84 protein-coding genes and 3 pseudogenes are annotated in these 97,435 nt (G+C 71.1%); 41 read left to right on the top strand and 46 right to left on the bottom strand.

The features are described from left to right. Positions 1 to 132: 132 nt before the first annotated feature. Both ACFC8N_RS18645 and fdxA read right to left on the bottom strand, forming a co-directional pair. Positions 133 to 1,224 (bottom strand): bifunctional succinyldiaminopimelate transaminase/glutamate-prephenate aminotransferase, encoded by a 1,092-nt coding sequence (locus tag ACFC8N_RS18645; protein WP_356026566.1) that lies wholly within the window; start codon positions 1,222 to 1,224, stop codon positions 133 to 135. Between the two features lie 107 nt (positions 1,225 to 1,331). Beyond that, entirely contained in the window at positions 1,332 to 1,658 is a 327-nt protein-coding gene (gene fdxA, locus ACFC8N_RS18640; RefSeq protein ID WP_356026564.1) for a ferredoxin, read from the bottom strand. Positions 1,659 to 1,798: 140 nt separating this feature from the next. On the opposite strand from fdxA, the gene ACFC8N_RS18635 reads away from it, so the two are divergent. Then, a complete protein-coding gene (locus tag ACFC8N_RS18635) occupies positions 1,799 to 2,830 on the top strand; it encodes a GNAT family N-acetyltransferase (RefSeq protein WP_376288819.1) in 1,032 nt (343 codons plus the stop codon). 7 nt (positions 2,831 to 2,837) lie between these two features. Next, positions 2,838 to 3,704 (top strand): transglutaminase-like domain-containing protein, encoded by an 867-nt coding sequence (locus tag ACFC8N_RS18630; RefSeq protein ID WP_362823627.1) that lies wholly within the window; start codon positions 2,838 to 2,840, stop codon positions 3,702 to 3,704. An 18-nt stretch (positions 3,705 to 3,722) separates the two neighbouring features. Here the strand turns inward: ACFC8N_RS18630 and ACFC8N_RS18625 are convergent, their stop codons facing one another. From ACFC8N_RS18625 to ACFC8N_RS18590, 8 genes are all read right to left on the bottom strand, one after another. Next, complete coding sequence (locus ACFC8N_RS18625; RefSeq protein WP_356026559.1) at positions 3,723 to 4,337, bottom strand: response regulator transcription factor; 615 nt, start codon at positions 4,335 to 4,337, stop codon at positions 3,723 to 3,725. Further along, the gene (locus ACFC8N_RS18620; protein ID WP_376288922.1) at positions 4,334 to 5,527 is read right to left on the bottom strand and encodes a sensor histidine kinase; all 1,194 of its coding nucleotides are present in this window, start codon (positions 5,525 to 5,527) and stop codon (positions 4,334 to 4,336) included. Before ACFC8N_RS18620 ends, ACFC8N_RS18625 begins: the two co-directional genes overlap by 4 nt. A 5-nt stretch (positions 5,528 to 5,532) precedes the next feature. Beyond that, a complete protein-coding gene (locus tag ACFC8N_RS18615; protein ID WP_356026557.1) occupies positions 5,533 to 6,270 on the bottom strand; it encodes an ABC transporter permease in 738 nt (245 codons plus the stop codon). Next, the gene (locus ACFC8N_RS18610) at positions 6,267 to 7,220 is read right to left on the bottom strand and encodes an ABC transporter ATP-binding protein (protein WP_376288818.1); all 954 of its coding nucleotides are present in this window, start codon (positions 7,218 to 7,220) and stop codon (positions 6,267 to 6,269) included. The genes ACFC8N_RS18615 and ACFC8N_RS18610 overlap by 4 nt, the downstream gene beginning before the upstream one ends. Before the next feature lie 167 nt (positions 7,221 to 7,387). Then, positions 7,388 to 9,664, bottom strand: coding sequence for a hypothetical protein (locus ACFC8N_RS18605; protein ID WP_376288817.1), 2,277 nt, complete (start codon positions 9,662 to 9,664; stop codon positions 7,388 to 7,390). A 154-nt stretch (positions 9,665 to 9,818) separates the two neighbouring features. Continuing rightward, complete coding sequence (locus tag ACFC8N_RS18600) at positions 9,819 to 10,235, bottom strand: DUF6113 family protein (RefSeq protein ID WP_356026551.1); 417 nt, start codon at positions 10,233 to 10,235, stop codon at positions 9,819 to 9,821. Then, on the bottom strand, positions 10,232 to 11,089 hold the full coding sequence (gene mshB / locus ACFC8N_RS18595) for an N-acetyl-1-D-myo-inositol-2-amino-2-deoxy-alpha-D-glucopyranoside deacetylase (protein WP_376288816.1): 858 nt from the start codon (positions 11,087 to 11,089) through the stop codon (positions 10,232 to 10,234). The genes ACFC8N_RS18600 and mshB overlap by 4 nt, the downstream gene beginning before the upstream one ends. 85 nt (positions 11,090 to 11,174) lie before the next feature. Continuing rightward, positions 11,175 to 11,369: a hypothetical protein gene (locus tag ACFC8N_RS18590; protein WP_356026547.1), complete on the bottom strand. Its 195-nt coding sequence runs from the start codon at positions 11,367 to 11,369 to the stop codon at positions 11,175 to 11,177. 164 nt (positions 11,370 to 11,533) lie between these two features. On the opposite strand from ACFC8N_RS18590, the gene ACFC8N_RS18585 reads away from it, so the two are divergent. Further along, complete coding sequence (locus ACFC8N_RS18585) at positions 11,534 to 13,654, top strand: alpha/beta fold hydrolase (RefSeq protein WP_376288815.1); 2,121 nt, start codon at positions 11,534 to 11,536, stop codon at positions 13,652 to 13,654. A 128-nt stretch (positions 13,655 to 13,782) separates the two neighbouring features. On the opposite strand, the gene ACFC8N_RS18580 is transcribed toward ACFC8N_RS18585, so the two are convergent. The 6 genes and pseudogenes from ACFC8N_RS18580 to ACFC8N_RS18555 form a co-directional block, all read right to left on the bottom strand. Further along, positions 13,783 to 14,853, bottom strand: a complete 1,071-nt coding sequence (locus tag ACFC8N_RS18580) for a dipeptide ABC transporter ATP-binding protein (protein WP_356026543.1) — start codon at positions 14,851 to 14,853, stop codon at positions 13,783 to 13,785. Then, positions 14,837 to 15,820: an ABC transporter ATP-binding protein gene (locus ACFC8N_RS18575; RefSeq protein ID WP_356026541.1), complete on the bottom strand. Its 984-nt coding sequence runs from the start codon at positions 15,818 to 15,820 to the stop codon at positions 14,837 to 14,839. The genes ACFC8N_RS18580 and ACFC8N_RS18575 overlap by 17 nt, the downstream gene beginning before the upstream one ends. Before the next feature lie 7 nt (positions 15,821 to 15,827). After that, positions 15,828 to 15,929, bottom strand: a pseudogene (locus tag ACFC8N_RS18570) (ABC transporter permease); the annotation flags it as partial. A 98-nt stretch (positions 15,930 to 16,027) separates the two neighbouring features. Continuing rightward, positions 16,028 to 17,008: an ABC transporter permease gene (locus ACFC8N_RS18565; RefSeq protein ID WP_356026539.1), complete on the bottom strand. Its 981-nt coding sequence runs from the start codon at positions 17,006 to 17,008 to the stop codon at positions 16,028 to 16,030. Then, the gene (locus ACFC8N_RS18560) at positions 17,001 to 17,924 is read right to left on the bottom strand and encodes an ABC transporter permease (protein WP_356026537.1); all 924 of its coding nucleotides are present in this window, start codon (positions 17,922 to 17,924) and stop codon (positions 17,001 to 17,003) included. Before ACFC8N_RS18560 ends, ACFC8N_RS18565 begins: the two co-directional genes overlap by 8 nt. Positions 17,925 to 17,930: 6 nt before the next feature. Then, positions 17,931 to 19,550 carry an ABC transporter substrate-binding protein gene (locus ACFC8N_RS18555; RefSeq protein WP_376288814.1) on the bottom strand — a complete coding sequence of 540 codons (1,620 nt, stop codon included), beginning with the start codon at positions 19,548 to 19,550 and terminating at the stop codon, positions 17,931 to 17,933. A 465-nt stretch (positions 19,551 to 20,015) separates the two neighbouring features. On the opposite strand from ACFC8N_RS18555, the gene ACFC8N_RS18550 reads away from it, so the two are divergent. The 6 genes from ACFC8N_RS18550 to ACFC8N_RS18525 all read left to right on the top strand — a co-directional run bounded on the left by ACFC8N_RS18550 (position 20,016) and on the right by ACFC8N_RS18525 (position 27,214). Beyond that, positions 20,016 to 21,047 carry an ABC transporter permease gene (locus ACFC8N_RS18550; protein WP_356026533.1) on the top strand — a complete coding sequence of 344 codons (1,032 nt, stop codon included), beginning with the start codon at positions 20,016 to 20,018 and terminating at the stop codon, positions 21,045 to 21,047. A gap of 76 nt (positions 21,048 to 21,123) precedes the next feature. Continuing rightward, complete coding sequence (locus ACFC8N_RS18545; protein WP_376288813.1) at positions 21,124 to 22,908, top strand: ABC transporter substrate-binding protein; 1,785 nt, start codon at positions 21,124 to 21,126, stop codon at positions 22,906 to 22,908. An 82-nt stretch (positions 22,909 to 22,990) separates the two neighbouring features. Further along, entirely contained in the window at positions 22,991 to 23,971 is a 981-nt protein-coding gene (locus tag ACFC8N_RS18540; protein ID WP_356026529.1) for an ABC transporter permease subunit, read from the top strand. A 9-nt stretch (positions 23,972 to 23,980) separates the two neighbouring features. Then, on the top strand, positions 23,981 to 25,006 hold the full coding sequence (locus tag ACFC8N_RS18535) for an ABC transporter ATP-binding protein (protein ID WP_356026527.1): 1,026 nt from the start codon (positions 23,981 to 23,983) through the stop codon (positions 25,004 to 25,006). Positions 25,007 to 25,032: 26 nt separating this feature from the next. Continuing rightward, a complete protein-coding gene (locus ACFC8N_RS18530; RefSeq protein ID WP_356026525.1) occupies positions 25,033 to 26,091 on the top strand; it encodes a dipeptide ABC transporter ATP-binding protein in 1,059 nt (352 codons plus the stop codon). A 376-nt stretch (positions 26,092 to 26,467) separates the two neighbouring features. Continuing rightward, entirely contained in the window at positions 26,468 to 27,214 is a 747-nt protein-coding gene (locus ACFC8N_RS18525; protein WP_356026523.1) for a class I SAM-dependent methyltransferase, read from the top strand. A 22-nt stretch (positions 27,215 to 27,236) separates the two neighbouring features. On the opposite strand, the gene ACFC8N_RS18520 is transcribed toward ACFC8N_RS18525, so the two are convergent. The 7 genes from ACFC8N_RS18520 to ACFC8N_RS18490 form a co-directional block, all read right to left on the bottom strand. Beyond that, a complete protein-coding gene (locus ACFC8N_RS18520) occupies positions 27,237 to 28,367 on the bottom strand; it encodes an ABC transporter ATP-binding protein (protein WP_376288812.1) in 1,131 nt (376 codons plus the stop codon). A gap of 29 nt (positions 28,368 to 28,396) precedes the next feature. Then, a complete protein-coding gene (locus ACFC8N_RS18515; RefSeq protein WP_356026519.1) occupies positions 28,397 to 29,419 on the bottom strand; it encodes an ABC transporter ATP-binding protein in 1,023 nt (340 codons plus the stop codon). A gap of 22 nt (positions 29,420 to 29,441) precedes the next feature. Then, positions 29,442 to 30,422 carry an ABC transporter permease gene (locus tag ACFC8N_RS18510; protein WP_356026517.1) on the bottom strand — a complete coding sequence of 327 codons (981 nt, stop codon included), beginning with the start codon at positions 30,420 to 30,422 and terminating at the stop codon, positions 29,442 to 29,444. 87 nt (positions 30,423 to 30,509) lie between these two features. Next, positions 30,510 to 32,318 carry an ABC transporter substrate-binding protein gene (locus tag ACFC8N_RS18505; protein ID WP_356026515.1) on the bottom strand — a complete coding sequence of 603 codons (1,809 nt, stop codon included), beginning with the start codon at positions 32,316 to 32,318 and terminating at the stop codon, positions 30,510 to 30,512. A gap of 69 nt (positions 32,319 to 32,387) precedes the next feature. Then, positions 32,388 to 33,371 carry an ABC transporter permease gene (locus ACFC8N_RS18500; RefSeq protein ID WP_376288811.1) on the bottom strand — a complete coding sequence of 328 codons (984 nt, stop codon included), beginning with the start codon at positions 33,369 to 33,371 and terminating at the stop codon, positions 32,388 to 32,390. Positions 33,372 to 33,549: 178 nt separating this feature from the next. Continuing rightward, on the bottom strand, positions 33,550 to 35,457 hold the full coding sequence (typA, locus tag ACFC8N_RS18495) for a translational GTPase TypA (protein WP_376288921.1): 1,908 nt from the start codon (positions 35,455 to 35,457) through the stop codon (positions 33,550 to 33,552). A 161-nt stretch (positions 35,458 to 35,618) separates the two neighbouring features. Further along, on the bottom strand, positions 35,619 to 37,805 hold the full coding sequence (locus ACFC8N_RS18490; RefSeq protein ID WP_356026511.1) for an ABC transporter family substrate-binding protein: 2,187 nt from the start codon (positions 37,803 to 37,805) through the stop codon (positions 35,619 to 35,621). 289 nt (positions 37,806 to 38,094) lie between these two features. Here ACFC8N_RS18490 and ACFC8N_RS18485 point away from each other — a divergent pair, with 289 nt between their 5' ends. The 4 genes from ACFC8N_RS18485 to ACFC8N_RS18470 are packed head-to-tail and all read left to right on the top strand — an operon-like array spanning position 38,095 to position 42,007. Continuing rightward, positions 38,095 to 38,385 carry a hypothetical protein gene (locus ACFC8N_RS18485; RefSeq protein WP_356026509.1) on the top strand — a complete coding sequence of 97 codons (291 nt, stop codon included), beginning with the start codon at positions 38,095 to 38,097 and terminating at the stop codon, positions 38,383 to 38,385. Between the two features lie 28 nt (positions 38,386 to 38,413). Then, positions 38,414 to 39,235 carry a hypothetical protein gene (locus tag ACFC8N_RS18480; protein WP_376288810.1) on the top strand — a complete coding sequence of 274 codons (822 nt, stop codon included), beginning with the start codon at positions 38,414 to 38,416 and terminating at the stop codon, positions 39,233 to 39,235. Between the two features lie 52 nt (positions 39,236 to 39,287). After that, a complete protein-coding gene (locus tag ACFC8N_RS18475; RefSeq protein WP_362818447.1) occupies positions 39,288 to 41,237 on the top strand; it encodes a fumarate reductase/succinate dehydrogenase flavoprotein subunit in 1,950 nt (649 codons plus the stop codon). After that, entirely contained in the window at positions 41,234 to 42,007 is a 774-nt protein-coding gene (locus ACFC8N_RS18470; RefSeq protein ID WP_362818445.1) for a succinate dehydrogenase/fumarate reductase iron-sulfur subunit, read from the top strand. The genes ACFC8N_RS18475 and ACFC8N_RS18470 overlap by 4 nt, the downstream gene beginning before the upstream one ends. 51 nt (positions 42,008 to 42,058) lie before the next feature. On the opposite strand, the gene ACFC8N_RS18465 is transcribed toward ACFC8N_RS18470, so the two are convergent. After that, positions 42,059 to 43,036 (bottom strand): phosphotransferase, encoded by a 978-nt coding sequence (locus ACFC8N_RS18465; protein ID WP_376288809.1) that lies wholly within the window; start codon positions 43,034 to 43,036, stop codon positions 42,059 to 42,061. A 28-nt stretch (positions 43,037 to 43,064) separates the two neighbouring features. Next, complete coding sequence (locus ACFC8N_RS18460) at positions 43,065 to 44,147, bottom strand: hypothetical protein (protein WP_376288808.1); 1,083 nt, start codon at positions 44,145 to 44,147, stop codon at positions 43,065 to 43,067. Positions 44,148 to 44,227: 80 nt separating this feature from the next. Here ACFC8N_RS18460 and ACFC8N_RS18455 point away from each other — a divergent pair, with 80 nt between their 5' ends. Then, positions 44,228 to 45,799 (top strand): hypothetical protein, encoded by a 1,572-nt coding sequence (locus tag ACFC8N_RS18455; RefSeq protein ID WP_376288807.1) that lies wholly within the window; start codon positions 44,228 to 44,230, stop codon positions 45,797 to 45,799. Between the two features lie 176 nt (positions 45,800 to 45,975). On the opposite strand, the gene ACFC8N_RS18450 is transcribed toward ACFC8N_RS18455, so the two are convergent. The 5 genes from ACFC8N_RS18450 to ACFC8N_RS18430 all read right to left on the bottom strand — a co-directional run bounded on the left by ACFC8N_RS18450 (position 45,976) and on the right by ACFC8N_RS18430 (position 51,443). After that, positions 45,976 to 48,588, bottom strand: a complete 2,613-nt coding sequence (locus tag ACFC8N_RS18450) for a SpoIIE family protein phosphatase (RefSeq protein ID WP_362818437.1) — start codon at positions 48,586 to 48,588, stop codon at positions 45,976 to 45,978. A gap of 336 nt (positions 48,589 to 48,924) precedes the next feature. Beyond that, entirely contained in the window at positions 48,925 to 49,338 is a 414-nt protein-coding gene (locus tag ACFC8N_RS18445; RefSeq protein ID WP_376288806.1) for an ATP-binding protein, read from the bottom strand. A 142-nt stretch (positions 49,339 to 49,480) separates the two neighbouring features. Continuing rightward, positions 49,481 to 49,996, bottom strand: a complete 516-nt coding sequence (locus ACFC8N_RS18440) for a (deoxy)nucleoside triphosphate pyrophosphohydrolase (protein ID WP_356026488.1) — start codon at positions 49,994 to 49,996, stop codon at positions 49,481 to 49,483. A gap of 30 nt (positions 49,997 to 50,026) precedes the next feature. Further along, entirely contained in the window at positions 50,027 to 50,218 is a 192-nt protein-coding gene (locus ACFC8N_RS18435; RefSeq protein WP_356026583.1) for an SPOR domain-containing protein, read from the bottom strand. 472 nt (positions 50,219 to 50,690) lie between these two features. Continuing rightward, positions 50,691 to 51,443 carry a GntR family transcriptional regulator gene (locus ACFC8N_RS18430; RefSeq protein ID WP_356026485.1) on the bottom strand — a complete coding sequence of 251 codons (753 nt, stop codon included), beginning with the start codon at positions 51,441 to 51,443 and terminating at the stop codon, positions 50,691 to 50,693. 254 nt (positions 51,444 to 51,697) lie between these two features. Here ACFC8N_RS18430 and ACFC8N_RS18425 point away from each other — a divergent pair, with 254 nt between their 5' ends. Then, positions 51,698 to 52,945 carry a serpin family protein gene (locus ACFC8N_RS18425; RefSeq protein WP_362818435.1) on the top strand — a complete coding sequence of 416 codons (1,248 nt, stop codon included), beginning with the start codon at positions 51,698 to 51,700 and terminating at the stop codon, positions 52,943 to 52,945. On the opposite strand, the gene ACFC8N_RS18420 is transcribed toward ACFC8N_RS18425, so the two are convergent. Then, on the bottom strand, positions 52,908 to 53,348 hold the full coding sequence (locus tag ACFC8N_RS18420; protein ID WP_356026581.1) for a MarR family transcriptional regulator: 441 nt from the start codon (positions 53,346 to 53,348) through the stop codon (positions 52,908 to 52,910). The genes ACFC8N_RS18425 and ACFC8N_RS18420 overlap by 38 nt on opposite strands. Positions 53,349 to 53,470: 122 nt before the next feature. Between ACFC8N_RS18420 and ACFC8N_RS18415 the strand changes: the two genes are divergently transcribed. Then, entirely contained in the window at positions 53,471 to 54,448 is a 978-nt protein-coding gene (locus ACFC8N_RS18415; RefSeq protein WP_356026480.1) for an SMP-30/gluconolactonase/LRE family protein, read from the top strand. A gap of 166 nt (positions 54,449 to 54,614) precedes the next feature. Here ACFC8N_RS18415 and ychF read toward each other — a convergent pair whose 3' ends face one another. Next, positions 54,615 to 55,703, bottom strand: a complete 1,089-nt coding sequence (gene ychF, locus ACFC8N_RS18410; RefSeq protein ID WP_356026478.1) for a redox-regulated ATPase YchF — start codon at positions 55,701 to 55,703, stop codon at positions 54,615 to 54,617. A 162-nt stretch (positions 55,704 to 55,865) separates the two neighbouring features. Here ychF and ACFC8N_RS18405 point away from each other — a divergent pair, with 162 nt between their 5' ends. Further along, positions 55,866 to 56,402 carry a DUF6542 domain-containing protein gene (locus ACFC8N_RS18405; RefSeq protein ID WP_356026475.1) on the top strand — a complete coding sequence of 179 codons (537 nt, stop codon included), beginning with the start codon at positions 55,866 to 55,868 and terminating at the stop codon, positions 56,400 to 56,402. A gap of 28 nt (positions 56,403 to 56,430) precedes the next feature. On the opposite strand, the gene ppgK is transcribed toward ACFC8N_RS18405, so the two are convergent. Together ppgK and ACFC8N_RS18395 are read right to left on the bottom strand one after the other, a co-directional pair. Beyond that, positions 56,431 to 57,177 (bottom strand): polyphosphate--glucose phosphotransferase, encoded by a 747-nt coding sequence (gene ppgK, locus ACFC8N_RS18400; RefSeq protein ID WP_356026473.1) that lies wholly within the window; start codon positions 57,175 to 57,177, stop codon positions 56,431 to 56,433. Between the two features lie 40 nt (positions 57,178 to 57,217). Further along, positions 57,218 to 58,225 carry a 4-hydroxy-3-methylbut-2-enyl diphosphate reductase gene (locus ACFC8N_RS18395; RefSeq protein WP_356026471.1) on the bottom strand — a complete coding sequence of 336 codons (1,008 nt, stop codon included), beginning with the start codon at positions 58,223 to 58,225 and terminating at the stop codon, positions 57,218 to 57,220. Between the two features lie 106 nt (positions 58,226 to 58,331). On the opposite strand from ACFC8N_RS18395, the gene ACFC8N_RS18390 reads away from it, so the two are divergent. The 4 genes from ACFC8N_RS18390 to ACFC8N_RS18375 all read left to right on the top strand — a co-directional run bounded on the left by ACFC8N_RS18390 (position 58,332) and on the right by ACFC8N_RS18375 (position 62,026). Beyond that, a complete protein-coding gene (locus ACFC8N_RS18390; RefSeq protein WP_376288805.1) occupies positions 58,332 to 59,705 on the top strand; it encodes an APC family permease in 1,374 nt (457 codons plus the stop codon). 158 nt (positions 59,706 to 59,863) lie between these two features. Beyond that, entirely contained in the window at positions 59,864 to 61,072 is a 1,209-nt protein-coding gene (xseA, locus tag ACFC8N_RS18385; protein ID WP_356026466.1) for an exodeoxyribonuclease VII large subunit, read from the top strand. Beyond that, positions 61,069 to 61,293 carry an exodeoxyribonuclease VII small subunit gene (locus ACFC8N_RS18380; protein WP_376288804.1) on the top strand — a complete coding sequence of 75 codons (225 nt, stop codon included), beginning with the start codon at positions 61,069 to 61,071 and terminating at the stop codon, positions 61,291 to 61,293. Before xseA ends, ACFC8N_RS18380 begins: the two co-directional genes overlap by 4 nt. A gap of 142 nt (positions 61,294 to 61,435) precedes the next feature. Next, on the top strand, positions 61,436 to 62,026 hold the full coding sequence (locus ACFC8N_RS18375; protein ID WP_067047411.1) for a malonic semialdehyde reductase: 591 nt from the start codon (positions 61,436 to 61,438) through the stop codon (positions 62,024 to 62,026). 84 nt (positions 62,027 to 62,110) lie between these two features. Here ACFC8N_RS18375 and ACFC8N_RS18370 read toward each other — a convergent pair whose 3' ends face one another. Next, positions 62,111 to 62,635 (bottom strand): DUF4245 domain-containing protein, encoded by a 525-nt coding sequence (locus ACFC8N_RS18370; protein ID WP_356026461.1) that lies wholly within the window; start codon positions 62,633 to 62,635, stop codon positions 62,111 to 62,113. A 126-nt stretch (positions 62,636 to 62,761) separates the two neighbouring features. On the opposite strand from ACFC8N_RS18370, the gene glpX reads away from it, so the two are divergent. Then, entirely contained in the window at positions 62,762 to 63,796 is a 1,035-nt protein-coding gene (glpX, locus tag ACFC8N_RS18365) for a class II fructose-bisphosphatase (protein ID WP_356026459.1), read from the top strand. Between the two features lie 96 nt (positions 63,797 to 63,892). On the opposite strand, the gene ACFC8N_RS18360 is transcribed toward glpX, so the two are convergent. Together ACFC8N_RS18360 and ACFC8N_RS18355 are read right to left on the bottom strand one after the other, a co-directional pair. Continuing rightward, positions 63,893 to 64,270, bottom strand: a complete 378-nt coding sequence (locus tag ACFC8N_RS18360) for a WhiB family transcriptional regulator (protein ID WP_356026456.1) — start codon at positions 64,268 to 64,270, stop codon at positions 63,893 to 63,895. A 175-nt stretch (positions 64,271 to 64,445) separates the two neighbouring features. Beyond that, positions 64,446 to 65,189, bottom strand: a complete 744-nt coding sequence (locus tag ACFC8N_RS18355) for a DUF1707 domain-containing protein (RefSeq protein WP_376288803.1) — start codon at positions 65,187 to 65,189, stop codon at positions 64,446 to 64,448. Positions 65,190 to 65,357: 168 nt separating this feature from the next. Between ACFC8N_RS18355 and ACFC8N_RS18350 the strand changes: the two genes are divergently transcribed. From ACFC8N_RS18350 to ACFC8N_RS18325, 6 genes and pseudogenes are all read left to right on the top strand, one after another. Continuing rightward, the gene (locus ACFC8N_RS18350) at positions 65,358 to 67,028 is read left to right on the top strand and encodes a fumarate hydratase (RefSeq protein WP_356026454.1); all 1,671 of its coding nucleotides are present in this window, start codon (positions 65,358 to 65,360) and stop codon (positions 67,026 to 67,028) included. A gap of 463 nt (positions 67,029 to 67,491) precedes the next feature. Continuing rightward, a pseudogene (locus tag ACFC8N_RS18345) lies at positions 67,492 to 67,947 on the top strand (DUF6879 family protein). Further along, positions 67,944 to 68,393 (top strand): annotated as a pseudogene (locus ACFC8N_RS18340) (Scr1 family TA system antitoxin-like transcriptional regulator); the annotation flags it as partial. The pseudogenes ACFC8N_RS18345 and ACFC8N_RS18340, both read left to right, overlap by 4 nt. A 145-nt stretch (positions 68,394 to 68,538) precedes the next feature. Continuing rightward, on the top strand, positions 68,539 to 69,183 hold the full coding sequence (locus tag ACFC8N_RS18335; RefSeq protein ID WP_356026451.1) for a hypothetical protein: 645 nt from the start codon (positions 68,539 to 68,541) through the stop codon (positions 69,181 to 69,183). Between the two features lie 21 nt (positions 69,184 to 69,204). Beyond that, entirely contained in the window at positions 69,205 to 70,761 is a 1,557-nt protein-coding gene (locus ACFC8N_RS18330) for a hypothetical protein (protein ID WP_376288802.1), read from the top strand. Further along, positions 70,758 to 71,498 (top strand): TIR domain-containing protein, encoded by a 741-nt coding sequence (locus ACFC8N_RS18325; RefSeq protein ID WP_356026446.1) that lies wholly within the window; start codon positions 70,758 to 70,760, stop codon positions 71,496 to 71,498. The genes ACFC8N_RS18330 and ACFC8N_RS18325 overlap by 4 nt, the downstream gene beginning before the upstream one ends. Positions 71,499 to 71,573: 75 nt before the next feature. Here the strand turns inward: ACFC8N_RS18325 and ACFC8N_RS18320 are convergent, their stop codons facing one another. Beyond that, on the bottom strand, positions 71,574 to 72,413 hold the full coding sequence (locus ACFC8N_RS18320) for a macro domain-containing protein (RefSeq protein WP_376288801.1): 840 nt from the start codon (positions 72,411 to 72,413) through the stop codon (positions 71,574 to 71,576). Positions 72,414 to 72,532: 119 nt separating this feature from the next. On the opposite strand from ACFC8N_RS18320, the gene ACFC8N_RS18315 reads away from it, so the two are divergent. The 4 genes from ACFC8N_RS18315 (at position 72,533) to ACFC8N_RS18300 (ending at position 78,606) form a co-directional block, all read left to right on the top strand. Continuing rightward, positions 72,533 to 73,921 carry a macro domain-containing protein gene (locus ACFC8N_RS18315; protein ID WP_376288800.1) on the top strand — a complete coding sequence of 463 codons (1,389 nt, stop codon included), beginning with the start codon at positions 72,533 to 72,535 and terminating at the stop codon, positions 73,919 to 73,921. 161 nt (positions 73,922 to 74,082) lie between these two features. Continuing rightward, complete coding sequence (locus tag ACFC8N_RS18310) at positions 74,083 to 75,468, top strand: class II fumarate hydratase (protein WP_362818425.1); 1,386 nt, start codon at positions 74,083 to 74,085, stop codon at positions 75,466 to 75,468. Positions 75,469 to 75,551: 83 nt separating this feature from the next. Beyond that, positions 75,552 to 76,241: a DUF402 domain-containing protein gene (locus ACFC8N_RS18305; RefSeq protein WP_356026436.1), complete on the top strand. Its 690-nt coding sequence runs from the start codon at positions 75,552 to 75,554 to the stop codon at positions 76,239 to 76,241. A 298-nt stretch (positions 76,242 to 76,539) separates the two neighbouring features. Continuing rightward, on the top strand, positions 76,540 to 78,606 hold the full coding sequence (locus ACFC8N_RS18300) for a SpoIIE family protein phosphatase (protein ID WP_356026434.1): 2,067 nt from the start codon (positions 76,540 to 76,542) through the stop codon (positions 78,604 to 78,606). Positions 78,607 to 78,669: 63 nt separating this feature from the next. On the opposite strand, the gene ACFC8N_RS18295 is transcribed toward ACFC8N_RS18300, so the two are convergent. After that, positions 78,670 to 81,018: a transglycosylase domain-containing protein gene (locus ACFC8N_RS18295; RefSeq protein ID WP_376288799.1), complete on the bottom strand. Its 2,349-nt coding sequence runs from the start codon at positions 81,016 to 81,018 to the stop codon at positions 78,670 to 78,672. 226 nt (positions 81,019 to 81,244) lie between these two features. Between ACFC8N_RS18295 and ACFC8N_RS18290 the strand changes: the two genes are divergently transcribed. From ACFC8N_RS18290 to ACFC8N_RS18270, 5 genes are all read left to right on the top strand, one after another. Next, on the top strand, positions 81,245 to 82,201 hold the full coding sequence (locus ACFC8N_RS18290) for an SPFH domain-containing protein (protein ID WP_376288798.1): 957 nt from the start codon (positions 81,245 to 81,247) through the stop codon (positions 82,199 to 82,201). Further along, positions 82,198 to 82,470, top strand: a complete 273-nt coding sequence (locus ACFC8N_RS18285) for a hypothetical protein (RefSeq protein ID WP_376288797.1) — start codon at positions 82,198 to 82,200, stop codon at positions 82,468 to 82,470. The genes ACFC8N_RS18290 and ACFC8N_RS18285 overlap by 4 nt, the downstream gene beginning before the upstream one ends. A 94-nt stretch (positions 82,471 to 82,564) precedes the next feature. Continuing rightward, complete coding sequence (locus ACFC8N_RS18280; RefSeq protein ID WP_356026424.1) at positions 82,565 to 83,089, top strand: PadR family transcriptional regulator; 525 nt, start codon at positions 82,565 to 82,567, stop codon at positions 83,087 to 83,089. Further along, positions 83,086 to 83,775, top strand: coding sequence for an ABC transporter ATP-binding protein (locus ACFC8N_RS18275; RefSeq protein ID WP_376288796.1), 690 nt, complete (start codon positions 83,086 to 83,088; stop codon positions 83,773 to 83,775). The genes ACFC8N_RS18280 and ACFC8N_RS18275 overlap by 4 nt, the downstream gene beginning before the upstream one ends. Continuing rightward, positions 83,772 to 86,105, top strand: coding sequence for an FtsX-like permease family protein (locus tag ACFC8N_RS18270; RefSeq protein ID WP_356026419.1), 2,334 nt, complete (start codon positions 83,772 to 83,774; stop codon positions 86,103 to 86,105). The genes ACFC8N_RS18275 and ACFC8N_RS18270 overlap by 4 nt, the downstream gene beginning before the upstream one ends. A gap of 47 nt (positions 86,106 to 86,152) precedes the next feature. Here the strand turns inward: ACFC8N_RS18270 and ACFC8N_RS18265 are convergent, their stop codons facing one another. Next, entirely contained in the window at positions 86,153 to 87,100 is a 948-nt protein-coding gene (locus tag ACFC8N_RS18265) for a LysR substrate-binding domain-containing protein (protein ID WP_376288920.1), read from the bottom strand. Positions 87,101 to 87,242: 142 nt separating this feature from the next. Between ACFC8N_RS18265 and ACFC8N_RS18260 the strand changes: the two genes are divergently transcribed. Next, on the top strand, positions 87,243 to 87,797 hold the full coding sequence (locus ACFC8N_RS18260) for a peroxiredoxin (protein ID WP_356026414.1): 555 nt from the start codon (positions 87,243 to 87,245) through the stop codon (positions 87,795 to 87,797). 3 nt (positions 87,798 to 87,800) lie between these two features. Beyond that, entirely contained in the window at positions 87,801 to 88,334 is a 534-nt protein-coding gene (locus tag ACFC8N_RS18255) for an alkyl hydroperoxide reductase (protein ID WP_376288795.1), read from the top strand. Between the two features lie 22 nt (positions 88,335 to 88,356). Here ACFC8N_RS18255 and ACFC8N_RS18250 read toward each other — a convergent pair whose 3' ends face one another. The 5 genes from ACFC8N_RS18250 to ACFC8N_RS18230 all read right to left on the bottom strand — a co-directional run bounded on the left by ACFC8N_RS18250 (position 88,357) and on the right by ACFC8N_RS18230 (position 95,165). Further along, complete coding sequence (locus ACFC8N_RS18250; protein ID WP_376288794.1) at positions 88,357 to 89,721, bottom strand: AI-2E family transporter; 1,365 nt, start codon at positions 89,719 to 89,721, stop codon at positions 88,357 to 88,359. A gap of 139 nt (positions 89,722 to 89,860) precedes the next feature. After that, positions 89,861 to 90,568 carry a transglycosylase SLT domain-containing protein gene (locus ACFC8N_RS18245; RefSeq protein WP_356026407.1) on the bottom strand — a complete coding sequence of 236 codons (708 nt, stop codon included), beginning with the start codon at positions 90,566 to 90,568 and terminating at the stop codon, positions 89,861 to 89,863. Positions 90,569 to 90,966: 398 nt separating this feature from the next. Continuing rightward, a complete protein-coding gene (locus ACFC8N_RS18240) occupies positions 90,967 to 92,292 on the bottom strand; it encodes a PhoH family protein (protein ID WP_356026404.1) in 1,326 nt (441 codons plus the stop codon). 492 nt (positions 92,293 to 92,784) lie between these two features. Then, the gene (locus ACFC8N_RS18235) at positions 92,785 to 93,558 is read right to left on the bottom strand and encodes an isoprenyl transferase (RefSeq protein ID WP_356026401.1); all 774 of its coding nucleotides are present in this window, start codon (positions 93,556 to 93,558) and stop codon (positions 92,785 to 92,787) included. Between the two features lie 812 nt (positions 93,559 to 94,370). Then, positions 94,371 to 95,165: a methyltransferase domain-containing protein gene (locus ACFC8N_RS18230; RefSeq protein WP_376288793.1), complete on the bottom strand. Its 795-nt coding sequence runs from the start codon at positions 95,163 to 95,165 to the stop codon at positions 94,371 to 94,373. Between the two features lie 51 nt (positions 95,166 to 95,216). Between ACFC8N_RS18230 and ACFC8N_RS18225 the strand changes: the two genes are divergently transcribed. Continuing rightward, a complete protein-coding gene (locus ACFC8N_RS18225) occupies positions 95,217 to 95,741 on the top strand; it encodes a DinB family protein (RefSeq protein ID WP_362818407.1) in 525 nt (174 codons plus the stop codon). 90 nt (positions 95,742 to 95,831) lie between these two features. On the opposite strand, the gene ACFC8N_RS18220 is transcribed toward ACFC8N_RS18225, so the two are convergent. After that, on the bottom strand, positions 95,832 to 96,722 hold the full coding sequence (locus ACFC8N_RS18220) for an LLM class flavin-dependent oxidoreductase (RefSeq protein ID WP_356026395.1): 891 nt from the start codon (positions 96,720 to 96,722) through the stop codon (positions 95,832 to 95,834). A gap of 82 nt (positions 96,723 to 96,804) precedes the next feature. On the opposite strand from ACFC8N_RS18220, the gene ACFC8N_RS18215 reads away from it, so the two are divergent. Next, complete coding sequence (locus ACFC8N_RS18215) at positions 96,805 to 97,185, top strand: DUF192 domain-containing protein (protein ID WP_356026392.1); 381 nt, start codon at positions 96,805 to 96,807, stop codon at positions 97,183 to 97,185. The last annotated feature ends 250 nt before the right edge of the window (positions 97,186 to 97,435 follow it).

The raw sequence follows: 97,435 nt of genomic DNA, 5'->3' as shown, positions 1-97,435 counted from the left end.
GCACGCCGCCCCCCCCCGCGCGGGCCCCCCCCCGGCGTGGGCCGGGGCCGCCGCGCACCCCCCCCCCCCCCCTCGGGGGGGGCCGGCGCCCGCCCCCCCCCCACCCCTTCGTCGTGCGTGTACGGCACGCGGCTACAGGCGCTCCACCGCCGCGCGGATCCGTTCGTCCGTCGCCGTCAGGGCCACGCGGACGAAGTGCTCGCCCGCCTCGCCGTAGAAGTCGCCGGGGGCCACCAGGATGCCCAGGCCCGCCAGGTGGGCGACCGTGTCCCAGCAGGACTCGCCCCGCGTGGCCCACAGGTAGAGGCTGGCCTCGCTGTGCTCGATGCGGAAGCCGTGGCCGAGCAGGGCCGCGCGCAGGGCCGCGCGGCGGGCGGCGTAGCGCTCGCGCTGCTCGTGCACGTGCGCGTCGTCGCCGAGGGCGGCCACGACGGCCGCCTGGGTCGGCGCCGAGGTCATCATGCCGCCGTGCTTGCGGATCTCCAGCAGCGGGCCGAGGACGGCCGGGTCACCGGCGACGAAGGCCGCGCGGTAGCCCGCCAGGTTGGAGCGCTTGGAGAGCGAGTGCACGGCCAGGATGCCGTCGTACGAGCCGCCGTTGACGTCCGGGTGCAGGACCGAGACCGGGTCGGCCTCCCAGCCCAGCTCCAGGTAGCACTCGTCGGAGACGACCAGGACGCCGTGCGCGCGGGCCCAGGCGACGATGCTCGTCAGGTCCTCCTTGCCGAGCACCTTGCCGGTCGGGTTCGACGGGGAGTTCAGCCAGAGGAGCTTCAGGTTCGCCGGGTCCAGGTCGCGCGGGTCGTCGTAGACCTCGTACGCGGCGCGGGCCAGGCGGGCGCCCACCTCGTAGGTCGGGTAGGCGAGGCGCGGGTAGGCCACCGTGTCGCCCGGGCCGAGGCCGAGCTGGGTCGGCAGCCAGGCCACCAGCTCCTTGGAGCCGACCACCGGCAGGACGTGGCGGTGGGTGACGTCGCGGGCGCCGAGGCGGCGCTCCAGCCAGCCGGTGATCGCGTCACGCAGCGCCGGGGTGCCCCACACGGTCGGGTAGCCCGGGGAGTCGGCCGCGTCGATCAGGGCCTTCTGGATCAGCTCGGGCACCGGGTCGACCGGGGTGCCCACGGAGAGGTCGACGATCCCGCCGGGGTGCGCGGCTGCCGTCTTCTTGTACGGCTCCAGCTTGTCCCAGGGGAAGGCGGGGAGCCGGTCGGAGACTGCGGACACGGGAATCAGGCTCACTTTCGTACGGTGCGGCAAACGCCTCGGTCCCGTGCGGCGTGATCGGGGCCGTACGGGACCGAGGCGATGCGAAGCGCGGGACGCTCGCGGGATTACTCTTCGCCGGCCCGCGGCGGCAGCGCGGCGACGAACGGGTGGTCACGCTCGATCAGACCCAGCTTGCTGGCACCGCCGGGCGAGCCCAGCTCGTCGAAGAACTCGACGTTCGCCTTGTAGTAGTCCTTCCACTCCTCCGGCACGTCGTCCTCGTAGAAGATCGCCTCGACCGGGCAGACCGGTTCACAGGCGCCACAGTCGACGCATTCGTCCGGGTGGATGTACAAGGACCGCTGGCCCTCGTAAATGCAGTCGACCGGGCACTCCTCGATGCACGCCTTGTCCTTGAGATCGACACAAGGCTCTGCGATGACGTAGGTCACGCTGTCGTTCCTCCTCGATAGGGCGCTGGCGGGCCTCCTCAGGCTCCGCCGCCTGGCGCGCGGGAGCGCGGCGTCGTCGATGCCCGCCCCTAGTATCTCCGTTCCGGAGCATGATCCGAACAGGAGGGGTGAACTGACCAGTGGAAATCTCGGCGGCAGGACGTCTGGTGGTCCGCATTACCCCTGCTGACGTGGGAAAACGCGTCTCTGTGCGGCGCTTGGAAGCGCCTGGAGCCGGATCGGAGAAGTTCACCGACACGGTGGGGGTTCTCACATCATGGACTGATGGCGTGCTCATGATCACACGACGGAACGGGGAGAGCGTCCGCATCGCGGAAGCCTCCGTGGTAGCGGCCAAGGTCGTGCCCGCGGCGCCCGCGCGCCGCCGGGGGCCCGCCGCCTCGTACGAGGAGCTGGCCCGCGTCGGCGCGCGCGGCTGGCAGCCCGTGGAGAGCGAGCGGCTCGGCCAGTGGGAGCTGCGGGCGGCTTCCGGATTCACCCGGCGGGCCAACAGCGTGCTGCCGCTCGGCGATCCGGGGCTCCCCCTCGACGCGGCCCTGGATGCCGTACGACGCTGGTACGGCGAGCGTGGTCTGCCCGCCTACGTCCAGACCGCCACCGGCGCCGAGGGCACACAGGAGCTGCTCTGCGCGGAGCTGGAGCGGCGCGGCTGGGTGCGGGAGGTGAGCGCCGAGGTGTGGACCGGCGCCCTGGCGCCGGTCGCGGACCGGGCCGAGGGCGCGGGTGTGGCCCTGGCCCGGGAGGCGGACGAGGCGTGGCTCGCCCGGTACCAGCGCAAGGGAGTGAGCGTGGTGGCCCTGCGGGTGCTCGGCACAGGACCCTCGGTGTGGTTCGCGACCGTGCCGGGGGACACAGGAGACGCCGTCGCGCCGCCGGCCGCGATCGGGCGGTGCGTCGTGGACGGGCGGTGGGCCGGGTTCGCCGCCGTCGAGGTGGACCCCGCCCGGCGCCGCCAGGGGCTCGCCACGGAGGTGATGGCCGCGCTGGCCCGGCGGGCGCTGGACGAGGGCGCGTCGGCGGCCTGGCTCCAGGTCGAGACGGACAACGAGGACGCGCGGGCGCTGTACGCCGCGCTGGGCTTCACGCCGCACCACACCTACCACCACTACCGGGCGCCGGACGCACCGGGCGAGCGCCGTGGAAGGGTCTGAGCCCGTCATGCCTCACCCGCACCTGCCGCCGCCGTATCCGCCGCCGCCGGAGCGCGCCGCCGAGCTGCGCCGCAGGTTCGCCGAGGAGGCGCGCGCCGAGCGGCCGGACCTGTCCGCGCTGTGCCTGCTGATCGGCGCCGCGGCGGACGGCTCGCTGGACGAGACCGGGATCGACACCGCGCAGCTGGAGCTGGACCGGCTGGCGGGCGAGCTGCCGTACCGGCCGGGCGGGCCGCGCGCCTGGGCGGAGGCCGTACAGCGGCTGCTCGGCGGGTGCTACGCGTTCCACGGGACGCCCGGTGACTACCAGCGGCTGGAGTCCTCGCTGCTGCACGAGGTGCTGCGACGCCGGCGCGGGCTGCCGATCCTGCTGTCGGTGGTGTGGCTGGAGGTCGCCCGGCGGGCGGGTGCCCCGGTGTACGGGGTCGCGCTGCCGGGGCACTTCGTGGTGGGGTTCGGCGCGGCGCGGGAGCAGGTGCTGGCCGATCCCTTCGAAGGCGGGCGGGTGCTGACCGGGACCGACGCGGAGCTGCTCGTGGTCGGGGCGACGGGGGCGCCGCTGGATCCCGCCGTGCTGGAACCCGCGCCGCCGCTGGAGGTCGTGCAGCGCGTCCTGAACAACATACGGGCCTGGGCCGCCGCCCGGCCCGAGCGGTCGGACGTGGCACTGTGGGCCGTGGAACTGGCGCTGCTGGTGCCGTCGCACCCGGCCCGGCTGCGCTACGAACGGGGCCAACTGCTGGTGCAGCGCGGCGAGTTCGTCTCGGGCGCGGCGGAACTGGACGCCTACGCCGAGCTGATCGAGGTCGTCGACGAACCGGCCGCCCGCAAGGTGCGGGAACAGGCGCACACCGCGCGGGCCATGCTCAACTGACCTGCCGGCCGGGCGCCTTCACAGCCACCCCTTCTCCCGGGCCGTCCGTACCGCCTCCGCGCGGTTGCGCACCGCCAGCTTCTGGATGGCGGTGGAGAGGTAGTTGCGGACCGTGCCCTGGGAGAGGTGCAGGGTCTTGGCCAGTTCGGCGTTGGTCGCGCCGTCGGCCGCCGCGCGCAGCACCTCGCGTTCGCGCTCGGTGAGGGGGTTGGCGCCCTCGGCGAGCGCGGCGGCGGCGAGGGTCGGGTCGATGACCCGCTCACCGGCGAGCACCTTGCGGATCGCCTCGGCGAGCTGGGCGGCCGGGGCGTCCTTGACGAGGAAGGCGTCGGCGCCCGCCTCCATGGCGCTGCGCAGATAGCCGGGCCGGCCGAAGGTGGTCAGGACGACCAGCTTGACCTGCGGAAACTCCCGGTGCACCCGGGCAGCCGCCTCGATGCCGGTGCAGCCGGGCATCTCGATGTCGAGCAGGGCCACGTCCACGCCGTGCTCGCCGACGGCGGCGAGCACCTGGTCCCCGCGCGCGACCTGGGCGACGACCTCGATGTCCGCCTCCAGGCCGAGCAGCGCGGCCAGCGCCTCACGGACCATCGACTGGTCCTCGGCCAGCAGGACCTTGATCGTGCACGTCATGCCCCGGATCCTACGTCCCCCGAAAGGGCCGTGGGGACGCGGGCGACGAGCCGGAAGCCGTGCTTGGCACGGCCCGCCTCCAGGCTGCCGCCGGCCTTCTCCAGCCGCTCGGTGAGCCCGGTCAGACCGTTGCCCGGGGCGCTCCCGACGCCGCCGGATCCGTTGTCCTCGACGGAGAGTTCGAGGACCGGCCCGTCGAGGGTCTGCCGGTGGGTGAGCTGGACGAGGCAGCGGTCGGCGCCGCTGTGCCGGACCACGTTGGTGACCGCCTCGCGCAGCGCCCAGGCGAGCGCGGACTCGGACTCCTCCGGGACGCCGGCGAGGTCGGGTTCGGCGGGCACGTCGGCGATGACGCCGGCGGCGGTCAGGGCGACCTGGGTGCCGGCGAGTTCGGCGGCGAGCCGGGGCCGCCGGTAGCCGGTGACGGCCTCCCGCACGTCGACCAGCGCCTGCCGGCTGACCTGCTCGATGTCGGCGACCTGCTGGGCCGCCTTGTCGGGGTGCTCGGGCAGCATCCGGCCGGCCAGCTCGCTCTTCAGCGTGATCAGCGAGAGGGAGTGGCCGAGCAGGTCGTGCAGGTCGCGGGCGAGGCGCAGGCGCTCCTCGTTGGCGGCGAGGTGGGCGACGGTGGCCCGGGCCTTGCGCAACTCGATGGTGGTGCGGACGAGTTGGCCCACCCCGACCATCGCGAAGCCGATGAGGACGACGAGGAGCAGGGTGTCGTCCCAGCCGGACCCGCCGTTGTGCCGTTCGGTCAGGAACATCACCACGGCCGTAGCCGGGATCGCCCAGTACGCGTGGCGCAGCGGCAGGGTCGCCCCGCAGGCCACCGAGACGTAGACGAAGAGCCCGATCCAGGCTTCGCCGAGGGCGAAGTTCAGCAGCGGGGCGAGGACGGCCATCACCCCGAGCAGCGAGGCGACGACCCCCGGGGTGAAGGGCTTGCCCATGTTCCGGAAGACCAGCGTCAGGTAGGCGACGACGAACGCGATGAGCCCGAGCGTGCCGGCGACGGTGGCGGCGGCGGTGTGGTGGCCCGCGGCCAGGTCGTGGATCGGTGAGCTGAGGAAGATCAGCCAGACGCCGATCCACAGCGCCTTGACCAGCACCTCGCGCCGGGTGCCGGGCCCCTGGCCGATCCGTACCTGGGTCTCCGGCCGCTTGTCGCCGGCCCGCCGTTCTTCCGCCATGGTGCTCACGCCTTCAGCGTGTCCTTCCGGTACAGCCAGGCCGCGCCGCCCGCGAACAGGACGAAGTAGCCGGCGAGGATGGCGATGTCCGTCGTGTGCGGGGCCTGGCTCTGCTCGATCGCCCGCCCGAGAGCAGCGTACGCGTGCGTGGGCAGCCACTTCGCGATGTCCTGGAGGAACTGCGGGAAGGTCGTGGTCGGCATCCACAGGCCGCCGAGGATGGACAGGCCGAAGTAGATGATCATCGTGATGGGGCGGACCGCGTCCCCGGAGGCGACGTAGCCGATGGCGACGCCGAGCGCGGCGAAGACGAGGCTGCCGGCCCAGATGATGCCGGTGAGGGCGAGCCACTGCCAGGCGTCCAGGCGTACGTGCTTGATCGCGGCGGCGACCGCGAAGACCACGACGATCGACGGCAGGCTCACCACGGCGGCGCCGGCGGTCTTGGCGAGGACGTAGCCGCGCCCGGGCAGCGGGGTCAGGCGCAGCTGCCGTACCCAGCCGTTCTCGCGCTCCTTGGCGATGCGCTCGCTGTTGCCCATCAGCACGGCGGTCAGGGCGCCGAAGGAGGCCATGGAGACCATCATGTACGTCGCGAGGGTCAGGCCGGTGCCGTCGACCTTGGTGTCCTTGGCGTTGCCCGCGATGATCAGGAAGAGGATCGCCGGGTAGAGCACCGAGAAGAACAGGAACTTCTTGTTGCGGAAGGAGCGGATCAGTTCCAGCTTGATCAGGGCGTTCATGACTGCTTGGCCTCCTCGGCCTCCGTGATGGCGACGAAGGCCTGCTCCAGACCGAGGCCGGCGACTTCGAGGTTGCGGGGGTAGACGCCGAGGCCGTACAGGGCGTGGACGGTGGCGTCGGCGTCGGACGACTGGATGCGGACGGTCTGCCCGGACCCCGCGGCGGAGCCGCTGTTGGACACAGTGACCGAGGTGAGGAACGGCAGGGCGCGCAGGGCGGCCTCGTCGACGGCGCCCTCCAGGTCGAAGGCGATGCGCCGGGCGCCGGCCTTGGCCTTGATCTCGGCGGCGGTGCCGTCGGCGAGGAGCCGGCCGCGGTGCAGCACGAGCACCCGGTCGGCGATCGCGTCGGCCTCTTCGAGGTAGTGGGTGGCGAAGAGGACCGTACGGCCCTGGTCGGCCTGCTCGCGCATGGTGGCCCAGAAGGCCTGGCGGGCGGAGACGTCCATGCCGGTGGTCGGCTCGTCCAGGATGATCAGGTCGCTGTCACCGGCGGTGGCCAGGGCGAACCGCACGCGCTGGGCCTGGCCGCCGGAGAGCTTGTTGACCTTGCGGTCGGCGATCTGCGTGATGCCCGCGCGGGCCATCACCTCGGCCGCCTTGTACGCCTTGGGGTGCAGCGAGCAGGCCAGCTTCACCATCTCGCCGACGGTGACCTCGTCCATCAGACCGCCGCTCTGGAGCATGGCGCCGACGCGCCCGGCGACGATGGCCTCGCGCGGGCTGGTGCCGAACACGTTCACCGTGCCGCTGTCGGCGTTCTTCAGACCGAGGAGCAGATCGAGGGTGGTGGACTTGCCGGCCCCGTTCGGGCCGAGGAGGGCGACGGTCTCGCCGGGGTGCAGGGCCAGGGAGAGCCCGTCCACGGCCCGCACACTGCCGTACGTCTTGGTCACCTGGTCGAAGCCGACCACCGGGGTGGCGGTGGCCGGTGCCGCAGTCGTTGTCATGCCCCCATGCTCGCCGAACGGGCGCCGGGCCCGGCAGTGTCGGCGGTCCTGAGAGGCGGATGACAGATGTCATGCGGATCGGGTGACAGGCACGGCGGGGCAGGGAGACGGGCACGGCGAAGGGGCGCCCGGTGTCCGCACCGGGCGCCCCGCCAAGTGCCGTGTGACTAGCTGGGGTTGGTCGAGATGACCGCGACCCGGTTGGTCCTGCTCATCAGCGCCTGGCGCAGGGCGCCGTACACGTCCTGCGGCGTGACCGGCGTCTTCTTGCCGTTGCCGCGGGTGATGAGCACGCCGTTGAAGGCGTTGCCGTAGAGCTGCTGCAGAGCGGCCATGTCGGGACTGTCGACCAGCTTGCCGTTGACGGCCTTCACCCTGAGGAACTTCCACAGCGACTTCTGCGGGCTCATCGGGATCGAGTGCGCGGCGTCCGTCATCACCGTCACCTTGCCCGACATCGCCGGCTCTGCGAACTCCTTCATCTCGCGGTCGACCTCGGCGTTCGGCACCGTCGGCTGCCGCGTGGCCGTCGGGACGGCGACCGGGGGCGCGGTGTCCGTCTCCACGGCGGTGCGGTAGGCCTGTTCGACCGCCTTGGTCGCGGAGGCCGCGTCGATGCCCTTGCCCGCCTTGCCGTAGACGGCGACGGCCCGGCCCGCCTCGAACCTGATGGTGCCGTCGGACGAGAGGCCGGAGCCGCCGCCGGCCTGCTGGAGGGCGGCCTGGAGCTTCTCCTCGTCCACCGGCATCTCGGGCGCGATCACACGTTTCTGCCCGAACAGCGAGCCGATGACGTGGACGGGGTTGTAGTCGCTGGTCGCGGCCTTGCCGACGGTGGCCTGGAAGTCGAACTGGAGCCCCGCGTTCTCCGGCGCGAGGGTCACCGTCCTGCCGTCCACGGTGAGTCTCAGCGGCTTGTTCACCCGGCTTCCGAACGCGTCGTCGAGCTTCTTGACGGCGTCGTCGCGGGTGCCGCCGCCGATGTCGACGCCGAGCACGGTGGTGCCCTTGGGCACGTCGGTGTGGTTCATCAGCAGTCCGGCGCCGTAGGCGCCGCCCGCGACGACGACCACACCGGCGCCGAGCAGCACCAGCTTGCTGCGGCCCTTCTTCTTCGGCGCGGCCTGCGCCTTGGGCTTCGGCGCGGGGGCCGGCTCCGGCACGGCGGCCGGGTCGGTCTGGTTCCCGGCGCCGCCGAACGGGGAGTTGCCGCCGCTCGGGACGACCGGGATGCCGCTGGTGACGGTGTGTCCGGAGACGTTGTCGGCACGGCGGTAGCCGGGGGTGCCCGGTTCGGGGGCCGGCTTCTGCGGGGTGAGGATCGCGGTGTCGTCGCTGAGCCCGCCGGGACCACCCGGAGGCGCGGCCGGAGCGCCGGGCACCGCCGGACCGTCCAGGTCGGCGATGTCGGCGAGGGCGCTGTGCGGCGGCGGAGTGCTCCGGCCGCCGCTGCCCGGGGCCGCGAACGGGTCGGCGCCCGGGCGGGGGCCGCCGGCCGACGGGGCGAGGGCGCCGTCGCCGGTGACGGGGCCGCTGGTGGGGCCGGCCGGGCCGCCGCCCAGGCCGCCGGGGCCGTTCGGACCGCCCAGGCCGCTGGCGCCGCCGTGCCCGTTGGCACCGCTCGCGCCCGTGCCGAAGCCGTCGTGCCCGGGGGCGCCCGCACCGCCGTAGGTGTCCTGGCCGCCGTTCTCCGAGAAGTACGGCAGTTCGTCGCGGCGGGATTCGGCGTTCGCGGCCGGGCCGGGGCGGGAACCGCCCGCCAGCGGGCCCGCGTTCAGCGCCTCGGTCACGTCGAAGGAGCCGGTGCCGCCGCCGTGTCCGGGGGCGACGGGGCCGCCGGTGGCGCCGGGCAGGCCGGCGCCGTTCGTGGTGCCGGAGCGGGTGGCGCCGGGGACGCTCATGGAGCCGACGACGCCGCCGGGACGGCCGCCGCCGGAGCGTGCGCCGGTGGTACCCGTCGTACCGGACGCTCCCGCACCACCCGGACGGGCGGCCGGCGCACCCGTGGCGCCACCGGTACCGGTGGAACCGCCCTGGGTTCCGCCGCCGCCCGGACCGCCCTTGGGCGCCGAGGACTTGCGGGGTGCGAACCAGTCGCTGGCCTTCTCGTCGGCCTGGGCCGGCGGCGCGGCAGGGGCCTCGGCGGCCGGGCGCTCGGCCGCGGGCCGCGTGTCGGCGGCGGGCGCGTCCTCACCGGCGTCGGTGTCGCCGACGGGCTTGCGCACGACGACCGGCGGAATCGGCCGGGATCCGGGGATGTTGATCCGGATCCGGGTCGTCAGCGTGGTCTCGGTCTTCTTCTCCTCCGGCTGCGTGCCCGAACGGCCCGCACCCGAACCGTCATCGGTAGCCATGGGGGTCCCGTACGGCGGCGTGCCGGAGGGGTATGCGGCTCCTCCACGCCCGTTGGGCCCGGAGGACGGAGTGTCAGTTTCACGACTCAAGGCAGGTTCTCCCAGTTGGCTCCGCCGCCCGTTACGACCTCGCGGGCGGCTCGGCGGCGCGCACCACCATACTGGCCACTTCTGGCGCTTATCCCATGACCGCTGAGGAAACCCACACCGGACTCGCACGTGCGTGGTACGGCGAAGTGGTACGTCACTTCCCAAGTCGGGCGGGGCCGCCGCCAGGTTGCCGCCCCGCGCCGATGGTGGCGCAGATCACAGCGACCACCATGCCACCCAGCAGGAAGAGATAGGACGACCCCCCGGCACTGAACAGGAAGTCGCCCTCGGGGCGCGAGGTGGTGAGCAGGATGACGGCGATGATCCAGCCGGCCACCGGTGCCACGGCCCCGCCGCGCCCGCCGGTGGCGTACGCACCGCCGAGGAACAGCCCGGCCGAGCCGACGAGCGCGAGCAGCAGCCCGCCGGGGAACCAGCCGGCCTGCACCAGGGTCCCGGCGAGACCGACGACCGCACCGAGCAGGAAGAGGCCGGCGTAGGCGGCGACGCGTCCGGCGGAGGGCCGTTGCAGCGGCTGGGCGAGCATCGGTCCCTGTCCCGAGTTGCTCATGTCCCCGCCCCCTCGACGCCCGCGAACAGGTCGCTCTCCCCGGGCTCGGCCGTGCCGCGCACCAGCTCGTAGTACTCGGTGGTGAACAGCGGCTGGGCCAGCTCGTTGGAGAGCGCGAAGTACGGCTCGGCCACCTCGATCTGGGTGACGTGGGCGCGCATCGCGGCGGCCTTGGCGGCGGCGTACGGCGCGCCGTCGACGGCGGTGGTGATCCGCCCGTCGTCCACGACACCCGGCACGTCGGCCAGGGACGCGCTCTTGTCGAACGGCAGTGCGGACAGCTCCTCCTGGAGCCGCTCGAAGGCGGCCTCGGCGACGGAGCGCGGGACGCGGTTCCAGTAGACCTTCGCGATCCGGTGCCCGCGCTCGTCCGCCAGCTCGGCGGCGCGCATGGCGACCCGGTGGGCCTGGATGTGGTCCGGGTGGCCGTATCCGCCGTTGTCGTCGTACGTCACGAGCACCTGGGGCCGGACGTCGAGGATCACCTCGGCAAGCCGCCCGGCGGCCTCGTCGACACCGGCCTGCCAGAAGCACCCCGGGTCCTCGTTGTCCGCGATGCCCATCATCCCGGAGTCCCCGTACCGCCCCGCGCCGCCGAGCAGCCGGGCGTCGCTCACCCCGAGCGCACGCACGGCGTCGGCCAGCTCGCCACGCCGGTGCAGGCCCAGCGCGGCACCGGTCAGATGCCGCAGCTCGGGCGGAATGACCTCGCCGCGCTCTCCGAGGGTGCAGGTGACCAGGGTCACATGGACCCCCTCGGCCGCGTACCGGGCCATGGTCGCGCCGTTGTTGATCGACTCGTCGTCCGGATGCGCGTGCACCAGGAGAAGACGCCGGTCGGGCAGTTCCGTCATGGGGTCCACCCTACGAGGCTGCGGCGCTCTTGCAGCGCGGCAGGCCGTCGGCGCGGCAGGCCGTCGGCGGTGACCTCCCGGCCCCTCAGAACTTGATGCTGCCGATCATGCTCGCGACGTTCGTCGTCAGCTGGCTGATCGTGGGTGCGATGGTCGAGGAGGCGAGGTAGAAGCCGAGCAGCATGCAGACGAGCGCGTGCCCGCCCTTCAACCCCGACTTCTTGATCAGCAGGAAGACGATGATCGCCAGCAGCACCACCGCCGAAATCGAGAGTGCCACGGCGGCTCACCTCCAAAGATCGCCAGATCCGGATCAGTTGACCAAGTCCACACGGACGCCAGCGGGTTCATACCCACACAGCGGTAGTGATCATAACTATGCGTGCTCGCGCATCGCTCGGCGCACGGCCGCACAAGGGGGCGCATGGCCAATATGGTCGAGGCATGACGACCGAGGCTGACTCCTTCCCCCGACGGCACGCCCGGACACAGCGGTTCACGCTCGGCGCGCCGCGTTCGTTCACCGTGTCGCCCGACGGTTCGCGTGTCGCGTTCCTCCGCTCCGGCTCCGGCGACGACCGGGCCAACTCCCTTTGGGTTCTCGATCTTCCGGACGGCGCCGAGCGGCCGGCCGCCGATCCGCGCACCCTCCTCGCCGGCGCCTCCGAGGAGCTGTCCGCGCAGGAGCGGGCGCGCCGCGAGCGCAGCCGGGAGGGCGGTGCCGGGATCGTCGGCTACGCCACCGACACGGCCGTGGAGCTGGCGTCTTTCGCCTTGTCAGGGCGGCTTTTCACGGCCGAGCTGCGGGCCGGCACCACGCGTGAACTCCGGGTCCCGGGACCGGTGATCGACCCGCGTCCCGCCCCCGACGGCCGGCACGTCGCGTACGTCGCGCGGGGTGCGCTGCGGGTCGTGGGCGCGGACGGGGAGCAGGACCGGGCCCTCGCGGAACCGGAGTCGGAGCACATCGCCTACGGCCTCGCCGAGTTCATCGCGGCGGAGGAGATGGGGCGTTCGCGGGGCTTCTGGTGGGCGCCGGACGGGCGCCGGCTGCTCGTGGCGCGCGTGGACGACACGCCGGTGAAGCGGTGGTGGATCGCGGATCCGGCCCACCCGGAGCGTGAGCCAGTTAACGTGGCCTACCCGGCCGCCGGCACCCCGAACGCGGACGTGCGGCTGTTCGTGCTCGGCCTCGACGGGGAGCGCACGGAGGTCGGCTGGGACCGGGAGCGCTATCCGTATCTCGCGCGTGTGCACTGGTCAGCGGCGGGTGCGCCGCTGTTGCTGGTGCAGGCGCGGGACCAGCGGAGCCAGCTGTTCCTGGCCGTGGATCCGGACACCGGGGCCACGCGGATGGTGCACGCCGACGAAGATCCGATTTGGCTGGAACTTTTCCCTGGCGTGCCCTGCTGGAGCCCCTCAGGGCAGCTCGTCCGCATCGTGGACGAGGGGGGCACCCGGGCGCTCGCGGTCGGCGAACGTCCCCTGACCAGCGGTCAGTTGCACATCCGGGCGGTGCTGGACGTGGGCGAGAGCGACGTGCTGGTTTCCGCCTCGACCGGCCACGAGGCACATGCCGGGGAAATTGGCGAAGTTCATGTGTACCGCGTGAACGAACTGGGTGTGGAGCGTGTGTCCCAGGAGCCCGGTGTGCACACGGCGACGCGTGCGGGCGATGTGACGGTGCTCGTGTCCACGAGCCTGGACCGGCCCGGCGCCCGGGTGCAGGTGCTGCGTGACGGAAAGACGGTGGCCACTGTCCGGTCATATGCCGAAGATCCCGGTCTGTCCCCTCGGGTGACCCTGGTCGAGGGGGGCGCACGCCGAATTCCGTGCGCCGTGCTTATGCCCCGGGACTACTCCGGGGACACGCCCCTGCCGGTCCTGCTGGACCCCTACGGCGGACCGCACGGCCAGCGGGTGGTCGCCGCGCACAACGCCCACCTCACCTCGCAGTGGTTCGCCGACCAGGGCTTCGCGGTGATCGTCGCCGACGGGCGCGGCACCCCGGGGCGTTCGCCGGGCTGGGAGAAGTCGGTCCGGGACGACCTCGCGGCCGTCGTGCTGGAGGACCAGGTCGCCGCGCTGCACGCGCTCGCCGAGCGGTTCCCGCTGGACCTCGGCCGGGTGGCGATCCGGGGCTGGTCCTTCGGCGGCTATCTCGCGGCGCTCGCGGCGCTGCGCCGCCCGGACGTCTTCCACGCGGCGGTCGTCGGAGCGCCGGTCACCGACCTCCGGCTGTACGACACCCACTACCAGGAGCGCTACCTCGGCGACCCGGGCGAGCGGCCCGAGGTCTACCGGCGCAACTCGCTGGTGGACGACGCGGGCCTGGTCGACCCGGCCGAACCGCACCGCCCGATGATGATCATCCACGGTCTGGCGGACGACAACGTGGTGGTCGCCCACTCCCTGCGGCTGTCCTCCGCCCTGCTGGCCGCCGGCCGTGCGCACGAGGTCCTGCCGCTGTCCGGGGTGACGCACATGACCCCGCAGGAGACGGTCGCCGAGAACCTGCTCCGGCTCCAGCTGGACTTCCTCAAGCGGTCGCTGGGCATGGCATAGCGCCGCAAACACCCCTCAACCGCGTTAACACGCAGGCAACTTCACAGAAGCCGTACCGATATACGGACGCTGGATCCTGAACAGCGTACGGCCGTGCGGGTGCCGTAAGCGGGCCGGGATGCGCCATGTCATCCCGGCCCGCTGCCGTTCTCCCCGGCGGCGCCCTCCGCCGGGACCACCTGGAGCTCCTCCGCGAAGTGGCAGGCGGAGTCGTGGGCCGCCGGACCCGTGCCGCCCCGGAAGACCTCCGGGACCGCCAGCGCCGGGACCTCCACCACGCACCGCTCCCGGGCCTTCCAGCAGCGGGTGCGGAAGCGGCAGCCGGAGGGGATGTTCGCCGGCGAGGGCACGTCACCGGTGAGGATGATCCGCTCGCGCCGGTCGCGGGCCTCGGGGTCGGGGACGGGGACCGCCGACAGGAGCGCCTGGGTGTAGGGGTGTGTGGGATGGTCGTAGATCTCGGTGTCCCGGCCGGTCTCCACGATCCGGCCCAGGTACATGACCCCGACCCGGTCCGAGATGTGCCGCACGATCGACAGGTCGTGGGCGATGAAGACGTAGGAGAGGTCGAACTCGGACTGGAGCCGGTCGAGCAGGTTGATCACCTGGGCCTGGACCGAGACGTCGAGGGCGGAGACGGGTTCGTCGGCGACGATGACCTCCGGGCGCAGCGCCAGCCCCCGGGCGATGCCGATGCGCTGGCGCTGGCCGCCGGAGAACTGGTGCGGATAGCGGTTGACGTACTCCGGGTTGAGGCCGACGACGTCCAGCAGTTCCTGGACCCGGCGGCGGCGCTCGCCCTTCGGGGCCGCCTCGGGGTGGATGTCGTACGGCTCCCCGACGATGTCGCCGACGGTCATGCGGGGGTTGAGGGAGGTGTACGGGTCCTGGAAGACCATCTGGATGTTGCGGCGTACGGCCTTCAGGGCGCGGCCGGACAGCCGGGTGATGTCCTCGCCCTTGAACCGGATCGACCCGGCCGTCGGGCGTTCCAGGTTGCACAGCAGCTTGGCGACCGTGGACTTGCCGCAGCCGGACTCGCCGACGATGCCGAGGGTTTCGCCCCTGCCGAGGGTGAAGTCGACGCCGTCGACGGCCCTGATCGCGCCGATCTGCTTCCTGAAGAGGACGCCCCGGGTGAGCGGGTAGTGCTTGACGAGCCCGCTGACCTGGAGGATCGGCTCACTGCTCGGGGCCATGCAGGCACTCCCTCCAGAAGTGGCAGGCGCTGCCCCGGGCCGGGGACACCGCGTACAGGGCCGGTTCGTCCGTACGGCAGACGTCCTGGGCCATCGGGCAGCGGGGGTGGAAGGCGCAGCCGGGCGGGATGCTCGTCAGGTTCGGCGGCAGGCCCTTGATGGCGTACAGTTCCTGGCCCTTCTGGTCCAGGCGCGGGATGGAGTCCAGCAGGCCCCGGGTGTAGGGGTGGGCGGGGGCCTTGTACAGGTCGAGGACGGGCGCGGACTCGACGATGCGGCCCGCGTACATCACGGCGATGCGGTCGGCGACGTCGGCGACGACGCCGAGATCATGGGTGATGAGGATGAGCCCCATGCGGTACTCGCGCTGCAGCTCCGCGAGCAGGTCCATGACCTGGGCCTGCACGGTGACGTCGAGGGCGGTGGTGGGCTCGTCGGCGATGACCAGCGCGGGCTCCAGGGCAAGCGCCATGGCGATCATGATGCGCTGGCGCATGCCGCCGGAGAACTGATGGGGATAGTCCCGCACCCGCTGCGCGGCCCCCGGGATCCGCACCCGCTCCATCAGCTCGACGGCCCTGGCCCGCGCGTCCTTCTTCGACATGCCCCGGTGCACGACGAACATCTCGCCGAGCTGATCGCCCACGCAGACGACGGGGTTGAGGGCCGACAGGGCGTCCTGGAAGATCATGGCCATGTCGGCGCCCCTGATCTTCCGCCGCTCCTCTTCCTTCAGCCTCAGCAGATCCTGTCCCTGGAAGAGGATCTGTCCGCCGGTGATCCTGCCGGGCGGCATGTCGAGGATCCCCATCACGGCCTGCGCCGTCACCGACTTGCCCGACCCGGACTCCCCGAGCACGGCCAGCGTCTCGCCCGCGTCCACGGCGTACGACACCCCGTTGACCGCCCTGGCGACCCCGTCCCGGGTCCGGAACTCCACGTGCAGGTCCCGCACTTCGAGCAGCACGGCACGATCACCTCAGCTTCGGGTCGAGAGCGTCGCGGACCGCGTCGCCGAGCATGATGAACGCCAGCACCGTGACGGCCAGTGCCCCCGAGGGCCACAGGAGGGCGTGCCCCGCCCACCCCCGCCCACTCCACGCCACCGGCCCGGACCGGCACCGCCCTGGACCCGAACCTCCACGCCACTCCCGCACGTCAAGAAGCACACCCCTCACCTCAACTTCGGATCGAGAGCGTCGCGGACCGCGTCGCCGAGCATGATGAACGCCAGCACCGTGACGGCCAGTGCGCCCGAGGGCCACAGGAGGGCGTGGGGGGCGTTGCGGATGTAGGGGGAGGAGGCGGAGATGTCGATGCCCCAGGAGACGCTGGGGGGTTTCAGCCCCACGCCGAGGTAGGACAGGGTCGCCTCCAGGGCGATGTACGTGCCGAGGGCGATGGTGGCGACCACGATCACCGGGGCCACCGCGTTGGGGGCGATGTGGCGCAGCAGGATGCGGGTGTCCGAGGCGCCGAGGGCGCGGGCGGCCTGGACGTAGTCGTGCTGCTTGGCGGTGATGACCGAGCCGCGCGCGATGCGGGAGATCTGCGGCCAGCCGAGCAGCACCATGAACCCGATGACCGGCCAGACCGTATTGCTGGTCACCACGGAGAGGAGGACGAGACCGCCGAGGACGACCGGGATGGCGAAGAAGATGTCGGTGATCCGGGACAGGATCGCGTCCCACACGCCGCCGAAGTAGCCCGCGAGGCCCCCCAGGACGGAGCCGAGGACGGACACCCCGAGCGTGGCCAGCACGCCGACCGTGACGGACGTACGGGCGCCGTAGACGGTGCGGGTGTAGACGTTGCAGCCCTGTCCGTCGTACCCGAAGGGCGCGCCCGGTCCCGAGCCGTCCTGGGCCCTGGCCAGGTCGCAGGTCAGGGGGGAGCCGGAGGCGATCGCCGAGGGCCACAGGGAGACGAGGACCAGGAAGACGATGACCAGGGCGGAGAGCAGGAAGACCGGGTTGCGGCGCAGGTCGCGCCAGGCGTCGGACCAGAGGGAGCGCGGCTTGCCGACCGGGCCGGCAGGCGCCGGGCCGGTCGGCGTCGGTTCCAGGGTCGTCGCCTCGCTCGCCGCGAGGTCCATGGCACCGCCCATGCCGGTCCCGGCGATCGCGCGCTCGGGCTCGTACGGCTGCTCAGGCATAGCGGATCCTCGGGTCGAGTACGGCGTACAGGAGGTCGACGACGAGGTTGGCGACCAGGAAGACCAGGACGAGGACCGTCACGAAGCCGACGACCGTCTGGGTGTTCTGGCGCAGGATGCCCTGGTACAGCTGGTAGCCGACGCCGTGGATGTTGAAGATGCGCTCGGTGACGATCGCGCCGCCCATCAGCGCGCCGACGTCGGTGCCGATGAACGTGACCACGGGGATGAGCGAGTTGCGCAGCAGGTGCCGTACGACGACGCGGTGGCGGGGCAGGCCCTTGGCGACGGCCGTGCGGACGTAGTCGGACCGTTTGTTCTCGGCGATCGAGGTGCGGGTGAGCCGGGTGACGTAGGCGAGGGAGACCGAGGCGAGGACGAGGCCCGGCACGATCAGCTCGTCGATCGGGGCGGCCGGCGAGACGGACGGTTTGATCCAGCCCCACTGGACGCCGAGGAGCAGCTGGAGCAGCAGGCCGGTGACGAAGGTGGGGACGGAGATCACCACCAGGGTGCCGAGGAGGACGCCCGTGTCGACGGGTCGGCCGCGGCGCAGGCCGGTCACGACGCCGAGCGTGATGCCGATGACGATCTCGCAGACGACGGCGACGATCGTCAGCCGGACGGTGACGGGGAACGCCGTCGACATCAGCTCGGTGACCTTCTGCCCGTTGAACGCCGTACCGAAGTCGCCGGTGAAGACGTTCCCCATGTAGGTCGCGTACTGCTGCCAGACGGGCTTGTCCAGGCCGAACTCGCGGCGCAGCTGGGCGGCGGTGCCCGGGTCGCAGGCCCGCTCGCCGCACAGGCCCGCGACGGGGTCGCCCATCACGTTCACCATGAGGAAGATCAGCAGCGTGGAGCCGATGAACACCGGGACCATCTGCAGCAGCCGCCTGACCACGTAGCGCCCCATGCCGGCTCAGCTGACCTTGATCGCGTAGTAGACGGGGACGCTGAACGGATTGAGTGCCACGTCGGACAGCCGCTCGGAGTATCCGCCGCTGCCGTTCTGGTACCAGAGCGGGATGGCGGCCATGTGGTCGCGGACGACCTCCTCGGCCTGCTGGAAGTCGGCGATGGCCCTGGGCCGGTCCGTCTCGGCGTTGGCCCGGTCGATGAGCCGGTCGAAGTCCTGGTTCGACCACTTGCCGTCGTTGGAGGAGGCGTCGGTGTAGTAGAGCGGCTGGAGGAAGTCCTGGATGAGGGGGTAGTCCATCTGCCAGCCCGAGCGGAAGGGGCCGGTCATCTTGTGCTGCCCGATCTGGTTGCGGTAGTCGGCGAAGGTGCCGACGGGGTTGCCGACGCAGGCCTTGCCGTTGCCGAGGGCGTTGTTGATGGAGTTGCACACGGCGTCCACCCACTGTCTGTGCGAACCGGTGTCCGCGTTGTACGTGATCCTGACCTGGCCGCCGGGGATCCCGCCGCCCTCTTTGATCAGCTTTCTGGCCTCGGCGGGGCGGTAGCCGCAGGCGCTGCCGCACAGGCCGGGCCTGTAGCCGCCGGCCAGGCCGAGGACGGGGGAGGTCCAGTCGGTGGCCGGGGTGCGGGTGCCACGGAAGATGGTCCGCGTGATCTGTTTCCGGTCGATGGCCATGGAGAGTCCGGTGCGTACCTTCTCCGAGCCCGGCCTGTTCCAGCCGGGTTCGTAGTAGGGGAAGGCGATCGTCTGGATGATGCCGGCGGGCGTGTTGATGTAGCGGTTGCCCAGGTCGCTCCTGACGTTCTTCAGTTGGGCGGCCGGGATGTCGTCGACGAGGTCGAGGTTGCCGGCCATCAGGTCGGTGTAGGCGGTGTTGTTGTCCGTGTAGACCCGCAGGGTCACGCCGCCGTTGCGGGCCCTGTCGGGGCCGGGGTAGGCGTCCCACTTCCTCAGGGTCATCTGCGAGCCCTTCGTGTAGGACTCGATGGTGTACGGGCCGTTGCCGACCGGCTTGTCGAGCCAGGCCGCGTGGTGCGTGAAGAAGGCGCGGGGCAGCGGGGCGAAGGCGGCGTAGCCGAGGGTGTCGGGGAAGCCGGAGAACTTCTGGTTCAGCCGGACGGTGAAGGTGTGGTCGTCGACGACCCTGAGCCCGGACAGGGTGCCGGCGCTCTGGGTGCCGCTCTCGGGGTGGACCTTGTCGTACCCGTCGATGTAGCCGAAGAAGTAGGCGTTCTTCTGGTTGTTCCGCAGGCTCGCCCCGTAGTTCCAGGCGTCCACGAAGGAGCGGGCGGTCACCTTCTCGCCGTTGGAGAAGCGCCAGTCCTTCAGCCGGACGGTGAAGTTCTGCGAGTCCGTGGTGTCGATGGACCGCGCGACCCAGTTCTCCGCCCGGGCGGTCCTCGGGTCGTACCTCTTCAGCCCGCGGAAGATCATGTCGAGGACCTTGCCGCCCTGCACCTCGTTGGTGTTGGCCGGCTCCAGCGGGTTCTGCGGGTCGCCCCAGGAGGAGCTGAGCACGGCGGTGCCGACGCTGCCGCCGGCGCCGCCCCCGCAGGCCGTCGCGACGAGCGCCAGGACCCCCGCTCCGGCGGCCCATCGCGCGAGCGCGATTCCACCCATGGCCGCCTCCTCCACGATCAACAACCCGGTACCGGTCAATATCGGCTGATTGCGAGCATTCCGCATGCGCGCCGCCGGATTGAGGGGCCTTTAGGGGGACACGTCAGCCGAATGCAGGCACCCGTCCGCGGACGGTCGGACGATCTTGCGGGAGGAGCGCAACGGATCTTCGCGTAACGATGCCGAAACGTTGGATTGCGACGGGTCGATGTACGCATGTCGACACACCACCGTCCGCATATCGAACTCATTGACCGATTTGCCTAGTTGGTCCGATGTGAAGCACGGATTGATTGCAGTGCACTACCCGCGTAGCTACGGAATGGTCAAGGCAGAGTAAATAAGGTAAAGACGCAACCAAGGCGACCGAGAATTTATTGACCTTGAATGAATTGCGTTGAAAAAGTCCGGCGTAGCCCGTAGGGAGCGCCCTGCGGAGCCTTGACCCACAAGGCACGGAGCATCATGACCACCCCCGCATCCCCTTCCCCGGCCGCCCCACTCGAGGTGACCGACGAAGACAGCGCCGCATCGGCGAAGCCCGGCGACCCCAAGGGCTCCGAGAGCCGCTCCCCGGGGCGCCTGGCCTGGATCCGCTTCAGGCGGGACCGGACGGGCGTCATATCCGCCTTTGTGGTGATCTTCTTCTTCGTCGTGGGCGTCGGCGCGCCGCTGATCGCCAAGCTGTACGGGAAGGACCCGTACACGACGTACGGCATGAACATCCCGGGCCTGTTCAACCAGTTCAACTACCCGGTCAAGCCCAACGGCGGCATCAGCTCCGACTTCTGGTTCGGCATCGAGCCGCAGCTCGGCCGGGACGTGTTCACGTTCCTGCTCTACGGCATCCGCAACTCGCTGATGATCGCCACCGCCGCCGCGCTGCTGACCACCGTGCTCGGCGTCGTCATCGGCATCACCGCCGGCTACCTGGGCGGCAAGACGGACTACTTCGTCGGCCGGATCATCGACATCCTGCTGGCGTTCCCGCAGACCCTGTTCTTCATCGCCTTCTGGCCCGTGGTCATCGCGATCTTCGTCTCGTCCGAGGAGAACACGCCGACCTGGCTGACCGTCGTCAGCCTCATCACGGTGATGACGGCCTTCGGCTGGGCCTCCATCGCGCGACTGCTGCGCGGCGAGGTACTCGCCCTGCGCGAGCGCGAGTTCGTCGAGGCGGCCAAGGTCACCGGCGCCTCCCCGGCCCGCATCATCTTCAAGGAACTGCTGCCCAACCTGTGGACCCCGATCCTCATCCAGGCAACGCTGCTCCTCCCGACCTACGTCACCGCTGAAGCAGGTCTCGCGTTCCTCGGCGTCGGGCTCTCCGACCCGACGCCCGACTGGGGCGTGATGATCCAGAACGGCGCCAAGGTCTACCAGGACGACATCACCTTCATGCTCTTCCCGGGTGTGTCCATGGTGATCTTCGTCGTCGCCTTCAACCTTCTCGGCGACTCGGTCCGCGACGCACTGGACCCGAAGACCAAGCGCTGAGTTCCACCCCGACCGGGCGACGGGGCCCGGCCGGGGTCAAGCACCTCTTGTCATCCACTAAGAAAACGGGTCAGCCATGTCTCTCTCCCGCAGAAACTTTGTCATCGCCACCTCTGTCGCGGCCGCGGGCTCGACGCTGCTGTCCGCGTGCAGCAGCGGCGGCGGGGGCGGCACCGGCAACACCCCGACCGACGGCGCCACCTCGTACACCGGCGCCAAGGTCACCATCGGCACCAAGGCCGACTCGACCGGCCCGGCCCCGGAGATCCCCGGCGCGAAGAAGGGCGGCACGATCTACGGCCTGGCGCCGCAGGACTTCTCGCACCTCGACCCGCAGCGCATCTACTTCGCGTACAACTCCACGGCCGCGCTGCTCCTGCACCGCTGCCTGACCGGCTACAAGATCGACTCCACGGGCCACCAGAAGCTCGTCGGCGACCTCGCCACCGACACCGGCACCGCCTCCGCCGACAACAAGACCTGGACCTTCACGCTGAAGGACGGTCTGAAGTGGGAGGACGGCAGCGAGCTGACCGTCGACGACGTCCGTCACGGCATCGAGCGTCTGTGGGCCCCGTTCATCACCGAGGGCGCCACCTACGTCCAGGCCGCGCTGACCGGCAGCAGCGCCAAGTGGCGTGACGCGTACGAGGGCCCGTACAAGGGCAAGCACCTCGACTCGATCGTCACCGACAAGACGAAGCGGACGATCACCTTCAAGCTGGCCGAGCCCAAGCCGGACTTCAACTTCACGCTGGCGATGCACTCGTACGCCGCCACGTCCGTGAAGCTGGACACCAAGGAGAAGTACGACAAGCAGCCGGCCTCCTCGGGTCCGTACAAGATCAAGGCCCACACGACCGACAAGTCGATGGTCCTGATCCGCAACTCGAACTGGGACCCGGCGACCGACTCGATCCGCAACGCCTACCCGGACGGCTTCGAGTTCACCTTCGGCATCGAGTCGCTCGACTCCACCGACCGCTTCATCGCGGACCAGGGCAACGACCAGTTCGCCGTGTCGATCTACAAGGGCGTCCCGGCCGAGCGCATCCAGAAGGTGCTCACCGACCCGCAGCTGAAGGCCCGCAGCTTCAACGGCCTCACCCCGGGCGTCTACTACTACGCGATCAACACCAAGCGCGTCACCGACCTGAAGGTCCGCCAGGCCCTGAACTACGCCTGGCCGCTGCAGCAGATCCGCCAGATCTACGGCGGCCCGTCCGCCGGCGACCTCGCGACCACGATCATGAGCCCGGACCTCATCGGCTACACGAAGTACGACCTCTACGGCAAGGACACCAAGCCGCAGGGCGACCCGGACAAGGCCAAGGCGCTCCTGAAGGAGGCCGGCAAGCTGGGCATGAAGGTCGTCTACGCGTACCCGAAGGACCCGACCTACGACAAGACCAAGGTCGTCATCGAGAACGCGCTGAAGGCGGCCGGCTTCACGCCGGTCATCAAGGCGGTCGACAACACCACGTACTACGACCAGATCCAGCAGATCAACAACAGCTACGACGTGATGTGGTTCGGCTGGTCCCCGGACTGGCCGACCGCCTACACCGTGATCCAGCCGCTGTTCGACGGCGGTGCCATCGGCAACGGCCAGAACAACATCTCGCAGACCAACATCAGCTGGATCAACGACGGGATCAAGAAGAACGCGGTGATCGCCGACCAGCAGGAGGCGGGCAAGGCCTGGGCCGCGCTGGACAAGCGGATCATGCAGGAGGTCGCGCCGATCATCCCGGAGACGTTCCAGCGCCGTTACTACCTGTACGGCTCGAAGGTCGGCGGCGCGCAGTACGACCCGAACTTCTCGGCGACCCTGCTGTACAAGACCTTCGTGAAGGCCTGACGTTCCACCCCCGGCGGGGCGGCCACGACGCCGCCCCGCCGTCTCACCCCCTACGGCATCCCGTCAGGAAAACCCAACTGCCATGCTCCGCTTCCTCATCCGCCGGACCCTCGGCGCCGCTGTGATCCTGCTGATCATCAGCGCCCTGGTGTTCGTCCTGTTCTACGCCGCTCCGCGTGACCCCGCCCGCATCGCGTGCGGCAAGGTCTGCACCCCCGAGACCCTGGCCCTGGTGAAGAAGAACCTGGGGATCGATCATTCGCTCCCCGTGCAGTACTGGGACTGGCTCAAGGGCGTGTTCACGGGGCGTGACTACGCCTCCTTCGGGCACTGCAACGCGCCGTGCCTCGGCTACTCGTTCCAGAACCGCGAGCCGGTCATGGGCACCATCCTGGACCGCTTCCCGACCACCATCTCCCTGGCCATCGGCAGCGCCGTGGTCTTCGTGATCTTCGGTGTCGGCACCGGCATGCTGGCCGCGGTGAAGCAGGGCAAGGCCCTCGACAAGATCGCCAGCTCGGCCTCGCTGATCGCGTCGTCGATGCAGATCTACGTCGTCGGCGTCTTCGCCACCTACCTCCTCGTGGACCAGTGGCACCTGCTGGTGCGGGCCAACTACACGCCGTTCACCCAGAATCCCGGCCAGTGGTTCGAGGGCCTGCTGGTGCCGTGGCTGGTGCTGTCGCTGATCTTCACCGCCAACTACACCCGTATGACCCGCTCCCAGATGGTCGAGTCGCTCAGCGAGGACTACGTCCGCACCGCCCGCGCCAAGGGCCTCTCGCGCCGTACGGTGTTCTTCCGCTTCGCCTGGCGCGGCGCGATGGGCCCGATCGTCACCATCTTCGGTCTCGACCTCGGCACGCTGCTCGGCGGCGCGATCATCACCGAGTCGACCTTCAGCCTCCAGGGCATCGGTGCGCTGTCGGTGAAGGCGGTCAACACCAGCGACCTGCCGATGCTGCTCGGAGTCGTCCTGGTCGCCGCCGCGGCGATCGTCGTCTTCAACATCATCGTCGACTCCGTGTACGCCCTCATCGACCCGCGCGTGCGCCTCGCTTAAGGAGAGACCATGAGCACCCCCTTCCTCTCCCTGCGCGACCTGAAGGTCCACTTCTCCACCGAGGACGGCGTCGTCAAGGCCGTCGACGGGCTGTCGTTCGACCTGGAGAAGGGCAAGACGCTCGGCATCGTCGGCGAGTCCGGCTCCGGCAAGTCCGTCACCAACATGGCGATCCTGGGTCTGCACGACCCGCGGAACACCACGATGGACGGCGAGATCGTGCTCGACGGCAAGGAGCTGATCAGCGCCACCGAGTCCGAGCTGGAAAAGCTGCGCGGCAACAAGATGTCCATGATCTTCCAGGACGCGCTGGCCTCGCTCTCGCCTTACCACACCATCGGCGCGCAGATCGCCGAGACGTACCGCAAGCACACCGGCGCCTCCAAGAAGGAGGCCCGGGCGCGGGCGATCGAGATGCTGCGCCGGGTCGGCATCCCCCAGCCCGACACGCGCGTGGACGACTACCCGCACCAGTTCTCCGGCGGTATGCGCCAGCGCGCGATGATCGCCATGGCGCTGGTCTGCGACCCCGAGCTGCTGATCGCCGACGAGCCGACCACGGCCCTCGACGTGACGGTCCAGGCCCAGATCATGGACCTGCTCAAGGACCTCCAGCAGGAGTTCGGCACCGCCATCATCTTCATCACCCACGACCTCGGCGTCATCGCCGACATCGCGGACGACGTGCTGGTGATGTACGGCGGCCGGTGCGTGGAGCGCGGCACCAAGAAGCAGGTGCTGAGCGCCCCGGACCACCCCTACACCCTGGGTCTGCTGAACTCGATGCCGAGCCTGGAGGGACCGGTCGACGTGCCGCTCTCCCCCATCCCCGGCTCCCCGCCCTCGCTGCTCAACCCGCCGTCCGGCTGCCGCTTCCACCCGCGCTGCGCGTTCGCCGAGAAGGTGTCGGACGGCCGGTGCTCCACCGAGCGCCCGACGCTGGAGGTGGCCGAGGGCCGAGGCTCCGCCTGCCACCTCACCGCGGAGCAGAAGCAGGACCTCTTCGCCGACTTCGCCGGAACCCGGCACAACTGACGGACACCAGACGGGACTTCACGACCATGAGCAACACGAACCCCCTCCTGGACGTCTCCGGGCTCACGAAGCACTTCCCGATCAAGGGCGGCTTCCCCGTCCGCCGTACGGTCGGCGCGGTGCAGGCGGTCGACGGCCTGGACTTCCAGGTGGCCGAGGGCGAGAGCCTGGGCCTCGTCGGCGAGTCGGGCTGCGGCAAGTCGACCACGGGCCGGCTGATCACCCGCCTCCTCGAACCGACCGGCGGCAAGATCACATACCGCGGGCAGGACATCACGCACGCGGGCCGCAAGCAGCTGGCGCCGATCCGCTCCGAGATCCAGATGATCTTCCAGGACCCGTACGCCTCGCTGAACCCCCGGCAGACGGTCGGCAAGATCATCTCCGGCCCCATGGAGATCAACGGCATCCGGCCGGAGGGCGGCCGGGAGAACCGGGTCCGTGAACTCCTGGAGATCGTCGGTCTCAACCCCGAGCACTACAACCGCTTCCCGCACGAGTTCTCCGGCGGCCAGCGCCAGCGCATCGGCGTGGCCCGGGCGCTGGCCCTGGAGCCGAAGCTGATCGTCGCCGACGAGCCGGTCTCGGCCCTGGACGTCTCGATCCAGGCCCAGGTCGTCAACCTGCTCCAGAAGGTCCAGAAGGAACTGGGCATCGCGTTCGTCTTCATCGCCCACGACCTCGCGATCGTCCGGCACTTCTCGCAGCGCGTCGCGGTGATGTACCTGGGCAAGATCGTCGAGATCGCCGACCGCGCGGACCTGTACGACAACCCCCGTCACCCGTACACCCGGGCCCTGCTCTCCGCCGTGCCCGAGGCGACGGTGGACGCGGAGCCGCGCGAGCGCATCCGCCTGGTCGGTGACGTGCCCTCCCCGATCAACCCGCCCTCCGGCTGCCGCTTCCGCACCCGCTGCTGGAAGGCGACGGAGAAGTGCGCGACGGAGGCACCGCCGCTGGTGCAAGTGGACGGCAACAAGCCTGGCCACCTCACGGCCTGCCACTACCCGGAGACGCAGGAGACGGCCCCTGCCCCCCGCCCGGCCAAGGCCGACCTCGTCAAGGACGCCGAGACGGCAGCCTGACCCGAACAGGCCCCACCCGAAGGCCCGCGCCCGCCCAGGCGCGGGCCTTCGGCGTTGGCCGCCCCTCTCCCCCTTCGGCCCCCGTCGTCCACGCCCCTTCCTGGAACGAATGCGGCCCCCTCCCTCCAGCCGACAGCCCTGCACAGCCGGCTCCAGGGCCCGGCACCGGCCAGGCCCACCGCCCTTCCGGGCCGCTCTCTGAAGCGAGCGGCCCCACGACCACGCTCCGACTCAGGCCACGCCCGAGCCGCCCTCGCCCTCCCACCCGCCACCTTCACCACCTTCATCAACGCCTTGAAGCACCAAAGTTGAGAGAGGTTCAAGAACTCCACCGGAACCTGACACACCGTTCAGTTTCGTGTGTCACACTGCCGCGGTGGTAGATCATTCGTTCGCCGATCTCTCGCTCGCCGCGCTCTACGACAGCCTCAACCCCTGGGGGCCGGGTGACGACTTCTACCTCGGTCTGGTGCGGGAGGCCCGCGCGGTGCTGGACATCGGATGCGGGACCGGGCGCCTGCTGCGGCGGGCCCGGGCCGAGGGGCATCCGGGGCGGCTGACGGGACTCGATCCGGCCGCCGCCATGCTCGTCCAGGCGCGCAGAGCCCGGCCGGACGGCGTCGAGTGGGTGCTCGGGGACACCCGAGTGCGAAGCTGGGACGGCGAGTTCGACCTCGTCGTCATGACCGGACACGCCTTCCAGGAGCTGACCGGGGACGAGGAGATCCGCCGCCTGCTGCACGCCGTGCGGGAGGCTCTCGGGCCCGGCGGGCGGTTCGTGTTCGAGACCCGTAATCCGGCCGCCCGGGCCTGGGAACGGTGGACCCCGGAGCGGGTGCACGAGGTCACGGCGGCCGACGGCACGCCGGTGCGGATGTGGCACGAGGTCCAGGGCGACGGGCTGCACCGCGGGCGGGTGCGGTTCACCGAGACGTACGAGGGCGACGGCTGGCCCGCGCCCCGGGTCAGCCACGGCGTCCTGCGGTTCCTCGACGACCACGCCCTGCGGGACGTCCTCGGCGAGGCCGGGCTGAGCGTCGTGGCGCAGTACGGTGACTGGCAGCGCGGGCCGCTCACCGCCACCGGCCCCGAGATCATCACCGTGGCCGAAAGGGCGCGCTAGCCCGGCTGCCCGCAGAAGCGCCTCAGGCGCCCGGCTCGCCCGGCCGCTCCTCCAGCGCCGCCAGTGCCGGGTCCAGGATGATGTCCTCGTCCCGCGCCTCGATCGTCGGCTCCTCCGGGAAGTGGCAGGCCGTCAGATGGCCCTCGTGGTTCCCGGAGAGCCGGACCAGCGGTGGCTCCTCCGACGCGCACCTGTCCTGTGCCTTCCAGCAGCGGGTGCGGAAGCGGCAGCCCGAGGGCGGGGCGATCGGGGAGGGGACGTCACCAGCCAGCCGGATGCGCTCGCGGCCCGCGCTGTCGTCGTCCGTGAGGTTCACCTCGGGTACGGCGGACAGCAGGGCGTGGGTGTAGGGGTGGCGGGGACGGACGTAGATGGACTCGCGGTCGCCCACCTCGATGATCTTCCCGAGGTACATCACGGCGACGCGCTGCGAGAAGTGCCGGACGATCGCGAGGTCGTGGGCGATGAAGAGGAAGGCGATGCCGAGCTCGTTCTGGACCTTCTGGAGCAGGTTCACCACCTGAGCCTGGATCGAGACGTCCAGGGCCGAGACCGGCTCGTCGGCGACGATCAGCTTCGGCTCCAGGGCCAGCGCGCGGGCCACGCCGATGCGCTGGCGCTGGCCGCCGGAGAACTCGTGCGGGAAGCGGTTGTAGTGCTCGGGGTTGAGACCGACGATCTCCAGGAGTTCACGGACCCGGTTCTCCCGGCCGCCCTCCGGCCGGATGCCGTTGATCTCCATGGGGCCGGAGATGATCTTGCCGACCGTCTGCCGGGGGTTCAGCGACGAGTACGGGTCCTGGAAGATCATCTGGATCTCGGAGCGGATCGGCGCCAGTTCCCTGCGGCCGGCGTGGCTGATGTCCCGGCCGCGGTAGGTGACCGATCCGGACGTCGGCTCCAGCAGCCGGGTGATCACCCGGCCGGTGGTGGACTTGCCGCAGCCCGACTCGCCGACCAGGCCGAAGCTCTCCCCGGCGTGCACGGTCAGGTCGATGCCGTCCACGGCCTGGACGTGGCCGATGGTCCGGCGGATCGGGAAGCCGCCTTTGACGGGGAAGTACTTGGTCAGCTTCGAGACCTGCAGCAACGGCTCCCCGTCCGTGCCGCCGCCCTGTTCGCGCGGTGCCGGAAGGACCAGGTCCTCTGTCATGCCGGTGACCTCCTGGAACGTCTGACGACCTAGCCCAGTCGGGGCTTGATCTCCTCGATGAAGATGGTCCGCTTCTGGTCCGCGGTGAGATGGCAGGCCGCTGCCCGGTCGGGGGCGAGGAGCGGTCGCTCCCCCGCACAGCGGCCGGTGCCCGCCACCCGGTCCTGGAAGGTGCAGCGGGGGTGGAAGCGGCAGCCGGACGGCGGGCGGAGCAGCGAGGGCGGCGTGCCGGGGATCGGGGACAGCCGGCCGCCTGGATCGGAGTCGAGGCGCGGCATGGAGTTCAGCAGGCCCCAGGTGTACGGGTGCTGGGGCGAGCGCAGCACCTCGTGCGTGGTGCCCCGTTCCACCGCTCCGCCCGCGTACATCACCATGATGTCGTCGGCCATGTCGGCGATCACCCCCAGGTCGTGGGTGATGAAGATGATGCCGGATCCGAACTCCTGTTGCAGGTCCTTGAGCAGATCGAGAATCTGCGCCTGCACGGTCACGTCGAGGGCGGTCGTGGGTTCGTCGGCGATGAGCAGGTCGGGGTCGCAGACCAGCGCCATGGCGATCATCGCGCGCTGGCGCATACCGCCGGAGAACTGGTGCGGATAGTCCTTCGCCCGCTCCTTCGGGTTCGGGATGCCGACCTTGCCGAGCATCTCCACGGCCCGCTCCCAGGCGGCCTTCTTGGAGGCGCCGTTGTGCTTCATGTACGGCTCGGCGATCTGCCGGCCGACGGTGTAGTACGGGGAGAGCGCGGTGAGCGGGTCCTGGAAGATCATGGCGACCTTGTTGCCGCGCAGCTTCTCCAGCTCGGACTCGCGCGCGGTGGTCAACTCCCGTCCGTCGAGCAGGATTTCGCCCTCGACCGTGGTGAACATGGGGTTGTGCAGCCCGAGGACGGTCAGGTTGGTCACCGACTTGCCCGAGCCGGACTCCCCCACGATGCCGAGCGTCCTGCCCCGCTCCAGGTCGAAGGAGAGCCCGTCCACGGCCCGTACGACGCCGTCCTCGGTCCGGAAGCTGACGTGCAGGTCCCGTACGGAGAGAAGAGGGTTGCTCATGACGTCTGCTTCTCCTTCGGCCTCAGGACAGCCGCACGCGCGGGTCGATGAAGGCGTACGCGGCGTCGACGATGATGTTGAACAGCAGGATCATGCTGGCCGAGAAGAGCATCACGCCGAGCAGCAGCGGCAGATCGCTGAAGTTGACGGCCTGCACGGCGAGGTTGCCGAGGCCCGGCAGGCCGAAGGTGTACTCGGTGATGATGGCGCCGCCGAACAGCGAGCCGAGGTCGATGCCGAAGATGGTGACGATCGGGATGAGCGAGCCGCGCCAGGCGTAGCGGAAGAAGACGTAGGCCCGGGACATGCCCTTGGCGCGGGCGGTGCGGACGTGCTCCTCCTGGAGCTGTTCGATCATCGAGGAGCGGGCCATACGGGTGTACTGCGCGGCGAAGATCGTGGACAGCACCACCCAGGGGATGACCAGGCCGCTGAACCAGCTGACGGGGTCCTGGCTGATCGGGGTGTAGGCCGGCTTGTCGAACCAGTGGGTCTGGTAGACGAGGACCGCGAGGGCCAGCGGGCCGAGGAAGTAGATCTGGAGCGAGCTGACGACCATGGCGCCGGCGGTGGCCGTCTTGTCGACCAGCGTGCCGCGCCGCCAGGCGGCGAGCAGTCCGGTGCCGAGGCCGACGAGCAGGAAGCACGCGGCCGCGCCCAGGGTGAGCGAGACGGTGGTGGGCAGGCGGTCCATCAGCGTGCCCCAGACCTGCTCGTCGGTGTGGTACGAGTAGCCGAAGCAGGGGGCGGGGCACGGTCCCTGGGCGAACTGGCCGCTGCCCAGGACGAGGTTGTGCAGGAAGATCCCGTACTGCTCGGTGAGGGGCTTGTCGAGGCCGAGCACATGGTGGATGTTCGCGATGCTGTCCGGGTTGCAGGTCTTGCCGCACATCAGGAGTGCCGGGTCCCGGGGCACCCCGAAGAAGAGCAGGAACGCGACGATGCTCAGCAGGAACAGGATGACGACGGCGCCGATGATCCGGCGCACGAGGAAGCGCAGCATGACAGGGCAGCTCTCAGACGTCGGCGGCCGGGCCGGCACCCGGCGCGCACCCCGACCGGGAGCGCGCCGAGTGCCGTACGGGGACGGTTACTTGATGAAGAGTCGGCGCGGGTCGACGCCGCCGATCACGTCGTCGTAGACGAACCCGCCGACGCCCGAACCGGCGATCTGGACCTGCTTGTAGTAGCCCGTCGGGACGACGTTGACCACCTTGGTCAGCAGGTACTTGTCGAGCTTCTCCCACTCGGCCGCGGCCTTGACCGGGTCGGTGATCGCGCTGATGCGGTCGATCTCGCTGTTCACGTGCGTGTCGTTGACCTGCGAGTAGTTCGCCGCGCCGTCGGCGATCTGCCGGCCGTCGAAGGAGGGCGGGATCACCGTGGAGGCGGACGGCCAGTCGGCGCCCCACGCGCTGTGGAAGATGTCGTAGTTGTTGTTCAGCTTGGAGACCTGGTCGTAGTAGGTCTCGGACGGGATCTCCTGGCGCTGCACGTTGAATCCGGCCTTGGTCAGGCCCGCGGCCATGGCGGTGGAGTACTGCTGACCCTCGTTGGTGTTGATGTAGCCGAAGGTCAGCTTCATGTTGAGCTTGCCGGCGTCCTGGAGCAGTTTCCTGGCCTTGGCCGGGTCGCCGCCGGGGTTCTTCTTCTTGCCGAACGGGTCGAAGGAGGCGTCGTAGCCGGAGACGGTCGGGGAGATGATGCCGCCCGCGACCTCCATGGCGTCGCTGCCGCCGTAGGCCCGCACGAACGGCGAGATCGGCAGGGCGTAGGCGATGGCCTCGCGGACCCGGATGTCCTTCATCTCGGGCTTGCTCATGTTGATGTTCATCTGGCCGACGTACGGCTGGTAGCCGGAGACCGTGCGGGACTTGAGCTTCGGGTCCCCGAGCACCTTGGAGAGGTTGCCCGCGTCGACCTGGTTGCTGAAGCTGACGCCGGTCCGGTCGGGCCCGCTGTCGGCGAGCAGCGCCTTGGTGGAGGTCTCGTACTGCTGGTTGAACGTGATGTTGAACCGGTCCACGTACTGGTGCCGGATCGGGTCCGTCTTCGGGTCCCAGTCCGGGTTCCTGACCAGCACCATCGACTTGCCGGACTGGAACGACTGGATCTTGTACGGGCCGGTGGTGACCGGGTTCTTGTCGTACTTCTGCTGGGTGTCGCCCTTGGCGGAGACGACGGCGTAGCCGGCCATCGCCAGGGTGTACGGCAGGTCCGGGTGCGGCTTGGCGAAGTGGAAGACGACGGTCTTCGCGTCGGGCGTCGACAGGACGCTGTCCGGCAGGTGCTTGCCCTTGTACGGGCCGTCGGGGAGCAGCTTGCGGTAGCCGGTGCCCGAGGTGTTCGCGAGCCACTGCTGGAGGTAGCTCGGGCCCTGGGTGATGAAGGGCGCGAAGAGACGCTCGACGGTCTGGCGGACGTCCGTGGAGGTGATCGGGGTGCCGTCCGCGAACTTGATGCCGTCCTTGAGCGTGTACTTCCAGGTCTTGCCGCCGTCGGTGGTGGTGCCGGAGTCGGTGGCGAGGTCGCCGACCACCTCGTGCTGGTGGCCGTCGTCGCTGGTCGCCTTGTAGCCGGTGAGGCCTCTGTGGATCAGCTGCGCCATCGCCATCTGGTCCTGCACGTAGATCTGGGCCGGGTCGAGGTGGGCGTAGCTGTCGCGCGCGAGCACCTCCATGGCTCCGCCGGACTTGGCGCCGGGCACCGGGGCCGCGGGGCCGGTGGAGTCGGCGGCGTTCCCGAACTTGATGGGCGCCTGCTGGCTCTTGGCGTTCTGCTGGTCCTTCTTGTCGTTCGTACCGGTGTCGCTGCCGCCCTTGCTGCAACCGGTGAGCACGAGAGCTCCGGCCGCGAGCACGGAGAGTGCGCCGTATGCGTGGCGTCCGCCCCTACTCATCACGAGATCCCACCCATCTGTGAAACTGACGTTCCGTCGGATTGCGGTACGGGAGTTGCGGTACGGGGGTCAGCGCGCGGTCTTGGGATCGAAGGCGTCTCTGACCGAGTCCCCGAGCAGGTTGAACGCGACGACGAAGATGATCATCGAGATGCCGGGGAAGAACATGTAGGTGATGTCGTTCTCCATCACCAGTTGGGTGGACGCCTTGGAGAACATCTGCCCCCAGTCAGGCGTCGGTTCGACGATGCCCACGCCGAGGAAGGACAGACCGGCCTCGGCGGTCACGAAGTTGGGCAGCAGATAGGTCGCCTGCACCAGCAGCGGGGTCACGATGTTCGGCAGGATCTCCCTGCGGATGATCCGCCACGGCGAGGCGCCGCTGACCTTGGCCGCCTCGATGAACTCCCGTTCGCGCAGGGCGAGTGCGGTGCCGCGCAGGATGCGGCCGAGGCCCATCCAGCCCAGGAACCACTGGACGAGGATGAGCGCGATCACCCGGACGTAGGTGGGGGTCTGGTCGCGGGGGCTGACGAACAGGGAGACGACGACCGGCATGCTGGCGATGAAGAACAGCTGGGCCGGGAAGGCGAGCAGGAAGTCGATGACCCGGCCGAGGAGGTAGTCGGTCCTGCCGCCGAGGTAGCCGGCGGTGACCCCGAGCAGGATGGCGGTGACGACGACCGCGAGGGTGACGGCCACCGAGATCGTCAGCGAGGTGCGGATGCCGTAGATCAGCTTGGTGAAGACGTCGTAGCCGTTGCCGGGTTCGAGTCCGAACCAGAAGTCGCCGCTGATACCGCCGTTGGGCTTGACCGGCACACCGGCGCTGTCGAACAGGTCCGGGCGCTCGTCCGCGTACACCGTGTACGGATTCTTGCCGTACACCTTGGAGATCAGCGGGGCGAGCAGGCCGATCAGGAAGAAGAAGCCCACGACGTAGGCCGAGATGACACCCGTGCGGTCGCGCTTGAAGCGCATCCACATCAGGCGGCCGGGTGACCGGCCCTCTAGCTTGACGGCACTGGCTTCTGTCTCGACAGTACTTGCCACGGTTTATCCGTTTCAAGGTGTGAGTGATCCACGCATGCACCAACAGGAGGGGGTTTCGCGGCTAACTATCTGGCATGGCTCGACCACCGACCACTGCCTGCAGATCTCAATTCAGTCACGGGCAGCAAAGAGCCCGGGCACCCCACCTTCGGGGCACCCGGGCTCAACTGCCGGTGGATCAGCCGTGCTTGGCGCGGCTCGCGGCGCGGGCGCGCTCGCGGGCGTCCAGGTTCACCTTGCGGATGCGAACGGCCTCCGGGGTCACCTCGACGCACTCGTCGTCACGGCAGAACTCCAGCGACTGCTCCAGCGACAGCTTGCGCGGAGGCACGATCGACTCGGCCACGTCGGCCGTCGAGGACCGCATGTTGGTGAGCTTCTTCTCCTTGGTGATGTTGACGTCCATGTCGTCGGAGCGGGAGTTCTCACCGACGATCATGCCCTCGTACACCTCGGTGCCCGGCTCGGTGAACAGCACGCCGCGCTCCTGGAGGTTCGTCATCGCGAACGCGGTGACGGAGCCGGAGCGGTCGGCGACCAGCGAGCCGTTGTTACGGGTCTGGAGCGTGCCGAACCAGGGCTCGTGGCCCTCGTGGATGGAGTGGCCGATACCCGTGCCGCGGGTCTGGGTCAGGAACTCGGTCCGGAAACCGATCAGACCGCGGGACGGCACCACGAACTCCATGCGCACCCAGCCGGAGCCGTGGTTCGACATGTTGTCCATGCGGCCCTTGCGGACACCCATGAGCTGCGTGACCGCGCCCATGTGCTCCTCGGGCACGTCGATCGTCATGCGCTCGACCGGCTCGTAGACCTTGCCGTCGACCTCCTTGGTGACGACCTGGGGCTTGCCGATGGTCAGCTCGAAGCCCTCGCGGCGCATCTGCTCGACCAGGATGGCGAGCGCCAGCTCACCACGGCCCTGGACCTCCCAGGCGTCGGGGCGGTCCGTCTCCAGGACACGGAGGGAGACGTTACCGATCAGCTCGCGGTCCAGACGGTCCTTGACCTGGCGGGCGGTGACCTTGCGGTCCTTCACGGCCGACTTCGCGTCGGCGCCCTTGCCGGTGCCGCCCCGGCCGACCAGCGGCGAGGTGTTCGTACCGATGACCATGGAGATCGCGGGCTCGTCGACCGTGATCAGCGGCAGCGGGATGGGGTTCTCGGTGTCGGCCAGGGTCTCGCCGATCATGATGTCCGGGATACCGGCCACCGCGCAGATGTCACCCGGGCCGGCCACCTCGGCGGGCTTGCGGGTGAGCGCCTCGGTCATCATCAGCTCGGAGATGCGGACGTTGCTGACCGAGCCGTCGCGCTTGATCCAGGCAACCGTCTGGCCCTTGCGCAGCTCGCCCTGCTCGACGCGGAGCAGCGCGATACGGCCGAGGAAGTTGTCGGCGTCGAGGTTGGTGACGTGGGCCTGGAGCGGGGCGGCCTCGTCGTAGGTCGGGGCCGGGATGTGCTCCAGGATCGTGGAGAAGAACGGCTCCAGGCTGTCGCTGTCGGCCGGGACCGTGCCGTCGGCCGGCTTGGTCAGCGAGGCGACGCCGTCACGGCCGCAGGCGTAGACGATCGGGAACTCGATCTGGTCCTCGTCCGCGTCCAGGTCCAGGAACAGGTCGTAGGTCTCGTTGACGACCTCGTCGATCCGGGAGTCCGGGCGGTCCGTCTTGTTGATGCACAGGATGACGGGCAGGCGCTGCTGGAGCGCCTTGCGCAGCACGAAGCGGGTCTGCGGCAGCGGGCCCTCGGAGGCGTCCACGAGCAGCACGACACCGTCGACCATCGACAGACCGCGCTCGACCTCGCCGCCGAAGTCGGCGTGGCCGGGGGTGTCGATGATGTTGATGGTGATGGGCTCCCCGCCGTCCTTGGGGTGGTACTTCACCGCCGTGTTCTTGGCGAGGATCGTGATGCCCTTCTCACGCTCCAGGTCGTTCGAGTCCATGACTCGGTCGTCGACCTGGTCGAGCTGGTGGGCGGCGAACGCGCCGGCCTGCTTCAGCATGCCGTCGACGATGGTGGTCTTGCCGTGGTCGACGTGGGCGACGATGGCGACGTTGCGGATGTCGTGGCGCGTGGCCATGAAGGCGTACTCCCGGAGTGTGAGGAAGGCCGTCGCGTACGTCCGTGTGACGCGGGCCCTGCCGGGCTTCACACGCCACGGCCTCACCCCATGGTACGTGGCCCCGGGACGGTCGGCCTCCTCAGGGCCGTGTGATCATCACCGCGCAGGCCGGGCGGCCCTCACCTCGTGGGGCTCGGGGAGATCTTCGCGCCCTTCTTCAGATACCCCATGTCCTCGTAGACGGGCGTCTGGAATCCGAACGCCCCGACGTTGACGAGGTTCTTCCTCGTCCCCACCAACTGCGGCCGCTGGTACAGCGGAATCGATCCGGCAGCGGCCCAGATCCTGGAGTCGGCCTTCCTGATCAGGTTCCGCGCCTCCTCCTCGTCCAGGGTCGCCGCGGCCTGGTCGAAGAGCTGGTCCACCTGGTCCGTGCCGACCCGCGTGTAGTTCTGCTCGACGTTCACCGAGCCGTCGGCGGCGGGCACCGGCTTGGCGTAGATCGGGCGGGCGTCCGTCGCCGGGAACGCGGAGGACGGCCACGAGTACAGGGCGAGGTCGTAGTCGCCGGAGGCGATGTGGTCCTTGAAGTAGCTCTCGTCCGGGACCTTGCTGATCGTCGTGCGGATGCCGACCCGGTCCAGCATCGCGGAGATCCGCTCGGCGACCGTGTGCAACGTCTCGGAGCCGGGCCCGGAGGGGAGCACGAAGCGCAGCGCGAGCGCCTTGCCGTCCTTGGCGAGCGGTCCGGCCGGGACGCCGGCCGGGGCGGCCGTGCCCTTGGGGGCGTACGCGCCGGGCACTCCCCCCTGCCGGCCCTCCTGCGCGAGGTGCCGGTCGCCGCCGTCGCCGCTCTTGTTGTCCTCGCCGACGATGTACTGCCCGTCCTTGCCGCCGTCCGACGGCTTCTCCTTGGCGCTCTTGTCGCTCTCGGGACCGGCCGCCTTCTTGCCCTTCTTCTGCTCCTTGACCGGGCCGCCCGCCACCCAGCCGGCGTCGGCGAGCAGCGCCGCCGCCTCCTTGGTGTCCGCCTGCCCGACGGCGCCGCTGCTGTCGGCGTAGTCGCTCTGCCCGGACAGCGCGAGATGGCTGCCGACCGGGACCGCGGGCAGGCCCAGCGGGGTGAGGACCAGTTTGGCCAGTTCCTTGCGGTCCAGGGCGCGGGCGACCGCCCGGCGGACCCGCTCGTCGGCGAGGGGGCCCTCGGAGCCGTTGAGGGCGAGCTGGGTGTAGGCGGGCTCCAGCGACCTGCGGACGTCGAAGCCGCGCAGCGCCTGCTGCTCGTTCAGGTACGCGCCGACGTCCTTGCGCAGTTCCTCCTCGTCGGCCTTGACCTTGTCGGGGCCGAAACCGTGCGCCCGCGCCCAGGAGCGCAGCTTCTTCACGGAGGTCCTGCCGGAGCCCTGGAGCGGGCTTCCGGCGCCCTGGGCGGCGAGCCCGATCAGCTGCGCCTCGGCGGGGTCGACGTCGGCGGCGTCCAGGCTGCCGTCGGCGAGCGCGGCGGCCCGCTTGTCGCGGGGTACGGCGTGCAGCTCGATCTGGGACAGCTTGGCCGGCCTGCCCCACCAGCGCGGGTTGCGGGTGAGGACCACGTCCTTCGCGGCGGTGTCGACCTTGTCGACCCTGAAGGGTCCGGCGGTGATCTGGAGCTTGCGCCGGGCGCCGTCGTTGAAGGCGTCCGGGCTGCCCATGACCTGCTTCGGGTACAGCGGTGAGAACAGCGACTTCCAGTCGGCGTAGGGACGCGAGAAGGTGACCCGGACCTGGAGGTCGCCGGCGCCGCGCTCGATCTTCTCGATGCGGTCGTAACCGGCGTTGCGGGCGGTCCAGTAGGAGCTGTCCTTGCCGGACAGGGCGCGCCACTGGGCGACGAAGTCGGCGGCGCCGATCTCCCGGCCGTCGCTCCAGACGGCCTGCTGGTTCAGCTTGTACTCCACCACCTGGCGCGGCTCGGTCTCGATGACCTTGGCCGACTCCAGGTAGGCGGGGTTGGGCGCCGGCCGGCCCTGGGCGTCGAGGCGGAACATCGAGGGCAGGACGGCCTGGGCGATCCGGGTGGTGCCGGCGTCGGCGTCGGCCTGGAAGGTGTTCAGCGTCTCGGGGACGGCGTCGACGGCCCACTTCAACGTCCCGCCGTCGGCGATCAGGTCCCGGGCGGCCGGGGCGATGTCCTGCCCGGCGAGCGGCTTGCCGGCCTCGTCGACGTCGGCGCCGCAGCCGGTGAGGAACGGCACGAGGGCGCCGGCCGCCAGGAAGGCGACCGAGCGCGTGAAGTGCCGCGAAGCGCACTCGGCCGTCCGCGGCACCGTCGTGGCCGAGCGCGCAGTTCCCCGCGCCCCTTCGGGGCGCCAGCCCTCGTTGGACATTTCTGCTACCTCCGGGAAGCCGCGGGCGTTATGATCACGTTTGGCGGTATATGGAGCTGATCAGATCTATGCGGCCCACTGAAGAGGAAAGGATCCGGCAACCGAGGGCGACACGGCGATGACGGGTGGTGACCTCACCCGTGTGGCGCAACACCACCGCTGATGCATCCGTACGCCTCCGCCAATCGCTGCACATGCCTTCACATCGGCACGTGTGACGCGCAACACTCCAAGGCGCATGAACGTTGCCGCCCAAGGCCCGCCGGACCCGCGGAAGTGAGGGCACACCATGTCCGTGCACGACGACATCGCCTCGGTCCAGCGCTCCCTCGACGAACTGAACCGCTCGCTGGGGCGCCTGGAGCACCAGCTCGGCAGCAACGGCCTGGAGATGCGCCGGGTCCGAATGGACGCCGACCATCTGCGCGAAAGCCTCGGGCTGCTGCGCGACACGGCCGACAAGGGCACCGCGCCCCGCCGGCCCGACCTCGTCACCATCTCCGACACGCCGTACGACCGCTCCCTGTGGGTCGACACGGACGACGAGGGACTGGGGGCCCGCGACCGCCACGCCCCCTGAACCGACCCGAACCGACCGGAGTCATCCCTTGGCCACTGGTACGGAACCCCAACAGAACAGCGGCGGCGTACGGGCCCGTACGCGCGCCGCGATCGCCGCCCCGCATCTGCGGACCGACCGCTGGTGGCTGGCCCCCGCCGTCACCGCGGCCGGTCTGTTCGCCTTCGTCGTCTACTCGACATGGCGGGCCTTCGCGGGCACGGACTACTACGCGGCGCCGTACGTCTCGCCGTTCTACTCGCCCTGTCTGGCGCAGAACTGCCGGACCATGCACGCCGGTCCGAACGCCGACCTCTTCGGGAGCTGGTGGGGCCTGTCCCCCGCCATCATCATCCTGATCTTCCCGCTCGGCTTCCGGCTGACCTGCTACTACTACCGCAAGGCCTACTACCGCAGCTTCTGGGCGTCCCCGCCCGCCTGCGCCGTCGCCGAGCCGCACGCGAAGTACACCGGCGAGACCCGCTTCCCGCTCATCCTCCAGAACGTCCACCGGTACTTCTTCTACGCCGCCCTGCTGGTCGCCGGCGTACTGACCTACGACACCGTGCTGTCCTTCCGCGACACGCACTACCGGTGGGGCCACATGGGCCTCGGCACCCTGGTGTTCCTGGTCAACATCGTGCTGATCTGGGCGTACACCCTCTCCTGCCACTCGTGCCGGCACATCGTGGGCGGCAAGCTCAAGCACTTCTCCAAGCACCCCGTGCGCTACCGGGCGTGGCAGTTCGTGGGCCGGCTCAACGCCCGGCACATGCAGCTGGCGTGGGCGTCGCTGTTCAGCGTGTGGCTCGCCGACTTCTACGTGTATCTCGTCGCGTCCGGGGTCTTCGCCGACCCGCGCTTCTTCTAGGAACAGACCCTCTAGAAACAGATCGATCTCTAGAAACAGGTGGAGCCGACTGATGTCCGTGGTGGACCGGCAGGAGTGGGACGTCGTCGTGGTCGGTGCCGGCGGCGCCGGGCTGCGGGCCGCGATCGAGGCGCGCGAGCGGGGCGCCCGTACGGCAGTGATCTGCAAGTCGCTGTTCGGCAAGGCGCACACGGTGATGGCCGAGGGCGGCATCGCGGCGGCGATGGCCAACGTCAACGAACACGACACCTGGCAGGTCCACTTCCGCGACACCATGCGCGGCGGCAAGTTCCTGAACCAGTGGCGGATGGCCGAGCTGCACGCGCGCGAGGCCCCGGACCGGGTGTGGGAACTGGAGACCTGGGGCGCGCTGTTCGACCGCACGAAGGACGGGAAGATCTCGCAGCGCAACTTCGGCGGCCACGAGTACCCGCGCCTCGCTCACGTCGGCGACCGTACGGGCCTGGAGCTGATCCGCACGCTCCAGCAGAAGATCGTCGCCCTCCAGCAGGAGGACTTCAAGGAGACCGGCGACTACGAGTCCCGGCTCAAGGTCTACCAGGAGTGCACGGTCACGAGGATTCTGAAGGACGGTTCGCGGGTCAGCGGGGTCTTCGCGTACGACCGTGAGTTCGGCCGCTTCTTCGTCCTCGAAGCGCCCGCCGTCGTCATCGCGACCGGCGGCATCGGCAAGTCCTTCAAGGTGACGTCGAACTCGTGGGAGTACACCGGCGACGGCCACGCGCTGGCGCTGCTCGCGGGCGGCTCGCTGCTGAACATGGAGTTCGTGCAGTTCCATCCGACGGGCATGATCTGGCCGCCGTCGGTCAAGGGCCTGCTGGTGACCGAGTCGGTGCGCGGCGACGGCGGGGTGCTCAGGAACTCCGAGGGCAAGCGGTTCATGTTCGACTACGTCCCCGACGTCTTCAAGGAGAAGTACGCCGAGTCGGAGGAGGAGGGCGACCGCTGGTACGAGGACCAGGAGCACAACCGGCGCCCGCCCGAGCTGCTCCCCCGTGACGAGGTCGCCCGCGCGATCAACTCCGAGGTGAAGGCGGGCCGCGGCTCCCCGCACGGCGGGGTCTTCCTGGACGTCTCGACGCGCATGCCGGCCGAGGTCATCCGCCGCCGACTGCCGTCCATGTACCACCAGTTCAAGGAGCTGGCGGACGTCGACATCACGGCGGAGCCGATGGAGGTCGGGCCGACCTGTCACTACGTGATGGGCGGCGTCGCCGTCGACTCCGACACGGAGGGGGCACGCGGGGTGCCGGGCCTGTTCGCGGCCGGTGAGGTGGCGGGCGGCATGCACGGCTCCAACCGGCTCGGCGGCAACTCGCTGTCCGACCTGCTGGTGTTCGGGCGCCGGGCGGGCTGGCACGCGGCGGAGTACGCGGCGGGCCTCGCGGACGCCCGCCCGCCCGTGGACGAGACCCAGGTGGACATGGCGGCGGCCGAGGCACTGCGGCCCTTCTCGGCCGAGGCCGAGGCGGAGGCGGACCGGGCGGGCGAGGCGGGCCCGCCGGAGAACCCGTACACCCTGCACCAGGAACTCCAGCAGACCATGAACGACCTGGTCGGCATCATCCGCCGCGAGGGCGAGATGACGCAGGCCCTGGAGAAACTCGCCGAGCTGCGCCTGCGTGCCCGGCGGGCCGGGGTGGAGGGCCACCGCCAGTTCAACCCGGGCTGGCATCTCGCCCTGGACCTCAGGAACATGCTGCTGGTCAGCGAGTGCGTGGCCCGCGCGGCGCTGGAGCGCACCGAGTCGCGCGGCGGCCACACCCGCGAGGACCATCCCACGATGGACCGCCGGTGGCGCAACGCCAACCTGCTGTGCGCCCTCGCCGATCCCACCGGCGGCCTCGCGGCCACCGACCCCGCCCGCGGGCAGATCCGTCTCACCCGCGAGACCACCGAACCCATCCGCCCGGACCTGCTCGCCCTCTTCGAGAAGGAGGAGCTGGTCAAGTACCTCGCCGAAGAGGAGCTGTACGAGTGAGCAGCTACGAGGCCCGCTTCAAGGTGTGGCGGGGTGACGTCGAGGGCGGAGGCCTTCGGGACTTCACCGTCGAGGTGAACGACGGCGAGGTGGTCCTCGACATCATCCACCGCCTCCAGGCCACCCAGGCCCCCGATCTGGCCGTGCGCTGGAACTGCAAGGCGGGCAAGTGCGGTTCGTGCTCGGCGGAGATCAACGGCCGGCCGCGGCTGATGTGCATGACGCGCATGTCGGTGTTCTCCCGCGACGAGACGATCACCGTGACCCCGATGCGCACCTTCCCGGTGATCCGCGACCTGGTGACGGACGTCGGCTTCAACTACCAGAAGGCCAGGGAGGTCCCGGCGTTCGTGCCGCCCGCGGGTGTGGGCCCCGGCGAGTACCGGATGACGCAGGAGGACGTGGACCGCTCGCAGGAGTTCCGCAAGTGCATCGAGTGCTTCCTGTGCCAGAACACCTGCCACGTGGTGCGCGACCACGAGGAGAACAAGCCGGCCTTCGCGGGCCCGCGCTTCCTGATGCGGATCGCCGAGCTGGACATGCACCCGCTGGACGGGGCCGCCGGGACGGGCCTGGACCGGGGGCACACCGCCCAGGACGAGCACGGCCTCGGCTACTGCAACATCACCAAGTGCTGCACGGAGGTCTGCCCCGAGGGCATTCACATCACGGACAACGCCCTGATCCCGATGAAGGAGCGCGTGGTCGACCGCAAGTACGACCCGCTGGTGTGGCTGGGCTCGAAGATCAGGAGGAGGTCGTCGTCGTAGCACCGCGGCCGGGCCGCTCGGCCGGCACCCGCGGGCGCAGCCCGCCGACGGTCAGCGTTTCACCAGGTCAAGGGCGTGTGCCAGGTTGTGCTCGGCGATACCGCGCATGGATTGGGCAAAGGGGAAGTCCCCGTCGAGCAGCCGCAGCGGGCCGGCGACGAGGTTGAGGTGCAGCGCCAGCCGGTACAGCCGCAGCCGTTTCTCGTCCAGGCCGTCGGCGCGCAGGACGTCGTAGTGCGGCCCGAAGCGCAGCCGCAGGAAGACGTGCTCCCACTCGGCGTCGAAGTACATCAGCCCTTCGATGTCGATCAGGGCGGGGTTTGCGTGCTCGTCCAACAGGACGTGGTCCGGGCCGAGTTCGCCGTGGACGAGGACGTGGTCGGCGCGCGGGCGGACCTCCGCGGCCAGGGCGTGCACGGCGTCCTCCAGCCGCTCCCGGGCGGCGGCGGCCCGCGGCTCGCGTACGGCGGTCTCGGCGATGTCGGCCAGGGCGCGGTCGGTGACCAGCCGGGCGCAGGAATCCCCGTGTGCCGTACCGCCGTTGTCGATCACGGCCACCTTGCCGTGGGCGGCGGAGCGGGTGCCGTGCAGCGTGCGCAGGGCATCGGCGAGCCGGTGCAGTGCCGGGAGGGCGGCGGCCGGATCCCGGCGCAGCGCCTCCTCCAGGCTGCCACCGCCGCCCAGGTCCTCGACCACGGCCGCGCCCGCCACGGGGTCCGCGTGGAGCAGGCGGGGGGTGCGGACGCCGGCGGCGGTGAGGCGGTCGTGGGCGGCCGTGAACAGGTCGAGCCCGGAGGCGTGCGAGAAGGGGGCGCGGGGATCGGCACCGGTAGGGCCCCAGTAGTCCTCGTCCGGCGCCCAGACGTAGGCGACCGCCGTGCCGCCGTCGTCGAGGCGGAGCCGGTAGACGCCCTTCTTGGAGCCGCCGCGCAGCCGGGTGACGGCGCGGAGCGTGCGGTGCGGGCCGAGGGCGGCGCGGGCGAGGGGCGCGAGGTCGGCGCGGGTCCGGGGCTGTCGGGTCTCGGTCACCGGCCCCACTCTGGCGCACAGGAGGAGCTCAGCGAACCCAGTTTTCCCGGTAGGCGCGCCAGTCGGCCTCGGTCGCCGCGAAGTCCACGTACAGCGCGACGCCGAAGCGGACCCGGTCGGCGTCGGTGCGGGACAGGCCGAGCCGGACCCCGCGCACGGCGGCCGGGACGGTCTCCGCGCGGGCCCGGTGGCCGAAGCGGTTCTCGTGGTAGAAGGGCAGGCCCATGAGCAGGTCGGTGGTGTCCGGGGTGACCTCCAGGGCGAGGCTCGTCTGCTGGGCCACGTAGCCGCCGTACAGGCTCTGCACCGGCTGCATGGTGTCGTACGACATCACGGCGATCTGGTCCACGCGCCGCGCCACCTGCCCGAAGTACGCCTGCGACCACCACTTGGGGTGACCGGTGGTCGTGCCCCAGAGGGAGTGGAACGCGGGCAGCGGGTCGATCTGGTGGGCGGCGACGGACAGCAGCGCGTGCCGGGCGTGGGTGAGGGTGCGCAGGCCGTCCAGGAGGGAGAGGTAGTGGCGGTCGCCGGAGTGCAGCGGTTCCAGGTCGACATGCACCCCGTCGTACCCGGCGGCGAGGACGCGGCGGGCCGAGACGAGGACCGCGGCGCGGGTGGCGGCGCGCTCCAGGTGCAGCCCGTCGGGACTCTCGGTGGCCAGCTGGTCGCCGAGCCAGGCCTGCACCCGGACCCCGGGCAGCTCCCGGTGCACCGCCGAGACCAGCAGGCGGGCCTTCGGGTACGCCGAGTCGGGCAGTGTGCCGTCGTGCTCCAGCGGGCCGGAGTGGACGTACAGGTCGCGGATGCCGGTGTCCTTCAGCCGCCGGGCGAGTGCGCGCACGTCGGCGTCGTTCTTACGGCCGTCGACCCAGGCGTGGCCCAGCCAGAGGGCGTCCTGGCCGCGGGTGCTCGTGCCGGGCGCCGGGGTGCCGGTGTAGTTGACGCGCAGGGCCGTCTCGGCGGTGAGGAGGGGGACGAGCACGAGGGCGAGGCCGGCGAGGGCGCAGCGCAGGACGCGCCGGCGGAGCCTCTTCTTCCGGCTGCCGCCGGCCTCCCCGGAGGAGATCCGGTCCCTCTCGCGGTCCCGCTGCCCGCTCCCGTTGTCCATTTCCGGCCCCCTCTTCCCTTGTCCCCCGCCCGTATCCGTCCCGCTCGCGAACGCGCCTACCTGCCCATACGCTCCGAAATGTGACGTCCTCCTTGATCCGGGGCCGGCCCCGGCGCGCCACGGCGCACATACGGGTGCGGCTGGCGCACGCCGTGCTGGGGGCCGCGGCCGGGGTCGGGTGGCTGGTGTTGCCGGTGATGACGGTGACGACACAAGATCCGGTTCCCGCGACGGCCGACAGAACGGTCGCGAGCGCCGCCGCGCCCCAGCAGGACGGTACGTCCACGGCCGACCTCGTGCTGCCCCTCGTCGCCGGGGGCGCGGCCGTGGCGCTGGCCGGTTACGGCTGGCTGCGCCGTACCCGCCGCGCCCGTACCCGCACGACTCCGGGGGTCGTCCCGGCGGCCCCGCCCGCCCCCACCGCGGCGGACTTCGACCGCCAGGCCCGCACCGCGCTGGTGACGGCCGACGACTGTGTCCGTACGAGCGGGGAGGAACTCTCCTTCGTCCGGCAGCGGTTCGCACGGCCGGACATCGAGGTCTTCGCCCACGCCCTGCGGGCCGCCGAGACCGAGCTGTCGGCCGCGTGCGCGATCTGGCGGCGTTACGAGCAGGGGGTGCCGCGGGACCCGGCGGCCCGGCGGCAGGCGCTGGTCGGGGTGATCGGCCGGTGCGCGGAGGCCGGGCGCCGGCTGGACTCCGAGGCGGCGGAGCTGGACCTGCTGCGGGGGCTGGAGGGGCCGGGGCTGGGCGAGGCGCTGGAGGCGGCCGAGGGACGCTTCCGGGAGCTGGCGGGGCGGACGGTGACCGCGCAGGAGACGCTGGCCGCGCTGCACGAGCGCTACGCACGGTCCGCCGTCGAACCGGTCACCGGGTACGTCGAACAGGCCAAGGACCGGCTCGTGTTCGCCACCGCGCGGCTCAACGAGGCCCGGCAGGCCGCCGACCGCGACGACGGCGACCTGGCCGCCCGGCAACTGCGCGCCGCCGAGGGCGCGGTGGCGCAGGCCGGGGTGCTGATATCCGGGGTGGACCGGCTGGCCTCGCAGCTGCGGGCGGCGGCCGGTCTGCTGCCGGCCGCGCTGACCGGCGCGGAGGCGGAGCTGGCGGCGGCCCGGCGCGAGGGCGGGAGCAAGCCCCTGCCGTACGGCGAACTGCACGCCCGGCTCACGCACGCGGACACCGTGCTGGCCACCGCGCGCGACGAGATGACGTCGGGCCCGTACGACCCGCTGGACGCCCTGTACCGGATGACGCGGGCGGTGGAACGTCTGGAGAACGGCCACGCGGGCGTGCTGTCCGCGGCGGCCCTGCTGGTGGCGCGCGGCTCGGTGGCCGGGGCGGAGGAGTTCATCGGGGTGCACCGGGGCGCGGTGGGCCCGGAGGCCCGGGTACGCCTGGCGGAGGCGGTGCGCGACCTGTCCGCGGGAGACGTCGCGGGGGCCGACCGGGCGGCCCGGGAATCCCGGGACCGGGCCGAACAGGACGTCCGCTCCCACGGCACCCCGTACACCGCCGCCGCCACGGCCGCCCCCGGTGTGCCGGGCGCGGTCCTGGGCGGTCTCCTGCTCGCGGAGGACGAGGACGGGGGCCCGCCGGCCTGCTACGGGGGCCCGGAGACGAGGGGCCGCCGCCGTCTGCCGCCACCGTGACGGCGAACCGGAATCGGCCCCACCCGACCCGCCTCGGCGGAGGTCGGCCTCGGCCGACCGAGTCGAGTCCGTGCGCGGAGCCGACGGGCGAGAGCCGGCGGCCGGGGCCCGGCGGGGGAGAACCAGCGAGCCCGGTGGGCGGGGAGTCGGTGGGTCGGCGAGACGGCGGGCGGCGGTCAGAAGAGGCTCAGCAGGGCCTCCGCCGGGTCGGTCAGGCCCGTTTCGGCGCCGGGCAGCGGCAGTTCGAACCACACCGTCTTGCCCCGCGGGGTGCGGCGGGAACCCCAGGCCGCGCTGAGCAGCCCCACCAGCTGCAGCCCGCGGCCGCCCTCGTCCGTGTCCCGGGCCCGCCGGCGCCGGGGCTGCACCAGCCCCGAGTCCCAGACCTCGCACACCAGGGTCCGGTCCAGCAGCAGCCGCAGCCTTATCTCCCCCTCGCCGTACCGCAGCGCGTTGGTGACCAGCTCGCTGACGAGCAGTTCCGTCGTGTCGACCAGTGCCTCCAGGTCCCAGCTCTGCAGCTGGTCCCGGGCGAACTCCCTGGCCCGGCCCACGCTCTTCGGCTCGCGCGGCAGCGTCCAGTCGCCGACCGACTCGGCCGGCAGCCCCTGCACCCGCGCCATCAGCAGCGCGATGTCGTCCTCGCCGTGATGGGTGTCGAGGGTGTTGAGGACGTGGTCGCAGACGTCCTCCAGCTGCGGGGCGGGATCGCTGAGCGCGCCGACGAACGCCTGGAGTCCTTCGTCCAGCGGGTGGTCGCGGGACTCGACCAGGCCGTCCGTGTAGAGGGCGAGGAGGGCGCCCTCCGGGAGTTCGACCTCGACCTCCTCGAACGGCTCGCCGCCCACGCCCAGCGGCATGCCGGGCGGCACGTCCAGCATGAGCGCGCTCTCACCGGGCTCGACCAGCACCGGCGGCAGATGGCCGGCGTTGGCGAACGTACAGCGTCTGGTGACCGAGTCGTACACCACGTACACGCAGGTCGCGAGGTACACCTCGGACAGGTCGACGTCGCGCGGCTGGCGGGCCGTGCGGCCGGCCTGCTGGACGCCCCCCGGTGTGCCGAGGCCTCGCGCGATCTCGTCCAGCGCGGAGAGCACCTCGGCCGGTTCGAGATCCAGCAGCGCCAGGGTCCGTACCGCCGTGCGGAGTTCGCCCATGGCCACGGCCGCGCGCAGGCCGCGTCCCATCACGTCGCCGACCACCAACGCCGTACGGTGGCCGGGCAGTTCGATCACGTCGAACCAGTCGCCGCCCACCTCGGTCGCCGCGTTGCCGGGCAGATAGCGGCAGGCGATGTCCAGCCCGGAGGCCTCGGGGTCGCCGGGCGGGAGCAGGGACCGTTGCAGGATCAGCGCCCGTTCGTGCTCCCTGCGGTACAGCCGCGCGTTGTCGATGCAGACCGCCGCGCGCGCCGCCAGCTCCACCGCCAGGTCCCGGTCGCGGTCGCCGAACGGCTCGCTGCCCTTCGTCCGGGCGAACTGCGCGAGGCCTACGACGGTGTCGTGGGCCACCATCGGCACGGCCAGCGTGGACTGCACGAGGCCGCCGTCCTCGGCGGGCACGTGCTGGGGCCGGGCGGTGCGCAGGGCGTCGGCGCACGGCGAGGCGAACGGGAAGTGGTGGACGGCGCCGACCGCGACCCGCTTGCCGGTGATCCCGAGAGGCGCGCCGGAGACGGCGCTGGCGTAGGCGACGCGGCGCAGTTCCGCGCTGCCGTCGGCCCGGCCGGGCGGGGTCTCGTCGCCGGTCAGCAGCCCCTGGTAGAGGTCGACGGTGGCGAGGTCGCAGAAGCCGGGGACGACGACGTCGAGGAGTTCGCGCGCGGTGGTCTCCAGGTCCAGCGAATTCCCTATGCGGGCCCCGGCCTCGTTGAGCAGGGCGAGGTTGCGCCGGGCCGCGGCGGCCTCGCGGGCGGCGGCCCGGCGGGCGGTGATGTCGGTGCCGAGCCAGGCGATGCCGATGGGCCGGCCGCTGCCGCCGTGCACCCGGTAGAGGTTGACCGACCAGTGCCGGCGCTCCGCCGAGTTCGGCACGTGCCCGGTGACATGCATGTCGGTGATGGACTGGCCGCTCTCCAGCACCCGGCGCAGGGTGGCCGAAACGCGCTCCGCCTCGCCGCGCGGCAGATAGTCGTGCACGCCCTTGCCGCGGTGGTCGTCCGGGGAACCGCCGAAGATGGAGGCGAACCGCTCGTTGGCCCGACGGACCCTCAGATCCGTGTCGATCAGCAGGAACCCGAACGGGGACTGGCCGAAAATCGCCTGGGACGCGGCGAGGTCGGTCTCGATGCTGCGCAGCGTGCGGACGTCGACGACGATGCACACGGCGGCCTTCTCGCCCTCGGCGGTCCGGGTGGGCATGACGTAGACCTCGGCCAGCCCCTCCTCGCCGCGTGCGCCGTCGGGCGTGTCCGGCATCCGGAAGGGCACGACCCCGGTCCACTCCCGCCCGTCGAGGATCTCGGCCATCTTGCGCTGGCCGTGCTCGCGCAGGTCGGGATCGACGAAGGCCTCTATGGGGTCCATGCCGACGGCGCGTCGGGCGGGGATGCCGAAGAGCTGCTCGGCGCGCAGGCTCCACTGGTCGACCAGTCCGCCGGGGCCGATGGAGAAGGACGCGACCCGGATGTAGTCGTAGATCGAACCGGGCGGGCTGCTCTGCCACATGGCGTCGCCGGGTACCGCTTCGCGCCGCGCGTCGCCGTGTACGGCAGCCACCGCGGCCTGGTTCCTCGCGCCGTCCGACGGGTCCTCGGACTCCGTGGCCTTCGCTGGTATCTCGCTCACGCGAACCGTCCCCTCCAGCTCACCGCGCCCGGCACCGGTCACCGGGAGCGGCTGCCCGCAGTATCCAGCACTACGGCGCCGCACGACACGGTGTTCACGATCACAGCATGGTCCAGGTGTTTTTCGGACCAGTCCGTGACAACACTTCCACTCTTCTAACCAGGGAGCACGCCCTCGAATCACGCAGTCGGTGACGGGTCGTGTGCCCGGGGCGCACGCGGGACGTGCGTCGCCGTCCGTACACCCCTGTGCCCCTCGTGTGCTCCCCCATCACCCCGGTCCCGCCGATGCGTCGCTCCGCTCCCGTCCGTTCATCACTACTGACCCGTCGGCACGTCACCGCGGCAACGCGAGTTCGAACCAGACGGTCTTTCCGCTCGCGCCGGGCCGGGTGCCCCAGCGGCGCGAGGAACCGGCCACCAGTTGCAGGCCGCGCCCGCCCTCGTCCTCGGGGCGGGCGACGCGCTCGCGCGGCGGGTCCGGGAGCGGGTCGGAGACCTCCACCAGCAGCGTCCGGGCCCCGTCGAGCCCGGCGGGACGCACGAGCCGTACGCCGATGGGGCCGGTGGCGTGCCGCAGCGAGTTGGTGACCAGCTCACTGACCAGCAGCGCGGTCAGGTCGGCGACGCAGTCGAGACTCCAGCCGTGCAACTGGCCGCGGACGGCGGCACGCGCGGCGCGTACGGCTCCCGGCTCGGCGGGAAAAGTCCACTCGGCGCAGTCACCATCGGTGTCGATCACGCCGATCACTTCCCAGGCCAGCGAGCTTCACCCATGTCCGGTTTCGTGGGGTTAATGGGCACATACCCGATATCCAGTGGGCAGTACCGTGCGACGGGGCGCACAGTGGCACGAACGGCGTACGCGGCGCTCCGCACGGGGAGCCGTCCCCCTAGGAGCCCGGGTGGCGTGGTTGCCGTGCGGCTGCGGGTCCTTGTGGGTCGCCCGCGCCCCGCGAGGCAGCCGCGTGTCCATGGAGTCCCGCGCCCGATCGGGCAGCCACCTCCCGGACCGCCGGGACGTCCTGGTCCAGCCAGGCGACGTCCCAGATCTCGTCCGGCGTCAGCCAGCGCAGCGCGTCGTGGTCCTGGAGGGGCCGGGGCGCGGGTGAGCCGGGGAGCAGGCGGGCGGTCCACACCCGCAGGACGTACGGCGCCCTGAGCGGCCACTCCCCCGGCACGCGCTCGACCGGCTCGGCGTCGACGCCGAGTTCCTCGCGCAACTCGCGCGCCAGGGCGTCCTCGGGACTCTCGCCCGGCTCGACCTTGCCGCCGGGCAGCTCCCAGCGTCCGGCCAGATCGGCGGGCGCGCTGCGGCGCGCCGCGAGCAGCCGGCCGCCGTCGAACAGGGCGGCCCCCACCACCACGATCCGGTCCGCGCGGGGTGTCTTGGGCGTGCTGGGCGTCATGCAGCGGAGCCTACGGGAGGCCACCGAGGGTCAGTTGCGCGCGCCGTCCCCGTTCTGGCCGATGCGCTCGACCCAGTAGACCTGTTTGTGGCCCCGGTCGTCGAGGCTGTCGGCGATCTTCTGGGCCTCGGCCCGGGTCGCGTACCGGCCCACGCGGTAGCGATTGCCGCTGTCGTCCTGCCGTATCACGATCCAGGGCAGGGAGACCGTCCCTTCATTCACGGCTCCCACCGCCCCCGGCACTCCTTGTCGCATGGCCGCACCCTCCCCCAGTCTCGGCGGCGCTCGTGCAGGGGTACCCCCGTCCCGCCTCGGCCCCCCGCCGGGCCCCGCCTAAGGAAACCGCAATCCGCATATGCCCGAGCGTACGCCCAACCTTTACTCAGCGAATACGCCTTTTCACAAAGAGGTACGCAACCAGCCAGAACACCGGGGGCGCACGCGTACGAATGCGCCGTCGTGAGCGCCACCGCCGTGCGGCGCAGGCATATCCGAGTGACCGGTGACCACCTGGGAAAACGGCCGGATCGCGGCGGCACGCCAAGGCCGGGAGGCGGGCGCGCGACCGGGACGTCCTGCACACGGAGCGCCGAGGGTGTGCGCTACCTCACTCAGAGGGGCGCACGCACCCGCTCACCGACGGCCACGCACCTCCGCTCACCGGGCAACCATTGAACGTGAACGGCCGCGCCGGTCACTTCACCGGCAGGTGGTACGCCACCCGGTACCGGTCCGCCGGGATCACCACGTCGGCGGTCTCCACGGGGCGGCCGGAGGCGTAGTACGTGCGCTGGATGACGAGGACCACATGGCCGGGGACACCGCCGAGCACATGCAGCTCCTCGGCGAGGCCGGGGCGGGCCCCGACCTCCTCGGTGACGTTGTCCACGATGACGTCGATGGCCCGCATGCGCTCGGCCACGCCCATCCCGCCGAGCGGCCCTTCCTCGGGCAGCATCACCGGGGTGCGGCCGGTGAGGACGAGGGGCTCCCAGGAGGTGGAGAGCATCATGGGCTCCCCGGCGTCCCGGAACAGGTACTTGGTGCGCATCACCCGGTCCCCGGCCTGGATCGCGAGCCGCTCGGCGATGGCGGCCCCGGCCTGCGCCTGCTCGCTGCTGGACTCCCAGGTGCCGCGCACGGAGGCGTCGGCCTGCTCCTGCCGGAAGGGCGTGGCACCGCCCGTCGGACGGTATCCGGAGCGGGCCACCCGGCGCGGCACCGGCCGCTCGCGCACATACGTCCCCGAGCCGGAGCGGCCCTCGACCAGCCCCTCGGCCATCAGCACCTTGCGGGCCTCCAGCGCGACCGTGTCCGAGACGCCGTACTCCTCGCGGATGCGGGCCTGGGAGGGGAGACGGGTGTGGGGCGGCAGCGAACCGTCGACGATCTTCTTGCGGAGATCACCCGCGACGCGCAGGTACGCCGGCTGCTCACCGAAAGTCACTGGCCGCTCCCATCAGGTTGTACAGACAGCAACAGCGTGGCAACCGTGGGTTGTGCCGTGCAAGCAAAGGCCAGAGAATCACTCGATGTGATGACACGAGGCGGGGGAGGGCTTTACCCAGGCACTTTCTCCCCCGTATAGGCGCGCTCACACCTCCGCCCGGCCTGCTCGTCGCCTCCACCGGGGCGCGGGACCCGGACTCCGGTACCGATACGGTGCTTCCGGGCCGGAACAGTCACAGAACGGGGGCGGCAATGACCACGGCAGGAACGACCCTGACGGGGAGTCGGGCGGACGCGGGGGCCGTCCGGGCGGTGAACGCACTCACCCGGCGGTGGGCGTCGACCGCGCAGGACGGCACGGTGTTCTCGGCGACGGGCGTCTGGCCCCTGCTCGCGTTCCTGGCCGACGGCGCGGCGGGCCCCGCGCGCGCGGAACTGGCCGAGGCGCTGGGGGTGCCGGCCGACCGGGCTGCGGGCGCGGCACGGGAGTTGCTGGCCGCACTCGCCTCGGTCACCGGCCTGGACGCGGCGCTCGGCCTGTGGACGTACCAGGGCCTGACACCGCGCGAGGAGTGGCGGGCCGGGCTGCCGGCGGGGACGTACGGGGTGTTCGGCGACGACCTGGTCACCGCGCAGGAGCGGCTGGACAGGTGGGCGTCCGAGCGGACCGGCGGGCTGGTCGAGCGCATGCCGGTGACCCTGACCCGGGACGCGCGGATGGTGCTGGCGAGCGCGCTCGCGCTGCGTACGACCTGGCGCCAGCCCTTCGACGAACAGCCGCTCCGGCCGGACGCGGGCCCCTGGCGGGGCCGTACCCTGCGCGGGCTGCACCGGCGCGGCCCACGCCCGGACCGGGTGGGCGTGGCGGGCACGCCGTACGGCTTCGTGACGGCGCTGACGGTGCCCGGCGACAACGGCATCGACGTCCACCTGATACTCGGCGAGGAGCGGATGACGCCGGGTCAGGTGCTCACGGCCGGGGTGGAGATCGTGGAGCGGGCCCTGCCGCTCACCCCGGGCGGCACGCTGCCGCACGGGCACGTGGGCCCGGGCCTGTACGTGGAACAGCAGCCGACCGTCAGGCCCGAACCGCCCTCACTGGACGTACGGACCGTGGCGTACGAAGTACGCGCCGATCACGATCTGCTGTCCCTGGCCCCGCTGTTCGGCCTGACGACGGCGTCGGACACCGGCCACGGCCACTTCCCCGGCATCAGCCCCCACTCGCTCGCCCTCGGCCAGGCCCGCCAGTCGGCGCTGGCACAGTTCGGCCCGCTGGGCTTCCGCGCGACGGCCGTCACGGCGGTCGCGGAGGTGTACGGCAGCGCGCCGCCACAGCCCCGCTACGAGTCCACGGTCGTCCGCGCCGTCCTCGACCGCCCCTTCGGCTTCCTCGCCGTCGACCGCGAGTCCCGGCTGGTGCTGGTGGCGGGATGGGTGACGGAACCGGCGCCGGAGCGGGTCATGAACTTCCCGGGCGCTGTTCCTCCAGGACTCTGACGCAGCGGGCCAGCAGCCCGGTCAGCGCCTCGCGTTCGGCGTCGGTGAACTCGGCGCCGAGGGCCCGCTCGACGCGAACGGCGGCCGTGTCGGCCTCGGTCATGACGGCGCGGCCCGTGTCCGTGAGCCGGGTCTCCAGGACGTTCCTGTGCCACTCGTGCGGGCTGCGGGTGATCAGGTCGCGGTCCTGGAGGTTCTTCAGGACGGTGTTCATGGTCGGCGGAGTGACCCCGCACAGCCGGGCGAGGGCGGCCGCGGAGATGCCCGGGTTCTCGTCGAGGTGGAGCAGCGCGGCGTACTGGGCGACGGTCAGTCCCGCCGGTTTCAGGACCGCCGTCTTCGTCGCGTTGAGGGCCTGCTCGGCCCGCTTGAGATGGGAGCCGAGGCGCTCGGACGCGGGCATGGAGGTCACGAGCCCAGGTTAGTGCAGTGGTGATGCGGTGATTAATGCACTGGCGATGATTAGGGTTCTAATCTAGATTCGTATTCGTCATGCAGTGAGCAGTCGAATCGAGAGGCGCTGCCGTGTCCCGTTCGTTCCACCGCCGCACCTTCCTGACCGCGACGGCCGCCGCGGCCGTCGCCGTGGCCGCGCCGAGCGCGACGGCCGCCGCCGGGCCCCGCATCTCCACCGCGTTCACGCTCCCCGACGACCGGGCCTATCCCGAGGGCATCGCGCTCGACCCGCGCACCGGCGACGCGTACGTCGGCTCGTTCACAACCGGCGCCGTCTACCGGGCCACGGCCGGCAGCCGCGCCGCCGAGGTCTTCCTGCCGGCCGGCACGGACGGCCGTACGACGGCCAACGGCCTGAAGGTCGACCGCGCGGGCCGCCTGTGGGTCATCGACCACACCACGGGCATCGACGTCTACGACCTGCGCACCCGCTCCCTGCTGACCCGCTTCGAGGTACCGGCGGGCGTGGCGCGCTTCCTGAACGACCTCGTGATCACCCCGGACGGCACGGTCTACGCCACCGACAGCGTGCGGCCCGTGATCTACCGGATCACCCCCGCGGAGGTGGTGCGGGGCGCCCGCGCACCGCTGACCCCGCGCTACGACCTGAGCGCCGAGGTCCCCCCGCACGCGCCGGACACCTACACCCTGAACGGCATCGCCGCCGACCCCACCGGACGGCTGCTGTTCGCGGTCGACATGACCGGCGGCGGCCTGTACCGGGTCGACGTCCGCGACGGCTCGGTACGTCACGTGGCCCTCCACGGAGGCGACTTGACCCACGGTGACGGCCTGCTCCTCTCCCACCGCACCCTGTGGGCCGCCCACAACGCGTCCAACACCCTCACCCGCTGGCACCTGTCACCGGACGGCACCGAGGCCCGCCTGACCCGCACCCTGACCGACCCGGCCCTCCAGATCCCCACCACCGTGGCCCGTACCCCCGGCGCCCTCCTGGTCGTCCGCTCCCAGTTCGACAAGGGCGGCCCGATGGGGGCGGGGGTGCCGACCCCGCCGTTCACGGTGGCGCGGGTGACGGGGATGTGATCTCGTGGCGGGGCATCAGTGCCAGGAGACGGCAAGGATGAACTCTTTGCCATGGGTACCGCTTTCGCCGCTCGCACAGGAAGCAGCGAGGGGTCGACTCCCGTAGGAATAGACCCCTCGCAACCTGCGAACTCGACGAAACCCTCAGCGCGTGACGGTGGGCCGCTCACACATTGAAGCGGAACTCCACCACATCCCCGTCCTGCATCACATAGTCCTTGCCCTCCATCCGCGCCTTGCCCTTGGCGCGGGCCTCGGGGACCGAGCCCGTGGCGAGCAGGTCGGCGAAGGAGATGACCTCGGCCTTGATGAAGCCCTTCTGGAAGTCGGTGTGGATCACGCCGGCCGCCTCGGGGGCCGTGGCGCCCTTCTTGATCGTCCAGGCGCGGGACTCCTTGGGGCCGGCCGTCAGGTAGGTCTGGAGGCCGAGGGTGTCGAAGCCGACGCGGGCGAGGGTGGCGAGGCCGGGCTCGTCCTGGCCGACCGACTGGAGGAGTTCGAGGGCCTCGTCCTCGTCCAGCTCGGCGAGGTCCGCCTCCAGCTTGGCGTTGAGGAAGATCGCCTCGGCGGGCGCGACCAGGGCGCGCTGCTCGTCCTTGAAGGCGTCGTCCGTCAGCTCGTCCTCGTCCACGTTGAAGACGTAGAGGAACGGCTTGGTCGTGAGGAGGTGCAGGTCGTGGAGGAGCTCCGCGCGCTCGGTGCCCTGGAGGATGCCCTGGGAGAAGAGGGTGTCGCCCTTCTCCAGGATCTCCTTGGCCTCCTCGACCGCCTTGACCTTGGGGGCCACGTCCTTCTTGATCCGCGACTCCTTCTGGAGACGCGGGAGGACCTTCTCGATCGTCTGGAGGTCGGCGAGGATCAGCTCGGTGTTGATCGTCTCGATGTCGTCCTTCGGCGAGACCTTGCCGTCGACGTGGACGACGTTCTCGTCCTTGAAGGCGCGGATGACCTGGCAGATAGCGTCGGACTCACGGATGTTCGCGAGGAACTTGTTGCCGAGGCCCTCGCCCTCGGAGGCGCCGCGCACGATGCCGGCGATGTCGACGAAGTCGACCGTGGCCGGGAGGATGCGCTCCGAGCCGAAGATCGAGGCCAGCTGGGCCAGGCGGCCGTCGGGGACGCCGACCACGCCGACGTTCGGCTCGATCGTGGCGAACGGGTAGTTGGCCGCGAGCACGTCGTTCTTGGTCAGGGCGTTGAACAGGGTCGACTTGCCGACATTGGGCAGGCCGACGATTCCGATCGTGAGCGACACGTTGCGACTTCCCGTGGATGAGTGGGCGATGAGTGGGCGCGATCCACCAGTTTACGGCGTCCCCGTCGGCCGGCTCGCGGGAGCGTCGAACGTCCGGCCAAGCTCTGCTCACCGGCGTGTCTGATGGCCGATTCGGCACATAAACAGACCTAAGTTGGTCCAGTGGAGCCACACAGCAAGCGACCCCCGAACGACGGACCGCGACGCGGCACACCGCCGCACGCGCAGCTTCCCCCGCAGGCCCGGCGCGGGCCCTGGGCGGGAGCAAGTCAGGCGGGGCGGCAGGCGCGTCTCGCGCGGCCGGCGGCGGGGGCGCGACTGCCGAATCCCCGGCTCACCGGGCTCGGCAGCGGGCTGTTCTGCACCGTCGTGATGTTCCTCCTCGGCTGCGTGGACCAGCTCCTGTTCGGCGCGTCCATGACCGCGTACGGCGTGCTGTTCGTGCCGGTGTGCGTACTGACCGCGCTGTGGGTGCGCGAGGGGGATCTGCTGACCGCTCCTGTCGTCCTGCCGATCGCGTTCACCCTCGGGCTGTTTCCCGTCGCCGACGGGAAGGCCGGGGTGCTCGCCCGGCTGGTGGGGGTGTTCACCGGGCTCGCCACCCAGGCCGGCTGGCTGTACAGCGGGACGCTCGCGGCCTGGGTCATCGTGCTCGTCCGGCGCGTGCAGTGGGTGCGCAGGCGCCGCCGCCGGACCTGAGCGGCCGGGGCCGCGGGACCGGCAGCGCCTACCCGTGCTCGGCAGCTCTCATCGCCGCCCCCACGATCCCCGCGTCGTTCTGGAGCTGCGCGGGGACCATCTCGGCTCTGATGCCCTCGATGAGGTGCAGGAACTTGTCGGCCTTGCGGCTGACCCCGCCGCCGATGATGAAGAGCTCGGGCGAGAAGAGCATCTCCACATGGGCCAGGTACTTCTGGACGCGGCGCGCCCAGTGCTCCCAGGTCATGTCGCCGTCCTCCTTGGCCTTGCTGGAGGCGCGCTTCTCGGCGTCGTGGCCGTTCAGCTCCAGGTGACCCAGCTCCGTGTTCGGCACGAGGACGCCGTCGACGAAGACGGCGCTGCCGATGCCCGTGCCGAACGTGAGCAGGATGACCGTGCCCTTGCGGTCGCGGCCGGCGCCGAAGCGCATCTCGGCGACGCCCGCCGCGTCCGCGTCGTTGACGACGGTGGCCGGGAGTCCGCCCAGCTTGCCGCTGAACAAGGCGCGCGCGTCGGTGTCGATCCAGCTCTCGTCGACGTTCGCCGCCGTACGGACCATGGCGCCGCCCGTGACCACCCCGGGGAAGGTCAGGCCGACCGGGCCCGTCCAGCCGAAGTGGTCCACGACCTGCTTGACCCCGTCGGCCACTCCGTCCGGTGTCGCCGGATGCGGGGTGAGCACCTTGCAGCGCTCCTGGGCCAGCTCGCCCTTGTCCAGGTCCACAGGGGCGCCCTTGATCCCGGATCCGCCGATGTCCACGCCGAAGATCTGCATGGCACCACGTTACGACGGACCACCGACAGTCACGCCGTGCTCACGCTTCGGCCGCGCCGCTCCCGCCGCGCTCGGCGACCAGCTCGGAGGCCTCTTCGCGCAGGTCACGGCGGAGTTCCTTGGGGAGCGAGAAAGTGATGGACTCCTCGGCCGCCCTGACCAGCTCCACGTCGCCGTAGCCGCGCTCGGCGAGCCAGTCCAGCACCTGCTCGACCAGCACCTCGGGCACGGAGGCGCCGGAGGTGACGCCGACGGTGCTCACGCCCTCCAGCCAGGCCTCGTCGATCTCGGCGGCGAAGTCCACCAGGTGGGCGTCGCGGGCGCCGGCCAGCTTGGCGACCTCGACCAGCCGCTTGGAGTTGGAGGAGTTGCGCGAGCCGACCACGATGACCAGCTCGGCCTCGGCGCCCATCTGCTTCACGGCCAGCTGGCGGTTCTGCGTGGCGTAGCAGATGTCGTCGCTGGGCGGGGAGACGAGGCCCGGGAACTTGGTCTTCAGGGCGTCGACGGTCTCCATGGTCTCGTCCACGGAGAGGGTGGTCTGGGAGAGCCATACGACCTTCGAGGGGTCGCGGACCTCGACCTTGGCGACGTCGCCGGGGCCGTCCACGAGCTGGATGTGCTCGGGGGCCTCGCCGGAGGTGCCGATGACCTCCTCGTGGCCCTCGTGGCCGATCAGGAGGATGTCGTAGTCCTCCTTGGCGTACCGGACGGCCTCCTTGTGGACCTTGGTGACCAGGGGGCAGGTGGCGTCGATGGTGGCGAGCCGACCGCGCGCGGCCTCCTCGTGCACGACCGGGGCGACGCCGTGCGCGGAGAACATCACGATGTTGCCGGGCGGCACCTCCTCGGTCCGCTCGACGAAGATCGCGCCCTTCTTCTCCAGGGTCTGCACGACGTACTTGTTGTGAACGATCTCGTGCCGGACGTAGATCGGCGCCCCGTACTGTTCGAGGGCCTTCTCGACGGCGATCACGGCGCGGTCCACACCCGCGCAGTAACCACGGGGTGCGGCGAGCAGGACACGGCGGCCAGTCGAAGAGGTCATGCGTCCCATCGTAAAGCCCGCGCCGGCCCGCCTTGGGCGGCCCTGGGGCCGCGTTCGGGCGCGCAGCTATCGCGTGCGCGTGACCGCGCGGGGAAGACTGGTGGGCATGTCCGACACCGGTACGACGGCTCCCGCGGCCGACGAGCGGCACCGGCTGCGGCGCAGCCTCGGGTTCCGGGACCTGGTGGTCTACGGGCTGCTGTTCATCGCCCCCATGGCGCCGGTGGGCGTGTTCGGCACGCTGGACGCCCGGTCGCACGGGGCGGTCGCGCTGGTGTACGTGGTGGCGACGGTCGCGATGGGGTTCACCGCGTTCAGTTACGCGCAGATGGTGCGGGTCGTACCGCAGGCGGGCTCGGTGTTCGCCTACGCGCGCGTGGGGCTCGGCCGGGAGGCCGGGTTCGTCGCGGGGTGGATGGCGCTGCTGGACTACGTCCTCATTCCGGCGGTGGCCTATCTCTTCTCGGGCATCGCGATGAACGCGCTGGTTCCCCAGGTGTCCCGCTGGGTGTGGACGGTGCTCCCGGTGGTCGTCACGACGCTGCTGAACCTGTGGGGCGTGCGCGCCGCCGCGCGCGTGGGCTTCCTCGTGCTGGCGATGGAGATCGTCGTCCTGGTGGTGTTCACGGTGGCGGCGGTCGCCGTCCTCGCGCGGGACGGGGCGACGCGCGGCTGGCTGTCCCCGCTGTCGGACGACGGCTCCCAGGGCGCGTTCGCGCTGTCGGCGGTGATCGGCGCGGTGTCGGTGGCGGTGCTGTCGTACCTGGGCTTCGACGCGATCGCGACGTTCGCCGAGGAGGTCACCGGGGGCTCGGCGAAGGTCGCGCGGGCGCTGCTGTTCTGCCTGGCGCTGGCCGGTGCGCTGTTCGTGGCGCAGACGTACCTGGCGGCCCTGCTGGAGCCGACGACGTCCGCGCGGCTGGCCGCCGATCCGGCCCGGCAGGGCTCCGCCTTCTACGACGCCGTGGACGCCTCCGTCGGGCGCCGGCTGCACGACATGGTGGCCGCGAGCAAGGCGATCGGGGCGGCGTTCGCGGCGCTGGCCGGGCAGGCGGCGGCCGGGCGCCTGCTGTTCGCGATGGGCAGGGACCGCCGCCTGCCCCGTGCCCTGTCCCGCACGGACGGCGGGGTGCCGCGGGTCGCCCTGCTGTGCTCGGCGGTGATCACCCTGCTCGCGGCGGGCTGGGCGACCCGGCGCGACGACGGCCTGGACAGGCTGGTCTCGGTGGTCGACATCGGTGCGCTGACCGCCTTCACGCTGCTGCACGCGAGCGTGGTGGGCTATTTCGCCGTGCGGCGCCGGGGACCGGAGCCGGTCGGCTGGTGGCGGCATGTGCTGGTACCGGTGACCGGGGCGGTGATCACGGTCGCGGTCATCGCGGAGGCGAGCGGGCCGGCCCAGGTGGTGGGCGCGGTGTGGCTGGTGATCGGTCTGCTGGTGCTGGTGGGACAGCGGATGCGGACCGGGGCTCCCGGGTAGCGAGGCTGTGGCCGGACGGGGAGGGGGCCGGGCGGGGAGGGGCGCGCTCCGTGGCCGGGGCCGGCTGGGGCCGGGGCGGTGCTACGGCCGAGACCGGGGCTGGACCGGGGCCGGGTGGTGTGGGGGTGTTGTCGGTGTGCGCCGATAGTCTCGGTCGCATGGCTGCCAACACCTCCCCCGAAGCCCCCCTCCCGGTCGGTGAGGTCTCCCGGCTCATCGGGGGGTGGATCGACCGGCTCGGCTCGGTGTGGGTCGAGGGGCAGATCACGCAGTTGTCGCGGCGGCCCGGCGCGGGGGTCGTGTTCCTGACGCTGCGGGATCCGTCGTACGACATCTCCGTCGGCGTGACCTGTTACCGGCAGGTGTTCGACGCCGTCGCCGATGCGGTCGGCGAGGGCGCCCGCGTCGTCGTGCTGGCCAAGCCTGAGTGGTACGCCCCGCGTGGTCAGCTGTCCCTGCGCGCCGCCGAGATCAGACCCGTCGGTGTCGGTGAACTGCTGGCCCGGCTGGAGCAGTTGAAGAAGGCACTGGCCGCCGAGGGGCTGTTCGCGGCGGAGCGGAAGAAGCCGCTGCCGTTCCTGCCGCAGCTGATCGGGCTGGTCTGCGGCCGCGCCTCCGCCGCGGAGCGGGACGTGCTGGAGAACGCCCGGCACCGCTGGCCCGCCGTCCGCTTCGAGGTGCGCAACGTCCCGGTGCAGGGTGTGCACGCCGTGCCGCAGGTCGTGCAGGCGGTGAAGGAGCTGGACGCGCTGGAGGACGTGGACGTCATCGTCGTCGCGCGCGGCGGCGGCAGCGTGGAGGATCTGCTGCCCTTCTCCGACGAGCAGCTCGTGCGCGCCGTGGCGGAGTGCCGTACGCCCGTCGTCTCCGCCATCGGGCACGAGCCGGACACCCCGCTGCTGGACTATGTCGCGGATCTGCGCGCGTCCACCCCGACCGACGCCGCCAAGAAGATCGTGCCGGACGTGGGCGAGGAGCTGGAGCGGGTGCGGATGCTGCGCGGCCGGGCCCGGCGGTGCGTGGAGGCGTTCGTGGAGCGCGAGGCGCGGGGGCTGGCCCATGCCCTGGCCCGCCCCTCGATAGAGGATCCGCACCGGATGATCGACGAGCGGTCGGACCATGTCGCCTCGCTGGTCGAGCGTTCCCGGCGCACGCTCGGTCATCTCCTGGACCGCGCGGACTCGGAGCTGTCGCACACGCACGCGCGCGTGGTGGCCCTCTCCCCCGCGGCGACGCTCCGGCGCGGCTACGCGGTGCTCCAGAAGGCCGACGGGCACGTGGTGCGGGATCCGGCCGAGGTGACGGACGGCGAGACGCTGCGCGCCCGCGTGGCCGAGGGTGAATTCACAGTGAAGGCAGGCGAATGACGGACAAGGTCGAAGAGGCGCTCTCCTACGAGCAGGCCCGGGACGAGCTGATCGAGGTCGTACGGCGCCTGGAGGCGGGCGGTACGTCGCTGGAGGAGTCCCTGGGGCTGTGGGAGCGCGGCGAGGAGCTGGCCAAGGTGTGCCGGCGGTGGTTGGAGGGCGCCAGGGCCCGGCTGGACGCGGCGCTCGCCGAGGAGGCCGAGGAGGAGGAGGCCGAGTAGGCGCCGCCCGGCGGCTGTGAAGCGGGTCACCGCACCCCCATCTTTGTTGAAGGTTGAACTTCACTGTCGTAGGGTCGTCCTGTCAGCCGATCCGGACCGCGGTCCGGTACGTCGGAACAGGCGCCATCCAGAAAGTTCACTCATGTCTCTCGTTCTTGACCCCGCCGCCCAGGACCTGCTGTTCCGCGAGGCCCGCACCGCGAACACCTTCACCGACGAGCCCGTGACCGACGAGCAGGTCCAGGCGATCTACGACCTGGTCAAGTACGGCCCGACCGCCTTCAACCAGTCGCCGCTGCGCATCACCCTGGTCCGCTCCGCCGAGGCCCGCGAGCGCCTGGTGAAGCACATGGCCGAGGGCAACCAGCCCAAGACGGCCACCGCCCCGCTGGTCGCGATCCTCTCCGCGGACAACGAGTTCCACGAGGAGCTGCCGACCCTCTTCCCGCACTTCCCGCAGGCCAAGGACGTCTTCTTCGCCGAGCGCCCGGCCCGCGAGGGTGCCGCCGCCCTGAACGCCGCCCTCCAGGCCGCGTACTTCATCATCGGCGTCCGGGCCGCCGGCCTCGCCGCCGGTCCGATGACGGGTCTCGACTTCGCGGGCGTCCAGAAGGAGTTCCTGGACGACGACCACACCCCGCTGATGGTCGTCAACATCGGCAAGCCGGGCGAGGACGCCTGGTTCCCGCGCTCCCCGCGCCTGGCCTACGAGGACGTCATCACGACCGTCTGAGCCGGCCGGCGCGACCGGACGCACGAGATGACAGAGGCCCCCAGCGCCGCCGGGGGCCTTCGTCGTGCGCCGGGTGCGGGCAGGTCACCCGGTCTTCAGTGCCGCCGCCAGCTTCGCCATCTCGTCGAAGGACGCGGTGCCCGCCACGACCGTGGTGGAGCCGTGCGTGCCGTCCAGCACGAGGGCGTCGTAGCGGCCGCCGGTGTAGTGGGTCCAGGTGCGGCCGCCGATCGTCTGGGTCCGCTTCGTCGCCGAGGCGCCCTGGCTGGCGTCGTCGATGAAGTCGGCCGGCCGCTGCGTGGACTGTTCGAGCTGCACGTACTGGCCGTCCGGGGTCTGGTAGCCCAGGTGCCAGCGCTGGTTCTCGGCGTCGTACCGCACGGAGGTCGCCTTCCAGCTGTCCGGCAGGCCCGCGGGAGCCGCGACCGGGTAGCTCGCCGCCCGGCGGGCCCCGATGAGCTCGACCTGGTAGTCGACCCGCTTGAGGTCGGGGGCGTGGTCGTCGTGCGGGATGGCGACGAAGTAGACGGCCAGCGCCGCGATGCCGATCAGGGCCAGGGAGAGGACCATGTCCCGGGCCGTCTTCTGCTTGCCTTTGGAACCTGCCACGCCCCCTATCGTCGCAGGTGCCCCAAGCGCTCATCCGTGGGGTCCCCTGCTCATTTTGTCTGCCTAACGATAGAGTCAGGGCCAAACCCTCATCCGGCCGTCGCCGTATCAGAAAGGTGCGCTCCGATGACCGAAAATCATCACCTGCCGTCCGAGCTCGATGTTCCCTCCGAGGCTCCCGACCGCAACCTCGCCCTGGAACTCGTCCGGGTGACCGAGGCCGCCGCCATGGCGGCCGGCCGCTGGGTGGGGCGTGGCGACAAGAACGGCGCCGACGGCGCCGCGGTGCGCGCCATGCGGACCCTCGTCTCGACCGTGTCCATGAACGGCGTCGTCGTCATCGGCGAGGGCGAGAAGGACGAAGCCCCGATGCTCTTCAACGGAGAGCGCGTGGGCGACGGCACCGGCCCGGAGGTCGACATCGCCGTCGACCCGATCGACGGCACCACGCTGACGGCCAAGGGCATGCCGAACGCGATCGCCGTCCTGGCCGCCGCCGAGCGCGGCGCCATGTTCGACCCGTCCGCCGTGTTCTACATGGACAAGCTGGTCACCGGCCCCGAGGCCGCGGACTTCGTCGACATCAACGCCCCCGTCGCCGTGAACATCCGGCGCATCGCCAAGGCCAAGCGGTCCGCGCCGGAGGACGTCACCGTCGTCATCCTCGACCGGCCGCGGCACGAGGGCCTGATCAAGGAGGTCCGCGAGGCCGGCGCGCGCATCAAGCTGATCTCCGACGGCGACGTCGCCGGCTCGGTGTACGCGCTGCGCGAGGGCACCGGCGTCGACCTGCTGCTCGGCATCGGCGGCACGCCCGAGGGCATCATCTCGGCCTGCGCCGTGAAGTGCCTGGGCGGCACGATCCAGGGCAAGCTGTGGCCGAAGGACGACGTGGAGCGGCAGCGGGCGATCGACGCCGGGCACGATCTGGACCGGGTGCTCACCACGGACGACCTGGTCTCGGGTGAGAACGTGTTCTTCGTCGCCACCGGTATCACCGACGGCGAGCTGCTGCGCGGTGTGCGGTACCGCTCGGAGACCGCGCTGACCGAGTCGATCGTGATGCGGTCCAAGTCGGGGACGGTACGGCGGATCGACTCCGAGCACCGGCTGCGCAAGCTGCGGGCCTACAGCGCGATCGACTTCGACAAGGCCAAGTAGGTCCGGGGGCGCCCCTTCAGAGGGGGCGCGTGGAACGTCGGCGACCGCGGGTCGTTCGTGGTCGCTCGCGCAGTTCCCCGCGCCCCTTCGGGACGCTCAGCCCGCCATCCTGTTCGCCGCCGTCGCCCGCGCCGCCTTCTTCAGTTCCATCTCCCTGCGGCGGCGCCTCGCCAGGACCACGCGGCGTTCCGCCGCCGTCAGGCCGCCCCAGACGCCGTAGGGCTCGGGCTGGAGAAGGGCGTGCTCGCGGCACTCGACCATCACGGGGCAGCGGGCACAGACACGCTTGGCCGCCTCCTCGCGGGACAGCCGTGCCGCGGTCGGCTCTTTCGACGGAGCGAAGAACAGGCCGGCCTCGTCGCGCCGGCACACCGCCTCGGTGTGCCAGGGGGCGTCTTGGTCCCTGTCCCGCGTCGGCACCCGCTGGGCCGGAACGGCAGCTACCTGCAGGGACGAATGCGGCGGTTGCAGCACGGGTCTACTCCTGACGACGGCTTCGCGAGCGAGAGACGATGCAGCAAGGCCTACCCGCTGTGCGTGCGCCTATGCACTGCGTTTCCAACCGCGGGCGTGCGACGGCTCGTTCACGCCCCCAGGGTTCGCCGCGCGGGGGAACCGGCCCTTCCCGTCACCGGCGGATTCGCGACTGTCAACGGTCCAGGTGTTTGCGCAACTTCCCGTCGACCTTGTCCTGGACCCGCTCCAGCTTGCGGTCGACCTTGCTCTGGACCCGCTCCAGGATGTCGCCGATGCGCTTGCCGCGCTTGGGCCGCGCCTCCACGTTGCCGAGGACGGCCCAGCCGTCGACGTAGACCACGGGGGCGTCGGTGTCGACCGAATCCAGCGTGTCCACCTCGAAGTTGCCGAGGACGCCGCCGCCGGTGCCGCGCAGCGACACGTTCTCCGGGACACGGATCTGGACGTCGCCGAAGACCGAGACCGCCTTGATCACGACCTGTTGGTACTCGAAGATCGCCTCGCTGAGGTCGATCTCCACGCTGCCGAAGACCGAGTACGCGTGCAGCCGTCGCCCGGCGCGCCAGCGGCCGCGGCGCACGGCGCTGCTGAAGACCGCGACCACGTTGACGTCCGCCTCGTGGGGTATCGCGCCCTCGGCGGGGCGGGGCGGCACGGGCGCGTAGGCGGGGGCGGCCGACTGCTGGTGGGCGGCGGGCAGGTCGCGGATGAAGACGTCCAGCTCGCCCACCGTCTTGGCGTGCAGCACTCCCTCGACGCGCTCCGCGTGCTCGTCGGCGGTCAGCCGGCCCTCGGCGAGGGCCTCGCGCAGGATGTCGGCGACCCGGTCGCGGTCGGCGTCCGAGGCGCGCAGTTCGGCGACGCTCGCCGCGGCGGCGTCGTTGTCATGAGTACGGGCGGGCTTCTGAAGGTCCACGACAGCAGGGTACCGAAACGCGATAGATCGCGACTAGGGGTGTGGACAACCCAGGGCGTGTCGAACTGAGCCTTACCTCACAGGTTCCGTGTCGGCGGCAGGTTCTACGCTGGTGAGGCCCGCCAGCGTCGGCGGGCGGCCGTCCGTCACAGTGAGGAATGGGCTGAGATGCCTGAGTTCGCGTACACCGATCTGCTCCCCCAGGGAGAGGACACCACCCCGTACCGGCTGGTGACCTCCGAGGGCGTGTCCACCGTCGAGGGACCGGACGGGCGGACGTTCCTCAAGGTGGAGCCGGAGGCGCTGCGCGCACTGGCCGAGGAGGCCATCCACGACATCCAGCACTACCTGCGCCCGGCCCACCTCGCCCAGCTGCGCCGCATCATCGACGACCCCGAGGCGTCGAGCAACGACAAGTTCGTCGCGCTGGACCTGCTGAAGAACGCGAACATCGCGGCGGCGGGCGTGCTCCCGATGTGCCAGGACACCGGCACGGCGATCGTCATGGGCAAGCGCGGGCAGAACGTCCTCACCGAGGGCGGCGACGAGGCGGCCCTGTCGCGCGGCATCTACGACGCCTACACCAAGCTCAACCTGCGCTACTCGCAGATGGCCCCGCTCACCATGTGGGACGAGAAGAACACCGGCTCCAACCTCCCCGCGCAGATCGAGCTGTACGCGACCGACGGCGGCGCCTACAAGTTCCTGATCATGGCGAAGGGCGGCGGCTCCGCGAACAAGTCGTTCCTGTACCAGGAGACGAAGGCCGTCCTGAACGAGGCCTCCATGATGAAGTTCCTGGAGGAGAAGATCCGTTCGCTGGGCACGGCCGCCTGCCCGCCGTACCACCTGGCGATCGTCGTCGGCGGCACCAGCGCCGAGTACGCGCTGAAGACCGCGAAGTACGCCTCCGCGCACTACCTGGACGAGATCCCGGCGGAGGGCTCGGAGCTGGGCCACGGCTTCCGGGACAAGGAGCTGGAGCAGAAGGTCTTCGAGCTGACGCAGAAGATCGGCATCGGCGCGCAGTTCGGCGGCAAGTACTTCTGCCACGACGTCCGCGTCGTCCGCCTCCCGCGCCACGGCGCGTCCTGCCCGGTCGCCATCGCCGTCTCCTGCTCGGCCGACCGCCAGGCCGTCGCGAAGATCACCGCCGAGGGCGTCTTCCTGGAGCAGCTGGAGACCGACCCGGCGCGCTTCCTGCCGGAGACGACCGACGAGCACCTCGACGAGTCCTCCGACGTCGTCAAGATCGACCTCAACCAGCCGATGGACACGATCCTCGCCGAGCTGACCAAGTACCCGGTCAAGACCCGGCTCTCGCTGACCGGCCCGCTGGTCGTGGCCCGCGACATCGCGCACGCCAAGATCAAGGAGCGGCTGGACGCGGGCGAGGAGATGCCGCAGTACCTGAAGGACCACCCGGTGTACTACGCGGGCCCGGCCAAGACCCCCGAGGGCTACGCCTCCGGCTCCTTCGGTCCGACGACGGCCGGCCGGATGGACTCCTACGTGGAGCAGTTCCAGGCCGCCGGCGGCTCCAAGGTGATGCTCGCGAAGGGCAACCGCAGCAAGCAGGTCACCGACGCGTGCGACGCGCACGGCGGCTTCTACCTCGGCTCCATCGGCGGCCCCGCCGCCCGCCTCGCCCAGGACTGCATCAAGAAGGTCGAGGTCCTGGAGTACGAGGAGCTGGGCATGGAGGCCGTCTGGAAGATCGAGGTCGAGGACTTCCCGGCGTTCATCGTGGTGGACGACAAGGGCAACGACTTCTTCCAGGACCCGGCCCCGCAGCCGACGTTCACGTCGATCCCGGTGCGGGGTCCCGGCCTGGCGTGAGCCACCGACAAGAGCCTCACAGACCCCTCGGCGTCGCCGGGGGGTCTGCTGCTGTCGCGTGGGTGGCGCTATGAGCCCCCGCTTCCGTGGCTTGAAGCGCACCCCTGTCGCCGGCACGGCAGCATCGGGAGGGTCCCTGTGTGTGGAAGTCCGTCCAATCCGCGTAGCCCGGGAGGCTGCTGTGTCGCTACGGTTCACGCCAAGGACCCGAACACGGACGGGGCGAACTGCCCCACGGTCCGGGTCGACGAGGAGAAGCAAGAGATCGCGTTGCAGGGTTGGACAGTGGACGAGGCGACGCGCGCCGAGTGCCTGAAGACCGGCCCCATCCCCGACGGTGAGACCGTCGTCCGGCTGCCTATGCGTACGGTCGCCGCCATCAGGGAGGCTTGTGAGGCCGCAGACGGCCCCACCGTTCAGTGAGCTGCTGACGAACTGCCAGCGGTCCGCCGTGGATCTGGAGATGCGCGACTTCCACGACGACCCGGACGAGGCTCCGCGCGTGGCCGCGTGGAAGGCCGGGCATCGGCCGGACCCGAACGACCGGGCGTCCTGGTGGCGCCCCTGGCTCAACATGGTGTCCGAGGCGGTTTCCCGTGGTGTCGTGATCCGCCGCGCCCGGATCGTCTCCGAGCCGGTGAGCGAGTACACCCGGTAGTTCTACGACGGCACGTTCACCAACATCACCGCTGGTGAGCAGATCCGTTGGCTTCCCCGGCGGAACGCGTCGGATCTGGCACTCCCCGGCAATGGCTTCTGGTGCTTCGATGACCGGCTGGTGAGGTTCGGCCACTTCTCCGGTGAGGGCGTGTACCTCGACGACGAGGTGGACGACCGCGCCGAGGTGGTCAAGCTGTGCGCCTCGGCGTTCGAAGCCGTCTGGGACCGGGCCGTTCCGCACGACCGATACAGGATCTGAGAACGCACAGCGCCAATGGCCCGTTCACTTCGTCCAGCGTCCAGGCGGCCCGTGAGGCGCTTGCGGCACGTCTTCGGGTCGGCTACGCCGTAACACCCCCCTCGGACGCCGACATTCGCGATTGGTGCCGCATCTGTGGAGCCGACGATCAAGCTGTCGACCTGATCGCCGCCTCTCGCTCGACGGAGTCGATGTACGTCGAGTGGCGACGACTCCGGCGCACCGGGCTACGCCGACTCCAGGAGTCGTACGTGCCTCTCTTCGAGCGCACCCGAACCTTCCGGATCTACTGCTCCAATGTGGTGCCCGGCCTGCTCCAGACCCCCGCGTACGCAACCGCGCGGCTGACTGAGATCACCGACTTCCGGCAGACGCCCGATGACGTCACGGAGGCTGTGACCGCCCGCATGGATCGCGCGCGGGTTCTCCGCGAAGGAGATCACCGTGCGTCCGGGCCCCGGGCCCCGGATCGGAAGCGCTTCGGAAGCGCTGAAACCGGCCGAAGTCCAGCAGGGGTCGGGCAAGGTAGCTCCGTTCGTACCGCACGAGACGAGCGAGACCCGGCCGGTCTGCCGGGAGCTGCGAGGACCCATGAACCACACCTACAAGCCGCTGGGCTTGTTACCCGCCGCCGGGCAGGAACGGACGTACGCGCTGATCATCGCCGGCGTCCCGCTGCTGCTGATACTCCTGACCGCCGTCCTGCCCCATCTGGCCTCGGACGGCGGCGGATCCCCGTCCGGCGCCGTGTCCGGCTACGGCGGCTACTCCTACCAGCCCACCGTCCCGGATCCGGCGACGCCGGACACCTCCACGACCTCCCCCACCTCCACCACCTACGGCGCGGAGAGCACGGCCGGCACGGACGCCACGGCCCTCTCCCCGAGCCCGGCCGACACGCAGAGCCCGACCGGCACGGACAGCACCACCCCCGGTACCGACGGCGCGGCCGATCCCGGCGCGACGGTGCAGCGGTACTTCGGCGCCATCAACAGCCATGACTTCAAGACCGCCTGGGACCTCGGCGGCAAGAACCTCGGCTCGTCCTACTCCTCCTTCGCGGCGGGTTTCGCCGACACCGAACAGGACACGGTCAGCGTCGTGTCCGTCCAGGGCACGACCGTCTCCGTGAGCCTGCTCGCGCAGCAGACCGACGGCACGCAGAAGTCGTACAGCGGTCAGTACACGGTGGTGGACGGGGTCATCACCCACGCCTCGATCACCCCGGCCGACTGAGCAGAGCGGAGCTGTGAAGACATGGCCAGTGACATCCTTTCCGTCCCCGCTCCGCCGCCGGAACCGGTGGACCCGGTCCCGGGCCGGACGTCCCCGGACGCCACGAGCGACGCCACCCGGCTGCTGTGCGCCGGCACCTATCTCGACCCCGGGTACCGGTCCGAGGTCATCCGTGTCCTGACCCACCCGTCCCGGGTCGTGGCTCCGTCGTACGGGTACGACGCGGTCCCCGTCCTCGCCCACGCGCTGGCGGCACGCCGGCTGCACCGTCTGCGGCTCACCGTCCTCGGCGCGGGCCTCGCCGTCACGCTCATCCTCATGACCGCCGGCGTCCTGTCCGGGTTCGTCGCGCTGCTGACGATGCTGTGGCTGGTGTGGGTCACCGCGTATCTGCGGCGGGTCGTCACGCTGCAGACGCTCACGAACCGGCTGCGCGCCGGCACCGGTCCGGCGGGGGCGAAGGGCGGGTTCGACGGCTCCTACCCCGATCACCCCCTGCTCACGGCCCGGACGGTGGAGAAGATCAACCGGGAGCAGACGGCGGACGGCAGTCTGATCCGCTACGGCGGCTACAAGCCGTTCGTCGGCGCCGGTGGCCAGATGCGCCGGTGGTCCACGGCCGAGCTGCTGATCGGCGCGCCGGTCGGCGTGCTCGACCAGCACCGCGGCGGCGCGGGCGCGCCCACGGCCGGGGGCGCCCAGGAACCCCGGCGCAAGGAGGTCGTCCCCTTCACCGCCAAGAAGATCACCGAGTACGTCGCCGAGCGCATGAACGCGGAACTGCGCGACCGGGCACGCCGGTCGGAGCGGATCGACGGGCTCGCCGTCGAGCAGTCCGCCTTCACCCGGGCCGTCACGACGGTCCGTCCCGGCGGGCGCGAGCCGGACCGGGAGCACCGTGGCGCCGGCTGGGCGGAGGGCTACGACGCGCAGCGCGTGTACCTGTGCGTCCGGGTCGGCTCGTGGAACCAGGAACTGGTCACCACGGCGTTCGTGGGCTTCGACCTCAAGGGCAACACCCTGCACACCGAGTTCTACTCGTACGTGCTGGCGCCGATCCAGAAGAGCTTTCACCTGGTCGACCGGCTCCCGGCCGGCCTGAACGGCCGACTGCTGCTCAGGGTCGCGGGGGACACCCTGCTGGCCACGCCCGGGGCGGTCGTACGGGCCTTGTTCTCCTGGATACCGGCCCTGCCCGGGCGGGGGAACGACATCCGGGTGCAGACGCACGACCCCAGTGAGTTCCGTCTCGGCCGCTACGCCGTCCCCGCACGGAACACCGGCGCGCTCACCAGCGTCCGCGAGCTGGCGACCAGCGCCGACTTCCACGTCTTCTTCCAGGAGACGGACACGATCAAGTACACGCAGATCGTGGAGCGCCAACTGCTCCAGTTCGTCCGTGACTTCCTGCAGGCGCACAACGTCGACCTGGCGGAGCACGAGGCCCGCCAGACGAACATCCTCAACGACTACCGGCACCACAACAACCACGTCGAGAACAACCACGGCAACGTCAACTCGGGGACGCAGAACGTGCATCACGGCTCCGGCGGCGGCCAGGGGGCGGGAACCTCATGACCGGCAACGACTTCGGCCACAACAACAACTTCGTGAACGACAACAGCGGCACCGTCAACTCGGGGACACAGAACTTCTACGACGGCGGCGCCCCGGCAGCCCCCCGCCCGTCGGTCCCCCGCCCGTCGGCCCCCCGGTCGGCGGATGCCGGCCAGGGCGGTTCCGGATCCGCCCCGGACCGCGGCCGCAGCGTCTTCGTCGTCCACGGGCGGGACGAGGAGGCGCGGTTGAAGATCTTCGACCTGCTGCGCCTGCTCGATCTGCGCCCGCTGGAGTGGGAGGACCTGGTCAGAGCCACGGGCAGGACGACGCCGTTCCTGGGCGAGGTCATCGCGCAGGCCCCCGCGCAGGCCCAGGCGGCACTGGTGCTGCTCACCCCGGACGACATCGTCCGGCTGCACCCGGACCTCAGGGGCCCGAACGAGCCGCCGTACGAGAGCGAGCCGACCGGTCAGCCCCGGCCGAACGTGCTGATCGAGCTGGGCATGGTGCTGATGGCCTACCCGGAGCGCACTCTGATGGTGGAGATCGGCGCGCTGCGCGCGATCTCCGACATCGGGGGGATGAACGTCATCCGGTTCGACGGCTCGGCGACCGCGCTGGGCAAGATCGTCGAACGGCTGAAGCTGGCGGGCTGCAAGGTCAACGACACCGGCTCGGACTGGCGCCAGACCTGGCCGTACCGCCATCTGTCGGCGTACCACCGCACCGGGCGGGAGGTGCCGCCGGCCCGTTGAGCCGCGGTACGGGCCCGTATCCGGGGGAGGGGCCCGTACCGCACCAGCAAGGGGGGGGTGGGCGGGTGCCCGGGGTCAGACGTGCCGCCGGGCGCCCGCCGCCAGCGTGGCCAGGAACGCGCCGGTCTCCGGCAGGTCGATCCGCCCCAGCTCTCCGGGGCGGACCAGCACACGCAGTTCGCGGCAGACCGTCCGCTCCCACGAGTGGGCGACGAACGACAGCAGGATCAGCCGCAGCAGACTGTCCTCGTCGAGGTCGTGCAGCCGGGCGAGCCCCGCCCCGGTCAGCGGCATGGTGACGCGTTCGAGCTGGGCGTGCTGATGGACGGCGTCCCACAGTCGGTCCAGGCCGAACCACAGGTCGTGCACGCTGGAGGCGGCCACGCAGTCGTTGCCCATCCGGCTGTAGGCGACGGCGAAGACCAGCTGCGGCCGGCTGCCGAGGGTGGCGACGGTCCCGATCGGATACCGCGCCCGTTTGCCCCGCGGCTTGTCCCGCGCGCTCTCCCGCGCCACCGGAGCCACCCCGGCCAGCGCGGCGTCCAGCTCGGCGTCCAGCCGCGCGGCGTCGCCGCCGTAGCGGCAGTCGAGCAACTGCCCCTGCACACTGGTGCCGTTGATGACGACGCCGTCGTCCACGAGGGTGTCGAAAGTGTCGGTGAACCCCACCACCAGATGGCCCGGCTGCGCGAAGAGGTCGCCCTCCTCGACGACCACGGTCATCCCGGGGCGCCCGAACTCCTGCCGCACCGCGGACTGCGGGCGCGCCCGGGCGAGCCCCCAGGCCAGGCACAGGGCGACGGAGGCGGCCAGCACGAGTCCGGGGCGGGCCACGGCGCGGGGGAAGAGCTGCCCGACGAACTGCACGACGGCCGACACGGCGCCGAAGGCCGCGAGCACGCTGCCCGCGAACATCCGCCGCCCGCGCCGCGACCACCTCGGAAGCCGTATCCGCAAACCGGACAATCGCATGTTTCCCTCCAGAACCGCTTGGTACGCTGACGCACAGTCACGCGGCAGAGGGGGCGAGGCGCGTGCAGATCCGCACATCGTTCGTACGTGTGAGCGTGCTCGGCCCCGTGCGGCTGGATGTGAACGGCACTCCGGTACGGCTCACCCCGCTGACGGCCCGCCTGCTGGTGCGGCTGATCGCCGCCGACGGCGAGGCCGTGACCGCGCGGCAGCTCTACCGGGACGTGTGGCAGCAGACCGTCGAACTGCCGCACCAGGAGCTGCGCAACCGCAACGAGGTGCAGAAGCGGATCCTGGAGCTGCGGCGCGCCTTCGACCTCGCCGGGCCGGGGCACGGCGCCCGGATCATCCGCACCGGGCAGCTGCCGTCCGGGCGCGGCACCCAGAGCACCTACCAACTCGACCTCACCGAGGAGGAGTTGGACAGCACGGAGTTCACCCGTTTGGTGGGCGACGCGCTGCGCGCGGCACCGGCCTCGGCCGTCCGGCTGCTCGCGGAGGCGCTGCGGCTGTGGCGCGGCCGGCCGCTGACCGAGGTGCACGACGAGGAGTTCGCGAGCGCGTCGGTGCGCCGGCTGTCCCGGCTCCGGGAGACCGCGCTGCGCGAACTGGTCGACGGACACACCGCGCTCGGCCGCTACGACCTGGCCCTGCCGGTGGCCGAGCAGAGCGCCCGGGAGCGGCCGGACGACGTCGAGGCCGCGGCCGTCCTCACCCGGCTGAACGCCCGGCTGCGCGAGCGGCACGGCGGCGAACTGCTGCGCCACACCCTGCGCGGGCTGCGCGTGGACGTCGTCGTGGTGCGCGGCGACCTGTTCGACCAGGAGGACGCCAACCTGGTCGTGGGGTTCTCCGACACGTTCGACACCTCCCCCGACGACGTCGTGATCAGCCGGGAGAGCGTGCAGGGCCAGCTGGTCGACCGCCTCTTCGGGGGCCGGCACAAGCTCCTCGACGTCCAACTGCGGCGCGGTCTCGGCCGGTTCACCCCGCTGGGCACGGAGAGCGTCCGGACGAAGCGGCGCGGCCGTCGCGTGCGCTATCCCGTCGGTACGGTCGTGGCGGTGCCGGTCGGCCGGCGCCGGGTGTTCGCGCTGGCCTACTCCCGCCTGGGCAACGACCTGCGGGCCCGGTCCGGCCCGGCGGACCTGCGGCTGAGCCTGGAGCGGCTGTGGCCCTCGGTCGCGCTGCACGGGCTGTTCAAACCGGTGGCGATACCGCTCATCGGCACGGGCCTGTCCCGCATCGTCGAACTCGACCGGACCCAGCTCGTGCTCCTGATCGTCGAGACCTTCACCCAGAGCCTGCGCCAGGACCCGGCCGTCTCCCCCGAGCTGCGCGTGGTCATACGCGCCGACGACCTGGAGCGCACCGACCTGTCGGCGGTCGAGGCGTTCCTGCGCGGCGTGGACGAGCGGGGGCCTGCCGCCCCGCCCGCCACGGTGTCGTGACCTGGTCATTTCCATTCCCCCAGCACATCCCCGCTCCCGCTGCCGCCGATACCCGTCCCCCGCTTCCGGACCGCTTCCGGTCCGCCCGCGCACCGAGCGGGCCGACACCCGCACGGCCCAGCCCCCGGAACAACCCCACGCCCCGGATCGCTGTACCGGGCATGAGCGACTACCGCATCGAGCACGACTCCATGGGCGAGGTCCGCGTCCCCGCCACCGCCAAGTGGCGCGCCCAGACCCAGCGTGCCGTCGAGAACTTCCCCGTATCGGGCCAGCGCCTCGAACGCGCCCACATCGAAGCGCTCGCCCGGATCAAGGGGGCCGCCGCGAAAGTGAACGCGCGGCTCGGCGTGCTCGACAAGGACGTCGCCGAGGCGATCCAGGAGGCGGCGGCGGAGGTCGCCCGCGGGGACTGGGACGAACACTTCCCCGTCGACGTGTTCCAGACCGGGTCCGGGACCTCGTCCAACATGAACACCAACGAGGTCGTCGCCACCCTCGCCAGCGAGCGGCTGGGCCGGGACGTGCACCCCAACGACCACGTCAACGCCTCGCAGTCGTCCAACGACGTGTTCCCGTCCTCGATCCACATCGCCGCCACCGCCGCCGTCACCCACGACCTGATCCCGGCCCTCACCCACCTCGCCGACGCCCTCACCCGCAAGTCGGAGGAGTTCTCCGACGTCGTGAAGTCCGGGCGGACGCATCTGATGGACGCGACGCCCGTGACCCTGGGGCAGGAGTTCGGCGGGTACGCGGCCCAGATCCGCTACGGCGTCGAGCGGCTGACCGCCTCCCTGCCCCGGCTCGCCGAACTGCCGCTGGGCGGCACGGCCGTCGGGACCGGGATCAACACCCCGCCAGGGTTCTCCGCCGCGGTCATCGAGGAGGTCGCCCGCGCCACCGGGCTGCCGCTCACCGAGGCCCGCGACCACTTCGAGGCACAGGGGGCCCGGGACGGCATCGTGGAGACCAGCGGGCAGCTGCGGACCATCGCCGTCGGGCTGACGAAGATCGCCAACGACCTGCGGTGGATGGCGTCGGGGCCGAGGACCGGGCTCGCCGAGATCCGGCTCCCCGACCTCCAGCCCGGCTCGTCCATCATGCCGGGCAAGGTCAACCCGGTCGTGCCCGAGGCCGTGCTGATGGTCGCCGCCCAGGTCATCGGGAACGACGCCACGATCACCACCGCAGGTGCCGCCGGGAACTTCGAGCTGAACGTGATGCTCCCGGTCATCGCCAAGAACGTCCTCGAATCGATCCGGCTGCTCGCCAACGTGTCCCGGCTGCTCGCCGACCGGACCGTCGACGGCATCACCGCCGACCGGGAGCGGGCCCGTGAGTACGCCGAGTCGTCCCCGTCCGTGGTCACCCCGCTCAACAAGTACATCGGGTACGAGGAGGCCGCGAAGGTCGCCAAGAAGTCCCTCGCCGAGCGGAAGACCATCCGGGAGGTGGTGCTGGAGGGCGGGTATGTCGAGCGCGGCGAGCTGACGAAGGAGCAGCTCGACGAGGCGCTGGATGTCCTCGGGATGACGCGCCCGTAACCGCGAGCGAACCTTTCCGGCCACCGGCGGGGATCGTGAGGTACGCCGCAGCGTCGGGTGCCCGCGGCACCTAATATCTGTGCATGACGGACGTTGGAGCGATGACGAGCACGGCGGCGGGGCCCGCGGACCACTGGACCCCGGGGACCCCGATCCTGTGGCGCTACCGGGAGAACGCCGGCGAGCACTTCCACATCGCACGGCCCGTCACCGTCGTACGCGACGACGCGGATCTGCTCGCCGTGTGGCTGGCCCCGGGCACCGAGTGCGTGAAGCCGGTGCTGGCCGACGGCACCCCGGTGCACCAGGAGCCGCTCCGGTCCCGCTACACCAAGCCGCGCACGGTGCAGCGGGACCGCTGGTTCGGCACCGGTGTGCTGAAGCTGGCCCAGCCCGGCCGGCCCTGGTCGGTGTGGCTGTTCTGGGAGCCGGGCTGGCAGTTCAAGAACTGGTACGTCAATCTTGAGCAGCCGCTGGTCCGTTGGGCGGGCGGAGTGGACTCCGAGGACTTCTTCCTGGACATCTCCGTGCACCCGGACCGCAGCTGGCACTGGCGCGACGAGGACGAGTTCGCGCAGGCCCAGCGGGACGGGCTGATGGACGCCCGGACGGCGGAGAGAGTGCGGGTGGCGGGGCAGGAGGCGATCGAGGTCATCGGCTCCTGGGGCCCTCCGTTCGCGGACGGCTGGCAGCACTGGCGCCCGGATCCGTCCTGGGCGGTACCGTCTCTCCCCGAGGACTGGGACCGTACGCCCGCGCACGTGTCCTCATGAGACCCTTGATGCGCCCCCGGGCACGAAACGTAGGATCGTCCTCCGCAAGGGCGCATTTGAGCAACAACTGTCAGAGCATGCGCCGGGCTTGACCGATCGTCACCGAGGGGCGGCAGGACGTGAGCGAGGGGCACCAGGGCACCACCACCGCCGGCCCGCCGGGACGCGCCGGTGGCGCAGGATCAACACCTGAGCACGCGGGAATTCCGTTCCTGGGACACGTATTGCGGGTATCGGGATTTCGGCGGGACCAACTGCGCGCCCGGCGTGCAGCCCCGGACGGACGGATGCGACAGGCGTGACGGAGCAGCCCACCTCCTTCGAGTGCCCTCAGGGCGCCGACCCCGCGGAGGGCCGCGGGGCGTTCCTGCGTGCTCAGAAGGCCCCCGGCACCCCGGCCTTACCGGCGCAGGCCGTGGGACAGGACGGCAAGGGGCCACAGCCCCCGGCCGGCAAGGGGAAGGAGCCCCCAGTCAACGGCCCCGAGCACTCCCAGCCCGCCGCCGCGGAACCCGGCGCGCACCGCCCCCGCCCGGCACCGGAGGGCATTCCGCCCCAGCCCGGTGCCGAGCAGGAGCGGTCGGCCGCCGCCCAGGAGCGCCGTACCGGACGCGGACTGCCGCCCGGGCGGCCGATGCCGATGCGGCGTGACGGCGACCGGCTCAGGTTCGTGGGCGCGGCGACCCGGCGCATCGCGCGCGGCCTCGATCTGGACGAGATCGTGATGGGGCTGTGCCGGGCCACGGTGCCGACGTTCTCGGACGCGATCCTGGTCTATCTGCGCGACCCGCTGCCGGTCGGCGACGAGCGGCCCACCGGTCCGGTGGTGCTGCGGCTGCGCCGCAGCGACCGGATACCGGAGGAGCGGGACACCGAGGGTGTCCTGCTGCCGCCGGCCTTCGACCCCGAGCCGGAGCCGAGCGTGCTGGCCGAGCTGTCCTCGCTCACCACCGAGCTGTGCGAAGTGCGCCCCGGCGGCGCGCTGAACGAGGTGCTGCGCGGGGTCCGGCCGGTGTTCGCGGACGCGCCCGCCGCCCGGGCCGCGCTGCCCGAGCTGCTCGGCGTCGGCGGCGAGGCGCTCGTGCCGTCCGGGCAGCACGCGATCCTCGCCCCGCTGCGCGGCCGGCGCCGGGTGATCGGCGCGGCCCTGTTCCTGCGCCGCCCGGAGCGGCTCGCGTTCGAGGCGGACGACCTGCTGGTGGCCGCCCAGCTGGCCACGCACAGCGCGCTGGGCATCGACAAGGCGGTGCTGTACGGCCGGGAGGCCTACATCGCCGACGAGCTCCAGCGCACCATGCTCCCCGAGACCCTGCCCCGCCCGACCGGCGTCCGGCTGGCCTCGCGCTACCTCCCGGCCGCCGAGACCGCGCGGGTCGGCGGCGACTGGTACGACGCGATCCCGCTGCCCGGCAGCCGGGTCGCGCTGGTCGTCGGCGACGTCATGGGGCACTCCATGACCTCGGCCGCGATCATGGGCCAGCTGCGCACGACCGCGCAGACGCTGGCCGGGCTGGATCTGCCGCCCCAGGAGGTGCTGCACCACCTGGACGAGCAGGCCCAGCGGCTCGGCACGGACCGCATGGCGACCTGCCTCTACGCCGTCTACGACCCGGTCACGCACCGCATCACGATCGCCAACGCCGGCCATCCGCCGCCCGTGCTGCTGCATCTGGGCGGCCGGGCGGAGGTGCTGCGGGTGCCGCCGGGCGCGCCGATCGGGGTGGGCGGGGTCGACTTCGAGGCGGTCGAGCTGGACGCGCCCGCCGGAGCCACTCTGCTCCTGTACACCGACGGCCTGGTGGAGTCCCGGCTGCGCGACGTCTGGACCGGCATAGAGCAGCTGCGCGAGAAGCTCGCCGCGACCGCCCGGCTGACCGGCCCGGACCATCCGCCGCCGCTGGAAGCCCTGTGCGACGAGGTGCTGGACATGCTCGGGCCGGGCGACCGGGACGACGACATCGCGCTGCTCGCGGCCCGCTTCGACGGGATCGCGCCGAGCGACGTCGCGTACTGGCGGCTGGATCCGGAGGAGACGGCCCCCGGTCAGGCCCGCCGGCTGGCCCGCCGCGCGCTGGCCCGCTGGGACCTGGAGGACCTGACGGACTCGGTGGAGCTGCTGGTCAGCGAGGTCGTGACGAACGCCGTACGGTACACCTCCCGGCCGGTGACGCTCCGGCTGCTGCGCACCGACGTGCTGCGCTGCGAGGTCGGCGACGACGTGCCGCAACTGCCGCGGCTGCGCCAGGCGCGGGCCACCGACGAGGGCGGGCGCGGCCTGTACCTGGTCAACAGGCTGGCGCGACGCTGGGGCGCGACCCGGCTGAGCGCCGGCAAGGTGGTGTGGTTCGAGCTGAACCGGAGCTGAGGCTCCCGGTGCACAGGCGAAGGGCGCCCGGGGACTTCCCGGGCGCCCTTGGCTTGTGCGCTGCTACTGGCCGAAGTTCTGGCCGCCGCCCGGATTGAACGGGTTGCCCGTGACAGGGTCCGTCGGCGGCTGCGTCGTCGGCTGCGTGGGCGGCGGGGACGTCGGCGGCTGCGTGGGCGGCGCGGACGTCGGCGGCTTGCTGGTCGGCGGCTGCGTGGGCGGCGCGGTCGTCGGCGGCTTGCTGCTCGGCGTATGCGACGGCGTGTTGGACGGCGTCGAGGGAGCCGTCGGCGTGTAGGTCGGCTGGACGGCCGCACCCTGCGTGGTGTCCAGGTCGAACCTGCTGACGTCGCCCATCGCCCCGAAGGTGTACGCGGCCCAGATCTTCGCCGGGTAGCTGCCGCCGTTGACACGGCCGCCGCCCGCGGTGATGAGGCCCGTGGCGCCCGTCAGCGGAACCTGCGCGTGGGTCTTGGCGGACTCGCCGAACAGGCCGACCGAGGTGACCAGGCCGGGCGTGTAACCGGTGAACCAGGCCGACTTGTTGTTGTCGGACGTGCCCGTCTTGCCGGCGACCTGCTGGCCGTTGCGCTCCGGGTTGCTGGCCACCGACGTGTTGGCCGTGCCGTCGTCGACCACGCCGGTGAGCACCGAGGTGACCGTGTCGGCGGCGGTCCGGCTGACCACCTGGTCGCCGACCGGGTCCGGCAGGTTGACCGTACGGTCCTTGTGCTCGGCGGACTTGATGATCGCCGGGGTGACCTTCTTGCCGTGGTTGTCGAGGGTGGCGTAGATGCCGGCCATCTCCAGCGGGCTCGCGCCCATGGAGCCCAGCGTCTGCGCGGGGACCGCCTCCATGCCCTTGGTGTCCATGCCGAGCTTGCCGGCGGTGGCCATCACCTTGTCCATGCCCACGTCGACGCCCATCTGCGCGAAGACGGAGTTGACGGACTGGTTCATGGCCGTCTGGACGGTGATGTTGCCGTAGTCCCGGTCGTCCTCGTTCGGCGGGCCGAAGCCGACCTTGGCGCCGCCCGAGACGACCTGGCGGCCGCTCGTGCCGTCGTAGATGGTGTTCGGGGTGATGGCCCGGCCGTCCTGCGTCGTGGCGCCCCCGTCCATGGCGGCGGCGAGGATCACCGGCTTGAAGGTGGAGGCGGGCTGGTAGTCGCGGCGGGTCGCGTTGTTGGTGAAGTGCTTGAAGTAGTCCGTGCCGCCGTACATGGCGAGGACCTTGCCCGTCCGCGGGTCGACGGAGACGGCGCCGGGCTGCACGTCGCCGTCGACGGAGCGCGCCTTCGCGTCCAGCTTGCTGGTCAGCTGCTCCTTGACGGCCTGCTCCAGCTGGGTCTGCTTCTTCCGGTCGATGTTGAGCGTGATGGTCCAGCCGCCCTTGCGCACCAGCGCCTCGGCGTCACCGAGGCTGGCGGCGTCGCCCTGGGACACGAGCTGCTTGTACAGCGCCGAGTTGGCCGCGTCGACCAGGTAGCCGGTCTGCCCCTTCATGCCCGGCGCCGCCTTGGGCGCCTTGGGGACCTCGAACTTCATGGCCTGGCGCTTGCCCGCGTCCAGCCAGTGCTGCTTGACCATGTTGTCCAGGACGTAGTTCCAGCGGGCGACCGCCAGGTTCTTGCCCGTGTCGGTCGCGAGGCCCCAGTCGTACTGGTTCGGCGCCTGGAGCAGCGCGGCGAGGTAGGCGCCCTCCTGGACCGTGAGGTTTTTGGCGTCCTTGTGGTAGTACGCCTGTGCCGCGGCCTGGATGCCGTAGGCGCCGCGGCCGTAGTAGCTGGTGTTGATGTAGCCCGCGAGGATGTAGTCCTTGGACTTCTGGCGGTCCAGCTTCAGCGAGATGACCAGTTCCTTCAGCTTGCGCGAGACGGTCTGGTTCTGGTCCAGGTAGTAGTTCTTGACGTACTGCTGGGTGATCGTCGAACCGCCCTGAGTGCCGTGCCCCTCCAGGGTGTTGAGGATGCCGCGGGTGGTGCCCTTCAGGTCGACGCCGGAGTCCGAGTAGAAGGTCTTGTTCTCCGCCGCGACGAAGGTGTGCTGGACGTCCTTGGGGACTTCGGCGAGGTCGACGCTCTCGCGGTTGAGTTCGCCGGTGCGGGCGAGGATCGTGCCGTCGCTGTACTTGTAGATGTTGCTCTGCAGCTGGGCGGTGGCGTTGCCCGCCGGGATGTCGATCGTCATGTACAGCACGACGAACGCGCCGATGACGAGCAGCACCAGGCCGAAGAAGGTCCCGAGGATCTTCTTCCAGGTGAAGAGCCGGCGTATTCGGCCCTTGGGGGGTTTGCCGCCGGCCGGCGCGGACGGGGAGGCGGCGGCCGGTGCGGACTGCGAGCGGCCTCGCCTGGGCGCCGCGCGGTGGCCGCCGCGCTGTCGCGCTCGTCTCTCGTCCGCTCGTCCCATGGGTCCCTACGCTCCGCTTCCGTCTCGGGGTCAGCTCCGAAAGCTAACACCCGTCTATATGACAAAGGGCGTCCGATCCGCTCTTTTACGGACGTGACAATCAGCACCCGCCCCAACGGAACCGACGGCTGACGAGGCCGCAGGGTTGCTTCGGCGGGGAAAAGTGATATCACTTAGCTAGATCGCCGATAGGCGCATCATCGACACCACCGGAACGGGGACCACCATGACCACGAACGACTCCGCACCCGACGCGTCCGAGGCGTTCGACGCACCCGACGCACCCGCGATGCCCGCTCCCCGCACCCGGGAGTTCACCGCGCACAGCATCGGCGGCGGACTCGCTCTCCTGCTCGGTCTGCTCGGGCTCGGCGCCACCGCCGCGCTGCTCGCCACGGCCGCGGCCCTCTCCTCCCCCGCCGCCAAGGGCGTGCTCATCCCCGCCGGGATCGTCGTCTTCCTCGCCGCGATCATCTCGCTGCGCGGGCTGAACACGGTCGCGCCGGGCGAGGCCCGGGTCGTCCAGCTCTTCGGGCGCTACCGGGGCACGATCCGCGAGGACGGCCTGCGCTGGGTGAACCCCTTCACGTCGCGGACCCGTATCTCCACCCGGGTGCGCAACCACGAGACCGCCGTACTGAAGGTGAACGACGCCTACGGCAGTCCGATCGAGCTGGCCGCGGTCGTGGTCTGGAAGGTCCAGGACACCGCTCAGGCCACCTTCGAGGTGGACGACTTCACCGAGTTCGTCGCCACGCAGACCGAGACGGCCGTGCGGCACATCGCCATCGAGTACCCCTACGACTCCCACGAGGAGGGCGGGCTGTCGCTGCGCGGAAACGCCGAGGAGATCACCGAGAAGCTCGCCGCCGAGCTGCGGATTCGCGTACAGGCGGCCGGAGTCGAGATCATCGAGTCGCGCTTCACGCATCTCGCGTACGCTCCCGAGATCGCCTCCGCGATGCTCCAGCGGCAGCAGGCCGGCGCGGTCGTGGCCGCCCGGCGGCAGATCGTGGACGGCGCGGTCGGCATGGTCGAGACGGCGCTCGCCCGCATCGCCGAGGCGGACATCGTGGAACTGGACGAGGAACGAAAGGCGGCGATGGTGTCCAACCTGATGGTCGTGCTGTGCGGGGACCGGGCCCCGCAGCCGGTCCTCAACACCGGGTCCCTCTACCAGTGACGGACTCCCCGGACGCTCCGGGCACTCCGGACTCCTCGGACGGCACTCCGCAGACGCCGAAGCGGCGGCCGCAGCAGCGCAAGCAGGTACTGCTGCGGCTGGACCCGTCGGTGTACGACGCGCTGGCCCGCTGGGCCGGGGACGAACTGCGCTCCGCCAACGCGCAGATCGAGTTCCTGCTGCGCCGCGCGCTCGCGGAGGCGGGCCGGCTGCCGAAGGAGACGGGGCCGATGCCGCGCAGAGGCAGGCCGCCTGTTTCGGAACCGTGACAATCGGCTCCCACCTGCACCGCCGTACTCCGGGCCATGATCTGCACACTCCGTGTATACACGCCCCGTATACACCGTGTGTAGAGTGCTCGCCATGTCCATCGGTCACACCCTTCTGGGGCTCCTGGAGTCCGGCCCGCGCCACGGCTACGACCTGAAGCGGGCCTTCGACGAGAAGTTCGGTCAGGACCGGCCGCTGCACTACGGCCAGGTCTACTCGACGATGTCCCGGCTGCTGAAGCACGGCCTCGTCGAGGTCGACGGGATAGAGGCCGGCGGCGGCCCCGAGCGCAAGCGGTACGCCATCACCGACGCCGGCATCACCGACGTCGAGCGCTGGCTCGCGACTCCGGAGAAGCCCGAGGAGTACCTCCAGTCGACCCTGTACACCAAGGTCGTCCTCGCGCTGCTGACCCACCGGAACGCGGCCGACATCCTCGACACCCAGCGCGCCGAGCACCTGCGCAGCATGCGGATCCTGACGGACCGCAAGCGCAAGGGCGACCTCGCGGACCAGCTGGTCTGCGACCACGCGCTGTTCCACCTGGAGGCCGACCTGCGCTGGCTGGAGCTGACCGCCGCGCGCCTGGACAAGCTCCGCGCGGAGGTGACCCGATGAGCGCCCCCGCCGGCTCCCTGCTCGCCGCCGAGGACCTGCGCAAGGCCTACGGCCCCACGGTCGCCCTCGACGGCGCCGAGTTCTCCATCCACCCCGGCGAGGTCGTCGCCGTCATGGGCCCCTCCGGCTCCGGCAAGTCGACCCTGCTGCACTGCCTCGCCGGCATCGTCCCGCCGGACTCCGGGTCCATCGTCTACGACGGCCGTGAACTGGCCGGCATGAACGACGCCCAGCGCAGCGCCCTGCGGCGCTCCGACTTCGGGTTCGTCTTCCAGTTCGGCCAGCTCGTGCCCGAGTTGACCTGCGTGGAGAACGTGGCCCTGCCGCTGCGGCTGAACGGCACCTCCCGCAGGCGGGCCGAGAAGGCCGCGCTCACCTGGATGGAGCGCCTGGAGGTGGACGACCTGCGGGGCAAGCGGCCCGGCGAGGTCTCCGGCGGCCAGGGGCAGCGCGTCGCGGTGGCGCGGGCGCTGGTCACCGGGCCCCGCGTGGTCTTCGCCGACGAGCCGACCGGCGCCCTGGACTCCCTCAACGGCGAGCGTGTGATGGAGCTGCTGACCGACGCGGCCCGCTCCTCCAACGCGGCCGTCGTCCTCGTCACGCACGAGGCCCGGGTGGCCGCCTACTCCGACCGCGAGATCGTCGTACGCGACGGCAGGTCCCGGGACATGGAGCGGGTCGCGTGAGCGCGGGGCAATGGGGGCGGGACCTCGGCATGGGGGTCAAGTTCGCCTTCACCGGCGGGCGCGAGGGCCTGATCCGGGTGCTGCTGACGGCGGTCGGCGTCGGGCTCGGCGTGGCCCTGCTGCTGCTGACGACCGCGATCCCGAACGCGCTGTCGGTGCGGCACGCCCGCGACGACGCGCGCATGGACTACACCTACGGCCCGCCCCGGGCCAAGGCCGCGAACACCCTGGTGATCTCCGACGCCGACACGACGTACCACGGCGAGGACGTCCGCGGCCGGCTGGTGGAACCGGAAGGGCCCAAGGCCCCCGTCGCCCCGGGCCTGACGAGGTATCCGGCGCCGGGCGAGATGGTCGTCTCGCCCGCACTGAAGGAACTGCTCGGCTCCGGCGACGGCGCGCTGCTGCGGGAGCGGCTGCCGTACCGGGTCGTCGGGACGATCGCCGAGAAGGGCCTGATCGGCTCGCGCGAACTGACCTACTACGCCGGGGGGAAGAACCTCGCCGCACACATCGACGGGTGGAAGACGGCCCGGATCTCCGAGTTCGGGCGCCCCTCGGCGTCGTCGAACACCCTGGATCCGGTGCTGCTCCTGCTGATACTGGTCGTCTTCGTGGTGCTGCTCATGCCGGTCGCGGTGTTCATCGCCACCGCCGTACGGTTCGGCGGCGAGCGGCGCGACCGCCGGCTGGCCGCGCTGCGGCTGGTGGGCTCCGACAGCCGGATGACCCGGCGGATCGCGGCGGGCGAGGCACTCGCCGGATCGCTGGTCGGGCTGGCCTTCGGCACGGTCTTCTTCCTGCTCGGCCGACAGCTCGCGGGCTCGGTCGAGGTGGTGGGCATCAGCGTGTTCCCCAGCTACCTCAACCCCTCGCCCGCGCTGGCCGTCCTGGTCGCGGTCGCCGTGCCCGCGGCCGCGGTGCTGGTCACGCTGTTCGCGCTGCGCAGGGTGGTCATCGAGCCGCTGGGCGTGGTCCGTACGGCCAGGCCCACGCGCCGCCGGCTCTGGTGGCGGCTGCTGCTGCCCGTCGGCGGCCTCGCGATGCTCGCCCCGATGATCGGCCAGGGCCGCTCGAACGGCGACTTCAACACATACCTGGTGATCGGCGGTGTCCTGCTGCTGCTCATCGGTGTGACCACGCTGCTGCCCTGGGTCGTCGAGGCGGTCGTGGCCCGGCTCGGAGGCGGCCCGGTGGCCTGGCAACTGGCCGTACGGCGGCTGCAGTTGAGCAGCGGCTCGGCGGCCCGCATGGTGAACGGCATCGCCGTCGCGGTGGCCGGAGCGGTCGCGATGCAGATGCTGTTCGCGGGCGTCCAGGGCGACTACACCAAGAACACCGGGCGGGACACCACCCGGGCCCAGATGCAGGTCAACCTGTCCCGCGGCGCCGACTTCGGCTCGGCCACCGGGCAGTTCGCGACCACCGAGGGCGTGCGCAAGGCGTCCGCGACCGGCAGCACCGAACTGGGCGACCAGAACTGGCAGAGCGGGCCCTCCCACACGACGCTGGTCACCGTCGGCAGCTGTGCGGCACTGCGCGAGGTGGCCCGGCTGACGTCCTGCACGGACGGGGACATGTTCGTGGCCAGGGGCGGGACGAACGACGAGGACGTGGCCGAACTCGTCCGGCAGGGCCGCACGCTCCACGTCGACAGCGTCAACGGCACGGGCCGCGGCAAGGACGTCACCTGGACCGTGCCGGGCGGGCTGCGGCAGGCGACCGCGATCACCGGCCCGAGCGGGACCAGGGACAGCGGCGTGCTGCTGACCCCGGGCGCCGTGCCCGAGCGGATGAGCCGCCTGCTGAACGCGACGGTCTACGTCTCGGTGGACACATCGGTGCCGGACGCGTTCGAGCACGTCCGCAACACCGCCGCGCGGATCGACCCGCTCGCGGACGCGATGGAGTGGTCGGCCACCCAGCGCACGGCCCAGTTCTCCTCCATCCGCACCGGTACGTTCGCCGGCGCCATCTGTGTGCTGGCGCTCATCGGCGCGAGCCTGCTGGTCTCCCAGCTGGAGCAGTTGCGCGAGCGCCGGAAGCTGCTGTCCTCGCTGGTCGCCTTCGGCACCCGGCGGCGCACCCTGAGTCTGTCGGTGCTGTGGCAGACGGCGATCCCGATCGCCCTCGGCCTGCTGCTCGCCTCGGCCGTGGGGCTGACGCTCGGCGCCGTGCTGCTGAAGATGGTCGGCTCGCCGGTCGGCGTGGACTGGCCGAGCGTCCTGGGGCTGACCGGCGCGGGGGCGGCGGTGGTCCTCGCGGTCACCGCCCTGAGCCTGCCGCCGCTGGTGCGGATGATGCGCCCGGAGGGGCTGCGCACGGAGTAGGAGCGCGGTGCGCCGTGGGCCCCTCCCGCCCGGATCTCCTGGAAGGCTCAGGCGTCCGGGCCGAGCACCCGCACCGGCAGCGCGGCGAGCGCCCCGCGCAGCGCCACGGCCAGCTCCTCGTACTCGGCCGCCCGCGCCGCGCCCGCCCGCATCGCGAAGGCGACCCGGCGGCTCGGCGCCGGGTCGGCGAACGCGCCGGTCAGGAGCTGGCTGCTGCGGGCGGTCTCCAGCTTCAGCGCCGTACGCGGCAGCAGCGTGCAGCCGAGACCGCCGGCGACGAGCTGGACCAGCGTGGACAGACCGGCCGCCGTGGTGGTGACCGGGGCGTCCGCACGACCGGCCTCGCGGCAGATGTCGAGGGCCTGGTCGCGCAGGCAGTGGCCCTCGTCCAGGAGCAGCAGGTTCAGCTCCCTGAGCGCCTCGCGCGGGATGCCCTCGCGGCCGCCGAGCCAGTGGTCGAGCGGGGTGACGAGCACGAAGTCCTCGTCGAAGAGGGGGAGTTCGACCACACCGGGCACACCGAGCGGGACCGCCAGCAACAGCAGGTCCAGGCGGCCGGAGTGGAGGCCGTCCAGCAGGCTCGCGGTCTGCTCCTCGTGCACCTGGAGGTCGAGCTGGGGGTAGCGGTCGTGCACGAGCCGCAGCACGGCCGGCAGCAGGTACGGCGCGACCGTGGGGATCACGCCGAGGCGCAGCGCCCCGGTGAACGGCGCACGGACCGCCTCGGCCTCCTCCAGCAGCGCCCCGACCGCCTCCAGTACCGCCCTGGCCCGCACCGCGAGCCGCTCGCCGGCGGGCGAGAGCAGCACCTTGCGCGTCGTACGCTCAAGGAGGGTCACGCCGAGGGTCTCCTCCAGGGCCGAGACGGCGCCGGACAGCGCGGGCTGGCTCATCCCGATCGCGGCGGCCGCGTCCCGGAAGTGCAGATGCTCGGCGACGGCGGCGAAGGCCCGCAGCTGTGCGAGGCTCGGCTGCCTCCGCTTCCCGCTACTGATGGTCACTGATAACTACCTCCGATCAACAAGTCCGAGTGTAGCTATTTCACTAATCAATGCACCCTGTGCCACCATCAGCAGCGTCCAACCCATCACGGGAAACTCCCTCAAAAGGGGTGTTTCTTCGCTGCAAGGAGAGCGTGTGCTCACTGTCGGTGACAAGTTCCCCGAGTTCGAACTGACCGCCTGCGTCTCGCTGGAGAAGGGCGAGGAGTTCGAGCAGATCCACCACAAGTCCTACGAGGGCAAGTGGCTGGTCGTCTTCGCCTGGCCGAAGGACTTCACCTTCGTCTGCCCGACCGAGATCGCCGCGTTCGGGAAGCTGAACGACGAGTTCGCCGACCGTGACGCGCAGATCCTCGGCTTCTCCGGTGACTCCGAGTTCGTGCACCACGCCTGGCGCAAGGACCACCCGGACCTGACCGACCTGCCGTTCCCGATGATGGCCGACTCCAAGCACGAGCTGATGCGCGACCTGGGCATCGAGGGCGAGGACGGCTTCGCGCAGCGCGCCGTCTTCATCGTCGACCCGAACCGCGAGATCCAGTTCACCATGGTCACCGCCGGTTCCGTGGGCCGTAACCCCAAGGAGGTCCTGCGGGTCCTGGACGCCCTGCAGACCGACGAGCTGTGCCCGTGCAACTGGAACAAGGGTGAGAACACCCTGGACCCGGTCGCGCTGCTGGCCGGTGAGTGACCCATGTCGCTCGACTCGCTGAAGTCCCGCGTCCCGGACTACGCCAAGGACCTGAAGCTCAACCTGGGCTCGGTCATCGGCAACTCCGACCTGCCGGCGCAGCAGCTGTGGGGCACGGTGCTGGCGACCGCCATCGCCTCCCGCTCCCCGATCGTGCTGCGTGAGCTGGAGCCGGAGGCGAAGGCGAACCTCACGCCGGAGGCGTACACGGCCGCCAAGTCGGCCGCCGCGATCATGGCGATGAACAACGTCTTCTACCGGACGCGCCACCTGCTGTCCGACCACGAGTACGGCACCCTGCGCGCGGGCCTGCGGATGAACGTCATCGGCAACCCGGGTGTGGACAAGACCGACTTCGAGCTGTGGTCGTTCGCGGTCTCCGCGATCAACGGCTGCGGCATGTGCCTGGACTCGCACGAGCAGGTCCTGCGCAAGGCCGGCGTGGAGCGCGACGTGATCCAGGAGGCGTTCAAGATCGCCTCCGTGGTTCAGGCCGTGGGCGTCACGCTGGAGGCCGAGGCGGTTCTCGCCGAGTAAGGCCGTTGTCCGAGGGCCCCGTTCACTCCGCGTGGACGGGGTCTTCGGCGTTCTCCGGCTCGGAGGCGGGCGTGGGCGGGGCGGGGGCCTTCTGCTGTTGCAGCTCTTCCGAGTACTGCTTCAGGTATCCGACCACCGTGTTCGTCACCGCCACCAGCGGTACGGCCACCACGGCGCCGCCGATGCCGGCCACCATGCCGCCGGCCGCGACCGTGAGGACCACCGCCAGCGGGTGGACGCGGACCGCGCGGCCGAGGATGAACGGCTGGAGGACGTGGCCCTCGATCTGCTGCACGGCGAGGACGACGACGAGGGTCATGACGGCGGTGAAGACGCCCTGGGTGACCAGGGCCACGATCACCGCGAGGGCGCCGGAGGCGACGGCGCCGACGAGCGGGATGAACGAGAACAGGAAGATGAAGACGGCCAGCGGGACGGCCATCGGCACGTTGAGGAAGTAGATGCCGATCCCGATGAAGGTGGCGTCGATGAGGGCGACCAGGACCGTGCCGCGCACGTACGCGGTCAGGGTGCGCCAGGCGCGCGGGCCGGCGCCGGCCACGCCCGGGCGGGCGGCGGCGGGCACCAGCTTCAGGAACCACTGCCAGATGCGCTTGCCGTCGTAGAGCAGGAACAGCGTCGAGAAGAACACCAGCAGCAGGCCGGTGAGGAAGTCGACGATGACCTGAACGCCCTCCAGACCGGCGGACGTTATCTGGTCGGTGTTGGCGCCGATCGCCTCGCGCAGGTTCTTGGCGATCTGGTTGATCTGCTTGTCGGTGACGTGGAAGGGGCTCTTCAGCAGCCAGTTGCGCAGGTCGTCGATGCCGGACTGGATCTGGTTGGAGAGCGTGTCGATGTTCTCCATGACCTGCCAGGTCACGAACCAGGCCATCAGCCCTATGACGACGAACCCGCTGATGGCGGTGAGCGCGGTCGCGATGCCGCGCGGCACCCCGCGCCGGGTGAGGCGGGCGACCGTCGGCTGGAGCAGCGCGGTGACGAGCAGGGCGATGACGACGGCGAACACCACCAGCTGGACCGCGCTGATGACCTGGATCAGCACCCAGACGGTCCCGGCGAGCACCAGCAGCCGCCAGCCCGCCTCGGCGGCGACGCGTACGCCCCAGGGGACGGCCAGGGCCGGGTCGGGACGGGGGCCTGCCGGCGGCGCGGAGGTGCCGGCCGGGGGCGGGGTGTCGGCGGCGGAGGCCGGGGGGCCGTCGGCGGCCGGGGTTCTGTCGGCGGCGAGGGCGGGAGCCGGGGGTGCGGGCGCGGCGAGCGGGTCGCTCTCCTGCTCCACCTCCGCGCGGCGCTCGTCCAGGCGCTCGCTCATCTCGGTGAGGCCGGCACCGAGCTTGCCGAGCCACCCTGGCACTCGCGACATGATCCGTCCTCTTCCCCCGCGTCCCCGCGTGTTCGCCACCTCTCCTCCCCCAGGAGGTATCCGGGTAGACCGTACAGGGCGAAAGCCCCTCCCCTGAGGACGGGGAGGGGCTTCGCGAGGTTGAGAGCCGCGGTCGGACTCAGTAGTTGCCGTTCGCCTGCCAGTAGGTCCAGGCGTCGCACGGGCTGCCGTACCGGTCGTTCATGTAGCTCAGGCCCCACTTGATCTGGGTGGCCGGGTTGGTCCGCCAGTCGGCGCCCGCGGACGCCATCTTGCCGGCGGGCAGGGCCTGCACCAGACCGTAGGCACCGGACGCGGCGTTGACCGCCTGGTAGTTCCAGGTGGACTCGCGGGTCACGATGTTGCTGAAGCACTGGTACTGGCCGGCCGGCACGATCTGCCGTGCGATGGCCTGGACCTGCGCCACCGTGTAGGAGGACTGCACGGGGAAGCTGCCGTCGCCGAGGCTGGGGTCGCTGCTGCGGCTGGCCGCGGCCTTCGCCTCGGTGCGCTGCTTGGCTTCCTCCGCGGCCTTCTCGGCGGCCGCCTTCTTCGCGTACGCGGTCTCGGCGGCTGCCTTGCGGGCCGCTGCCTCGGCGTCCTTCTTGGCGCTCGCGTCCGCGGCGATGGCCTGGGCGTCGGCCTGCTGCGTCAGGGACGCGGTCTGGACCTGGGCCTGCTGACCCGCGGGTATGTCCGCGAGGAGCGTGGTGTCGGCAGCCGTCGACTCGGCGTCGTTGTTGTTGTTCTGCGCGACGCTGCCCGACGCAACTCCGACGACGCTTCCGACGGCGGTGACCGCGGTGGCCGAAGCCACTGCGAATCCCCGGACCGAAATCCGGCTCACACGGTTTCCTTCCAGCATCGCCCGCTTCGGTGACCCTGGCGGACGCAATCGTGCCCCTGACACTGGCCTCCCAACTGCGGGGTCACGGGAGGCGCGGGCCCGGTGGGCAACTCCCCGGAGGGAGCGCCGTGTGGTGCTCGGGCGGCATACGACGAACTCTATGGAGTTGGTGGTGCTTCAGTGGTGCTGTACCGCTGGGGGTACAGGTGTGTCGTATGCGGGGCCTGACAGGACTGAGACTCTGCCGTAACCGGCCGCCGGGTGGCAATTCTGTGTTGCGTGTGAAAGCTCACATCCCGTTTGCTCCAGGGGATTTCCGGAAAGCTCCACACGCCGAGACGCCGCCCGGCTAGGCTCTTGGCCTTTGCCGGACGGCGTCAACTGCGCTGCGGGACGGGTCAGATGTGACCTTCCTCCAGCATTTCGGTCACAAGCGCCGCGATCTGGGACCTCTCGGACCGCGTCAGCGTGACGTGGGCGAACAGCGGGTGCCCCTTCAGCTTCTCCACGACCGCGACGACACCGTCGTAGCGACCGACCCGCAGATTGTCCCGTTGCGCCACGTCATGGGTCAGAACGACCCGCGAATTGGAGCCGATCCGGGACAGAACGGTCAGCAGGACGTTCCGTTCGAGCGACTGCGCCTCGTCCACGATCACGAACGCGTCGTGCAGCGAGCGGCCCCGGATGTGGGTGAGCGGCAGGACTTCCAGCATGCCGCGCGCGGTGACCTCCTCGATGACCTCGCGGCTGGTGACCGCCGAGAGCGTGTCGAAGACGGCCTGCGCCCACGGGCTCATCTTCTCCGCCTCGGAGCCGGGCAGATAGCCCAACTCCTGGCCGCCGACCGCGTACAGCGGCCGGAAGACCATCACCTTCTGGTGCTGGCGGCGCTCCAGGACCGCCTCCAGGCCCGCGCACAGCGCCAGCGCCGACTTGCCGGTGCCGGCCCGGCCGCCCATCGAGACGATGCCGACGTCCGGGTCGAGCAGCAGGTCGAGCGCGATGCGCTGCTCGGCGCTGCGGCCCTTGATGCCGAACGCCTCGCGGTCACCGCGCACCAGGCGGACGTTGCCCTCGGCGGTGACGCGGCCGAGCGCCTTGCCCCGCTCCGACTGGATGGTCAGGCCGGTGTGCACCGGGAGGCCTGCGGCCTCCGGGACGTACACGTGCCCTTCCTCGAAGAGGATGTCCACCTGCTCGCCCGGCAGGGTGAGTTCGGACATCCCGGTCCAGCCGGAGTTCTCCGTGATGGCGAGTTCGGCGCGGTACTCCTCGGCGAGGAGGCCCACGGACGAGGCCTTGATCCGGAGCGGCAGGTCCTTCGACACGACGGTGACGTCGTACCCCTCGGCCTGTAGGTTGCGGGCCACCGCGAGGATGCGGGAGTCGTTGTCCCCCAGGCGGTAGCCGCTGGGCAGCACGCTGGGGTCCGAGTGGTTGAGCTCGACCCGTACGGTCCCGCCGAGTTCCCCGATCGGGATGGGGGCGTCGAGACGGCCGTTCTTCACCCGGTAGTCGTCCAGCAGGCGCAGGGCCTGCCGGGCGAAGTAGCCGAGCTCAGGATGGTGCCTCTTGGCCTCCAGCTCCGTGACCACGACGATCGGGAGCACGACCTCGTGCTCGTCGAAGCGGGTCAGGGCGTTCGGGTCGGCCAGCAGGACGCTGGTGTCGAGAACATAGGTGCGCCGGTCTGGCTTGTGGCGCTTTGTGCTGGTCACCACGGAAGGACGTACCCCCTCGGATGAGGTCGGGGAGCGACGAGGTGGAAGCTGGGCCGGGAGGGTGGGAAAATTCCCGCCCGGGAGGGTCGGAAAATTCCCGCCCGGGAGGGTGGGAAGAATCCCGTCCGGGAGGGTGGGGAAAATCCCGCCCGCGAGGGCGGGAATGCCCCGTCCGGCAGGACGGGCACTGACCAGGCCGGCCGCCGGCCCTCGCACACGGCGGGCCGGGGACCGGCCCTCCGCGGCTGCTTCCGTGCAGTGACCGCACGGTCGGGCTGGTGCAAAGGGCCTCCCGGGCGGACGGCCCCGTGCCGCCCGCTGAGATCCGACGCCCGTGGTTCGGGCGTCAACCTGTCTGGCTTATGCCCTCGAACATGCGCCGCCATGCAAATGCGGCCAACAGCGCACCGGTGAACTCCTGGTGACGTCCTCGCGAACCGGGGCGCACGACAACGCCCCGTCACCGGGCGGCGACGGGGCGTGCGGCGGGGGTCAGCCGCCGTAACGGCGGTGCCGTGCGGCGTAGTCGCGCAGCGCGCGCAGGAAGTCGACCTTCCGGAAGGCCGGCCAGAAGACCTCACAGAAGTAGTACTCCGAGTGAGCGGTCTGCCAGAGCATGAATCCGGACAGCCGCTGTTCGCCGCTGGTGCGGATGACGAGGTCCGGGTCGGGCTGCGCGCTGGTGTAGAGGTGACGGCCGATCATGTCGACGTCGACGGACTCGGCGAGGTCCTCCATCGCCACGCCCCGGTCCTGCGCGTCGAGCAGCATGGACCGCACGGCGTCGGCGATCTCCTGCCGGCCGCCGTAGCCGATGGCCACGTTGACCACTATTCCGTCGACGTGGGCGGTGGCCTCCTCGGCCTCCTTCAGGGTGTGCTGCATTCCGCCCGGCAGCAGGTCGAGCGCGCCCACATGGTGGACCCGCCAGCGGCCGTCGGCGGCGAGGGAGCGGACGACGTCCTCGATGATGCCGAGCAGGGGGACGAGTTCCTCCTGCGGCCGGTCGAAGTTGTCCGTGGACAGCAGCCAGAGGGTGACGACCTCGACGTCGGTCTCGGTGCACCAGCCGAGGAACTCCTCGATCTTCTCCGCGCCGGCCCGGTGGCCGTGGACGGTGGTCGAGCCGGACGCCTTCGCCCAGCGGCGGTTGCCGTCCATGATGACGCCGATGTGCTTGGGCACCTGATCGTGGTCCAGGTGGCCCTCCACGCGGCGTGCGTAGAGCCTGACGAGCAGGCTGCGCAGGGTGTCGCGCAGGTTCACGTGGCCCTCCGGGGGATTGGCGGGAGAGATGGGTGCCGGAGCCGTGCGGCGCCTGAGGCGTTGAGCCTACCGGTGCTTGGGGCTTGCCACGGCCCGGGGTTTGGGAGTGAGGGGTTCGTGCGGGTTCGTCGTCGGCTGCGGGTGGGCGGGCTGCGGGTCGGTGGGGGTCTTCGCACCCACGCGGCGGGGCCGCATGCCGGACACAGCCCCGCGCCTTCCCTGAGGGGGACGCCGACCCGGTGCCGAGCGGTTCCGGAGTGCGGGCAGAAAAAACGGGCCGGTCCGTGGGGGGGAGACGGACCGGCCCGAGGGGGGGTTTCCACCATAACCCTTCGTAAGGGATGGTGGGTGCATCGGCGTGGAACAACTACTCTCCGAAATCATGCGGCGACGCCCCGGCGACTGCGGAATCCTGGATTCAGGGGTGGCCCATGGCTGGTTCACAGTGGAATCACAGGGAAAACCGGTCGGATACGAAGGTATTCGGAAGAGTTCGTAAGCTTTAGGCCAGTTTGGGGACTCTGCGGTGACTTGTCCGCACATCCCCCCGACGGGCTACCCGGCCCGCCGACGGCGGCTTGACGGTTCCGCCACGGCGCCGCACGGAGATCGGACAGGCTCACGGCACCGCGCAGCCCCCTCCACTGCGCGGTACCGGCCGCGCTGCTTTGCTCACGCGAATTACCTTGGTCTGAACTTACGTGACACGTGGGACGGATGTGAACCCGAGCGCATAACAATGTGGAAACCCCGGGCGAACTCCGCGTGAACCGCGCCCGTTTCCGCCCCGTTTCTCCTGTCCGGCCCGACCGTCAGCGGACCGGCTTGCGGGCGTCGAAAAGATGCCGGGTGCTGTGCGCCACGAAGGGGCCCTCCCGCTCGATCCGCTCGTGCAGCGCGCGGAGTTGGGGCTCGTACGCCGCCACCGTGAAGTCGGGGACCATCCACACCACCTTGCGCAGGAAGTGCACGACGGCGGCGATGTCGTGGAACTCCATCCGCAGCCGCTGCGCGCGCAGCCCGACGACGTCCAGGCCGGCCGCCTCGGCCTCGGCCCGCTCGCGCTCGGGGTCCCGGCCGGCGCGCGCCTCGGCGGGCAGCGGCCCGAGGAAGTACTCGACGAGTTCGAAGACGCTGGCCGGCCCGACGTGCTGGGCGAGATATGTGCCGCCGGGGCTCAGCACCCGCGCGATCTCGTCCCAGTACGGGCGCACCGGATGCCGGCTGAGCACCAGGTCGAAGGCCCCGTCGGCGAACGGCAGCGGGGCGTCGTCGGGGGCGGCGACGACCACCACACCGCGCGGCCGCAGCAGCGCGGTGGCCTTGGCGACGTTCGGCGGCCAGCCCTCGGTCGCGGCGACCGGCACCGGCCGGGCCGGCTCGGTGCGGCCCAGCGCGAAGTCCAGCACCTCACCGCCGCCGGTCTGGATGTCCAGCGCCGCCCGCGCCCGGGCCAGCCGCTCCCCCGCCAGCACGGCGTACCCCCACGAGGGCCGCTCCTCGGTGGCCCGCCCCTCGAACCACGAGAAGTCCCAGCCCTCGGTCGGCGCGGCGGCCCCCTCGGCCACGAGATCCTCGAAGGAGCGGTTCGCCGACGCAGCAGTCATGCCCTCATGATCGCAGCCCGGTGTCGGCGGGGCCTGGTAATTTCCGCGCCCATGACGACCTCCGGGACGACCCGTACGCCGACGTACTGCGCCGATGAGAAGCAGACACTGCACGCGAGCCTGGACCGGCACCGGGACGCGGTGCTGTGGAAGCTGGAGGGCCTCGACGACGAGCAGCTGCGCCGGCCGATGACACCGACCGGCACCAACCTGCTGGGCCTGGTGAAGCATCTGGCGTCCGTCGAGTACGGCTGGTTCGTGGAGACGTTCGGCGGACGGGCCGAGCCGCTGTGGTTCGACCCGTACGACGACTTGCGGATCACTCCCGAGGAGACGACGGAACGGATCACCGCCTTCTACGGCCGGGCCCGCGCCGCCGCCGACGCGATGATCACGGAGCTGCCGCTGGACACCCAGGGCCGCCCGGCCTGGCGGGACATCACGGTCAGCCTGCGCTGGACGCTGGTCCACATGGTCGAGGAGACCGCCCGGCACGCCGGGCACATGGACATCCTGCGGGAACTGATCGACGGCGCGACCGGCGACCACCCGCCGGCCGGGGGTACGACGGGCTGAGCGGGTGCGGACCGGCCAGGGCGTACGACGCGTCGGCGGTCGGCGGTCGGCGCGAAGGGGAGCCGCCAGGGGGCGGGAGGGTGGTGGCGGTCATGGCCGGGGGGCGGTCCGTACCAGGGGACGGACCTCCTCGGCGGTGAACCGGATGAAGCCCTCCGGGTCGGGTTCGTCGCCGGTCGGCTGGAGGACGACCGTGTCGGCACCGGCCTCGGCGAGGCGCCGTACGGCATCGGCCACGTCGGCCGCGTCGCCCGCGACCCCGAGGTCGGGCACCGACTCCAGCCCCTCGGCGACGAGTTCGGCCCGCAGCCGGGTCTCGGCGTCGGCGCCCGTGGCGGTCAGCAGGTAGGCGACGATCCGGTGCGGTTCACCGGACCGCCCGGCCTCCCGCTGCCCCTCCTCGATGAGCCGCCGCGCCTGCCGTACGCCGTCCGGCGGGGTGGCGGCGGTGAGGACGGTGCCGTCGGCCCTGGCACCGGAGAGGCGGAGGGTACGCGGCCCGGTGGCGCCGGCGAGGACCGGCACCGCCGCCTTCGGCGGCCAGTCGAGGGCGACGTCGTCCAGGGACACGTACCGCCCCCGCACGGTGAGCCGTTCGCCGGCGAGGAGCGCGCGCAGGGCGTCGAGATGCTCGCCGAGGAGGGTGAGCGGGGAGGCGGCGCGGGCGCCGACCTGGCCCATCCACTCCTGCACACCGTGTCCGACGACGAGGGTGGCGCGGCCGGGGAACATGCGGTGCAGGGACGCGGCCTCCATCGCGGTGAGGGCCGCGTTGCGCAGCGGGACGGGCAGCAGTCCGACCCCGACGCGCACCCGCTCGCTCCAGGCGAGCGCCGCGGCGGCGGTCGAGATCCCGCCCTCCCGGAAACAGTCCTCCCACAGCCACAGCTCGTCGAGCCCCGCCTCGTCAGCGGCCCGGACGACGGCCCGCAGCCGCTCGGGGGGAAGCTGGGGACGGAAGACGGCACCGAGTTCAGTCATGTCGGCCTTCCTAGTGGGGAGGAAGAGGAACGGCAACGTGTTTACGGATCAGGCGTGTCGAGCGGGAGGGACGGACGAACGGATGGGCCGACGACGCTGGCGGGACGGGCGGGGCAGGCTGGTCGTGGGCGCGGACGCGGACGCCGCCGGGCCCGGTGCGTCCGTCCCCCTGGAGATCGCCGCCTCCTACCGGGCCCGGACGAGGGGCCTGCTGGGCCGGGACACGATCGAGGGGGCGATGCTGCTGAGCCCGGCGAGCGGAGTGCACACGTTCGGGATGCGCATCCCGATCGACGTCGCCTACCTGGACCGCCGCCTGACCGTCCTCGCCGTCCGCACCATGCCCCCCGGCCGCCTGGGCCGCCCCCGCCTGCGGTCCCGCCATGTGCTGGAGGCGGAGGCGGGGTCGATGGCGGGGTGGGGGCTGCGGGCGGGGGTGCGGGTGACCGTGGAGCCCCGGTAGACCGGCCCGGGGCCAGGGCGTGTCGTTCGGATCAGGCCGGCCGTGACGAGCAGTGCGGGCCGGCCGACCCGAGCGGGGTCCTGGGGCCCCTCCCGCGCGAGCGAAGCCGAGAGCGTGCCAGACCCCGCGACGCCGGGATGATCCAGACGACACCCCCTAGTAGTGCTTCGTTAGGTTCTGGCTGTGGTTCTGCTTGTGGTGAGGGGGCGGCCGCAGGTGGTGCAGGTGCCGGTCCAGCACCTCAACAGGT

Source organism: Streptomyces sp. NPDC055966 (assembly GCF_042269865.1).
GTDB lineage: Bacteria > Actinomycetota > Actinomycetes > Streptomycetales > Streptomycetaceae > Streptomyces.
Note: the sequence above shows the minus strand (reverse complement) of the source record. Positions and strands in the feature narration are given on the sequence as shown.

What these genes read in the sequence shown, in the direction of transcription:
- ACFC8N_RS18630 (WP_362823627.1), top strand. Translation starts at nt 2,838, where the DNA reads ATGCCTCACCCGCACCTGCCGCCGCCGTATCCGCCGCCGCCGGAGCGC.
- ACFC8N_RS18625 (WP_356026559.1), bottom strand. Translation starts at nt 4,337, where the DNA reads ATGACGTGCACGATCAAGGTCCTGCTGGCCGAGGACCAGTCGATGGTC.
- ACFC8N_RS18620 (WP_376288922.1), bottom strand. Translation starts at nt 5,527, where the DNA reads ATGGCGGAAGAACGGCGGGCCGGCGACAAGCGGCCGGAGACCCAGGTA.
- ACFC8N_RS18615 (WP_356026557.1), bottom strand. Translation starts at nt 6,270, where the DNA reads ATGAACGCCCTGATCAAGCTGGAACTGATCCGCTCCTTCCGCAACAAG.
- ACFC8N_RS18610 (WP_376288818.1), bottom strand. Translation starts at nt 7,220, where the DNA reads ATGACAACGACTGCGGCACCGGCCACCGCCACCCCGGTGGTCGGCTTC.
- ACFC8N_RS18600 (WP_356026551.1), bottom strand. Translation starts at nt 10,235, where the DNA reads ATGAGCAACTCGGGACAGGGACCGATGCTCGCCCAGCCGCTGCAACGG.
- mshB (WP_376288816.1), bottom strand. Translation starts at nt 11,089, where the DNA reads ATGACGGAACTGCCCGACCGGCGTCTTCTCCTGGTGCACGCGCATCCG.
- ACFC8N_RS18585 (WP_376288815.1), top strand. Translation starts at nt 11,534, where the DNA reads ATGACGACCGAGGCTGACTCCTTCCCCCGACGGCACGCCCGGACACAG.
- ACFC8N_RS18580 (WP_356026543.1), bottom strand. Translation starts at nt 14,853, where the DNA reads ATGGCCCCGAGCAGTGAGCCGATCCTCCAGGTCAGCGGGCTCGTCAAG.
- ACFC8N_RS18565 (WP_356026539.1), bottom strand. Translation starts at nt 17,008, where the DNA reads ATGCCTGAGCAGCCGTACGAGCCCGAGCGCGCGATCGCCGGGACCGGC.
- ACFC8N_RS18560 (WP_356026537.1), bottom strand. Translation starts at nt 17,924, where the DNA reads ATGGGGCGCTACGTGGTCAGGCGGCTGCTGCAGATGGTCCCGGTGTTC.
- ACFC8N_RS18555 (WP_376288814.1), bottom strand. Translation starts at nt 19,550, where the DNA reads ATGGGTGGAATCGCGCTCGCGCGATGGGCCGCCGGAGCGGGGGTCCTG.
- ACFC8N_RS18550 (WP_356026533.1), top strand. Translation starts at nt 20,016, where the DNA reads ATGACCACCCCCGCATCCCCTTCCCCGGCCGCCCCACTCGAGGTGACC.
- ACFC8N_RS18545 (WP_376288813.1), top strand. Translation starts at nt 21,124, where the DNA reads ATGTCTCTCTCCCGCAGAAACTTTGTCATCGCCACCTCTGTCGCGGCC.
- ACFC8N_RS18540 (WP_356026529.1), top strand. Translation starts at nt 22,991, where the DNA reads ATGCTCCGCTTCCTCATCCGCCGGACCCTCGGCGCCGCTGTGATCCTG.
- ACFC8N_RS18535 (WP_356026527.1), top strand. Translation starts at nt 23,981, where the DNA reads ATGAGCACCCCCTTCCTCTCCCTGCGCGACCTGAAGGTCCACTTCTCC.
- ACFC8N_RS18530 (WP_356026525.1), top strand. Translation starts at nt 25,033, where the DNA reads ATGAGCAACACGAACCCCCTCCTGGACGTCTCCGGGCTCACGAAGCAC.
- ACFC8N_RS18520 (WP_376288812.1), bottom strand. Translation starts at nt 28,367, where the DNA reads ATGACAGAGGACCTGGTCCTTCCGGCACCGCGCGAACAGGGCGGCGGC.
- ACFC8N_RS18515 (WP_356026519.1), bottom strand. Translation starts at nt 29,419, where the DNA reads ATGAGCAACCCTCTTCTCTCCGTACGGGACCTGCACGTCAGCTTCCGG.
- ACFC8N_RS18510 (WP_356026517.1), bottom strand. Translation starts at nt 30,422, where the DNA reads ATGCTGCGCTTCCTCGTGCGCCGGATCATCGGCGCCGTCGTCATCCTG.
- ACFC8N_RS18505 (WP_356026515.1), bottom strand. Translation starts at nt 32,318, where the DNA reads ATGAGTAGGGGCGGACGCCACGCATACGGCGCACTCTCCGTGCTCGCG.
- typA (WP_376288921.1), bottom strand. Translation starts at nt 35,457, where the DNA reads ATGGCCACGCGCCACGACATCCGCAACGTCGCCATCGTCGCCCACGTC.
- ACFC8N_RS18490 (WP_356026511.1), bottom strand. Translation starts at nt 37,805, where the DNA reads ATGTCCAACGAGGGCTGGCGCCCCGAAGGGGCGCGGGGAACTGCGCGC.
- ACFC8N_RS18485 (WP_356026509.1), top strand. Translation starts at nt 38,095, where the DNA reads ATGTCCGTGCACGACGACATCGCCTCGGTCCAGCGCTCCCTCGACGAA.
- ACFC8N_RS18475 (WP_362818447.1), top strand. Translation starts at nt 39,288, where the DNA reads ATGTCCGTGGTGGACCGGCAGGAGTGGGACGTCGTCGTGGTCGGTGCC.
- ACFC8N_RS18460 (WP_376288808.1), bottom strand. Translation starts at nt 44,147, where the DNA reads ATGGACAACGGGAGCGGGCAGCGGGACCGCGAGAGGGACCGGATCTCC.
- ACFC8N_RS18440 (WP_356026488.1), bottom strand. Translation starts at nt 49,996, where the DNA reads ATGACGCCCAGCACGCCCAAGACACCCCGCGCGGACCGGATCGTGGTG.
- ACFC8N_RS18425 (WP_362818435.1), top strand. Translation starts at nt 51,698, where the DNA reads ATGACCACGGCAGGAACGACCCTGACGGGGAGTCGGGCGGACGCGGGG.
- ACFC8N_RS18420 (WP_356026581.1), bottom strand. Translation starts at nt 53,348, where the DNA reads ATGCCCGCGTCCGAGCGCCTCGGCTCCCATCTCAAGCGGGCCGAGCAG.
- ppgK (WP_356026473.1), bottom strand. Translation starts at nt 57,177, where the DNA reads ATGCAGATCTTCGGCGTGGACATCGGCGGATCCGGGATCAAGGGCGCC.
- ACFC8N_RS18395 (WP_356026471.1), bottom strand. Translation starts at nt 58,225, where the DNA reads ATGACCTCTTCGACTGGCCGCCGTGTCCTGCTCGCCGCACCCCGTGGT.
- ACFC8N_RS18390 (WP_376288805.1), top strand. Translation starts at nt 58,332, where the DNA reads ATGTCCGACACCGGTACGACGGCTCCCGCGGCCGACGAGCGGCACCGG.
- xseA (WP_356026466.1), top strand. Translation starts at nt 59,864, where the DNA reads ATGGCTGCCAACACCTCCCCCGAAGCCCCCCTCCCGGTCGGTGAGGTC.
- ACFC8N_RS18380 (WP_376288804.1), top strand. Translation starts at nt 61,069, where the DNA reads ATGACGGACAAGGTCGAAGAGGCGCTCTCCTACGAGCAGGCCCGGGAC.
- ACFC8N_RS18375 (WP_067047411.1), top strand. Translation starts at nt 61,436, where the DNA reads ATGTCTCTCGTTCTTGACCCCGCCGCCCAGGACCTGCTGTTCCGCGAG.
- glpX (WP_356026459.1), top strand. Translation starts at nt 62,762, where the DNA reads ATGACCGAAAATCATCACCTGCCGTCCGAGCTCGATGTTCCCTCCGAG.
- ACFC8N_RS18350 (WP_356026454.1), top strand. Translation starts at nt 65,358, where the DNA reads ATGCCTGAGTTCGCGTACACCGATCTGCTCCCCCAGGGAGAGGACACC.
- ACFC8N_RS18335 (WP_356026451.1), top strand. Translation starts at nt 68,539, where the DNA reads ATGAACCACACCTACAAGCCGCTGGGCTTGTTACCCGCCGCCGGGCAG.
- ACFC8N_RS18330 (WP_376288802.1), top strand. Translation starts at nt 69,205, where the DNA reads ATGGCCAGTGACATCCTTTCCGTCCCCGCTCCGCCGCCGGAACCGGTG.
- ACFC8N_RS18325 (WP_356026446.1), top strand. Translation starts at nt 70,758, where the DNA reads ATGACCGGCAACGACTTCGGCCACAACAACAACTTCGTGAACGACAAC.
- ACFC8N_RS18320 (WP_376288801.1), bottom strand. Translation starts at nt 72,413, where the DNA reads ATGTTCGCGGGCAGCGTGCTCGCGGCCTTCGGCGCCGTGTCGGCCGTC.
- ACFC8N_RS18310 (WP_362818425.1), top strand. Translation starts at nt 74,083, where the DNA reads ATGAGCGACTACCGCATCGAGCACGACTCCATGGGCGAGGTCCGCGTC.
- ACFC8N_RS18305 (WP_356026436.1), top strand. Translation starts at nt 75,552, where the DNA reads ATGACGGACGTTGGAGCGATGACGAGCACGGCGGCGGGGCCCGCGGAC.
- ACFC8N_RS18295 (WP_376288799.1), bottom strand. Translation starts at nt 81,018, where the DNA reads ATGGGACGAGCGGACGAGAGACGAGCGCGACAGCGCGGCGGCCACCGC.
- ACFC8N_RS18290 (WP_376288798.1), top strand. Translation starts at nt 81,245, where the DNA reads ATGACCACGAACGACTCCGCACCCGACGCGTCCGAGGCGTTCGACGCA.
- ACFC8N_RS18280 (WP_356026424.1), top strand. Translation starts at nt 82,565, where the DNA reads ATGTCCATCGGTCACACCCTTCTGGGGCTCCTGGAGTCCGGCCCGCGC.
- ACFC8N_RS18275 (WP_376288796.1), top strand. Translation starts at nt 83,086, where the DNA reads ATGAGCGCCCCCGCCGGCTCCCTGCTCGCCGCCGAGGACCTGCGCAAG.
- ACFC8N_RS18255 (WP_376288795.1), top strand. Translation starts at nt 87,801, where the DNA reads ATGTCGCTCGACTCGCTGAAGTCCCGCGTCCCGGACTACGCCAAGGAC.
- ACFC8N_RS18250 (WP_376288794.1), bottom strand. Translation starts at nt 89,721, where the DNA reads ATGTCGCGAGTGCCAGGGTGGCTCGGCAAGCTCGGTGCCGGCCTCACC.
- ACFC8N_RS18230 (WP_376288793.1), bottom strand. Translation starts at nt 95,165, where the DNA reads ATGACTGCTGCGTCGGCGAACCGCTCCTTCGAGGATCTCGTGGCCGAG.
- ACFC8N_RS18225 (WP_362818407.1), top strand. Translation starts at nt 95,217, where the DNA reads ATGACGACCTCCGGGACGACCCGTACGCCGACGTACTGCGCCGATGAG.
- ACFC8N_RS18220 (WP_356026395.1), bottom strand. Translation starts at nt 96,722, where the DNA reads ATGACTGAACTCGGTGCCGTCTTCCGTCCCCAGCTTCCCCCCGAGCGG.
- ACFC8N_RS18215 (WP_356026392.1), top strand. Translation starts at nt 96,805, where the DNA reads ATGGGCCGACGACGCTGGCGGGACGGGCGGGGCAGGCTGGTCGTGGGC.